The following is a 115,343-nucleotide window of genomic DNA, read 5'->3' as shown; positions in this document are numbered from 1 at the left end:
AAATTCGGGCCAGCCTGGACTTTGACTATGACGGCGTCAAAGTGCCTTTCAGCAAAAAAACGCCGGAAACCCCTTATGTGATGATCACCAAAAAAGACAAGGACAACATTTACTGGATCAAGCGAGACATTCAGGATGAGTATGACGCTTACCAGGAGCTGTTGGACGGCGGCTTGCAACCTTTGCAAACCAACCACTTCTTTGCCGAAGGTGATGAGGCCATTGATTTTTACAACATCACCCTCAAAAACCGCATGGAGCAGGAAAGTAACCCATGGAAGGCCAAGTATGAGAATGACATGAAGTCCCTAAAGGCTTCTGATCATCCGCTCAAATTGCGAGGGCGTATTGAGTTTGCCCAAACCGTGGATTTGTTTGTCCTGAAAATTGATTGCACCATTGGCGAAAAGGCCATGACTCTGGATGAGGTGCAACGCCACCTGATGCAGGGCAAAAAATACTTTTTTATGAAAGATGTGGGCTACATTGAAATTCCGCTGGCCGCCATTTTGCACATTACCAAAACCCTGCAGTTTTTTGACGCCGAAAACATCGATCAGGACACTTACCAAATCCAGACTTTTCGGGCGGGCCTGATTGCCGAATTGGTGGATCAGGGCATTGAACTGGACTTGAGCAAAAAATTCTCCAAATTCTGGAGCGTGATTTCTTCCCAAACTTCCATGGAAGAAATTGACATGCCCGCCCAAGTGCAAGCCGAGCTGCGCCCTTATCAGAAGGCCGGTTTTAACTGGCTTTGGTTCCTGTATTCTTACGGCCTGAACGGTATTTTGGCCGATGACATGGGCCTGGGCAAAACCCTGCAAACGCTGGTATTGCTGCAACACGCCAAAAATCAGGATGGCCCCATGCCATCGCTGATTATTTGCCCCACCTCGGTGGTGTACAACTGGGTGAATGAAATCGCCAAGTTCACCCCGGAACTGAGCGTGGTGAACTTAACCGGCAGCGATCGCCATATCCAGTACAAAAAAATTAAAGAAGCGGACGCCGTTATCACCAGCTACGCCCTGATGCGTCGGGACGTGCGGGCGCTGAAGGAATACCCGTTCCGCTATGTCATTCTGGATGAATCGCAAAATATTAAAAACTACGAATCGCAAACGGCCAACGCCAGCAAAGCGCTGCAAGCCTCGCACCGGCTGGCCCTATCCGGCACCCCGGTGGAAAACCGCCTGATGGAGCTGTGGTCTGTTTTTGACTTTTTAATGCCCAATTTTCTGTATGACAAGGATGATTTCAAGTACCGCTATGTATTCCCCATTGAGGAACGTGGCAACCGGGACGCGGAACGCCGCCTGAAAAAGCAGGTGTTTCCATTTATGCTACGCCGTCTAAAGCAGGATGTGGCCAAGGACTTGCCGCCTAAAATTGAAGCCGTGCAATACTGTGAGCTAACGGAAGCCCAGCGAGAGCTTTACCTGGAAGTGCTGGAAAAAACCAAGGAAGAAGTATTCGCCAACGTGGCCGACAAAGGCGTGGGCGGCTCCACCAATTCCATTTTTGCGGCCCTGTTGCGCTTAAGGCAAATTTGCTGTCACCCGCAACTGATGGGCGAAGAACTGTCTGGTGGGCTGAAGGATTCTGGCAAGTTTGACGCCCTGAAGGACATGATTGAGGAAGTGATTAGCGAAGGCCATCGCATTTTGCTGTTTAGCCAGTTTGTGGAAATGCTTAAAATTGTTCGCACCTGGCTGGATAAAAAAGGCATTAAATACGAGTATTTAACCGGCGAAAGCCGAGATCGCCATGTGATGGTAGATCGCTTTAACAACGATGATTCCATTCCCATTTTTCTAATGAGCCTGAAGGCGGGCGGCACCGGCTTAAACCTGACCGGGGCCGATTATGTCATTCACTACGATCCGTGGTGGAATCCCTCGGCGGAAGATCAGGCCAGCGACCGGGCCCACCGAATCGGGCAGACCAAAACCGTTTTTGTGTACCGACTGATTACCAAAGGCACCGTGGAAGAGAAAATTCTGAAGCTTCAGGATCGCAAGCGAGATTTGGTCGATTCCATTATTGCCGCCGATCGCTCCGTGGGCAAAATGCTCTCTTTCGAAGATCTCAAAGAAATTCTATCCCCCGATTTTTAAGTCAATTGCGGGGTGAATGACTGAAAAATAGGGGCTGACCCTGCGCCACCCGATAACTGGCTTGCGTTAGGAGAGCCCGTAAAAGAAGATCGCAGCGGCGCACTGGCACTCTGCTGACTGGCAGCAGCCACGGTGCTATCGCCAGCAGCGGCAGCCACATCATCACCGCCGGAGCTGATCATGGACGTTGCTTTGCTAACACCCGCATCCAGCGCCAACCCGGCCCCCATTTCTTTAACGGTATCCAGCTTGGAACCGTCCTGATTGCCAGAAGACGATCCTGCTTTTTTATCGGGGTTGGTTTGAGCGGATTGTTCTGCTTTTTTAGAGGATTCCGTTTTGCTGGCCGAATTGGCCGCAGGCTGAGCATCCGGTTTTTGATCGGCCTTGTTGTCTTTTTTATTGCGGATGCGAGCCAGAATATCTTTAATTTTTTTACTGACCGTTTCCAGCATTTTTTTGAGTTTGTCCAAAATTTTGTTGACCACTTTCATCAAGGTTTTGGCCACTTTAGATAACGCTTTACCCACTTTCTCAAGGGCCTTGCCAACCACCTTCATGGCTTTACCGGAAACCTTCATAACCGTACCGGCCACTTTTAAGGCAATGCCTGCGGCCAGCAGAGCGGCACCCGCCGCAGCGGTAAACGGATTGCTCAGCATGGCCTGACCACTGGCCATCATGGCTTGACCCGCCGTGCTGAGGCCAGTGCCCACTTTTTCCAGCGTGGATCCAATTTTATCCAGCGCACCACCGGCCTTTTCCTGGGTCTGAGCCGTTTTGTCCACCGTTTTGGATTGCTTGTCGATCTTATCGGCCTGAGCCACTTGCTGGCCTTGCTGATCCAGAGACTGGGTGAGTTGTTGAAGCTGTCCAGCCTCAGGGCTACCCTTAGCCTCTTTACCAGCGCCTTCCAGTTCAGCCTTAACCCCTTGAATACCACCTTGGGCGGCCTTACCCGGTGACTCATCCGCACTGGCGTTCACGTTACCATTTTGCTGGGCGTTGGATTCTAACCCTTTGCCCCGGCCTTCTTCAGACTTGCCCTCGTTTTTAGAAGGGCCGCTTTCAAGGGCCAAAGGCGCTAAATGTTCCGCCCCCACAGGGCTGCTAAAGGAAGAAGAAGAAGGCTCCACAGCAGCGGCAGCAGCGGCCCCGGTTGTAGACGTTCCCTTCTCGGCAGAACCGGCCAAGCCTGCGCCAAGCTCCGAGTTTAAACTCAAACTGGAGACACTGGCAGAGGTTCTAGCCCCTTGATCCAGACGCTCCATCATATTGTCAGGGGTGACCGCCGATTTGGCATTCACGTGATAAGACCGTCCACTCAGGTCCACAGGCGCACTGAATGGCGTCGGCCCGCTGGGTTTAGCAAATCCCGGTCCGTCACTTCCAGAAGGTGCCAGTGGCCCTCCCAAATGATGCGGTTGCCCTACGTCGTAGCTCAAATCCCCATACCCCTATTATGCCCTATCCCACACAATGATCCGATAGACTATCTGACCATCTCACAATGGCATAAAAACAATTGATAGGATTTTGTTGCTAACACCCTACCTCCATTTTTAATGGTTAGGCTGCAAGCAACTCCCCCATGCTTGCGGCCGCTCCCAGTCCACTGGGTGCCAACCGTCTCTTGATAGCCCACAAAGCAAAAAAGCCCTTGGTTAAAACCAAAGGCTTTTTTAAAAAACTGGGGCGAAAGGATTCGAACCTCTGAATGCCTGGACCAAAACCAGGTGCCTTACCGCTTGGCGACGCCCCAATCCGTTAATGTGATTGAAAGTTCTAACATTCTATCCAGAGGATAAGCCGGGATCAAGTGTCTTTACGCAACTTTTCAAGAAAAGTTCCCAAATCTTTTCAGACATGCCACGATGCGAGTGGTGGCATCGGGGTGTCCCAAGCCAATTGCAGCCGATTTCATGGCAGCCAGCATCCCGGAATCTTGTATCAGTGGAGAAAGCGCCTGAACCAATCGAGCGCCATTACAATCGGCATCCTCCATCAAAATGGAGGCCTTGGATCGCACCGAAGCCTGAGCGTTCTTTCGTTGATGATCCGCGGCGGCATGCGGATAAGGCACCAAAAGGGTGGGCACCCCACATACATACATCTCCGACAGGCTGAGTGAACCGGCCCGACACAGGGCCACATCGGCAACGCCCAGCAAGGCGGCCATTTCACCGGAATAAGGGCGAATTTGATAGAAAGGATGGGTTTTTAAGGAGGCATCCACCGCATCCAGCGCAGCCTGAGTTTCATCGTACAGCTTTTTGCCGGTTAAATGCACCACCGCCAAGCCCAGCTCATTTAACAGGGTTGGCAATGCTTCTACCACAGCCTGATTAATACGTCTGGCCCCTTGAGAACCACCCGTCACCAGTAAAATGGGTTGAGTATCAGGCCAGTCCAGCCCTAGCAACTTCATGCCTTCCTGTCTGGACAGGGTGCCAATGCTGCCACGAATGGGGTTTCCGGTAACCAGCACCTCTTGGGTGGGCTTTCGCTTCAGCAACTCCGCCCCTTCCGAAAAACTGGTGGTAATCACCGCGGCGTTTCTGGACATTAACTGATTGACCAGTCCCGGCTTGGCGTCCGGCTCATGCACCACATACGGAATTTTAAGATCGTGGGCGGCCATTAAAACCGGGGCGCTCACATAGCCACCGGTTCCAAACACCACACTAGGGCGAATGTCAGAGAGATATGCCTTGGCCTTTCGCTTGGCCTGCTCCAGCTTGGCAAACCAGTTCAGCAATTGCACAGGCAACAACAGGCTTTTAACCCGTGGCATGCCATAGAACTCCAGCCCCAAAAAATCAATGCCGTGTTGCGGCACCAAATCGTTTTCCAGCCCGCCGGTTTTACCAATATAGGTAATGGATTCCACGGCAGGATCGCTTTGCAGGGCTTCCGCCACCGCCAACGCCGGGTAAATATGCCCACCCGTGCCCCCACCTGTTACCACCAGCCGCATAGGCGCTTAATACTCCTCGTGTTGCGGCAAGCGAGCGGGGCGGGCCTTGGACACGTTCAATAACATCCCGATCATGGACAAGGTCACAATCATGGAGGTTCCCCCATAGCTGATTAGCGGCAGGGTTACCCCGGTAACCGGCATCAGGCCAATGGTCACGCTAATATTAATCAGGGCCTGCAGCACAATGGCAAGGGTTAAGCCAAAGGCCAGCATCTTGCCAAACCGACTGGGACAGTGCCAGGCGATGGTAAAGCCCCGCCAGCCCAGCAGGGCAAACAAACCAATCACAATCACCGCCCCAATAAAGCCCCACTCTTCACAAATCACCGAAAAAATAAAATCGGTATGCTGAAAAGGCAGGTAATACAACTTTTGAATGGAGTTGCCCAGCCCCACCCCAACCAGCCCGCCCGATCCAATGGCGTAATAGGACTGAATCAGGTTATAGCCAGCATCCTGAGCGTCATTCCAGGGGTTCAGCCAGCCCACAATGCGTTTCCACTGATACTCAGTATGTCGAATTTTTTGATAAATGGCAAAGGCCAAAATGGGCAAAGAGCCCAACACAATAAAGCGGGGCAACCCGGCCACAAAGAGCATGGCAAAAGTCAGCATGCCCAAAATCATGGTCACACTCAGGTTGGGCTGTTGCAAAATCAACACCGTCATCACCCCAACCAGCATAACGTTCAACCAGGTTCCCATGCCCCATAAACTACGCTGGCTGGTGGCCTGAGCCATTAACACAATGGCCCCCACCTTGGCGAAATCGGAGGGCTGGAACTGGAAACCAAAGGGCAGCATAATCCAGCGTTCGCTTCCGTTGGCGGTGGTGCCCATAAACATGGTCATCATCAACAGCCCCACGCAAATTAGCGAAAAGGGAATGGCCCAACGATTCAAACGCTCAAAGGAAAAGCCCATAAAAAACAGCAAAGCCCCGCCGCCAATCCCCACGGAAATCAGCTGCTTGAACAGGGTGGTAACGCTATTGCCGGTTTCCAAATCCGCCTGGGCCGCACTGGCGGTAAACACGGACATTAAACCCACCATCACCAAAGCCATGGTGGTGTACATTAACGTATGATCAAACCGGGCCACGCCATCGGCCCGTGGGCCATCCCAGCCGCCAAACTCTTCCCGCCCGTCATAATAACTCAGCCGGGCGCTGGGGGGGCTTACATAACGAGCCGGGGCTCCATACACTCTGTCCATTAAGACCTCACCGTGCTTTCCGCATGAGCCTTCAAGGCTTGCACCCCTGATTTAAAGGCCTTGCCCCGCTCCTCAAAGTTTTTGAACTGATCAAAACTGGAGCAGGCCGGGGAAAACAACACCGGCTCACCTTCGCTCAACTGATAGGCTTGAGCGATGGCCGCATCCAAGTCATCGGCAAAGGAAACGGCATGATAGCCACTGGCCTCAAAGGCCTGCGCAAAACGGGCCTTGGCCGCTCCCAACAAAATAACCGATTGGGCGTTGGCCTGAACCGCGGTCACAAAGTCGTCCAAGGGGGTCATTTTATCGTAACCGCCCGCAATTAAAATCACTTTGCGGCTTTTGAAAGCTCGCAGGGCGGAAATGGCGGCATCGGTATTGGTGGCTTTGGAATCGTTGTAAAAAATGACTTGCCGAGGCCCCAGCACATCCACCTTTTCCAGTCGATGCTCCAGACCTTCAAACTGCTGGCAGGCCCGAGTAATCACCTCAGAATCAATGCCCAGCAAAAACGCAGTGGCGGCGCTGGCCAACACGTTTTCATAATTATGATCCCCAATTAATTGCAAGGTATCCACCGAAAACAAGGAAACCGGCGCTTGGTCTGCCAAATGAATCACCACATTTTGGCGCTCATCCAGATACGCCTTATTGGGGTACTGGGCCACCAAGTGTTGATCTCGGGAGAACCACAGTACCTGGCCCTCCGTGCGACTGGCCACGCTCTGGCTAATGGGGTCATCCGCCAGCACCACCGCCCATTCCGGGGATTGCTGTCCGGTAAACAGCTTTAGCTTGGCTTCCTGATACGCTTCCAGAGAGCCATGCCAATCCAGATGATCGGGCTTGAAGTTGGTAAAAATGGACACTTTAGACTTCAGCGTGGGCGAAAATTCCAGCTGAAACGAACTGAGTTCCGCCACCAGATAGTCGGGACTTGGCCCATTTAGAACCTCGGTATTGATCACATCCGTAATGGGAATGCCGATATTGCCGCAAGCCGGGGCGTTTTTTCCGGCCTGAGTCAGTATCCAGGACACCAGCGTGGTGGTGGTGGATTTTCCGTTGGTGCCGGTAATGCCCACCAAGGGGATTTGAGGCGCTTGGCGATAGGCGAATTCCACTTCAGAAATCACGTCCTTGCCGCTCATGCGCAGTTGCTCAATGGCCTCACTGCTGGGCGGAATGCCGGGGCTGACCACCACCTGATCGGCATGCATAAAGCATTGCTTGCTATGGCCGCCCATTTCCACGGTCACGCCCAACCCCGCCAGCGTGTTCCTCAGGGTTTCATTGTGCGGGGAAGCCGGAACGGTTTCGCTTAAAAAAACCTGCCCCCCCCGCTGGGCCACATAGCGGGCCACGGCAGCGCCACTGCGGGAAAGCCCCAGTACCGTGAGCGGTTTACCTTGCCAGTTGGGTGTCGCCATGGTTGTCCTTTACTTACATTGCAAAATTGTACAAAAAAACCGCCAGGGTGCAGCAAAAAAACTGAAAAGTCACAAAACTGTACACCACCCGGTTCTCGCTCCATCCGCCCAGTTCAAAATGGTGATGCAGGGGACTCATGCGAAAAATGCGCTTGCCCGTGGTTTTAAAAGCATACACTTGCAGAATCACCGACAGGGTTTCCACCACAAAAATAGCGCCCAGCAGTAACGCCCAGCATTCTAGCTTGCCTAAAATCACCAGCGCCCCAAAAGCGCCGCCCAAAGCCAAACTGCCGGTATCTCCCATAAAAATGCGGGCCGGGTTGCGGTTAAAGATTAAAAAGCCCAAAGCCGCCCCGGCCATGCACAACGACACCAAGCCCAGCGCAACCTGATGGGTGGCAAACAGCATGAGGGCCAACGTGATAAAGGTCATCAGGGCGGTGCCACTGGCCAGACCATCCAGCCCATCGGTTAAATTCACGGCGTTAGAAGCCCCGGTAATCACAAAAGCGGCAAACAGCGGATACAGATACCCCAAAGGCACGGTAAACAGACCAAACACACTGACATCCGCCCCATGCGGCAGGGACTGCACCACAGCCCAGCCCGCTGCCAACCCGGCAACCACCTGCACCGCGAGCTTGGTATATCCAGACACCCCTTTGTTTTTCTTTTTGGAAATTTTCAAGTAATCATCCACAAAACCCAGCAAACCAAAGGCCAGGGTAATGCCCAGCACCAAGCCCACCGCAGGCGTGAGCAGGGCAGCACCTTTCACCCCCAGCAGCCCGGCCATGCCCAGCATGAAAGCAAGCAGGATTAAAACGCCACCCGCCGTAGGTGTTCCCGCCTTGCTTTGATGACTCTGGGGGCCATCTTCCCGAATATACTGGCCCATGTACCGGGTTTTTAAAAACTGAATATAGGGCTTACCCAAAGCCACGCTGACCAAAAAGGGAATTAAGGCGGCTAAAACGGCATCCATGCGGGCCAAAATCATGAAGGAACCTCAAGGTTAAGCGCAACTCGCTCCAGCGCCGCCGGAATTTGATCCAACTGGTAAGCTCGGGAGCCTTTTAAGTACAAAACAGCATTTTCCAGAGTGAAAGACCCTTCGGTCAACTGCCGCACCAAATGCGGGATATCTTGAGCGTGGCGCACCGGGAAGGTAGCGCTGGAGGCCGCATCGGCCAGCCACTGGCCTTCTTCCCCCAAAGTAAACAGGCCATTGATATGGGGTTGAGCGGCCAGCCAAAAGCCCAGCTGCTGGTGGTATTGCTGGCTGAAGTCTCCCAGTTCTTTCATGCCGCCAATCACTAAAAAGTTCTGTTTGCCGGGTTTAACGGTGGACAGAAACGCTTTTAAGGAGGCTTTGGCGCTATCCGGGTTGGCGTTATAGGCATCGTCAATCACGCACACATCCCGGTAGCCCTGAAGCATGACCCGCTCCCCCCGGCCTTTTTCTGGCTTGAATTGAGACAGTCCACTGGCCAGCGCTGCGGCGGAAAACCCGAGCGCCTCGCCCACTTTAAGCACGCCCAAGGCATTGGACACCATATGTTCACCCGGCACGGGCAACGTAACCGTGACGCCCCCATAAGTGAACCGGCTGCCTTCCACACCCGCCTCCAAGGCAGGCTGTAAATTTTGCGCTTCGTTCAGGCTGTAGGAAACGGTTTTACCCGACCAAAGCGTCGGGGCCAAGCCAGACAAGTGCGGGGTATCCTGATTGATTACCAGTAAGCCCTGAGCCGGGTTCATGCCTTCCACCACTTCCAGCTTGGCTTGAGCAATGGCTTCTAAAGAACCCAGCAGGCCAATATGGGCGGGGCCAATGTTGTTAATAATGGCCACATCCGGGCGGGCCGCTTCCGAGAGCAGACAAATTTGCCGCAGGCCACGCATGCCCATTTCCACAATTAAAATTTCGGTGCCGGGGCGCAAGGCCAGCAAGGTTTGAGAAACACCCACTTCATTATTAAAATTCTTCTCGGTCTTCACCGTTTGTTTTAAAGGGGACAAGGCGGCGTACAACATCTCTTTGGTGGTGGTTTTGCCCGAACTGCCAGTGACTGCAATGACCACCGGGTTAATTTTCTCCCGGTGATACCTCGCCATGGCCAAATAGGCCAAAACCGGCGAATCCACCGCAATTAAATTCGGCAGCTTTTGCCATTGGGGGTTTTGGGCCGCTTGATGGCGTTCTACAAAAGCCCCCACTGCCCCGGCCTCAAAGGCTTGTTCCAGGTAGTGATGCCCGTCAAAACGCTCCCCGGAAAGGGGCAGAAAAAAATCACCGGGCTGGATGGAACGGGTGTCCGTCCATAGCCGGGCCTCGCCGAAAGCAACGGGCGGCGTGAAAGCATCGCCCTGAGAGGCGGTTAATAATTCTGGATAGCTAAAATGAGACACAGTAGGCCACTTTATTCATTACTCATCAAATACAATTCATTACAACTTGGTCCGCAAGCGGGTGCCAGAGGCCAGACTCAGCTGAATTTCCTGAGCGGACAACTCTCGGGGGAAAAGCACGCCACTCACTCGGGCCTCTTTCATGCTGGCCCCATCCAGCTTTGCCTCGCTCAGATCGACCGAGCGCAGGTCTGCCGAGCGGAGATAAGCCCCGGTCAAGTCGGCTTTTTGCAGCTTACACTTGCGCAAGTCGTATCCACGCAGGTGAGCCCCGGTCAAATCAACTTGTCCGCCCAAACTATCCACAAAATTATTGAATTCCAGGAACTTCTCCTCCTGGATCAGGTTCAGGGCATGGGGGTCTGCCATTCCAGTTACCTCTCTCTCGCCGCTTGGCGCTTGCTCTCCTGAGGGATATTATAGCCCGGAAGAGGGGTTTTGCGTGTGCCTCAATCAGGTTTACAATAGCAAACCCTAACCCAGTAAAGCTTGAGGCATTGCCCGGTAAATATTGTGTAAAAAAGCCAGCTACTACGCTTCGTAGTTTGGTACCGGGTCGAGTATGATCGATTCATCGAAGGGAACACATTGAGCAATCGCTTCAATGCCGTTCCCAATGCGTTTTTGCGTTATTTTACGCTGTAAACGTACGGGTATAGGCTTGTCTGCTTCAATTCAGTCGTATCAATAGACACAGCATCCGGTTGCTTTTACAAAGCACCCGGAGATAGAGAATTAGCGTTTATTTAAATATATTTTATCAGGTCAGTTTTGCTGATTTGATGTGGATTTGTGTTGTTATGAAATCAGAAAAAGGGGTGATGCGTACACAGGGAATCGCGTAACGCTTTTTAAAAAACCATCAGGCGAAACGCATCAGAAAAACCACGTTCAACACCGGTTTGAACCGACTCAATCTCTCGGATTCATTTGTGGAATAAACAGTTTTGGTTAGTACGTAAGTTAGTTAGTAGTAGCGTTGTAACATCCTCGTTAGACAAAGGATTTCCCTCATTATGCAGCAGTCCCTTTTTGGCAGTTTGGCCACACCGGCGGCTTCCTCGGAGGCTTCCACGCAAACAGCCCGCAAACCGCTGGATCGTATCCCTTTATCGGAAGCCGTGTTTGCGGTTCTGGATTTGGAAACCACCGGGTTGAACGCCAAAAGGAACGCCATTACCGAAGTCACCGCCATTAAGTTTAAAGATGGCGTGGAAATCGGTAAATACTCCACCCTGGTAAAGCCCACCGAACCCATTCCCGAAGAACTGGAATTGCTGACCGGCATTACCAATGAAATGGTGAGGCAGTCTCCGGCAGTGGTGATGGCCCTGAGCGAGTTATCCGGCTTTTTAGGAGAAGCCCCCCTGATTGTGGGACACAACGTGTCCTTTGACATGGGCTTTCTGAAAGAAAAAATCAGCCAGAGCGGGCTGGATGTTTTCGCCGAGCGCTACAACCTGAGCCGGGCTTTTTGCACCAAAGTACTGGCCCAAAAAGCCATGCCCAGCCTGCCCAGTTACGAAGGCATTGTGGTGGCTACCGCCGTGGGCTATCACAACCCCAACCCCCACCGGGCGGAATCGGATGTGCGCATGAGCGCGGCCATTTTGTTTGCGCTGATTAAAAAGCTGCAAGCAGAAAACAGCTCGCTGCAAACCGTTCAGGATTTGCTGAACTATCAGGGCGTGTTGTCGGAGCGCTAAAAATAAAATCGTTCATTTCATTCAAAAAAGCCCCCATCGAATGTCATCGCTGGGGGCTTTTGATTTTATCTTAATAAGAGAACCCGCAAAGCTTATGGTTGCCTCGGTTGGGCTTATCCTAAGATATTCCGTCGGGGGCATTCAACGTTAAACGGGGTCTAAAGGAGGAGGGCCTTGAGGGGGAGGGGGAGGCCCTTGAGGAGGGCGACCTTGATGAGGGGGAGGACTTTGAGGGGGGCGACCTTGAGCAAGCCGTTGAAACTCACTCCATAGCCAACCCATCAAATGCTCTCTCGCTTGAGGGCCTCCCGCCCTGAGTAAAACCGTATCATGTACCCGAGGAAGCATCCAGTGCACCACATCTGCGCGACCGTTATTAAAGGCATTGTCCAAGGCGCTGACACCTTCAGGATTGATGGCGTTGATGTTGAAACCCGGACGCGCTAACAATGTCTGCAACATGCGTAAGCGACCCGCCCCGGCCGCGGCAAAAATAGTCGTGTCAGACTGTGGGGCACCAGCGGGTTGATCCAGCCGAAGACGATTCTCTGCTAAAAGCACCCTGACCACTTCTTCCGAATTTCTGACCGCGGCCCCACCTAAAGGCGTTAAACAGGTTCCGGGACTCAGTGGGGCATTAATATCAAATTTAGGATGCTTTGCCAGTAACTTGGCAAGCTGAAAATTGCCCTGACCCATGGCAGAAACCCATCCAGAGGAACCATGGTGCGCCCTAAACCCCTCACCCAGAGGGCTATTAACGATTGAAGGCGTTATCGCCGGATGATCCAGCATGTATTCAATTAAATCCGTTAAATTATTGACGACGGCCTTGTCCCAGGCAAATTTCCGACTATTCAGGTTCAATTCAGGCTTGTTTAAAAGCCCTACCAATAAACGAGCATTTTTATTGTTATACGCGGCCAGAACCACCTCAGGTTGATTATTCCTGCCTGTTAGATTCACATCCATTTCAGAATGATTCAGCAACTGTTCCACCACTGTATTCATTTGCGGATCCGTACCCCTGCCAGCTTGTGAAATGGCCAACAAGGCAGCTTCCTCAACCTGCGCTTTAGACAAGTTATAGCGCTGTAACAAATAAGAAATCGCTTGAAAATCTTTATGTTCAATCGCATCGATCAAGGCGTTATTCACCCGCCTAGGGGTCACAGGCTGCTGCCGGGCCGGGCTATTTGCTTCAGCGGGATTGGCCTCCTCAGGATGAGAGGCCCGAGTGAAACGGTCTGGAGCAACCGCCCTTTCATCCGCCTCACCCAACTGCTCCGCCACGGCGGAAAGCAACTCTAGCGGGTTATTGGACGCCGTAGCGGAGGGCGGACGCAATTGACCATCTCGGTTCGATGGATTGACGCCAAAAAGAACGGTCATTTATTAAACTCCAATGTCTAAATTTCTATTTCAAAAAGGCAAAACGCAAAACATGAAGCGCTTTTAAAAACGCTAAAGCGCTCAAAACTAGAGGAGGCTTAAAAATTAAACCCAACCCCTCTCAAAATTGCCTGTCCACGCTGGCGTTTTAGAAGCCCTTAAAACTTAAGGGTGAGCGTAACCGGGCAATGATCCGAGCCAGGAACGGCCATTTCAATGCCTGCGTCCACCAGGTTTTCTTTCAAATCCGGGCTGGTAAAAAAGTAATCAATCCGCCAGCCTACATTCCGATCTCTGGCAAAAGTTCGCATATTCCACCAGGAATACATGTCCTTTTTCTCGGGATAAAAATAGCGGAAGGTATCCACATAGCCATGCGCCACAAATTTATCCACCCAGGCCCGTTCAATGGGCATAAAGCCCGAAATTTTTTCGTTTTCCTTGGGTCTGGCCAAATCAATGGGATGATGAGCGGTATTAAAATCGCCACAGGCAATGACTTTTTTACCCTGCTTGCGTAAATTTTCAATGTGTTCCAAAAACACATCGTAAAACCCCAGCTTGTACTGCAAGCGGTCATCGCCACGCCCACCGTTGGGGTAATAAATGTTGTACAACACAAAATTGGGATACTCCGCAATTAAAGTGCGGCCTTCGGTATCCCACTCCGGAACGCCCAGCCCTTCGGTGACTGAAATGGGTTTTTCCTTGGTGAAAATGGCCACCCCACTGTAGCCCTTTTTGTTGGCATGGCTCCAAAAGGTGTGGTAACCCTGCGGCGCTACCATATCCAAAGTCAGTTGCTCGGCGCTGATTTTGGTTTCCTGTAAGCCCAGAATATCGGGCTGATCCTGAGCCAGCCACTCAAAAAAACCTTTTTTAATGGCCGCCCGGATACCGTTCACGTTCCAGGACACCAGTCGAATGGGAGACATAAAAATGCCTTTCTTTCATACATAAGGGGAGTGCAGCCTATTTTGCCATAAGCCAAGCTGAGTAAGCAAAATAGAGAACACTAGGCAGAGCAAACCAGACAGAGCTTCCACCTGCCTAGGTCAGGCGCAAGTAAGCCATCAAGACATCAGCGGCCAGCCACAAACCGAAAAACAGGGCCAGTATCCAGTAAAACTCTCGCTGCGCTTTAGGGCGTGGCGTTAACCAGCGCGCCAGCACCAGAAAGCCCAGCAAAAAACTCAAAGTGCCATCACTCACAATGCGAACTGTGCTGGAATCCAGAAAGGTCGCCAAAATCAGGGCTGCGCCACTCAACCAAAACAACAACAGCTCTTCATCGGGCCGCTGCAACAACCGATACACAAACCGGCCGGGAACCTGATACCCCATCCCCAAAATGCCCAACACCGGCAATACCCCAATGCCCAATAAACGCAGCCCGGTTAAAATCTGCACGGCAAACCCCAGCCAATGGGGAATCCGGTTTGAAAAAGTCAAAGGCTGAAAGGCCGCTTCAAACTCCCGGTGAAACGAGGAAAAATAACCCGGAATGGGGGCTTTTCCCTTAAAAAAAGCCGACAGCCAACTGCCTGAATCAGTGAGAAACTGAGGCCATAGGTTTAAAGCGGTCAACAGCCCCCCTTCCACCAAATGGCACAGCACAAAAGGCAGTAGCCAGTAAACGCCCCACGCCGGAAACCAGCGGTTTAAAACCGCCTGACTGGAGATCTTGTTATCCCGAAGGTCTTTCTCTTCCCGCTCGTGCAAGAAGCAATGAATCCAGGAAAAAAACAAAATGGCCAAGGCCAGCAGCAAGCCCGTTTCAACCGAAAGCCAGCCGGTTAGAGCGGTAAACAGCGCACTGGTGCTTAACAGGCTGGGACGAATTTCTCCGGCATACACCTGCCGCAAATGCAGCCACACGCAATAAACGGCCAACAAGGCACTAAGCCCTACCCAGTTTACCTGGGAAGCGGTGAAGTAAGAGGTTCCAATCAGCCACAGAAAAACCAGCAGAAGCCCAAGCCAGATCCGGGGCAGGTGATTTTGCCCCATGCGATAGACAACGGCCATCAGGCACCCTTGAAAAACAAACCATTGCAACAAAATGCCCTGATAGGAGGCTGCATTAACCTGCATCAGGTTGAAGGCAGCCTGAGAGAATAGCAAAATTCCCGCCAGTAGCACCATCAGCCATTGTCCAACAGAATTTTTCAGGACATTCACATTTGTTTTCCCTTCAAAATTCATTTTACCAGCTTCCAGCCCGGAACTGTAAAACGCCTGCGCCTTGTTAAACACCATTAAAAAAGCTCCGGGCAGATTAACACTGCCCGGAGCTTGGTTGTGTTAGTGAGGAAATAGAGAGGTTACAGGCCCATTTGCTGAAGCAATTGCATCAACATCTGCATCAGGCTCATCAGGAACTGGGGATCCAGTCCACCAAAGCTCATAGACTGACTGCTCGCAGGAGCAGGAGCCGCAGAGCCAGTGGCGGCGGACTGATTGACCTGAGCACCCATATTCAGGGATTGAGTCGCTTGAGGCTTGCCGCTACCCGTAGAAGCAGACTGGTTCACCTGAGCGCCGCCCATATTCAGGGATTGAGTCGCTTGAGGCTTGCCACTACCTGTGGAGGCAGACTGGTTCAACTGAGCGCTGCCTGCATTAACAGACTGGGTAGCCTTGGGCTTGCCACTACCCGTAGAGGCGTACTGAGTGATGTTAGGCAAGCTGTAGCTGGTGGGTGGGCAGTGGTAGGATGGCTCATCGTAGGATTTACCGTAATCCACATCAACGCCGTAGTCCATTCCGTAAACCGGCTCGCAAACTTCCTTGTAAACAGGGCGCTCGCCGTAGGTAGGACGCTCACTATATACAGGGGTTGGCTTGTAAACTGGCCGTTCGGCGTATTTAGGACGCTCACTGAATACAGGCTTATTGGTGTAAACAGGCTCTTGCTTGTAAACCGGCTTGTCGGTGTAAACCGGCTCTTGCTTGTAAACGGGACGCTCAGCGTATTTGGGACGCTCGCTGTAAACCGGCTTGTCGGTGTAAACCGGCTCTTGCTTGTAAACGGGACGCTCAGCGTACTTGGGACGCTCACCGTAGGTAGGGCGATTTTCGTAAACCGGCTCTTCACCGTACACGGGACGCTCACCGTAGGTGGGGCGCTCGCCGTAGGTAGGGCGATTTTCGTAAACTGGCTTTTCACCGTAGGTAGGACGTTCGCCGTAGGTAGGGCGATGTTCGTAAACCGGCTCTTCACCGTACACGGGACGCTCGCCGTAGGTAGGACGATCTTCGTAAATCGGCTCTTCACCGTACACAGGACGCTCGCCGTAGGTAGGGCGCTCGCTATATACAGGTCTTTCACTGTAAACAGGGCCGTAAATGGGTTCTTTATGATGTTTGGTGGTTTCCAGACTTGTGGAACCTGGCTCATAGAAGTGGGCGTCGTAGTAGGTTTTGACCCCATTGGTGGTGGTAGACAAGCCACCCGCAACCCCGGCGGAAGAGCGGAAGCTGTTTTTGCCATCGGGAATACGGAATCCAAAGGTCGCTTGCGTTTTAGAGCGCATCGCGTCTACTTCGGCAGGACTGGCACCCGCATCAATTAAGGTTTGACGGGTTCCAGGCGTTACTTTTTCATAAGATTCAAAAACCAGGCGTTGTTCTTTGGCGCCATTTTCTCCACCAGGCATCATTGCATAGTAGAACTTGGCAGTCGGGTCAGCGGGATCCCCAATGACTTTTTCCTGACCTGGCAGCAACACTTGCCCGCCGATTTTGAACTGGCCGCCCGACAGAGTGGCGCTGGTTTTCTGGCCACTGTCATCCTGAATGACGAAACCATATTCGGTAAATGCGGTGTTGCCTTGCTTGTTGATTTTATCGACATGAGCGTTGATAGTAACCTTGCGGCCAGCGGCAGTACCATCCTCATACATGGTGAGGTAACCAGTGCCGGGGGTAATGGTCTTGGGATCGTAATCATTGCCTTTACCGCCAACAATCGGATCGCCTGCCACATACATATCATCCGCATCGGTTTTGGAAAGGATACTGACATGTTCGGCCTGAGCCTTGTTGTCTTCGGCAGTCAGACCACTTACTTTATACTGAGTTGCCTGAGGGCTGTTGAAATAGCTGGCTGCTTTCTTGCCATCTATTAATTGAGCGGTGCCACCGTCAATAATGTCACCCACCGCACCGGTGTTGGCTTTGCCGTCCAGCTCGCGGTTTACGTCAATGCGGCCTTTTTCTACAGTGGTGTTATACCCTGTAATTTCCGTGCCAGATTGATACCGCTCGGTACCCGACTGATACTTCTCGGTGCCGGTCTGGTATTTCTCGGTGCCAATTTGTACGGGCTTGGTACCGGTTTGCACCCGCTCGGTGCCGGTCTGGTATTTTTCGGTGCCAATTTGTACAGGCTTGGTGCCAGTTTGAACTTTTTCGGTGCCGGTTTGATACCGCTCGGTCCCGGTCTGGTATTTCTCGGTGCCAGTTTGAACCCGCTCGGTGCCGGTTTGGTATTTCTCGGTGCCAATTTGTACGTGCTTGGTACCGGTTTGTACTTTTTCCGTGCCGGTTTGATACCGCTCGGTTCCAGTCTGATATTTCTCGGTGCCGGTTTGCACTTTTTCGGTACCAGTTTGGTATTTCTCGGTGCCAATTTGTACAGGCTTGGTGCCGGTTTGTACTTTTTCCGTGCCGGTTTGATACCGCTCGGTCCCAGTCTGGTATTTCTCGGTGCCGGTTTGCACTTTTTCGGTGCCGGTTTGGTACCGCTCGGTGCCGGTTTGATATTTCTCGGTGCCAGTTTGCACATTTTTATAACCACTCAGGACGCTTTCCGTTCCCGACTGAAACTTCTCAGTACCGGTTTGGTATTTCTCGGTGCCGGTTTGTACTTGCTTGTTACCGGTTTGAACTTTTTCCGTTCCGGTTTGCACTTGCTTGGTGCCGGTTTGAACTTTTTCTGTTCCAGACTGATATTTTTCAGTGCCGGTTTGATACTTTTCCGTACCAGCCTGCTCGTTTTTATAGCCAGATACATACTTTTCGGTACCGACCTGATAACGCTCGGTACCCACTTGCTGACGACTGTACTTGTGATCCACCACGGTATCATTAGGCTTATTTTCACCGGTGTAAGACAGGGTCAGGGCTTTTTTGGCGTTATTCACGCCTTTATACTTCAGCTCTTTGCCACTGGTTTTGTCATACTCGTACACAGTACCTTTTGAGGAAATATACTGAGGCTGACTGCCCAACCCGAAGGAAACATCTTTGGCATCGGCAGGCAGGGTAAATGGATTTGCAGCACTGGAACCCACCGAACCGGTAGTGGTTAAAGGCAAACTAATCGCTGGTTCTACAGCAGCGGTGGAAGTGGCAGTCGTTCTCAGTGGATTTGCGATAGCGGTATTTAAATTCAATAAACTCATATCATCAACCCTTTCTAATGTTTAGCCTTTGCGAAGTCTTTAGCCTGACCTGATATCTAGTGGCGGTCATTGAGCCTCTTGTGTATATAAAAACAATAGAAAGGTGATAATTGATCGATGTATTCAAGATGTAATCAAACGTTACTTACCCTCAAAAAAGCGCATCACAAAACCATCAGTCGCTCTAACCGACAGGCTTTATCCGCAAGCGACATGCACCCTGAAAACAGGCTATGAGGTATGGGCTTTAAGCGGTGGGAATTTTCCCGGCGCCAAACTGCGCCATTACCCAGTGTTTGGCCTGCTCAGCGTCGTTCACCTCTCCCAACTGCTGCGCTTCTTGCAGGGCACCCAGCATTTTTTTTAAATGCGGCCCCGGCCCCACCGAAAGCAGGTCCATTAAATCTTTGCCGTTCAGCAGGCGAGGCAGGTTTAAAACCGGCTCTTCCCGCTCATAATTGGCCATTAGCCACAAATGGGCCTGATGCGCCGTGTCAAATGCTTCCTGGCTCAGCCAGTCTCCGCAAGCACTGTGCCGATCGGCCAAGGCCAGTAAAGTCACATCTAAGGTATCCTCTCCCATGCGCCGGTAATATTTCAATACCGATTTGCGAGGCGATTCCGGCCCAAACTGGCAGGGGTACAAGTGCCAGCGAATCAGCTTTTTCAGGTAAGTGCGCACTTCATTGCTCACTTTCCACTGCTTCAGCAAGGGTTCCGCCATTTCCTCACCCACTTCTTCATGGCCATAAAAGGTGAGCCGCTGACCGTGAACCGAGTCTTCCCGAGTGCCCATGGTGGCCGGTTTACCAATATCGTGCAGCAAACAGGCCAGTTTAATCAGTCCAAACCGGGTGACCGCCGGGGTAAAAGCCTGCCGTACCCAAGCCTGAGTATGCTCAGGACATTCGGCAATCAGGCGCTCCGCTTGCTTGACCAGTTCCAAGGTGTGATCAAACAGCCCCAAATGGTGAAACCCACTGGAACCAATGGCCTTCATGGGGGTTAAATCGGGAATCAGCACTTCCAGAAGGCCGCAATCCGCCATGGCCTTGACTTGGGCAAAGCAGTTTTCCACGCTCAGTAGCCGGAAAAACTCGTACTGCACCCGCTCGGCGGCGGACTCCCACACCTTGGCCCCATGTTCTGCGACCACCGCCAAGGTGGCCTCATCAATGCATTCCGCCTGGACGGTAGCCGCAATGCGAAACACTCTCAGCATCCGCAACGGGTCATCCAGCAAGTTCAAGGCACTCACCATTTTGACGGTTCTGGCCGCCAAATCGGCCTGTCCGTTAAAAGGATCAACCAGCGCCCCGGTGGCCAAATCCATTGCCATGGCGTTAATGGTCAAATCCCGGCGGGCCAAATCAGTATCCAGATTGTTTTGCAGGGCATCGGCCAAATCCACGTTCAGCCCGGCTAGTTCACCCTCGGTAAACACCACCCGATGTATGCCAAACTCCCAATCCAGCGGCACCAGATGACCCGCTTGGGAATCGGCCAGGGCCTTGGCCAGGGGGGCCGCCGAGCAGTTCAGCAGCGTAAAATCCAAATCCAGCGGCAACTCGCCAGTGAGTAATAAATCTCGCACCGCGCCCCCCACCAGATACGCTTGCCCCCCCTGCTGTTTTGCCAGCGAAACAACCGCTTGAATGATGGGATGCGCTAGTTTTGACGGAAAAGAAAGTGAGGTGTTCATGATGATGTCAGCCTATTTTTAATGGATTGCTACCCATTCGGCACGGGCCACTTATTTAGGCGCTAACAGAACCGAACCCCGGAAAAAACCAGTAGGGCATCATGACGGAAGCTGGCTTCGCTGTCAACTAGGAGGGAGCCCACTCGTACACCACAGCCGCCATGGCCGCCAGGGCCGCCGTTTCACTTCGCATAATGCGCTGGCCCAAACTGGCAAAGGTAAACCCCGATTGCTCAAAGCACTTTAATTCCAGATCCGTCCAGCCGCCCTCTGGCCCAATGGCAAACAACAGGGAGCGATCCGGTTGATGCTGACTGAGAACGGTTTTTAGCGTATCCCGCTGCGCGCCCCGTTCGGCCAGCAAAATGCGGTGGGTTTGTTGCAAGGCGGCATTGGCACATAAGGCCTTCACCGACACCGGGGCCAAAACCGGGGGCACAAACAACCCTTCCGATTGTTCCGCCGCCGAGCGAATCACGGCCTCCCAGCGTTCCAGCTTTTTGGAAATATCCTTTTCACCCAGCTTAATCACCGTGCGTTCCGAAGCAATGGGCTGGATGGCTTCCACCCCCAGCTCCGTGGCCTTTTGAATCAACCAGTCCCAGCGTTGCTCCTTAATCAAGGCCACCGCCAAGGTGACTGAAGGCAAGCAATTCAGAGTTTGCTCCAGCGCCGATTGGACTACCACCTGCACTGAGCGTCTTTCTACGGCCATCAGCGTGGCCAAATAGGCGCACCGGCTGGCCCCATCAACCAGCACTACTGATTCTCCGGCCTTAGCCCGCATTACCGTGCGTAAATGATGCGCCACCACATCATCCTCAACCGTCATTTCAGCGGGAAAAGAGGTCAAAGGCCCTGAGAGCGTAATAAAAAAACGCTTGAGATGAAAAGTTTCCATGAGATTGAAACACAACTCCTATATACGCTTATTTTCTCAGAAAACCACCTCATTGTTTATAACCGGTTTTACAACCGTGCTATCACTGCCCATTTTTAATCAAATCTCCCTGTCACCTGTCATTCTTCAACAAAACCCTGTCACTCCAGCACAAAGCCCCTTTCCTCCACGCCTCCCTGTCATTCCCGCGCAGGCGGGAATCCACTGAGTGGATCGCACTTAATACCAGTACCAAGGCTTCTCCCGCCCAAGGCAGCGTGGATTCCCGCCTGCGCGAGAATGACAGGGGGGGCTGTAGGGTATGTAGGGAAGCGTTACGGAGGACTGATACACCATACACTTCGAAAATGAGGACAGTTTAAGGCCGGGTTGTTTAGGACTTATACACACCTGAAATGGCGAACCAGTCGCCTTGTTGGCGGCGTTGAATATCGCTAAACCCGGCTTCCTGCATGGCGGCTTCCACTTTGCCCACCGAGGTTTCAATAAGGCCGCTGGCGTAAAACAGGGCGCCGGGGGAAAGGCGGGCCAGCATATCCGGGAACAGCTCCAGAATCACCGGGGCAATAATATTGGCCAGCAGAATGTCGTAGGGGGTATGGCACAACTCGCCCAAAGGGGTATCTGTAAACTCACAGGCCGATTCCACCTGATTTTGCAGGGCGTTTTTAATGGCGGTTTGAACGGCCAAAGCGTCATTATCCAGCCCTTTTACCTCTTTACAGCCCCGCTTGGCGGCATAAATGCCCAAAATACCGGAACCCGTCCCTACATCCAGCAAATTTTTCTGGGACAAATCGGTGCCATCCGCCAATTCTTGCAGCAGTTTCAGCATCAGTTGGGTGGTTTCGTGGGTGCCGGTGCCAAAGGCGCATTCGGGGTCCAGTACAATGACCACTTCATCGGCGGATTGGGGGGTATATTCTTCCCAGGTGGGGCAAATGGTCAGTTTTTCAGTGATATGGGTGGGTTTCCAGTGCTGTTTCCAGCTTTCGGCCCAGTCCTTTTCCTCAATCCATTTTGTGCCTACAATGTCGCACACCTTCATCAGCTTGGGATTTTGCACCATCAACACCTTCACCAAATCCTCGCCAAGCGGATTGCGGGTTAATATGCTCATGTAGCTCAAATCCGAAGGCCGGGTTTCATCGTCGGTGCGCTCGTTGTTGTAGGTTTCGCACACGCTTTCCACCCCTTCAATGGTCCACAGCAATTCTTCCAGATAACTGGCCAGCACCGGCGGGCATTGAATACGCACTTCCAGTACGGCGTTGGTAAGGGGGGCTTGCGTGGTGGGGTCCATAGCGGGCAAAGGCTCCTGTGGGTGGGTTTTAGGGCGGGGGCATTTATGTTAGAGTACCCCCACTAGATTAACCGAAGGCTGACCTGGATCACAAGGCTTTCCACACCCCGCCCCGTGCCTTGGGCGCTTGGAAAGCACAGCTTCCGCCTAGCGCTCCGGTAATCCCCCGCCTGTTTTTCAAGTTTTAAATTCATATCATTGTCATCAAGAGGAACATCACCCATGCCCCAACCCGCAGCGAATCTTGGCAAACTGCCCCCTTATCTGTTCGCCGAAATTGACCGTAAAATTGCTGAAGCCAAATCCCGTGGCGTCGATATCATCAGCCTAGGCGTAGGCGACCCCGATTTGCCCACCCCCGCCCCCATTGTGGAGGCCATGCAAAAAGCGGTGGCCGATCCGGCCAACCACAACTACCCACCTTATCACGGCACCGAAGAGTTCCGCACCGCCGCCACCAACTGGATGAAAACCCGCTTTGGGGTGAGCGTGGACCCGGCCACCGAAGCCCTCTCCCTGATTGGCTCCAAAGAAGGCTTGGCCCACCTGATTTTGGCCTATGTCAATCCCGGCGATGTGGTGCTTTGCCCTTCTCCCGGCTACCCGGTATACAACAACTATACCCTACTGTGCCACGGCGAACCCTTTACGGTACCCCTGCTGGCCGAAAACAAGTTTCTGCCCGATTTGAGCAAAATTCCGGTGGACATGGCCAAGCGGGCCAAGTTGTTCTTCCTGAACTACCCCAACAACCCGCTGGGCGCCATTATTGATGAGCCCAAAATCAAGGAAATCGTGGATTTCTGCAAACAGCACGACATTTTACTGTGCCACGACAACGCCTACAGCGAAATGACCTTTGACGGCTATAAAGCCCCCAGCTTCCTCTCGGTACCGGGTGCCAAAGAGGTGTGCATCGAAATGTTCTCCCTCAGCAAAATGTACAACATGACCGGCTGGCGGGTGGGCTTTGCGGTAGGCAACCCGGATGCCATTAAAGCGCTGGGCACCGTTAAAAACAACACCGATAGCGGCGTGTTCAAGGCCGTCCAGCATGCCTCCGCAGTTGGTTTGAATCAGTCGGAAGCGTTGACCAAGGATTTGAATGCCATCTACGCCCGCCGTCGGGATATTTTTGTGGAAGGCCTCAACAAGCTGGGCTGGAACGTGGCCCGCAATGAAGCCACCTTCTACCTGTGGTTGCCAGTTCCCACCGGCATGAAGAGCGTGGAATTCGTCAGCCTGCTGCTGGAAAAATGCGGCGTGGTGGTGCCTCCCGGCACTGGCTACGGGGCAGAAGGCGAGGGTTACTTCCGGGTCGCCCTGACCGTGCCGGATGAGCGCTTGAAAGAAGTGCTGGCCCGCATGGAAAAAGAAGGCGTCACCTTCGCTCAGTTGGCCAAGCAAAGCGCTTCGGTTTAATTGAATGCCGCTGATGCAGCAACGGGTTAGCTTTATCACCCTGGGGGTTTCCAATCTGGCTCAGTCCCGCTCGTTTTACGAGCAGGGGCTGGGCTGGAAGCCCTCCAAACGAGGCAGCTCAGCAGGGGTGGTATTTTTTCAGATGAATGGCGGAGTGGTATTGGCCCTGTTTCCGCAGGAAGAACTAGCCCAAGACGCCGGATTGCCCAACGATGGCGCTGGCTTTAGAGGGTTTGCGCTGGCCTACAATGTGCATCAGCGACATGAAGTGGCCCAAGTGCTTGAGCTGGCCAAGCAAGCGGGCGGAACCATCGTTAAACCCGCTCAGGATACCAGCTGGGGTGGGCATTCTGGATACTTTGCCGATCCCGATGGCATTTTGTGGGAAGTGGCCTGGAATCCTCACTTTGAATTAACCTTCGATGGGCAAATGAATTTGCCGGAATAGCCCCACAATCAAGCCAAACTCAAACCGGACGGCTTCAAATAATTGGCCTCGCCCCCACCCCACCAATCAGAGAGCGCAAACAGGGTGCTAAAAAATAGTATGATGAAACAATGATGTTTTGGACTGATTTTGCCATGCTGAAAACCGCCGTTGCCGTAACCAGCGGAAAAACCGTCGCCAACCTGACAGCTTTCCTTAAAATGGGCTCAGGCACCAGCCTGCCCGGAAAAGTGGCCCGCAAACTGGACCCCCAGTTGCTGCGAAATCTGGGAAAACAAATCAAACATGACGTGATCGCCGTGACCGGCACCAATGGCAAAACCACCACCTGCGGGCTGCTGGCCCAATTCATTCGGGAAGACAATCACCGGGTGGTGCACAACCAGCTGGGGGCCAACATGGTACCCGGCATTACGGCGGCTTTAATCAAGCAAAGCTCCATTACCGGACAGCTAAAGGCCGATTACGCCGTGCTGGAAGTGGATGAAGCCTCTATGAAGGGCCTAACCGCTGAAATTGGGGTACAACGGGTGGTGGTCAGTAACCTGTTTCGGGATCAACTGGATCGTTACGGAGAGTTGGACACCACCGCCAAACTGATCCTGAGCGGTATTCAGCAAACCGATATCGCCCAAGGCAAGGGGCGCTTGATTTTAAACGGCGATGACCCGCTGGTAACTACATTAGGTCAGCACCCAGCGTTTCAAGATCGCCTGCTTTACTTTGGGGTGGAAACCGTGATTTACCAACATGGCGCGCCTGCCAGCGGGCCGGTGCCTTTCACCCGAGAAGTGACCCAATGCCCTTCCTGTCAGGGGCCGTTGCATTATGAAACCCTGATTTTCGGCCACCTGGGGCATTACCGTTGTCAGCAATGTACGTTCGAGCGCCCCCCCTTAACCGTAGCCGCCCAAACCGTTGTGGTTAAACCAGAATCCAGTGAAATTCAACTACGCTATGGCCATCAGGTTGTTTCCGTTGTTTTGGGCTTGCCCGGTTTGTTTAATGTGTATAACCTGCTGGCGGCGGCGGCGGCGGCCTATGATCTGGGCTTGCCGGTGAGTGTGATTACCGAGGGCCTTAAAAACTACCAAAGTGTTTTTGGCAGGGCCGAAAAGCGGGTTTTACAAGGCAAAAACACCCTGATTATGCTGATTAAAAACCCGGTAGGGGCCTCCGAAGTATTAAAACTGGTGGGCGGGGACCCCAAAGGCCGCTTACTGCTGGCCCTGAATGATAATTACGCCGATGGGCGGGATGTTTCCTGGATATGGGACGCCCAGTTTGAGGCCATTCCTGCGCACAAAAAAGTAGTGGTCAGTGGCGTTCGGGCCGATGATATGGCGGTTCGGCTAAAATACGCCGGATTGCCAGCGGCCAACATCCAGGTGGAACCTGATCTTAAAACGGCACTGGATCAAGCCTTGGCCCAAACCCAGCCGGATGAAACCCTGTATGTGCTGCCCACCTATACGGCCCTGCTTTACCTTAAACAGATGCTAGGCTAGGTTTTTCTGGCGCGCTGGCGCCCGTGTGCAGCACTTTCTCGGCAATTTTAGATTCTTTGGCCTTGCCCTTTTCTTGCAGGGCGTTTTTTAGCACAGCGCTTTCCTGCCAAAGTTCATAAGGCTTTAAAATACACTTGCGCTTGGCGTTGCCCCGTTTCATGGCGTCTTTATTCAACCGAATGTCAGAATGACGCGCTAAACTGGCGTCAATATCCGGGCGACTGTAATCCAGCTCCTGTCGACCAATTTGCTTGCTATACACCGTTTCCATCAAGTCTTTGTAATCAATGTCAAATTTCAGCGGGGGGCCTTTGGCGTCTTTGGGTACATAGTTGAGTTCTTTACCCACAATATGAACAATTATTTTTTGAAACAGGCCCGCAGGCATCAATGGCAAGCCATACAGCTTGGCCATGCCCGCAATCAGCCATTTGGCAGGGCTATCCATGGGGCTATCCCCGTGCATCTCTTCCCGCAATTCCTCGGCTTCACCGCATAACAGCTGAATATTATCGCCCCACAGCCTGTAGCCCGGATCTTTCCGGGTCATCAAAGCGCATTTCATGCCCACCAGAGCCAACAAATCCAGCGCCCGATCAGGCTCCCCCGCCTTTGTATCCGGGCTAACCCAACCCTGATTCACCATTTTTCTGAAGCGATCATAGGCCCAAGGGTGTTTCGCTTCGGCGGTCTTTTTGATTTCTGCTTTAATGGCTTGCCGGGCCTTTTCAAACGCCTCACCACTGGTCAGCTCAGAAACGCCGCCCTCCTCCGTAATTGGTTTCCCATCCGCAGGAGCCTGCGGCAACATGGCAGACCATTTTTTAACCTGCTGCTTTGTAATCAAGCCACTGTACAAAGCCTTCAGGGTGTACATTTCAAAAAACATGTCCGAAGATTCTTCCACCAGCCCCAGTTTTTCGGCCTCATAAAACCGCTTTAAGTCCTCACCCGTCACGTTATTCCATAAATGGTTAATCTGGTTTTGGGCTCGATTAAAGGTCAGTTTTTCGTTGTAGTTAACAAAGAAATCCTCGGCAATGGTGTATTGATACTTGGCCATTGCCCCCTTCAAAGCGTCCTGAACCCCGGTTTTGTTTAAATCCTCCCGAGTCTGATGCAGTCGTTGGCTAGCTTCTCCAAAGGCGGCAATGCCTTCCAGCTTTGCCTTTCGGGTTTTACCAAAGCGCACCGCGGCAGGGGCCAGTGGTAAACGTGGATTCAACGGGCGGGTTTGAGACGGGGGGGAGATGGGGAACATGAGGCAAGGTTCCTATCTGCAATTTAAATTTTAAATACTGCTTTCATAAAACCAGTGAAGGGAATTGATTGCCAATGCACGGTCAAGCCACTGCACCAGACGGGGGATATTTAGCTCTCATAATGTCAAAAAAACAAGTTGGCATGCAAATCCCTCTATAATAAATGTTACGGATGGACGGCAGGAAAAAGGCAGAAAAAAGGTTCTTTTTGATATGAGCGAGGCTCAACCCCCGGTATCAAGAATAAAAATGGATACGCGGCAAAACAATGCCACGTCTCATGAAGAAGTGCTTATACTTTGGAAAAATTATAAAAAAAACACCAACAATGCTCAGCTTCGGGAACAACTTATTTTAAAGTACCTGCACCTGGTTCGCTATGTGGTAAGCCGCATGCCCATTACGCTACCCATCAGCATTGCCCCCGAAGACCTGATTAGCTATGGCACTTTGGGCTTAATGGAAGCCGTTGAGCGCTTTGATCCTGAACGGGGACTCAAATTTGAAACCTACGCAGTTACCCGCATCCGGGGGTCTATTATTGACCAGTTACGCTTTCAGGACTGGATACCCCGTGGGGTGCGCCGCCGCAGCAAAGAGCTTTCTTTAACCATGCAAAAAATGGAAGAAGAGCTGGGGCGAGCCCCCAATGACGAAGAACTGGCCGAACGGCTGGGGATTTCCCGCCAAAAACTACAGGTCATGTTGTCTGAATCTCAAAACCTGATGCTGTCTTTGGATGATACCTACGGCAATGATTCCTCGGGCAGCAATATGACCTTGCTGGATATGGTGGAAGACCGCAACAGCCCCGATCCGCAAGGCGAGTTTGAAGCCGGAGAATTGAGAAAACGGCTGGCCGGAGCCATTGCCTCTCTGCCGGAACGGGAAAAACTGTTAATTGCTTTGTATTACCACGAGAACATGACCTTACGGGAAATTGGCGAAATCATTTGCGTTTCCGAATCCCGAGCCTGTCAACTTCACGCTCAGGCTATTTTGCGGTTGCGAAGCCGTTTAAGCTTATAAAGCGCCAGCCCCATGCTGTGTTGCTGGTCAGTGGCCCACCCGTCAATCAACAAAGACGTTTTAAGTAGCGAAGGCATGTTGCACTCATGAAAACCAGCGACTTGAAACTTGGATACCTGTTGGTCACCAGCCCCGTTCCCAATGTATTTATTGGCGGGCTCATGGTAACGGATAGCAGGGGGTTACCGGTCGAATTTCGCTATACCGAGCCGATTCAGCCCACCAAAATCCAGCAGGTTTTATACGGGCAGGTGCTCAGCGCTTATATCAAGCGGGAAGTGATTCTGGAAACACTGCTCAAGAATCTGGAATCCAAATTCAAGTGCCTGTTGGTGGAAGATGAGCATTTGATGGATTACGCGGCCAAAGGTTACCCCATTGTCCGCATTTCCAGCACCAAATCCTCCCCCATTGGCCCGGTCGGTCAAACCCAGGAAATCGCCCCCGGAGAAGTGCTGGTGCAGATCACCGCGGAAAGCAGTCCGGTGCGGGTCAATGTCAACAAGCCCCAAAAAAGCGAAGGCGGCCCTACCGAGGCCAGCGATCCGCTAAGCCTACTGCTGGAAGCGGGAGAGGGCATGGATATTACGGAACCACTGAGACGGGTGCAAAAGGCGCTGGAGATTATATGTCAGGAAGCGGGAATTTCGGCGGGGATAGCCCCAGCCAGCAACCCGGCTACTCGCTAGGCGGAAAAATTCAGGCCGAAATCAGCAGCGCCCTGAGGCTGTTGTTTAAAAGCGTGGGGCAGCAAGCGGTGGATATCTCCATTACCCCACCCCTAACCCTGTATGTTACCCAAATGACCTGTGAAAACTACTCAGTGGGACTGGAACAGCCGCCCATCCAGATTAGTGAAGACCCCATTCAGGCCCTGAGCCAGCCCGCCCAAAGCGTCAACTTTTTACCACTGATTGAAAACGTTTCGCTGGCTGCCGATGCCCCGTGTCACATCCAGCCCGTGTTGTGTCTGGAATCGGCCATTGAACCCACCGATGCGGTGATCACGGGCATTGCCTTTGAAAACGTGCGCTTTACCAGCAGTCATCAGGCTACGTTAGAGCCCATGACCACCGAGATTTGGCATAAAGACGTGGACGGCTTTACCCGCCCAGCGGTTCGCCCCCTGAATGTGGGAAAATTTAAGGCCAACAGCCAATCAATGAGCGATCAAGCGCCTCAGGCGAAAGTTCGGGAACATCCCCGTTTGTTTTGTTTGCCCATTCGTAAAATGCCCATTCCGCCCCATCGGTTCAGTCAGGCGGTGCGAGATATCTTTCGGGCCGCGCTGGCCGAAAAAGCAGATACCAAAGCCAGCAACGTACAATTAAAAGTGGTATTTGAGCGCATGAACGTGGCTTTCTACACCAGTATTCAACAGGATGAACAAGGCCATTTACTGTGCGTTCCCAAAAATGAACTGATTGGCAAAAACGCCCAGAGCAAAACCGGTCAAGCCCTTCTGGATCGACTGGATCAAAACACTGAAAACGCTTATTTGGTGGTCGGCTTTCGGCTGGATAACAAGCAGGACATTCGGGCCATGGTGCCGGTGAATCAATGCCTCTGAGCACAACCCACACCCGGTTCCTGGCCCATCAGAGACGAGCCTCCCATGCCTGATATCAACAGTCTGATTTTAGACAGCATTTTTGACACCCTGCCTTCCGGGATGATTTTTTGGGAGGTGGAGGGCAGCGTTTTGCGGGTGAATCAAAAAGCCAAGGAAATTTTAGGGCTGAACCCGCAATTCCAGACCGCCAGCCTGAATCAGGAACTACCCTTTTATCTCTCGCCTTTGGTAGCTTTGTTAAAACAGGCCGAGCAGGATGTTCAGCGAGCCGAGCTGAGCCTGTCCTTGCCCATCCGGGAGGAAGATTCCGTCATCGGCTTTAGCATCAAGTTGCTGAATACGGCCGATGAAAAAACGCTGAAAGTGTTTACCTTCACCGATATTACCCAGCTTCAGAAAGATCAGCTGGCCATGGAAAAAATCAAGGATGAGCTGAACCAGTCTAAAAAACTGGCCTCCATTGGCACCATGATTGCCGGAGTGGCCCATGAAATGAACAATCCCCTCACCGGTATTTCCATGAGCACCTCCCTGCTAAAAATGAATCTGGAGCGCCTCAAGGGAATACCCGCCGTTGCTGAAATCCCCAAATTAAGCGAGAGTATTGAAAAGGGCTTGCAGGAAATCCAGAAAATTGCGCGGGCCAGTGAAAAAGCGGCGGTACTGGTTAACGATTTACTGGCCTACTCCAAACCCAGCCAGCTGGTGCTGGTAGCGTTGCCCCTGCAGGACGTGGTGAGCGATATTATCAGCGCCCTGAAATGCCACCCGCACTTTTCCCAGTTCAGCATTGAGATTGAGGGAAAAACCAACCGAACCGTCCTGTGCGACCGAATCAAACTGGAGCAGGTTTTTTACAATCTGGTTAAAAACGCTTGCGATGCCACCCAAGGCCAGGGGCAGGTGACCATTGGCTTTAGCGAGGCCAACAACCTGACCGTAACCACCCATGTGAAAGACAACGGGCCGGGTATTGATAAAACCCTGATGAGCCGTATTTTTGACCCATTTTTTACCACCAAGGGACACAGTGGGGTGGGATTAGGACTAAGCATCTGTTACCGAACCCTGGAGCAGCACGGCGGCTTACTCTCCGTGGATAGCGTAAAAGGAGAAGGCACAGAATTTAAAATGACACTTCCGCTATACTTAGAAGAAGAGAGTGCCAAGAGGTTACCCCCCCAGTGAGTATTCCCATCCAGTTTTCCACACCCAACCAAGCTGACCTAGCCAGCGATGCATCCAACCCGAAGCGCCAACATTACCGGGTGCTGATTGTGGATGATGACGATGTCATTCGGGAAGGTCTGGTGGGGTATCTGGAAAATTACCACGAGGCCGCTTACGATTTAACCGTGGAAGCCAGCCCCTCGCCTCAGGACGCCCGCCAGAAACTGGCCGAGTCCCGCTTTGATCTGGTCATTACGGACATTAATATGCCCGGAGAAGACGGATTTTCCCTGATTCAGTTTATAAAACAGCATTACCCCGATACCCGCACCGCCATGATTACCGCCTATAAAGTGGAAGATTATGTTCGCAATGCCAAAAAAACCGGGGTTTTCAACATTATCGCCAAAACAGCGCCCTTTAATTTTGAAGAGCTGTCATCGGTGGTTACCAACTTGCTGGAACCCGCTTCCGCGTTTGGCATTGAAACTTATATGGACCCGCAATGTAAATTGTCGCAAGTGATTATTAAAAACAGCGAAGACATTATGGTGGCCTTTAACGCTTTGCAAACCTTTTTGGGCGGCACCAGCATCGCCAACCCCAACGACTTGTTAACCGCTGTGATTGAGGCCATTACCAACGCCGTCTACCATGTGGCCAAGCTTCCCAATGGCGCCCTGAAGTACGAAAAGGGCCAACCCATTGATCAGCTGGAAGAGAGCGAGTACGTTTACATTTATTACGGACAGGACCTGGAGCGCATTGGCATTGCCATTGTGGATCAGGGGGGCCGAATTACGGCGGACGAGATTTTATACTGGCTGGATCGCAATATCAGCGGTACCGGACTGATGGACACCCACGGCAGAGGCGTTTACCTGATTCACCGACTGGTCGATCGGGTGCTGATTAATATTGCCCCCGGCCAGCGCACCGAAATTATTATTCTGGATTACCTCAACCACTTATACAGCGCCAATAAACCCATTTACATCAATCAGCTTTAAGTTGCAGCCATTGGCCAGTTCATCCGTTTGAGGCGCCCAGCCCAAACGGATTTAAACTTTACATTTCTACAAGGTTAGCGGTTATTTTAGCACCGCTTATAATTTAGCGGCTTTTATCCCCATTACAATGAAACACCCCATTGGACGCGCCCTCCTGCTTCCCTCATAAGCGCCCCCCATTTCATTTTTAATAGGTATTGAAGGAGAAAGTTTCATGCCCACCGTCACAAACAACCCGACCCAGCCCCCTTCTAGTAGTAGAAGTACGCCAGCAACGCAGAATAACGCAATTGGCAATTCCGTAGCGGACATAACGGCAAAATTAAAACAGGAAATCGACACCCTGACGATTCAAAGCAAAGGTACCCCACCCCAAAGAACACCCAGTGAAGAAGCTAGCTATAACAAGATTTTGCAAGTTGTCGCCAAAAAAATTCTGAATACAACAGGAGCTGATGTTCTACCGGACGTAAACAAAATATATGCCGATGAATATGGAAATACCCATACACCGCCCCTACCTATTACAACAGGAGCCAAACAAGAAGCATTTCTGGAGAGCGCAGCACGCAATATTTATCAACAGAAGATTCAACCTGCTATTAATAGAGAGAAAAAGGAAAAAGAAGCACAAAAACTAAAAGCAGAACAAGAGTTTAATGCCAGCTACCCCGGCAGAATCTACAACTGGTTCAAAAGTCTATATACACCATCCGCAACGCCCACCAGCAATTCACCGGGTTCACCAACGGCTAGCCCGGTTGGAGAAAGTACCAATGCTTCTCAACCAACCACAACGGCAGCAACCAGCACGGGAGGAGGTGGAACAGCGCAAAATGGTTCAACAACACCAGCCAATTCAACAGATGCCTCCGGGGCAGCAACCAGCACGGGAACGGCTGGGACAGTGCCAAATGGTTCAACAACATCAGCCAATTCAACAGATGCCTCCGGGGCAGCAACCAGCACGGGAGGGGTTGAACAAGCAGAAGAGGCTGCTCCCGTAACTAGTGCCGATCAAGCCGCCAAAAAGGATGAAACCACCAAGCCAGAGAACGAAAAAAAGGAAGAAAAAGGCGGCGGTTTCTTGAAAGGCTATGTGGGCACCAAGCTTAGTATTGGAGCCGCTTTACTGGCCGGTGGTATCGCCCTAAAAATGACCTTGATTGCCCTGATTCCCGGCTTGATTATGGCAGGCGCCGGAGCGGCCATTATGGCATGGGGCGCCGCTAACTACTTGTTTGGCGACAAGGACGACAAAAAACAAGAGAAAAAAGAATAAGCAAAAACCTCTGCCCTCCCTCCCTGGACGACAAGAAATGTTCTCCAAACAGCCCTTTAAAACGCCTCCTCCGTATTCGCAGGAGGCGTTTTAATTTCATGGATAGTGTTGTGGGAGAGGGGTATCCGGGCGGGGGCTTCTGATCGAACTTGATTAACTTTTGTAATCAATTCACCCCTAACAGGCAATTATCCATCGCCGTGCCAGTTAATTGGGGAGCGCAATGTCTTGAAAAAATGGGCGGGTAAGCCAAAGGCCATGGCCACTCGCTGCTAGTTATAGGTTTGCCTTTTTTTAAACACACAGGAGATTTTTGAATGCCCGTCACCATCAGTGCCACAGCCTCTCAGCGTCCGCTCTTTTCAGGAGCCACGTCAACTACCCCCGCCAGCCAAGCGTACCCCCTCCGCTTTGGGGCAGATAATAACAATGCCACACGATTGGCTGAAAGCAGCCGATTACACCGGTCCCGGCAGGAAGCCCTGGACATCTTTGAACAAACCCAAGGGCAAATGGAGGCAGGCGTCCTTCCCCCAGCTTCCATAGAAATGACCGATTACCGCACGAATCGCAGCATCCAACAACCACATACCGCCGTGCCAACCCCCCAAACTCACACCGGTGAAACGCCAGAAGATGGCTGTGGCCCGAAGATTAGCACGGCAATTTACGCAGGGTCAACCGTGGCTTTTACCACCTTAGGAACTGCCTTGCTTTATAACGCCAGCCAACTTTTTAAAGCCTATCATAATACGTCTACTCAAAAGGACTTACTGTTAAGTGTGATGTCCTTAGTTGGCGGCTTGGCTACATTGAGCGGCGGAGTCTCCACCGGCCTGGGGTTATTTGAGACACTCCGAGGACAAAGACAACCACAGGAGCAGTAACCCCCTTTTTCAATCATCACCAGCGAACCTTACCGGAAACTATTGATTCAACCCCATTAACGGCTCGCTATCCTCCATTAAAAAAGCCACTCTTTGGTTAGAGTGGCTTTTTTTGAGTCAGAGCGTTTTTTGAGAACTCAGAGAGATTTATTTTTAAATATTAAATCCTACTGTCCCACTTTTTGCAGTAGAACCGATACGTTGGCAATGCCATTATCGGCGGTAATGGTGTCTTCGGCCCGCTCCCGGTAACGAATAACCGGCTGCTTGCTGATGGCGGCCACGGTGGCCGGAATAGGCCGCTGATTGGCCAACGTGACCAAAAAGCCTTTCACCGTGTTGGCAGGCACCGCAAACCCGATGCCAATGTTGGAGCGGTTGCCATCCGGGTTAAAAATAGACTGGTTGATGCCAATGATAAAACCCTGGGTATCCAGCAGCGGGCCACCGGAATTGCCGGGGTTAATGGCGGCATCGGTCTGAATGCGGTTTCTTTCGGTATCAATGCGGCTGATAATGCCGGTGGTTAAGGTCCTTTCAAAGCCGTAGGGGTTTCCAATGGCCAGCACTTTCTGCCCCACTTTAATCTGAGCGGAATCTCCCAGTTTCAAAAATGGCAAGCTGCCACCCATGTTCACTCGCAACAATGCCAAATCCGACTTTTCACCGGCCCGCCCAATGACACTGGCGGCCGTTCTGCGACCATCGGACAGAGACACCTGCACTTTGGTGGCGTTGCCAATCACATGGCTGGAGGTCAGGATAATGCCGGACTCATCAATTAAAACGCCCGCACCGCTGGAAGGATGACCATCTACCAGAGCGTTAATAGTGACGACCGCTTGGGCAGCCCGCTCGTAAACCCCAATGTTATCCTGCTCCTCAACATCAAACTGAGGGGCGTAAGCCAATGCCTGAGCAGGAACGGCAACACTCAAAACAACAGTCAAAAAGCACGTGAAAGCCAGAATGGATCGGTGGACAGTAATCATCCCTATAAAACTCCTGATGTTGGCAGTTCAGACCTTGAACGGGAAACAAACTTTAATGACAGAGAGGGGGAAATGAGGGGGGGAAACCAGAATGAACCCGTCTGAACGCTTGCCTGCGTTAATTGTGATTACATAAATACCGAAGGACCCTAAAAGTTGCTAAAAATTTTTTAAATTGGGATTTGCATGCGCAAACGGCTGTGATACGTTTGGGAATGAGCGAGGGTTTGCTTATAATGAATGGGGTAACACCTAAAAGCCTGTTTCCCCAACCATTGCCTTTTAGGGGCAGAACTGAACGATTTTACAAGGATCTTTCGCATTGAGCGTAAAACCGACCATCCGTAAGCCAGATTGGTTAAAAATTCGCCCCCCGGTAGGAGAGCGCTATTTTGAGCTGAAAGGGATTTCTAAATCTCTGGGGCTGGCCACGGTTTGCGAAGAAGCCAAATGCCCCAACATTGGCGAATGCTGGGCAGGAGGCACCGCCACCTTTATGGTCATGGGCGAAGTTTGCACCCGAGGCTGCCGTTTTTGCGCCGTCAAAACCGGAAATCCCAATGGCTGGCTGGATCATGAAGAGCCAGACAAACTGGCCGGGGTGATTGGCAAGGCCAGTTGGGATTATGTGGTGTTAACCTCGGTGGATCGCGATGATTTGCCCGATGGCGGAGCGGCCCACTTTGCCCGCTGCGTAACCGAGATTAAAAAAGCCAGCCCCGAAATTCTGGTGGAAGTCTTAATTCCCGATTTTCAGGGAGAGGAAGCGCCTTTAAAGGCCCTGCTGAACAGTCAGCCGGATGTGATTGCCCAAAACATAGAAACCGTGGAGCGACTGACCCACCCGGTTCGGGATCGGCGGGCCGGGTATCAGCAAACGCTCACCTTGCTGCAACGCATCAAAACCTGGCAACCCGATCGATTCACCAAGTCTTCCCTCATGCTGGGGCTGGGAGAAGCCCACCAGGAAATTCGCCAGTGCATGGCCGATCTTCGGGCGCATGGAGTGGATATTTTAACACTGGGCCAGTATTTACAGCCTACCGTCAAGCATTTGCCGGTAGAACGATTTGTAACCCCGGAAGAATTCAAGGAATGGCAAAAGGTCGCCGAAGAAGAGTTTGGCTTCCTGTACTGCGCCTCCGGGCCACTGGTTCGCAGTTCCTACCGGGCCGGAGAATTTTTTCTGAAGGGCGTGATTGAAGCCCGAAAACAAACGCCATTATAAGTTCGCAAAGGAGACAGCCAATGAGCAGCAAATCCGCCAACGCGTCAAACACCGATCCCCTGCTCAGGGCGGCAGTCAGCAACCAAAAAACCGGCCAGTTACCGGAAGGCTTGAGCGCCGACGACTTAAAACGCATGTATGAAGGCATGATTTTAATTCGGGCCTACGATGAGCGCCAGAAAAAACTGCAACGCAGCGGGCGCATTGGCTTTTGTGTCACTTCTACCGGTGAAGAAGCGGCCCAGGTTGGCATTGGTCAAGCCCTGAGCGATAAAGACTGGATTTTTGGCTACTATCGCCAATACGGGTTAATGATTTACAAGGGTGTTCCCATTACCGAGCTGGCTGATCACCTGTTTGGCAACGTGGGCGATTTTGCCAAAGGCCGCCAAATGCCCGCCCACTACACCAACCGCAAGGTCAACTTCGTCAGTTCCTCCAGCGTGATTGGCACCCACCTGATTCATGCTGCCGGGGCCGCCATGGCCGCCAAGTACAAAAAAGATGACGTGGTCATCACCACCTACATTGGGGATGGTGGCACTTCCGCCAACGATTTCCACTCCTGCATGACTTTTGCCGGAGTTTACAAGCCGCCGCTGGTTGTATTTATTGTCAATAACCAGTATGCCATCTCCCAGCCTGTTTCCAAGCAATGTGGGGCGGAAACGCTGCACTCCAAAGGGGTGGGCTACGGCGTTCCTGCCATTCGGGTAGATGGCAACGATGTGATTGCGGTCTACAATGCCTCTCGTGAAGCGTTTGCCCGAGCCAGAGCCGGAGAAGGCCCTACCCTGATTGAGCTGTTCACCTACCGGGTTGGCCCGCACTCCTCCTCGGATGACCCCACCCGCTACCGGGGCAACGAAAGTGATGAATGGCTGAGCGATGAACGGGATCCCATTGCCCGTACCCGTCAGTATCTAAAATCGTTAGAACTTTGGGATGAGGCTTACGAGGCCCGCATTTGGGAAGAGGCTCAAACCAAGGTGAACGAGGGAACCACGGAGTCGGCTAAAAAGCCGGAGCCGGACTGGAACTCTCTGTTTGAAGATGTATATGCCGAATTGCCGCCCGCCTTGGCTCGCCAACGGGACGAACTGCTGGAAAAGGAAAGCGAATTTCCCCGTCAGCAGGAAGGCGAATTTCCGTTATAGGCTTGAGAGGCTCAGGAGAATTAACTATGGCTCAAATGACACTATTACAGGCAATCAACGATGCCCTCAAGACCGAAATGCGCCGGGATGACCGGGTGGTGGTTTTCGGCGAGGATGTGGGCGTAAACGAAGGCGTTTTTCGGGCCACAGAAGGCTTGAACAAGGAATTTGGCGAAGAACGGGCCTTTAGCACCCCCTTAACCGAAACCGGCATTGTGGGGGCGGCCATTGGCATGGCGTTGTACGGCCTGAAGCCAGTGCCCGAAATCCAGTTTGCCGATTACATTTACCCGGCCTTCGATCAGGTGGTGTCCGAACTGGCCAAGTTCCGCTATCGCTCCGGCGGGGAATACACTTGCCCGGTGGTGATTCGCACCCCTTACGGGGGCGGTATTCGAGGCGGGTTGTACCACTCTCAAAGCCCGGAGGCTTACTTTACCCACACACCGGGCTTAAAAGTGGTCATTCCCTCCACCCCCGAAGATGCCAAGGGGCTGCTGGCCTCTGCCATTCGTGGGGAAGACCCGGTTATTTTTCTGGAGCCCAAAAAGATTTACCGCTCCGTCAAAGGGGAAGTGCCCACCGGCGACTTTACGGTACCCATCGGCCCCGCCCGATTGGTTCAGGAAGGCAGCGATCTCTCTATTTTTTGCTACGGGGCCATGGTGGAGCCTTGCAGGCTGGCTGCTGAAAAGGCGCTGGAAAAAGAGGGCGTGAAATGCGAAATCATTGACCTGCGCACCCTGTACCCGGTGGACGAGGAAGCCATTTTGAATTCGGTTAAAAAGACCGGGCGGGCCATGATTGTGTATGAAGCCCCCAAAACCAGCGGCTACGGGGCAGAAGTGGCGGCCATTATCGCCGAGAACGCCGTGGAGTATCTGGAAGCGCCCATTAAGCGCATTGGCGGCTTTGATACCCCCTTTCCCTACACCCTGGAAAAAATTTATGTGCCCGATGCCATCCGTATTTTTCTGGGCATCAAGGAAGTAATGGAATACCACTAGAACACCCGCTGGAAGCATCCGGCCTTTTTGGTTCAAACGGTTTTTTTGAGGAGATTTTTCAATTATGGCTTACGAATTCAAGCTGCCCGATATCGGAGAAGGCGTGCATGAGGGCGAAATCGTTCAATGGTTGGTTAAACAGGGCGATTTTGTCAAAGAAGATCAGGCCATTGTGGAAGTGATGACCGATAAGGTCACCGCTGAAATTCCGGCCCCCATGAGCGGCGTGCTAACCGAATTACGGGGCAAACCCGGCGAAGTGATTACCGTGGGCAGCGTCATCGCCGTTTTTGATGAGAACGCCAAAGAGGCCTCAGCCAGCGAAGAAGCATCCTCTGAGGACGACGAGCCAGCCCCGGCGGCCAAAGAGCAACCAGCCGGGCCCAAAAAGAATGAGCAGTCTCCAGAAAAAGAGCAAACCGTTGAGGAAGAAGAGTCGGCCACAGCGGCCAACGGCACCGGCAAAAGCACCGCCACGGCCACTCAGGAACGGCCTTTGGCTGGCAAAGCCATTGCCGCCCCCGCCACCCGCAAGCTGGCCCGAGAGTTGGGCGTAGCACTCAGCGAAGTTGCAGGCAGCGGACCTCGGGGACGCGTAACCCCGGATGATGTTAAGACCTTCCAGGGGGCGGGCTCGGTCGTGGCCAAAACCGCCGTTTCCGCTGTCAGCGCCAGCCCGGAAGGGTTTCGTTCCATGGGAGAACACCGGGCGCCGTTTGGCGGGCTGCGTCGCAAAATTGCGGAGCATCTGGTTAAATCCAAGCAAACTGCCCCCCACTTTGCCTACGTGGAAGAAGTGGATATGAGCAAGCTGGTGGCCATGCGGGCCGATTTATTGCCGGTGGCCGAAGCGGAAGGCGTAAAACTGAGCTACCTACCCTTTGTGATCAAGGCGGTGATTGCCGGATTGCGGAAGTATCCGGTGCTGAACTCCCAACTGGATGAGCAGGCCAAGGAAGTGGTTTACAAAAACGATTTCCACATGGGCGTAGCCGTGGCCACCGATCAGGGCCTCATTGTGCCGGTGGTGAAATACGCCGATCAGAAAAATTCATTCACACTGGCCGCCGAAATTAAAACCCTGGCCGAAAAAGCACGGGCAGGCAAACTAACCCTGGAAGAGTTAAAAGGCGGCACCTTTACCCTCACCAGCATCGGCTCCATTGGCGGCCTGTTTGGAATCCCGATTATTAATTACCCGGAAGTGGCCATTATGGGCATTAACAAAATTGAGCGTCGCCCAGTGGTGCGCACCATTGAAGGGGTAGAGCAAATCGTGATTCGGGAAATGATGCACTTGTCCATTTCCTGCGATCACCGGGTGGTGGATGGAGCAGAAGCCGCCCTATTTGTAAAAGAAGTGATTCAATATCTGGAAAATCCGGCCCGCCTGATGACTGCGTTTTAAGCGGAAACAGACCCGCCTGACTTTTTTGAACCCGTATTTGAGCCGACATAAGGAACGCGAACCATGGCAGAGCATAAACCCGATGTCATTGTGATAGGGGCTGGGCCCGGCGGATATGTGGCGGCCATTCGGCTGGCACAGCTGGGCAAAAAAGTGACCGTGGTAGAAAAAGAAGTGCTGGGCGGGGTTTGCCTGAATTGGGGCTGCATCCCCTCCAAAGCGCTTATTTATGCGGGCACCTTGTACGAGCGCATTCAGCATGCCGGAGAAATGGGCATTTATGTCGACGGGCTGCGCATTGAAATGCCCAAGCTTCAAAGCTGGAAAGACAGCGTGGTGAAAAAGCTGACTGGCGGCATTGGGCAATTGTTCAAAGCGCATGGCATTCAAAGCGTGTTTGGAACTGCCACCTTTACCGGCCCCAACATTTTGGAAGTCAAAGACAGTGAAGGAAAAGTGCAAACGCTGGAAGCGGAAAACTTCCTGATTGCCACCGGCTCATCGCCCATTGAAGTGCCGGGGTTTGAATTTAATGGCGAGAACATCATTGAATCTCGGGAAGGCTTGTCCTGGCAGGAAGTGCCAGAAACCATGGCCGTGATTGGCGGTGGGGTCATTGGGCTGGAAATGGGAACCTTGTACGCCAAGCTAGGCAGCAAGGTTACTATTATTGAGCTGGCCGCCGATATTTTACCCGGTGTGGACAAAGAAATTGTGCAGATGCTGAAACGTGCCCTCAAAAAGCGGGGGGTGGCCGTTCATCTGGAAAGCAAAGCCCAACAGGCCGATGTTCAGAATGGCAAAGTGGTGGTTACCTTTAACACCCCCAAAGGCTCCCTGACGGAAACCGTGGACAAGTTGCTGGTGTGCGTGGGTCGCAAGCCCAACACCCAAAACATTGGGCTGGACAAAGCCGGTGTTCAACTCAACGACAAGGGCTTTGTGATTGTGGACAACCAGTTGCGCTCTTCGGTGCCGCATATTTTCGCCATTGGGGATGTGACCAATCCCCCCCTGCTGGCCCATAAGGCCTCTAAAGAAGGGCTGGTGGCAGCCGCCGTGATTGCGGGCAGCAAAGAGGTGCTGGATTACCGGGCCATGCCCGCCGCCATCTTCTGCGACCCGGAAATTGCCACGGTGGGCTTGAGCGAAGAGCAGGCCAGAGCGGAAGGCTACGAGGTAAAAGTGGGCAAGTTCCCCTTTGCGGCCTCTGGCAGGGCCTTGAGCATGAATGAGCCAGAGGGCATGGTTAAAATGATTACCGATGCCAAAACGGATTTACTGCTGGGTGTGCATATGATTGGCCCGGAAGTCTCTGAGCTGATTGCGGAAGCCACTTTGGGCATTGAAATGGGCGCCACGGCGGAAGATATTTCTCTCACCGTACACACCCACCCCACCTTGCCGGAAACCATGATGGAAGCCGCTGAGGCGGTACACGGTATGGCCATTCATATTTTCCAAAAGGAAAAGCCGGTGGCCGGGGTTAAATAGCTTGCCGCTTGCCATTCAGGACTTTGCACTGAGCGATTACCCAACGGTTTGGACCTTGCAAAAGCGTTTGGTGCAGCAGCGCTTGAACGAAGAAATTCCAGACACCTTGCTGATTGGGGAACACCCGCCGGTGATTACGCTGGGGCGGGGTTCGCATGCGGAAAACTTGCTGAATCCCAGCGTTCCGGTGCATGCGGTGGAACGGGGCGGGGATGTCACTTATCACGGGCCGGGGCAACTGATTGCCTACCCCATTTTCCATTTGCCCGTAGGCCAGCGGGATTTGCACCAATATTTGCGAAATTTGGAAACCCTCATTATTTTAACCCTGCAGGACTTTGGCATTACCGGCCAGCGCAATCCGGGCTGGACCGGGGTGTGGGTGGAAGCGCCTGAAGGTGGGCAGTGCTTAAAGCTGGCCTCCATTGGGGTTTCCGTCAAAAAATGGGTTACTTATCATGGCTTGGCCCTCAATGTCTGCACCGATTTGGCCGCCTTTTCCCAAATGAACCCTTGTGGCTTACAAAGCCAAGTAATGACATCCATGCAAGCAGTGCTGAAGCGGCCCATTTCGGTAGAAGCCGTTAAAGAGCGGATGGTGGCGCATTTTCAAGCCCATTCGTTGGTATCCATGTAACAGGGCGGGCACGAGCGCCTTCGCTCAAAGCTCGGCAATTTTTAGTATGAGCGGTTTTTATATCCACAACGTCACCCGTTCAATGGGGATGCCTGATGGGCTTCCTTATTATTTTTGGAAGTGCTAAAAATTTTAAACCAGTTTTGGAAAAATTTCCTGTTCCCGCTAGAATAGAGAACAATCGTCTGCTTTCGGCGACGCATGAATCTTCCCCGCCAGCACAAAGGATTTGTTCACCATGACCATCACTCAGGAAACCGTCAAGCATGTGGCCAAATTGGCCCGTCTGGAATTAACGCCCGAAGAAACCGAGCGCTACACCCAGGATTTGAGCAAAATATTGAGCCTGGTGGAACAGCTGAACGAGGTGGATTTATCTCAAATTGAATTGAACATGGACGCTTCCACCCAGACCGTTTTCCGGGAAGACAAGTCCGCACGGGAATTCAGCCGGGAAGAACTGCTGGCCAACGCTCCTCACGAGGAAGACGGCTTTTTCCGGGTGCCTAAAATTCTGGGCGACAGCTAACTGCGCTTAAGCGCTCTGCCGCTTTTATTGACAGTTTTCACCCTTCTTTTTTCATTTACGCTCATCAGCCAAAACAAGTTAAACGAGGTTCTCGTCACATGGGTTCTACCAAGTACATTTTCGTCACCGGTGGTGTGGTCAGCTCTTTGGGCAAAGGCATTGTAGCCGCCTCTTTAGGCCGTTTGCTGCGTGCCAGAGGCTATAAGATATCCATTCAAAAATTTGACCCCTATATCAACGTGGATCCCGGCACCATGAGCCCCTTTCAACACGGCGAGGTGTTTGTCACCGATGACGGGGCGGAAACCGATCTGGATTTAGGTCACTACGAGCGCTTTATCGACACCAACCTCACCCGGTTGAACAACGTTACCGCCGGACGCATCTATCAGGATGTGATCGCCAAGGAGCGCCGGGGCGACTATTTGGGCGCCACCGTGCAAACCATTCCGCATATTACCGATGAAATTAAAAACCGCATTATGGAAGCCACCCACCAGCTTTCCCCGGATTTCCTGATTATTGAAGTGGGCGGCACGGTGGGCGATATTGAGGGCCTTCCCTTTTTAGAAGCCATTCGCCAGTTTCGTTATGATGTGGGCTTTAAAAACACCTGCTTCATTCACGTTACACTGATCCCTTACCTGAAAGCCTCCGGGGAAGTTAAAACCAAGCCTTCCCAGCACAGTGTAAATACCCTGCGTAGCATTGGCATCCAGCCAGATATTCTGGTGTGCCGTACCGAGCGCCCCTTGGGGCGTGGCGAGCGCCTAAAGCTGGCCCAGTTCACCAATGTGGCGCCTGAGGCGGTGATTGAATCCATTGATATGGCCGTGTTGTACGAAGTACCGCTGGCACTGGAAAAAGAAGGTTTGGCCCATCAGGTGCTGGAGCGCTTGAACACGGAGCAATCCGAACCCAATTTAGCCTCCTGGGAAGCCATGGTTCAAAAAGTAAAACAACCCACCATGAACCTGAAAATCGCGCTGGCCGGAAAATACACGGGCCTCAGCGATGCCTACCTTTCCGTGATTGAAGCCCTCAAGCATGCGGGCTACAGCGAAAGCGCCTCCGTGGACATTCGCTGGATTAACACCGAGGATTGCGTTGATGATGAAACCTGTGAAGCCCTGCTATCCGGGGTAGATGCCATTGTGGTGCCGGGTGGCTTTGGCAACCGGGGCATTGAAGGCAAAATTAACGTGGTTAAATACGCCCGAACCCATAACATCCCCTTTTTGGGCTTGTGTTTGGGCATGCAGGTTTCGGTTATTGAATACGCCCGCAACGTGGCCCAACTCACCCGAGCCGATAGCATCGAGTTTGAACCCAAAGCCGATCAGCCAGTGGTGGCCCTGATGGAAGACCAGAAAAATCTGGCGGACAAGGGCGGCACCATGCGATTGGGCCAATACCCCTGCCATTTGATGAAAAATTCCAAAGCCGCCGAAGCCTATGAAACGGAAGTGGTCATGGAGCGTCACCGGCACCGCTACGAAATCAACAACGAGTACATTGATATCCTGACCAAGGCCGGATTGATCTTCTCAGGCACCTCACCGGATCGCACCCTGATGGAAATTATTGAGCTGCCCAACCACCCCTGGTTTGTGGCCTGCCAGTTCCACCCGGAGTTCAAATCCCGCCCGGACAAGCCGCACCCCTTATTCAAAGGGCTGGTTAAGGCCACCGTGGCTTTGGTACAAAAAGCGGAACGGGAAGCGACCGTCCCCAACTAGAAAGCAAACCCCTATAAGTGCCTGTGGTTTGCCTGCGATGAAGCACGCCTGTTTCTACAAATATTTCTGTAAATAATTGATAAAAGAACGCCCGGTTGCCCTTGGGAAAACCTCGGGGTGTCCGATACCCATGACAGTTCTTGTCAATCGTCAAATTTTGCAAGGACTTCCACGCAACGGCATGGAAGTCCCTTCAAGAGGGTTTTGCATGCGTTCTCGTTTCAAACGTCACGTTCAAGCGTTACTTACCTCCGCCGGGTTTGTGGGCATGGCGCTGGTACTCACTTTTTTCTTTTATGATGGCCCCCTGCATCCTCCCGAGGTAATTTCCAGTGCGCTGGCCACCGACAACACCCCCAGGATGATCAAAGCAAATCCACTGGCCATTATTTTTGCCCCCGCAAAGCCCCCCGTTTTGTTAAGTGGGGGTGAACCGTTACTCTGGCGTCAACGATTGCTGGATAACGCCTCTATTCATCTGGAAACGCTGGATAAACCCTTAACCCTCCAGCAAACCACGCTGGCCTCTGGAGCGGAAGCCTTTGATTACGCCGCTTACCTGTACGGTCAACTGGCCGATGAAGTTAAAAGCAGTGAATTAACCGCCCAGTTCAAAACCCTGAAAGACAAAACCCAGGCCTTGGGCAACACCATTCGGCAAGCCAGCGCGTTGCGGTTTGATGGTGCCCCCACCGAAGATATGGCCCACCTGCGAGTGCGGGCCACCCTGATGTCGTATTTGCAAAACCTGAACAATGGCGCTTTTATTACCGCCCGCTACAACCAGCAAGGCGGCCTGCTGGAAGAGAACCGTACCCCGGCGTCATCCGGTCAAGCGTTAACCAGCTATTTAAGCAGTGTGCAACAGTTGCTCAACCATCCCGCCGCCAGCCAATACCCGGATACCATGAGGCTGGTGCGGGCAGAAACCGCCTTGCTGTCTCAGCTCAGCCAGAATATGACCCTGCACTGGGAAAGCACGCTTTACTGTCCCAACCGTTGTGAGGATGTGGCCACCTCCACCCGCATTTACGCACAACAGGCCTTGCCAGCCGATACGCTGGTTTCGGCCCGTCTTTAAAAATTCAAGTTGACCCTGAAAACGCCGATACCCTGACCACAGGCCCATGTTACAGTGGACTGCACGGTGCCCCCACCCATTTAACCCTAAATAGGCCACCCCCATTTTGAAATGCGTTTGCCCCAGCCTTCAACCCCCTTGGCGCTTAATGAGCGTGGGCGTTTTGGTGGGCCTAATGGCCTTATTATCGCTAATGCCAACGGCAGCGGCCTATGACCTGAAGGACAACGCCATTGCCCACGCCCGGAATGGCCAATTGCTGATGGAACGAGGCCAGTACGAAGAGGCCATTGAGGAACTGAAGGCCGCCATTCGGCTGAATCCCTTTGCCAGTATGGCTGCTCCTATTTATAACAATTTGGGGCTGGCTTATCGGCTCACCCACCATTACCCGCTGGCTTACGCCTCGTTTCAACGAGCCTGTCGCATGCAGCCGCCTTTTTCGTTGTATTACCGAAATCTGATCAATACCTACGATCAGGAAGGCCGACTGGCGGAAGTGCAAACCCAGTTTAAGGCGCTAACCGCAGACAACCCGGATAATGCCGAAGCCTGGTTTATGCTGGGCCTGACTTACCAAAAAACGGGGGATATGACCCAGGCTCGGCCTTGCTTTGAGCGCTTTTTGCAACTGCAACCAGAAGCGGAACTGGCACAAGCGGCGCAAGCGGCTTTAAAACAGCGGTGATTTTCGGGTAGAATACATCATGAGAGTCCACGAACCGTAAAGTGACCGCACCCCTGATGAATCCAATTGCTTTATTTGAATCTTCCCTGGCTATCCTGCTGGAACTCCTGGTTGTCTTTTTGCTGATTCGGCAATTGCTGGTGGTGCTGGCCGCCGAGCAGGGTCGCAAGTACGATTTGGTTAAAAAATTGTATAAACCGGGACAGGAATTTCAGTTATCCATTCTGGTCCCTTTTCTGGATCCCAACGATCACCCGGCGTTGCTGCAACTGCTCCACGCCATTCATCAGCAGGACTACCCGGCCAGCAAGGTCACCGTTCATTTGGTGACCGCTGAAGATACCGCCCACGAATTGATCCCTCAGTCTTTACGGCCCAACGTCAAAGTGTGGCGTCACCCAGAGGCGGCCCCCCGCTTTGAACAAGCGCTGGGCTGGATTATTGAGCGTTGTTTGGCGGCGGGCGGAAACGGCATGTTCGTTTTTCTTAAGCCCACCGATATCGTTAAAAGTGACTTCTTCCAGAACATCGCCGCCAAAGGCATCGACAGCTTTGCCATTCAAGGGTATGTGGCGCTTAAAAACCCGCCCGATAGTTTGCTGGCCCAAGTCATGGCTTTGTCCAACCGGGTGTTTAACCGCATTGGCAACGCCGGTCATTATCATTTGGGCATGAGCTGCCGGTTACTGGACAGCGGGTGGGCCATCAAGCAGGAAGTGCTGGAAATGATTCCCTACCATCGGGGAACGGATTTTGACAACCTGGAATACACCATTCGCCTGAACCTACAAAATTTTAGGGTTAACTGGGCGCCCAGCGTTGTGGTTTACGCCGATTCCAGAGTAAACGCGCTGGATTATTTTACCCGCTGCATTGGCACACTGTTCAACCGGCTTTCCATTTTGGCCCGATACGGCCCCGCCCTGCTTACCCGGCTGGTGCTGCGCTTTGATTTTAACCACGTGGAGCATTTGATCGCCACCGTAAACCCGCCCTATTTAATGGCCTTTATGCTGGTTATTGTGCTGGGCCTGCTGGATAAAAGGACCCAAATCCCCATTCCGGGCGAACCCCTGTTTTGGGGCGTGGTTGCCGCCCTCACACTGGTGCTGAACGCCATGGCCCTGGTGGTGGCTCGCTGCAAACCCAACGATTATGCCACCATGCTGATATTCACCCCCCTTTCTTATGTGCTGGGCGTGGCGCTTTCCCCGCTTTCCATCTACAACTTTGTCAGGCAAAAACTGGCTGAGCAGCCTTTAAAAGGCAGCAGCTACCGCCGGGCGGACAGAACCCGCTTCAACGAATCGCTGGACAGTCCCCCCGACCTGTTTGACGAGACTTCCAGCCGCTCGGTCATCCATAACATCCTGAAGAAAAACGCCCCCCGTGAGGATATGAAATACAACACGGTGGACTTGCCCCTCAGCCCAAAAGCAAAAAGAGACGATTGGCCCGACGCCCTCCAAAGCAAGGCAAGCAAACAGGTCGCTCATGTAGAACCTGAGCCGAAACCGTACACCCACCAGCAAGCCCGAGAAACGGTGCAATCGGTGCCGCTATCCAACGGGGTGAATCAGGTGCAATGCCGTTTAAAAACCCTAACCACCTATAACCCGGCGGGTCAGGAAAGCTATTGCCTGACTCTGGAATACAAGTCCGTTTCCTTTTCCACCGAATCCTATCGCATTCTGGATCAGGCCTTTTACGAGCTACACGCCAAACTGGTGAACCGGGGACTGACCATGGTGACCTGCGGCAGTTGCGGCAATTTTTTCAACCCCACCGCCGATGTACCGGGGGCCTTAAAAAACGCCGGGGTGTGCCTGTTTGATAAAGTGGGCAAAGAAGTGAACTTGAATACAGATGCGGTGACCGTGGTGAGCCAGGCCTGTGATTACCACTGCCCGCTGGATCAACGGGAAAGCATCGTGCGCCAATGGAAAGAGAGCCTGAGCTTTACCCGGTCCCACTAAAGCCCTCTCTTATAGCAGCCGCTTAAAACCACCCCGTGGAACGTCCCAACGGGTTCAATCGTGTTGGGTGACCCTGATGAGCAGAGGTTCATTTTTTTCAACTTCTTCCGACTCTCAACAATTACAATTTATATACAATTTATAAAATAAACCCTCAACTTTTCTGCCCATTGGCCGAAGGTATTAAAACTCCCTTAAAAACAGTTTGAACTGTAAAACGATCGTACCGGCGCTTTTCAATCAGAAGCCGGACAGAGGACCCATTGCTTGTTTGTAAAAGTTCCTTTCACCGAACTATCGGGTTTGCAAAGTCTGGAATACAGCCTGTACGCCATTTCAGGTGAATTGCGCTACCGGGCGGGGCAAACCGTGAACGCCGATTTACTGGCCAACCTGCAAGTACAAAGCCTCTACCGAGACACCGGCGATATTCCAAAAACGGATTTCATCAATCATGAAGGGTTTGTCTTTCGCTTTCAGGCCGGACTTTCGGAACAAGAACAGCAAAATTTAGCGGATGAGAATGCCAGTGAGCTTTTGTTGAGTGGTGCGTTAACCCAGGCATTTCTGGGATCGATTGGATACTTTTGGCAAAAACTGCAAAAAGGGGCTTCCCCAGATATTGCACTGTGTGAAGTGGCCCGAGACAAACTGATTGCGGAAGTTACCTCCCAGGTGGAGCAAATCCAGTTTCTGAGCCAGGTGCGGGTCCGAGACTCGTTTACCTACTCTCATATTCTGGATGTGACCGCCTTGAGCATTGCGCTGGCCATCAAGGCGGGCTTCAGCAAGCAAGAGGTAAAGGACATTGCCTTGGCCGCCATTCTGCACGACTTGGGCAAACTCATGATTCCCCGCAACATTATGTTCAAACCCGGTCGCCTGAGCGAAAAGGAATTTGAAGTGATGCAGCTGCATCCGGGGATAGGCTATAAAATGATTACCGAAGTGCTGCGCCTGCCCGATCACATTGCCCGCCCCGCACTGGAACATCAGGAAATGTATAACGGCGGCGGCTATCCACAGGATTTAAGGGGCGATCAGATCCACCCCTATTCCCATTTGGTTAAAATTGCCGATGTTTACGATGCCCTGACCTCCAAACGCCCCTATAAAGAGTCTATCCCCAGCGCCAAGGCCATTAAAATCATGTTATCCGAAGGGGATAAAAGCTTCCATCCCGAGCTGTTGGCCCAGTTTGTCAAACTCAGCAACTACCACGATTTCAGCCAGGAAGAACGGCCTCGGATTCAGGAACTGGCTTCTTAAGCGCCACGTCCTGCCGTTGGGGGACGCCTTGGCGGGTAGAACGGGTTTATAATCAGGCTGGGCCATTGCCCGCTGAAAGCTCTTCCCAACAAAATGCCCCATCCGTTTTTACAGGCAAAAAATGATGACTCAACCAAGCTGGGAAACCATATTGGGCGTACCCAAACCCACCGGCTGCAACTTGCAGGCGGCCTGTTGCTCGGTGGCAGTGCCCAGTGTTCCGCTGGATCAACTGTTTGCCCAAGCCGCGCAAGGCGATGAAACCTGCCGGGACTTCCTGAGCGTATTTATTCCCCATCCCTCCCATCAGGCGGCCAAGGCGTTTTATAGCCAAGCGCCCCAGCATATCGACCGGGTGCTGGCCATGGTTCGCAGTCAAAAAACCAAGGCCCAGCTCCAGGAAAGCGATGTGGTGTTTTACCATTGCCGAAATCTGGGGGAGAACCGCCTTTGCCAGATTTACGAGGATCGCCCCGCCTTTTGCCGGAATTATCCAGCCAGCCCCATGGCCATTTTGGTAAAGGGCTGCGGCTATGAACCCTGGGTAGATGCCTGCAAACAAAAGCTGGCCACGCTGGGCTACGAAATTGTACCGGAAGGCGAACCCTGAACCTTACGCTGCTGCTATTAACACGCCTTCTGAATCAGCAGCCGCTGCAGGCCATCTTCGGCGGTTTCCACCTGCAGCACCTCATGGCCTTCTTGGCGGATGCTGCTGGGAATATTCAACGACGACTGGCTATCGGATAGAATCCAGACTTCCAACACATCGCCCAAGGCCAGCTTTTCCAGCGCCAGCCGGGTTTTTACAAAATTCAGGGGGCATTTGGTGGTTCTTAAATCAAGGGTTTGCACCGGGGTGGGTAATGTCATTGCTCTTTCTCTCTGCATTAACCGGCTTTTACCCGGAGTTCACGCATCCGTTTAAACAAATCGTGAATAATCCAGCGGTGCGGGGATCGTTGACCATCTTCCGGGTGAACCAGATCCGGGGTCACCAGATTGCCCTTCAGGCGGGCATATTCTCCAATATGCAAATGATCATGCCCTTTAAACACCCGCACGTTACGCACCGTAGACATGCCAATCAGGCCCCACAAATCATCATCGTAAGGGTCCGGGCTGGGTTTGAGAAACAGCATGCTACTGACCGGAATGGCCCCGTCGTTATAGCGATAAAGCTGGGTATTTTTGCCCTGTGGGTCATCCGGGGTATAGGTGGGCAAATTGGCCAGTTGCAGGCCCATATAACTTAATACAGCATGCACCGTAAACCCGTAAAAAGGTACCACCGACTCCACCGCACGGCGAGGCAGGCTAATGGACTTGGCGATGGTGCTTTTCTTTTTTTGAGACTCGGGGTGCGTTACAGCGTTTTCCAGATAGTTGGCATATACAATGGTTTTTTGACGAATCAAATCCGCGTTGGGATATTCCTGATAGGGCTGCACGGTGGAACAAGCCTGATCGCCCGCCAAACTGGGTTGATTGGGATGGTTATTCCCACTTTGAAACTGGGGCTTGGAGCTGTCAAAATTATCCCAGTTCAAACCACGGGTGAGGTTACTTTTACTGAACATATAACCCCGGTACAAACTGCGATCCCAAAACCGGCGCAAGGGCGATCGGGTAGGCGGGTTCAAATACTCGCTAAACCACTCAGGATCAAACATGGGAGAGCCATGAAAAGGCACCGCAATGGCAATCATGGTATCGACCTTGTTCAGCAGGCTGGTATCCTTTGCCATTTCACGCACAATCACCCCACCCAGGCTGTAAGTTACCATCATCAAGGGCTGAGAGGCAGGCAAGGTACCAAAACGACCCTTCAGCTCCTTGACCAAACCTTCGGCCTGCACATCCAACTCTTCTTTAGAGTTATATAAGAAGACATAGAGCTTGAAATAGCGATTAAAGGCCAAATCCTGATTGGCCACATGCCAGATTTCTTTCCACCAGGCGTTGTGCTGGAACTCTTCCGCCCGACCCGGCACCAGCAAAACCGGAATTCGTTTGCCCAAGGGCGAATGATCGAACTGATAGATTTGGTTCAGGCTTTTAAACGAACGTTGCCGAGGCAACAAAAATCCGGTGGAATAATCATTGCGATGCGGGCTTTGATGATGCCCCACAGCTGCGCGGTGGGGGCCGTGATCATGAATGCCACCGGCGTAACTGGGCGCAAAGCCTAATGCAACTTGCGTGCACAAAGCCAAAAGAACCAAGCACGCTTTGAGGGGTCGATTTTTCACAAAAACAGGCCGCTTTTGAGGTAGGAAGTCTGGAGGTCAATCCTGATAGGACAAACTCACTTTAGCCTTAATAGTAGCAGGAAATTTAAGCCCAACCCAAAAGCTTTATAACATTTTGAACCAGCGCTGGAACCACCGCCGCATCACCCCCTCCGGAATTAATCAAAAAAACCATAGGTGCTATAAATGGCCCCAAAATCGTTGAAGGGTAAAAAGTTGGTATAGGTCATGGTAATGGAAATTTCCACCCCCACCACATGATGCCAGTAACCCACCGGCAAAAACAGGATTTCACCGGGGGCCAGCATCACATCCATGGTGCGAACCCCCGCAAACTGGGGAAAGCGTTCGTAGTCCGGGTTGCTCAAATCCACCTGAGAGTAACAGTGGAGGTGATTGTACACCTCCGGCAACCGGCTGGGCGGAATCATACGCACCATTTTATGGCCTTGCACCTGGGCCATAAAGTTATTGGTCAAGTCGTGATGCAAGGGAGTCACCGTGCCTTGGGGGCCGTACCAAAAGAAGCCCTGATTGGCCTCATCGGCCTTCAGGTATTCACTCAACAGGGGGACATCCTGCCAAAGCCCCTTTAACACCGAGGCGTTATGCCCGGAGTTGTTGGCGGTCATATAAAAATTATTGGTTTCCAGCCCGCTATTCACCCAATCGATATATTCGCTAAAGGGCATGCGCTTTTTATACTGGTCGCTATTAATCTCATACTCTGGATCTTGAGAGCGTCCACACTGAACTTCCACTTCTAAATGGCCATAACTGGCTTTTAAGTAATCTGGCGTCCAGCGGGTTAGGGCGGGCCAGTCGTTCAGCATACCTGTAATCACCACCGGGCGATTGCGGTAGTAGTACGATTCGTAGAATTCGTCTCGTGACAGGCGTTCTCGGCGCTCTACCTCGCCAAAAGAGGGGGACTGCTCTTGTAAAACAGTTTGACACTGAAGCACCCAGTCCCGCTTCTTCAACTTCAAGGCCAGAGACTGTCCCCCAGCCACATAGGGGTGATTCTGGGCCATTTTCACTTCCTGAGCGGCCAAATCCAGAGCATGCCCTTTATCCACCAGAATGCGAATCAAATCCTGGCTGGCGCTTCCCAGCATCAGGTTTTTGGCGATCCACTGCCGCCAATCATCCGACAGCGTCAGGAGCTGCGGGTTAGAATCCATGGACTGAAATTGGGAATCGCTCATAACATGCCTTTCAAAAATTGTCAGAATACCTGAGCCAAGGGAGGATACAGGGGCATGGCACCCAGACTAACAGCAAGAAACCGCCTACTTTTCATTCAAGCAGATCAACTCTTTTTGCACAATCGTCAACAATGTCTAAAAACCGCCCATTTCAGCTTGCTTATCTTGACTTATTCCTAAATTAGACTTATTCTAAATTAGGAATAAGTCTTAAATAGAGTTTATTATTAGTTAAGACTCACTATAATTAATAGCGAGATTGATCCTGATGACCCCCGCCGAAATTCGTCAGCTGCTGACCCGAAAGCATTTAAAAGTAACCCCTCAGCGGGCCGTGATAATGGATTTTCTGTTGCACACAGACTCTCACCCCACAGCCGATGAGGTTTTTGAAGCCGTAAAAGACGGTCTGCAAGGGCTTTCACGAGGAACGCTCTACAATGTGCTGTCCGCGCTGGTGGATGCCAATATTATCAATGCCATTGCCGTAGAACCGGGCGTGGTGCGCTATGACGCCAATGTAAGCTCGCATCACCACTTTATTGATGTGGCCACCGGGGATGTTTATGACATTCCTTGGGAGAAAGTGCAGTCCCTGTTTGGTGTTTTGGGCGATGAGTACAACGTGGCCGACTATCAGGTGAACTTTTACGGCGTTAAGCCCCGAAAAATGCCGACAAACGCTACTTAGCCCTGAACAAAACCGCTTTCCCCAACAGAAACGATGAAAACCCAAAAAGTGAAAACCAGAAGAAAAGAGGACCCCATGCAATCCAACTCTGAAACCAGCCTCACTGCCAAAAACATTGAAAGCGCCTTTGCCGGGGAATCCATGGCCAACCGCAAGTACCTGTATTTCGCCAAAATCGCCAAAGAACTGGGCAATACCGAAGTGGCCCAACTGTTTGAGGACGTCGCCAATCAGGAAACCGGCCACGCCTTTGCCCATTTACAGCTTTTATACCCCAAAGCGGACATGACCGTGGAAAAACTGCTGGAACTGGCCCGAGATGGTGAACTGTACGAAACCAACCACATGTACCCCGACTTTGAGCGGGTGGCTATTGAAGAAGGCGAAGCCGCCGCAGTCGCGGAGTTCCAGGAACAGGCCGCCGAATCCAAAGTGCATGCCAACCTTTTCCAGAAAGCGGCCCAGCGTTTTAAGGCTCTGGGCAAAGTGGAAGCCCTGCATGCCGCTGAATACGACGAGGCCCTGCAAAAAGTACGCAGTGCGTCCTAAACTTTTAATTGATTGCTCCTTAACCTACCTAAACCAAAGCAAAAGCCCCGTCTCATTGCCAGACGGGGCTTTTAATCTGTAATAAGCGTCTTGGCTTGCGTCAGCAGTCTTGCGCTTAACGGCTTTGAGGCTGAGGCAAGCGGGGCTTGGCCCGATCGTATTGATTGGGCCACTGTGGGGTCACGCCCAAGGCATGGGCCGCATGTAGAGGCCAGTAGGGATTTCTCAATGATTCTCGGCCCAAAAGCACCATATCGGCCTGACCTTGACGAATAATTTCATCCGCTTGCGCCGCATCCGTAATAAAGCCCACCGCAGCCGTGGGGATATCGGCCTGGTGCCTGATTTGCTCAGCAAAAGGAACCTGATAGCCGGGGCCTACCTTAATTTTGGCATCGGCAACCGCCCCGCCGGAGGAAACATCCACCAAGTCCACGCCCCGCTTTTTCAGCTCAGCGCAAAGCCGAACAGATTGCGGCACATCCCAGCCACCTTCCACCCAGTCGGTGGCGGAAATCCGCACAAACAAAGGCAAGGTGTCGGGCCAAATTTGGCGGGCTTGCTCTGTAATTTCCAGCAGCAGCCGAATTCGATTGTCAAAACTGCCACCATACGCATCGGTGCGCTGATTGGAAAGCGGCGATAAAAAAGAATGCAACAAATAACCGTGGGCCGCATGCAGCTCCAGCACCTGAAAGCCCGCCTTCAGCGCCCGATGGGCGGCACCCGCAAAGGCCTGCTTCAACGCTTCAATATCAGCATCCGTCATGGCCTGAGGTACCGGAGAGTTCTCATCAAAGGCAATGGCGCTGGGGCCTAAAAGCGGCGACCATCCCCCTTGCTCGGTGGTTAAAGCGCCATCTCCCAGCCAAGGGGCGGCGTTGCTGGCTTTACGCCCAGCATGTGCAATTTGAATGCCCGGAACAGCACCATGAGACAAGATAAAACGGGTAATGCGAGCCAAAGGCTCAATGTGCGCATCCTGCCAAATGCCCATATCGTGGGGGCTAATGCGCCCTTCCGGGGTAACAGCGGTGGCCTCCATGATCACCAAGGCGGCTCCGCCCACAGCCCGACTGCCCAGATGCACCAAGTGCCAATCATCGGCAAAGCCATCGGTAGAGGAGTATTGGCACATGGGAGAAACTCCAATGCGGTTTTTAAACTGGATGTCCCGAATTTGAAACGGTTGAAACAAAGACATAGTTAGAGCTTACCCCAGGTTAACAAGGCATAAAACAGAAATATGAGGTAGAAGATACCACTGCCAAACAGAATTTGAGGCAAGAATTTCGGGTTTTTCCAGGCGCACAGGTAAATAATGAACGATGAGGCCAGACAAAGCAGCACACTGAGAATGCCTTGAGCATTCAGCACCCAGGGGGTAAAGGCCAGCCCGATGGCGGTAGGAATACAACTTTGAAACACCATGGCCCCGGTAATGTTTCCCAAGGCCAAATTGTCTTTTTTGCCCCGAATCCACACCACGCTGTTGAATTTCTCGGGCAGCTCGGTGGCAATGGGGGTCACAATCATACTAAGCACCAGCGCAGGAATGCCCAGACTCATGGCCACATCGTTGATTTCGCCCACAAAAAAGTGAACCAGTACCAGCAGCATCACCAAACTGGCCGCAACCTGGGCCAAAATCAGCAGCGTTTTGGGCTCCTTGGTTCGGGGGGCAAAGGTTAAAACGGGCAATTCAAACTCTTCATCGGGAATATGCTCCCGCTGCAAGGTACGGTAAACATAAAAACCGTAAAAGGCCAACAAGCCAACCGCCAAAACCTGCTTTACCAGTAAGGATGGAATAAAAGCGGCCCCAAACACCGTGAGATAAGCCGGGAAAAAATAATGGTAATCCCGCCGAAACAGGTGCATATCAATCTTCAGTTTGGCGTCCCGCTTTTTCATCGCCGCAAAGTAAAACAAGGCGGTGGCAGTGACCCACATAGCCAAGGTTCCCAGCAGGAAGGGCGCCCCCAAAATGGCCCCCACCCCAATATCGTGCCCGGTTTCCAGGTTCATGGTGGATAAACCAAAATAACCCGACGCAATGGCGATAATGGGCACGAGCGTTTCCGGCAAAGCGGTGCCTACCGCCGCCAATACACTGCCAACCGCGCCTTCCGATAGCTTGAAACGGTGGCCTGTCCACTCAATCGCGTTGGTAAACAAGGCGCAAGTCGAAACAATCAGAACCAGTAAAACAACAATCTCGATAGCCGAGAGTAAAACATCAAAACTCATACTCCTGATTATATCCAAAACTGGTATTTTTGAGGCGAAAAGGTGATTTCAGGATTTCTGTAACGGAAAACTTTATAAATCAGGGGTTCATTCCCCCATTGAACGCTATATAATAAAGTGAGCGTAAGGGATTCTCAAAATCGTGCAAGAACTACAATCCGGCATCCTCAAGGAAGATGAGCTGTTTCAGCAGTTGCTGGATATTTTGCGCAGTCAGGAACGCCCTGAAAACGATTTGATTCGGGTGCGTGAGGCCTTTGAATACGCCCGTCGGATGCACGAGGGCCAGTATCGAAAAAATCAGGAAAACTACATTGTCCATCCGGTGAACGTGGCCATTATTCTGGCGGGCATTCCGGTGGATACCGCCACCATTATGGCCGCCCTGCTGCATGATGTGGTGGAAGACACCACCGCCAAGCCCGAAGACCTTGAGCGACAGTTTGGAGAAGAAGTACTGAAGCTGGTGGTGGGCGTGACCAAGCTGGGCAAGTTTGAGTTCGCTTCTAAAGAAGACGCCCACGCCGAGAATTTTAGAAAAATGTTTTTGGCAATGGCCGATGACGTGCGGGTGATCATGCTGAAGCTGGCGGATCGGTTGCACAACATGCAAACCCTGGAGCATATGAAGCCGGAAAAGCAGGTAAAAACCGCCACCGAAACCATTGAAATTTTTGGCCCACTGGCCAACCGCATGGGCATGGGAAAAATCCGGGCCGAACTGGAAGATCTATCGCTAAAATATCTGGATCCTGAGCGCTATGTGGAAATTGAAAGCGAAATTGCCCACACCACTGATGAGCGGGCCAACACCATTTTAATGGTGATTGAAAAGATCAAGGATCAGCTGTCGGCCATGAATATTGACGCCAAAATTTATGGCCGGGTTAAAAATTATTACAGCATTTATAAAAAAATGCGCACTCAGGAAAAGAAAGTTCAGGAAATATACGACATTAGCGCGGTGCGGGTTATTGTGAGCTGCGAACGGGAATGCTATGAGGTGTTGGGGGTTATTCACCACGCCTTTACCCCCATTCCGGGCCGGTTTAAAGATTACATTGCCATGCCCAAAAGCAACCTGTATCAATCGTTGCACACCACCGTCATTGGGCCTTATGGCCGCCCGCTGGAAGTACAAATTCGCACCCTGGATATGCACCGCATTGCTGAATACGGGATTGCTGCCCACTGGAAGTACAAGGAAACCGGCGTTTCTGAGGTCAATCAGGCGGGCGAAGAGCAGAAGATGTCGTGGTTACGGCAAATGGTGGAACTGAAAGACGATGTGGGTAACGCCAAAGAGTACGTCGATTCGGTGAAGCTGGACCTGTTTCGGGATGAAGTGTTTGTATTCACCCCCAAAGGCCGGGTGGTGGTGCTTCCCCGAGGGGCCACTCCGGTGGATTTCGCTTACCGCATTCATACCGAGGTGGGCAATACCTGCACAGGCGCCAAGGTCAACGGACGCATTGTGCCATTGAACTACGCCCTGAAAAATGGCGACATTGTTGACATTATTACCAGCAAAAAAAGCACGCCCCGGCTGGACTGGATTAACTTTGTACAGACCCAAACCGCCAAATCCCGCATTCGACAATGGTACAAAAAACACTACCGGGAAGAGCATGTGGAGCAAGGTCGCAAGCTGCTGGAAGCCGAGCTAACCCGTGCCGGGGTAGAAGAGGCCATTCGCAGCGGGAAGTTGGGCAAAGCGGCCGAAGAGCTGAATTACACCAACGTGGAAGACATGCTGGCCGCACTGGGCTACGGGGAAACCAATGTTGGCCGTATTACCGGTCGCTTGAAAAAAGAGCCGGAGCAGACGTTTGATCCAATGCTGCACAACTTTGCTTCCCGCAAAGAGCGGCCCATGATAAAGGGCAACGGCAAGGACATTCAGGGCCTGGAAGGCATGATGTACCAGAACGCCAAGTGCTGCAACCCGCTACCGGGCGAAGGCATTATCGGGGTAGTTACCCGCTCTCGGGGGGTCATGATTCACCGGGATGATTGCATTAACCTGGATCACGCCAACCCCAACCGGCGCATGTATGTAAGCTGGGAAGGCGAAAGCCAGACCAAGCACTCGGTGAAGCTGGATATTCATGTCATTGATCGGGTGGGCGTACTGAAGGATATTTTGACCAAAATTGCCGACTACAACGCCAACCTGTCCAACACCAAGGTAAAAATCCTGCCGGATCATACCGCCACCATTGAGCTAACGCTGGAAGTGGAAAACCTCAAGCATCTGGATCGGGTCCGGGATGCCATTTGCCAGATTAACGACGTGATTGGGGTTCGTCGTCAGCGGGGCAGAGGTCCTTGCAACCTGCCCAAAAAATCGCTTTCCGATCAGGATGAGCATGCCGAGGAAAGTCTGGACACCGAAAACTAGCCATACCTGAGGGGTATCGCCAGTTTTAGGGGTGCCACTTAAACGGCGTGTTAGGCCAGTGGTTAATGGCGGAATTCGCGAATGCCGGTGGTAATCATGGTCATGTTGAACTGGTTGGCCAGCTTGATCACATCCGGGTCTTTCACGCTGCCACCGGGCTGAATAATGGCGCCCACTCTGGCTTGCGCCGCAGCGTAAATATTATCTTCATGAGGCAGGAAGCCATCGGAGGCCAACACGGCATCCTTGGCCTGATCGCAGGCCAGTTTCAAGGCGCTTTCCAAGGCCCCAATGCGAGAAGTTTGCCCGCCGCCAATGCCAACGGTTTTACCGCCCTTGGCCAGTACAATGGCGTTGGATTTAACGTGCTTTACAATCTTCCAGGCAAACACCATATCTTCCAACTGGGCATCAGTAGGCTTCTTTTTAGTGGCGATTTTGAATACAGAGTCGGCCTGATTGGCCTTTTTCTCATCCACCGATTGCAGCAAAAACAAATCGTTGGAAACCTGCTTGTAATCTATCTGACCCGGTTTCAATCCGGGCAATTCCCGCTTCACCAAACGCAGGTTTTTCTTAGCCGACAACACATCAAAGGCGGCGGGCTCAAAATCCGGGGCGATAATCACTTCCAGAAAAATATCCTTCATGTGCTTGGCCGCATCTTCGGTTACTGGCTGGTTAAAGGCCACCACACCCCCAAAGGCGCTTAGCGGGTCGGTATCCAGCGCCCGACTAAAGGCATCCTGAACCGATCGGGTGGAAGTGGCCACACCGCAGGGGTTGTTATGTTTCACAATCACGCAGGCCGCGTTTTCGGTAAACTCGGTGGCGATATTCCAGGCCGCCTGCATATCCAGAATGTTGTTAAACGACAATTCCTTGCCGTGCAGATACTCAAAATCAACCGCTCGCTTGGCAAGCCCGTACAAGGCCGCTTGTTGGTGCGGGTTTTCCCCGTAGCGCAAATCTGTAATCTTGGAAAGCGGCAAAGTCACCATATCTGGCATGGCGGACAGCTCACCCTGTTTTTTGAGCTGCCCCATCAGGTAGCGATTAATCAGGCCGTCGTAATAGGCGGATTGGGCAAAGGCTTCTACCGCCAGCTTTTTGCGGAAGTTCAGCGAGGTGGCCCCGTTGCCTTTTTCCATTTGTTGCAAAAAGGCCTCATATTGCGACGCATTGCCCAGAATATTCACCAGCGGATAATTTTTAGCCGCCGCCCGAATCAGGGAAGAGCCGCCAATATCAATAAAGTGCAGCATGTGCAACGGATCGGGAGTGTCCTCTTCCTTGGCCAAGCGATCCCGCTCCGCCTCGAAGGGATAGAGGTTGACCACTACCACATCCACAGAAAAAGGCACGGTATCCTTGTCTTCCCGATCCTTGGCCTCGGCCAGAATGCCCGCGAAAATTTCGGGGTGCAAACTTTTTACCCGGCCCCCCAGCAATTCGCCAAACCCGGTGATTTCAGAGCTTTCAATGGCCGCAATCTTGCGGTCATCTAAAAACTTTTTAGTGCCGCCGGTGGATAAAATCACGTAGCCATACTGCTCGCTCAGCGCCCGGGCCAACGGCTCCAGCCCTTGCTTATCAAACACGCTGATAAAGGCCACTTTTTTTCCGGCAAATACGGCTTGCAACTCAGGCTTCATGGGGTCGGCACTCCTTTGGGGAATCGAGAAAGGGTAATGGAAAATATAGAATCTGAAGTCAATCAGACCACTGTATTCTATGCCGAAAGCATGGTGCTTTCCAGCGTACGAGCGTTTTTGTTGAACCGCTCAGGTGAGCGTTCACCCAAAAAAAGCTTAAAACCGGGAAGCTATAAATTTGAGTTTGGCGGGGATTTGATATGATAAAGCGCATGTCCCTGCCAGATATCTCTTTTTTTGATTACCACTGCGATCGCTGCGACGCTTCCGTTTGCGAGCGGGTTCAGCTGATGAATTTGGCCCTGAGCTACGAAGAAGAGCTGTTTTGCCTTGATTGCCTGGCGGCTGAGCAGGAATCCACCCCGGCGGATTTGGCCGAATTCGCCAAATCGTATGTTTACAGCCGAGACTGTTTTAAAAACCCGTGGGCCAAATTTCAGGCCACATCCTGCCCCAAAATCGCCCAAAATCAATGTTTTTGCCAAGATGCATAAGCGTTTTACAATCCCCAGCCGTTGAATTACGGGGCAACCCGGAACCAACCTTTGTTTTTGGTAAAATAGTTCAACCCGCAATCAATCAATTTTCCCTCCTCAATTTTTCCGGTTCACCTTTTTTGAGTCCCATTTAGTCCCAAGCACGAAATAAAGGTTTTTTATGTCCACGCCCACCAGCACTGAGCAACACAAACACGTTCCTACCCACTACCAAGGCATTTGCGACTCCATTACCGATGCCATTGGCCATACCCCCATGGTGCGGCTGAACCGGGTGTTTAGTGAGTTCCCGGAAACCACGGTGCTGGCCAAAGTAGAATTTGTAAACCCCAACGGCTCCATGAAAGACCGCATTGCCCTGCGCATGATTGAACGCGCCGAGCAGGAAGGGCGTATTAAACCTGGCGATACCCTGGTAGAACCCACCAGCGGCAACACCGGCCTAGGGCTGGCCATGGTTTGCGCCGCCAAAGGCTACAAGCTGGTGATTACCATGCCCCTTAAAATGAGTGAAGAGAAGCGCCGCCTGATTCGGGCCTTTGGCGCAGAGTTGATTTTGGCCCCCACCGAGCTGGCCCACGATCACCCAGATAACTACATTGAAATTGCCAAGCGCATTGCCCGTGAGCGCCCCAATACCCACATGCTGAACCAGTATGAAAACCCCGGCAACCCCGAAGCGCATTACCTGACCACCGGCCCGGAAATTTGGGAGCAAACCGGCGGAAAGTTTGATTACTTTGTGTGCGGCATGGGAACCGGCGGCACCATTACCGGCACTTCCCGCTATTTAAAAGAGCAAAACCCCAATCTGAAGATTGTGGGCGCCGATCCGGTGGGTTCTATCTTCTCCGGTGGCCAGCCCGGACAGTATTTAGTGGAAGGCATTGGCTATGATTTTTGGCCACAAGTATTTGACGTGAAACTGGTGGATCAAATGTTTGCCATCAACGATCGGGATTCCTTTGCCGAAGCCCGCCGCATTACCCGTGAAGAGGGGATGTTGGTAGGCGGATCGTGTGGAACCGTTTTGGCCGCCACTCGCAAATTACTACAAAGTGGCGATTTTAAAGGCAAAACCATTGTGTTAATGTTGCACGACAATGGCCGTAACTACATTTCCAAACTTTATAATGATGAATGGATGCAGGAACAAGGACTGATTGACCCGGCCTAGTGGCAATTGTCGCCGCTTTACACACCTAAATACGGCGTTTGGTTTTTATATCAGCCTATACACCCGTTGATGACTTTAAATTTTTAACACCTTTTTTGGAGTTCCCATTCCATGCTGCCAGTACTGAGACATTTTTTACCCAAGCCGACTCGCCTTGCTCATTCCATGATCAAACCAGGAGCGTTCAGGGTGAATGCACCCATGGCCAGCCATACGCCCAATGGATCGCCATTGTTCTCAACGGCTCCCTACGCACCTCACCAGCGGTTTCAGTCGTTCCAAAGGCATAATACCCCTCCAGCTATGGCGCTCAGGCAACCCATCCAACCCGATACCTTTAGCCAAAGACTACCCCAACCCTTGCAACCCTTCGGCTTTGATCCGTACCTGGCGGAAGGTATTCGGCGCTCCAAACTATCCTTCGCTGAGGAAGTGCGCTTTAACGCCGATACCGCTGAGGCCATCCGGCGTTCTAAGCTAGACCCGGATCTGACGGAAGCCATTCGGCGCTCCAAAATCACCTACAAAGAAGAAGCTCGCTTTAACGCGGATACCGCTGAGGCCATCCGGCGCTCTAAACTTGACCCGGATCTGGCGGAAGCCATTCGGCGCTCCAAAGTCACTTATAAAGAAGAAGTCCGTTTTCACGCAGACCTCGCGGAAGCCAAGAGACGCTCTATACGGTCTTACGCTGAAGAAATTAGCAAAAAGTCCCTGTTCAAAAAAACCCCTTGGACCCATAAGCCCTTTCAACGCTCAAAACCAGAAACGCTTTCTGGTGGCGTAAATCAAGCTGCGGTTGCTGGCGTTTTAAAAACCAGCCAGATGTTTGGCACTGATTTAAAATCCATTCAATTTCAGCAGGGAAATGCCAACACCTGTTACCTGCTTTCCGCGCTGGACAATATTTTTCATCACCCACAAGGTGAAAAAATACTGGATTTAATTAAAATCAAACAAAGCCCAACGGGTTATAGCGTTAAATTCCCCAGCCAACCGCACGAAATTAAGGTGCGGAACCATGAATTGGGGAAATACACCCAATCCAGCACACCGGGTGTGGCTTTACTGGAGCAAGCTTACTTGAAACTGCCAGGGGCCAAAACCCCGCTGGAATATGACAACACCCACGATGCGCTGGCTCGAATCTTTGGCTCCGAGCGCTTAAGAGAGTCCAATGTTGCAGCAACAACCTTGAAAGACTCGCTGCAACAGCAACACGCCGCTGGCGATTTTGCGGATATCTGGACCACCACCCGTCGGGTAAAAAATCGTGCCGGGCAGCCTGTTAAAACGGGCTCACACTATTTCTCCGTACGCCGGAACCCGGATGACGCCTCTAAAATTTCATTGGTAAACCCTTACCGCACCCAAACCGTAGAGCAAACCTTAACCCATTCTGAATTTGGCGATGCCTTCTGGCCGGAACTCAACCGAATTCGGATCCGCTAAATCGTGGCCTTTAAGGGCTTTTAAAGGGCATAAAATTCATTTTGTTTTGGCGTGTTTCGAGTATGGTATTGCTAATCGTATTTGCCACTACCTGATGAAAGGAAGCCTTTGCCATGCAATTCAAAACCATTGCCATTCACAGCCATCAACACCCCGATCCGGTGACCGGGGCGGTGATTAACCCCATTTATCAAACCTCCACCTTTGCCCAGGAAGATGCCGGTGTGCATAAGGGCTGGGATTATTCCCGCTGCGGCAACCCCACCGTGGATACACTGGCCGGTGTGCTGGCGGATTTAGAAGGCGGTAAGCATGGCTATTGCTTTTCCAGCGGCGTGGGCGCACTGGTTACCATGTGCAACGCCCTGTTTGTACCCGGCGATCATTTATTAATTGGCGATGACGTTTATGGCGGGACCTTCCGCTACACCACCAAGGTGCTGGCCAAATACGGCGTTGAAATCGAATTTATTGACATGACCGATCCCCAAAATGTGGAAAAGGCCATCAAGCCCAACACCAAAATGGTGTACATGGAATCGCCCACCAACCCTCTGCTGAAGCTGGTGGACATTGCCGCCATTAACCACATTGCCAAAAAGCGCAATATTTTAACCTGCGTGGATAACACCTTTGCCAGCCCCTACCTGCAACGCCCCATTGAAATGGGTGTGGATATCGTGTTGCACAGCACCACCAAGTACATTGGCGGACACAGCGATGTGATTGGCGGCGCGCTGGTGCTAAAAGACGACAGCCTGAATGACGCCATTCGTTTCCACCGCAATACCATTGGGGCCAACCCCGATCCCTTCAACTCATGGCTCACCTTGCGGGGACTGAAAACTCTGGGCCTGCGCATGGATGCCCATTGCGCCAGCGCTTTGGAGCTGGCTCAGTATCTGGAAAATCATGAAGCCATTGAAACCGTTTTTTACCCCGGCTTGCCCTCTCACCCCCAGCATGAACTGGCCAAAAAGCAGATGAAAGCGGGTGGCGGCATGATTTCCGTACGGGTTAAAGGCGGCGAAAAAGAAGCCCGCCAACTGCTGAAAAGCGTTAAGGTATTTACGCTGGCTGAAAGTTTGGGCGGTGTGGAATCGCTGATTGAGCATCCTGCGTTGATGACCCACTTATCGGTTGATCCCAAGGTGCGGCAGGAAATTGGCATTACCGATAACCTGATTCGCCTGTCTGTGGGCATTGAGGACGTGGCCGATTTAAAAGCCGATTTGGCCCAGGCCCTGCAGGTTATTTCCGGCAAAGCCCCCGCCACCGTTTAAGTTAAGCGCTGTTTATGGATTTTTTAAAGCTGGGCATTATTGGCCATCCGCTCACCCATAGCCTGTCTCCGCTGCTGCATGCCAACCTGTTGCAATTGCTAGGGTTGGCCGGTGAATATCGCAAGTACGACTGCCCCCCCGCCGATTTGGACGCATTGCTGCCCACACTCGCCCACCAGCAAGTGCGGGGGCTGAACGTGACCATTCCGCACAAAGTGGCGGTGATGAAAGCCATGGACTGGCTCAGCCCAGAAGCGGCACTGGCCGGGGCGGTAAATACCATCGTGTTCAGTCGCTCGGAAAAAAATCCTGATGCAAAAAATCCCGATCTCTACACCCTGAAGAGCTACAACACCGATATTACCGGCTTTATGCGAAGCCTGCCCGCAGGCGTGCTGCACGACTTGCCTCAAAGCGATTTGCTGGTGCTGGGGGCGGGCGGATCGGCCCGAGCGGTGATGACCGGGCTGATTCAGGCCAAAACCGCATCCATTACTTTTGCGGTGCGCGACCCATTAAAAGCCATTTCCATTACCAGTGATGGTGAAATGGTGAAGCAAACCTACCAAAGCCCCACCCAACTTAATTTAGTATCGCTGGACACTTTACCCTGCCTGTCCGCTTTTCAGGGGCTAATCAACACCACCCCGGTGGGCATGTATCCACAAGAGGCCCAAAGCCCTATCCCCGCTCATCAGCTGGAAGCCCTGCCCCTTCAAGCCTGGGTGTATGATCTCATCTATCGCCCCATAGAAACCCGCTTGCTGAGTCTGGCCAAAGCTCAAGGGCTAATCACGGCCAATGGTTTGGATATGCTGATTTATCAGGGAATTTGCGCCTTTGAGCTGTGGAGCGAAATGAATGTGCCCGCCCACTTCACCCCCGCCTTGCGGCAAACGCTGGAAAACGCCCTTCAGCTCCCCTCGGCCCCATAGAGCAAAAAGAAGTCCGTGCGCCCAAGTGGGCTTAAATCCGGTACAATGAGGGAGGAGAGGTAGGGTTTACTTCCAATACCGGCACCTGTTTTGGCCTTTGTTTTAGTTCTGGAGAAGCGCCAAAAGCCTACCCCAAGCCCAGCATTTACAGTTTAGTCAATCATATTCATCAACACAGAGAAGAGTTAGGAGAGTTTTTCATGGGGTCAGCGAAAACCCGCTTTGTTTTTTCCACCGAAAAAGCCACCGCCATCAAGGCCGATGGGGTGATTATTCCCGTTTTTAAAAAGCCCGCACCCAAAACCGACAGCAAGGCCAAAGACAAAAAAGACGTGGATCCGACCACCACCATTATTTGGCCCATCACGCTGGATAAAGCCTTAAAAGATGAAATTGAGGCCATTGCCGTTGAAGAAAAATTTGATGGCAGCAAAGGTAAAACGCTGACCATTCGCCAATCATCCGCCAACAAACTGGGTGCCCGCCGCTTGGTTATCTTAGGGCTGGGCGAAGCGGACCAGCTGCAGGCTCGTCACTGGGAAACCAACGCCCTGAAAGCCCTCTCAGGCCTACTGGGATTGAAGGATTTTAAATCCGCGGCCATTTTATTGCCCCAAACCACCGAAAACCTGAGCGCTGAAGCGGCCGTATCGCTGGCGGTGGACGCTGTTTTTCAGGCCACTTACAAATCCATGGAATCCAAAGAACCCAACCCCGGCTTGCAGCAAGTGACCCTGTTGAGCGAACAAAAACTGGAAAACACACTCAAACAGGCTCAGGCATTGGCGCATGCCCGCAGTTTGGTGAAGGATTTGGTCAATCATCCTTCCAACCTGAAAAATACCGACACTTTGGTGAATCACGCCAAAACCATTGGCAAAAGCAGCGCCATTAAAGTAAACGTGCAAAGCAACAGCGCCTGGATTGAAAAAAACATGCCCTGCTTCTTCACAGTGGCAAAAGGCTCTTTGGCCAGCGATCCTCCCAAGTTCATTACCTTGCACTACGCCCCAAAATCCGGCAAGGCCAAAAAGAAAATTGCCATTGTGGGCAAAAGCGTTATTTTTGACACCGGCGGTTATCAGGTAAAACCCGGCGATTACATGGTGACCATGAAGGGCGATATGACCGGCGGGGCGGTTGCTTTGGCCACCATGCAGGCCATTGCCGAATTACAGCCCCAGCATTTGGAAATTACCGCCTACCTGGCGGCCACCCCCAACAAAATTGATAGCGACGCCATGATCCCGGATTCCATTGTGGATACCACCTGCGGCAAAAAAGTGGAAATTCGCCACACCGATGCCGAAGGACGGTTAACCCTGATTGACGCCGTGGCCAAAGCGGCGGAAACCAAGCCCGCCGAAATCATCACCATTGCCACCCTCACCGGGGCGGCTTCAGTGGCCGTGGGCTCTTACATTGCCTTAATGGGCAGCAATGAAGCCTTGCGGGATCGCATCGCCACTGCGGGGCGCTCTCAGGGGGAACAACTGCAAACCCTGGATGTGACCGAAGATGATTACGACAATATTAAAAGCAAGCTGGACGGAGCCGATATTATCAACACCTCTCAGCGCAAAAACCGGGGCGCCCAAAGCGCTGCCGCCTTTGTCATGAGTGGCGCACCCGATGACATTCCAATGGCGCATCTGGATATCGCCGGGGCCGATATGACCCCGGATGAAAAAGCCACGGGGGTTTCGGTGAAAACCATTATTCAGTATTTGCTGAATGAAGAGGCCAGCTTGGGCGGCGGCGGTAAAACCGGCAGTTCCAAATCCGCTAGCACCAGCCCAGCCGTGGACACCAAGCCAGTGGCGAAAGTGGCCACAACCAAAGTAACAACCAAGCCAGTAGCAAAAGCGGCCACAACCAAAGTAGCAACTAAGCCAGTAGCAAAAGCGGCCACAACCAAAGCAGCGACCAAGCCAGTGGCAAAAGCGGCGGCAAAACCTGCGACCAAAAAAGCGGCCCCTTCGGCGAAAGTGGCCAAAGCCCCTGCCACAGTACCGTTGAAAAGTCCCGCCAAAAAAGGCGCTGGCAGCCCCGCCAAAGGATCGCCTAAAAAACCCAGCGACCGGCAGCCCCCCAAGACCAAGCCTGCCCCTAAAAAGAAAAAATAATCTGCCCCTGATTTAAAACCATCCAAAAGCCTCGATGCCATCGGGGCTTTTTGGCGTGATTGCGCTTTGCTGTTTTTAAAAAAAAGCAGCGCTGCTCGACTGAAGAGGGTTTGTGCGCCAAGGGGCAGTCCTCACCCGGCATGATCGCAATCCCTGCCAAGTCATACACCCAACCGATGCGCTAAGCCCGCAAGGTTGGCTATGCTGAAGGCAAAGCCCCCCAAAAAAGCATTCAACAGGAGCCGTGGAGACATGCCCAACAGGAACCATAAAATAGCCCACGCATGGCAGACGCTTTGCATATTAGCCTTGCTGGCCATATTGCCCACCCCCTGCTGGGCCGACCTGATGCACTTTGAAAACGGAAAAGTAGTGCGGGGCAAACTGGATAGACTCACCGGGGATATTATTGAATTTAAGGAAGCCGGACTGTTTGGCAGCAAACTGCACATTGCCCGCATTCAACTGAGCAACCGGCACGACGTGGTGGAAACACTGGGAAATAAACGCTATTTCGGTGAAATCGTGTATCTGGATCGCTTTAAGCTGGAGCTGAAAACCACCACCGGCATGGTGAACCTGAACCGATTAAAACTGACCAACATTGTCATGGGCGCCCCTGCCGAACAACCCGTTTCCGGCAGCGATATGATGCGGTTGGCGCCTCAATTTAGCACTAGTCAATCAGCCGCACAGCCCATGGTTCAATTTCCGGCAGGCGCAGAACCTTTACCTGGAACAGAGGGCAGCGTTCGACCCTCCGGCTGGGATGATCAGGATGCCATTCCCGCTGTGAATCATTATTAAATTAATCAAGATTAATGAATCACGGCTTGGCATTGATTATGGTTAAGGCGGGTTACCGCTTGGCCACCTGCGCCACCGGTTGGGCGGGATATAGCTCAATCCAGGCTTTAATGGACCGTTGTGGGTTTTCGGGGTCGGGATACAGCATCAAGCTGTTCAGTTGACCGGGCCGTAAGTAGGCATTTACCTCAATGCCAGAGCGAAAGCCACTGGGGTTGAGTTTCAAAGGTTTACCGTTCAGCTCAATGGCAATGTTCGCCTGATTGAGCGGTAACTGGGCAGCGGCGGACTCGCCTTGTTGAATCCACAGCATGCCTTTGGGGTGATGCACATCAAAGCGGGTCAGCACCGGCTTTTCAGCCCGGCCCGGCCCCACGGCGATGGGAATGGAACCCAGACTGACCCCCCGGTAATAATGCTGCACAATTTGAGGAAACTGGTAGCCGTGCTTGTGCATCCAACTGGCCCCCAGTTGGCTAAGCCCCACGCCATGGCCAAAGCCGCCCCCGTTGGCAATCAAGCCAATGGTAGCCCCTTTGGGGTCTTTTTGCGGGGTGAAAACCACATTGCCGCTAGGCAGCATTTTACCGCCCTTGCTGAATACTTTTCGCAGCAGAAATTCTTTTTTCACCGTCCAGCTGCCTCGACTGCCCTGAATGGCCACGGTCATGGCCTTGCCAGAGACGCCCCGTTCCAGTACGGTAATGCCCTTAAAAACGCCAATGCTGTCACCGGGCCTAAAAGCTGGGCTGATAAACGCCTTGGTGGAATTGTCCTTGGAAACGGCCAGCAGGCCCTGATTGAGGGTGGCTTCCAGCTCAGACCGGGTCCAGCGTTTTTCCCAGCGGTAGTAGGGAGATTCCACATCAAAACTGCGAAAATCGGGGCTGGTCCAAAATTTGCGAGCGCCCGTTTCCGTTCTCAAATCCAGACCGGCGGGCAAAGGGACATCGGGGCCGCCTTGCAAATAGGCAATGGCCGGGGCCGGGTACTGTTTGGTTAAGGGATCGGAAAAGGCGTAGGAATAATTTTCGGCATAGCCCCCATGCGAGGAGCTGAACAGGGCCAGAATGGGATCGCCATTATACAGGCCCACCAGCCCTTCGGTATCGGCAATGGCGTTGTTACTGCCGGGGGTTTCCGTTTGAGAGCCCAGATACACCTGGCACAACTGGGAATCGCAAATATCAAAAGTTTTCCAAGGTTTTTCCCGAGGGCGAATGGCGTAATTGCGAGCGGCGACCGCTTGCGCTTTGACCGCCTCCAGCCCGTAGCGCATGGGCAGCTCATTCGGCACCACCGCTTTTAAATAATCTTCCAGAGAAACCACATCTACCACCGTTAACTTGGCTGGTGAGGAAGCGGCACGCACAATTTCAAACACCCCCCGGTACTCCGGGATTTCCTTGCGGCGGGTAATGTTGGTAATTTTAAGCCGGTGATTTTCATTCAGCGGAGCGGCCACCAGCGGACCGGGAACCGGCATGACCGCACCGGCTGGCCCTTGGGCCGGAACCGTTTGAATGTTTAAATTGGGCAGCGGAGAAGGCGGGGCCGTTGCGAAGACCAAGCCGGTCTTTTTAAGATAAAAGCCGTTCCCATCCACGGTAACGGTCACAATATCGCCTGCGTTTCCACTGAGAACGGGCAATCCGGTGTTTTTATCCCGAATCACAAAGGGGCCAGTGGCGGAAATTTGAGTGCGGGGGTATTCCAGAGTGGTCATGCTGTCATCGCTAATGCCCACCCGAATCAGGTCGGCATCGATGTAGGCGGTTTTGGGGGTCCAGTCGGCTTGCGATTGACTGTGCATCCACCCGGCAGTTCCCGCTAGAATGCCTACCAGTCCTAAGGACACACTCAGACCAACCCGCAGGCCGGGCAAGCGGAGCCGCCGCATGGCAATCCGGTTTTTCACAGGCAACAACATCTCCACACCCATCATCACGCTCTCTTTCTGCTGAATTGAAACTCTCCTTGTCATTATACCGTTTCCCACACCGGCATTTTAAACAGAAGCGTTTGGAACGCCCTCCCCGAACCCAGGGGCTTTATGATAGCTTTTAAAGTATTGACGCCCAACCCTTAACCCAGGTTCCAGAACCCATGAAACTGATTGCCAACCTCAGCGACATTGATCGAAAAACCACGCTCCAAACCGGTATTTCCGCGGAAGCCCTGATGGAAAACGCAGGCACGCAGGTTGCTTTGGCCGTTCAGACGCTTGCCCAAACGCATCAAAGGGGGGTATTGGTTTGCGGACCCGGCAACAATGGCGGCGATGGCTTTGTATGCGCCCGCAAACTGTATGAATCGGGCTATGCTTCTCTCAGCGTGATTTATACCGGCACCGGGTACCGGGGAGAATCGCTCAAAAATCTGGAAAAAGTGTTGGTGGGCGTGCCGGTGGAGATTGTATCGGCCACGGAAAAGCCGGAGCAGGCCATCATGCGTATTCAGCAAGCCGATTTTATAGTGGATGCCCTGTTTGGCAGTGGGTTAAGCCGCAATATCACAGGCATTGAGGCCCGGTTGATTGACGCCATCAACCAGCGCCACCAATCCACCCATTGTCCAGTCATGGCCATTGATCTGCCTTCTGGAATCAACAGCGAGCAGGGCCAGACCATGGGGGTGGCGATACAGGCCACCCATACCGTTACCTTTGCCACCGGCAAGCCGGGGCTGTATTTGTATCCGGGTAAAGCCTGCGCCGGAAGCGTTTCGGTGGTGGATATCGGCATTCCAGCCCAACTAATTGAAGCGGATGAAAGTCCGCTATCTCTCATCAGCCATGCCGCAGCCCGCTCATGGCTGCCCCCCCGAGCGCCAGATAGCCATAAGTATCACCACGGGCATGTGCTGGTGATTGCGGGCAGTCAGGCCATGCCGGGAGCGGCCATTTTATGTGCGGAAGCCGCCATGCGCTGCGGGGCCGGACTGGTAACGCTGGCCGCCCCGGCCACGGTGTTTAACCAATTGCCCCTTCTGCCGGAAATCATGCGCTTGCCCCTGAGCGATGAGCATCAGTTAGGCCCCAACACGCTTGGTGCTTTACAAAATGATTTTTCAGTCAAAAAATATAAAGCAGTGGTCATCGGCCCCGGTTTAGGGCGAACCCCGGAAACCATTCAGGTCATCCAAAGCCTGTTGGGGTGGTTGAAATCCCTGAATGTGCCGGTGGTGGTGGATGCGGATGGCTTGTTCGCACTAGGCCAATCGCCCATGGCCTTGTCGGCCCAATTTATAGTAACGCCCCATGCCGGGGAATGTGCTCGTTTGCTGGGTATGGATGGCGCCGGCGCCATAATGGCCAATCTACCGCAGGCGGCACATGCCACCCGAGAACGGTACGGGGCCAACGTGGTACTAAAGGCGGCCAGTACAGTGATAACCACACTGGGATCACCAAGCGATGGCCCCACCTGCTGGATTTCGCCCACCGGCAATGCGGGCATGGCCACCGCTGGCAGTGGGGATGTGTTAGCAGGTATTATTGGCGCCTTTGCGGCCCAAATGCAAGCCCAGCAAAAGCCGGTGTGGCAAGCGGGGCCACTGGGGGTTTACATCCATGGTTTGGCAGGGGATGCCGCCGCCGACACTCAAACTCAATATGCCATGCTGGCATCCCACATTAGCCAGCACCTGCCCCATGCCTTTCGCTCAGTATTGGCCCTGTAAAGCATTCAGCTGTATCGCAGTAAGAAGAAAAAAGGCTGCCGGGTTCATGCGTCTGTGGGCATGCTTAAACCATTCCTGCCAAAAGCTGGCATAATAGCAGTATGAGCAGCTTTATTCCCATTAAAAAAATTAAAAAACGCACGACCGAAGGGCAGGTACAAGTTTGGTTCGCCGTGCCTTCTATGGCCATTGCCACCCCTCAGGGCCGGGTACTGATTCCCAACCCGTCCGGGGCGGAAGCCGCCCTGTTCCCTTCCGTGGAAGAGGCGGAAGAGGCCATTCGCCGAGCCGGATTTGATTATGAGTTTGAGGGGAAGCAGGTTTTCGCTTTCAACCAACCCGCAGGCGGCCTCAAACCCACCGCCCTGCAAGCAGGGGCCTCTCCTCTTGAGCAGGCCGTACCACTGCTGATTCAACAGTTAAAAGACCGGGAAAGCAGTGTGGTGGCCAATGCCGCCTACGCCTTGGGCTCGGTCCGGGCCTATGCCGCTTTGGATGCTTTAAGCGCCATTTTGGGACACGATGATCCGGGGGTTCGCAAGCAGGTGGCCGAAGCCATGGCCCGACTGGGGGCCGCCGCATTGCCCAAACTAACGGCAGCGTATGAGCAAGCCCGCACCAATACCGGCAAACAGGCCCCTTACATTCGGCTTACCATTTTAAGCGCCTTTTTGGAAATGGTGGAGCATGGCAACGGCCCCACCTTTAGCAACCAGTTCTTACCGTTAGCGGTAACCGCCTTGGGAGACGACAGCTGGCTGGTGAAAGCCCAGGCGGCCTTGCTGATTGGGCGTACCGCTCAGTCATTGGAAGAAGAACGCCGCCGGGCCGAGCAAAAGCGCCCTTAAAGCCTGCTTATTATGGACAGTCCAAATTAATGGGGCTGCCTTAGCGCTTCCTCAAAGGCCGCCGCATCTTCCACATCGGCTTCTGCCGGTTGGTTCAGCAAGCCCATGCGGTGCTTCATGTTTTGCACTTTCAAAAAAGTAACCAGTGAATCAATCTCATCATCGGTTAAAGGACCGCCCTGTTTTTGAGAGAAAGGCGGCATTTGCGGAGAGTTGGGAGAACCTTCGGCAATGATTTTTCGGGTCCGTTGCACGGTGGCCTCATCGTCATAGTTACGGCCCAGCAAGGAAGGCCCGGCGCTGAGGTGTCCCTGCCCATTGATGCCGTGGCACATGGCGCAATCTGCCACAAACAAGGCCTGCCCCGTTTTGCCTTTGCCTGCCTGCACATGGCAAGTGGCGCAATCTCCCTTGAACAAAACCAGCTTATCCTTTGGGGTCAGTGTCATTTGAGCGTGACCCACCATTTTTTTAGGCAACACTTCGCCCACCAAAAACAGGGGCAGTTCCGGGCGTTTGGGATCGTTGCTTTTAATGGTAATTTGCTTACGAACCTTGCCCAGCTTAATGCTGGTATCCAGTTCCACATCAATACGGGCAAAATCACCGGGAACCAGAACGGTTTTAGACAGTCTGGCCACCGTACAGCCGCAAGAAGTCTGTACATCGGCAATGCGTAAAGGCTTGCCGCCCACGTTATAAATCAGGAAGTGCGCGGGTACTTTCTGGTCGGTTTCCGCCTTGCCGATATCCTGAATGCGTTTTTCAGCGGAAATAATGGGCGGCTCATAAACGGAAATAACAACCGGCTTACTGCCCGGCGTATTAAAAATGTACCAGAGGGACAGACCAGCCAGTGCCATCAGGATTACCATTACAAGCCTGCGGATTGAGAAGCGCATAGGGGAGCCACAAATCCTTTTTATTTTATTGTTGATTTTGATTGGTTATTGCTTTCACCACGCCTATGGGAGGAAGCGGGCGCATGATTTTGCAATTTGAACTATTGTAATGCAAATGTAAAGTGAATCGATGATTTTCATACCCCCAAGACAAAAACCCAGCCGCCCATTGAAAGCACCTCGCCCGCTAACAACTTTCAGGGTTCAGGGGCTTTAAAAATATAAAGCCCATACTAAGCGCATCATTCCGGTTCCTGTGATCAATACTAAGGAGAGCCTATGAATCCGCTCCCAGCTTACCCTGCTATGGCCTTAAAGCCGTACGCACCCACCATGCCATCGCCATGGCCAGCAGATCCGGCATCTTTGGTAGCCCAGTTGGGTATGACTACCCAGGTTGGGGTGGACGGTCTGACTCAATTTAACGAAGCTTTGGTCAACCGCATTGTGGCGCTGCGGGAGAATGCCCTGCCTTCTTTGCATTTGCTGCTTAAAAGCACCAATACCACCACCACCATTCTGGAGGCCTTGCATACCGCCAGCCGACTGGCCGAGCAAGGCGTTTCCGGGGTAGAGACACTTTATCCCGCCGCGGCGCATCTCAACAGTCATATCGATCCGGCAGTTCAGATGCAATTGGCCCGCTTTTACGGTAAAATCAACGAGCCAAAAGCAATTGGACCGATGTTGAATACGGTCATTCACTACGCCACCAACCAGTACCCCATGGGCTCTTATGCCGCTTACCGCTTTACGGAAGAAGCCGGAGAAGCCCTAATCAATCAGGTGGCCCGACGCACGGCACAGGAAACGCTTCGACAGTTACTGCCTTTCCTGCCTCCCGCCATCCACGACAATCCTGCACCCTTCAACCCTTCACGCACTTCGTTTCAACGAACTGTATAACCGTTATCCATCAACCAGAGAGCGCAGCGCCATGAAAGATACCGTTGTTTCCCAAGCCAATCCCCAGCCTTACCATCGCCCCTCACAGGTGGCCATCGGTCAAGCGCCTATCGGGATTGACATTGGCGGCACCAAAATCAACGCCGCTGTGGTTAAAACCAATCCGCAAACGGGAGAAGACGAGCTGTTGTCCATGATGAACAGCCCCACCCCCGAGGATTCTGAAACGTTTTTAAACACGCTGGTGGATATGATTCAACGGCTGCATGCCGAGCATCAGGTTTCTGGAGTGGGTATTTCCACCGCCGGGGTGGTGGATTCCATTCATGGCCGTATTTTAGGCTCCACCGGCAACATGCCTGCCCTGAAAAATTTATGCAATTTAAAAGAACTACTGGAAGCCAAAATCGGCTTGCCCGTGCATATGGAAAATGACGCCAACGCCGCCGCTTATGGCGAATGGCGCACCGGGGCCGCTAAAGGCGCCCAAAACATGTTTGCCATTACCTTGGGAACCGGGGTGGGCATGGGCATTGTGTTTAACGGGCAAATGTATCGGGGTTCCCACTTTTACGCCGGAGAAGGCGGACACATTGCCATTGGGCATAAACGGGAACGCAAATGTACCTGTGGGCGCTGGGACTGCTGGGAAGCCTACGCTTCTGGCACCGGCCTGCAAACCACCGCCGAACTGATTGTGGAAGCCGCCCCGGAAACCGCTCAGCAGGAATTCAAATCCAAATACTGTGAAAACGGCGTGGTAACCACTTACGCCGTCATTGCCGCCTGGAAAAACGACAACCACATTGGCGTTCAAATTATGGATGAATGGCACAACCATATTGCGGTGGGCCTGAGCAGCCTCATTAACGTCATGGACCCCGATATGATTGTGGTGGGCGGCGGCTTGGCCCAATTTGTGGATTTCAACCTGTTACTGGAGCGTACCCGTGAGCGCTCCATGAGTCACGCATTCAAACTGGTTCCCGCAGCGCTTGGCAATCATGCTGGCATTGTAGGAGCCGCTTACCTGGCCATCGAGTCCCAACCTGAGCCCCTGACCTAAATGCCTTCATACCCCAAACAACCCCGCCCTACCAATAACCCCTTGCTGGAACAAGCCCGCCATTTGCGGCTGAAAAAACGTTTCAGCCAGCACTTCCTGATTCGGGAAAAAGTGCTGGACGATATTTGCGGATTAATGGATCTGCAACCCGAGGATACCCTGATTGAAATTGGCCCCGGCGGCGGTTTTTTAACCGAAAAACTGCTGGCCACCGGCTGCCAGCTAACCGCCGTGGAACTGGATCGGCGTATGTGCTGGCATCTGGAGGGGCGCTTTAAGCCAGAAACTTTCCCCAACCTGAATCTGGTGGAACAGGATATTTTGCGCTTTGATTTTGAAACGGTGGCCGCCCCCAAATTTAAAATTGTGGGCAATTTACCCTATCAAATCACCTCTAAAATCATGTTTTTACTGGCCGGGGAACTGTATGAGGCGGAACACCCCTTAAGGCAGCGCATCAGCCAATTAACCGTTATGGTGCAAAAAGAAGTGGCCGAGCGCATTTGCGCCTCACCCGGACAACGGGCGTTTAACCCGCTTTCTATCGCCTTGCAGTATTGGTTTGAACCCCGTTTTGACTTTGTAGTGCCCGCCACGGATTTTTATCCGCCCCCCAAGGTGGAATCGGCGGTATTAACACTAGTACCCCGCAAAGAACCCCTGGTGAAAGTTCACGATTTGAAGCTGTTTTCCAAACTGATTAAAGCGGCGTTTTCCGCCAAACGGAAAACCATTCGCAACGCCTTGCTAAGTAGTTCCTTTGCAAGCGGCGCTGTTATCGATAAAATCTTCTCGGAGACAGGCGTTCACTCTGGCCTCAGAGCTGAAGCCATCTCTATTGTGACTTTTGGAGAGTTAACCAATGCTTTCGGTTCAAACGCCCGCCAAGATTAACTTGTTCCTGAATATTCGTCCCCGGCTTTCTGATGGTTACCACGAGCTTTGCTCCGTCATGCAGGCCATTCGCCTGTGGGATCGGCTGGATGTAAGCCCCTTGCCCCAAGAAGGCAAACAGCGCACCATTCAGCTCACCTGCAACATTCCCGAGCTGGAATACCGGGCCAAGGACAATTTAATTGTAAAAGCCTACCGATTGTTTTGGGATGAAACCCAATTGCCGCCGCTGGGCTTAAAAGTGCATCTGCAAAAAGAAATCCCCATGCAGGCGGGATTAGGCGGGGGTAGCTCGGATGCCGCCGCCATGCTGGTGATTTTAAACCATTTGGCCCATGCCCATTTAAGCGAGGAACAACTGCGGGCCATGGCCGCCAAACTAGGCTCAGACATTCCCTTTTTCATCAGCGGCGGGCTAGCCCTGGTGAGCGGGAAAGGAGAGGTGGTGGACCCCTTGCCTCCCAACCTGGTGGAAGAAATGCCGCTGGTGGTGATTAAGCCCAGGAATTTAAACATCAATACCGGCATGGCCTATCACCGCTTTGCCTCCGGCGCCCGCTACGAAACCCGATCGCCAGAGCATATTTTGATGGCCTTAAAAGAAGTTCGGCAAAAGCGCCGCTTGCGAGATGAAGTGGATTTGGAATCGTACCTGTTAAACGATTTTGAAAAAGTGCTGTTCCCCGAATATCCGCTGCTTGGCCAAATGGCTCGCAAGATGAAAGAAGCGGGCATTCGCCGTCCGCTGTTAACCGGCAGCGGTTCCGCCATGATTGGCTTTACAGAAGGGGGACACACCCTTCGTAAAGCGATTAACGAAGCATTCCCGGCATCCAGCTTTGAGGTGTTCTGGACGCACACTTACCGGGGCGGGGCCATGCAAACCAATCAAACGCATCATGCCCCGGAATTGGCACAAGCCGCCCTTTAAAGCGGTTTTCCAGCGTGTGTTCCCGATTATGAAATCAGCAGTGTAGGCAATTTTCGGCATCACTTTGTTTTTTTTAATATAGACCTTTTTTGTGCGTTTGCCGAAAAACCGCACGTCTGAAAAAACATTCCCCTAAAAACCATCACCCTTGTTTGGAGGCTTTACAATGCCTAAATTAGAACAGCGCACCCTGCAAAGAGATTTGAGTCAGGCCGAGAGCGCTTTGAGCGACATTGCCATTCAACAAGGCAAGGAAAGTCCGCAATACCGCTTAGCCCTGAGACATTTTGGCCGTATATGGTCGCTTTTAAAGCTAACGCGAACCCAGGACGAGTTTTTCGCGGAAATCACCTCGCCATCCTCTTAAAAAATTAAAAAAGCGCTATTGGATTGAAACTCAGGTCAAAAAACTGCCTGGTTCAATGTGGAGAGAAAGCCAAGCCGCTATGGGCTTGCTCATAAATTTGCCGCTGATGTAACGTGGTTTCTTTTAATAAGGCCCTAAAGTCCGCATCGGGATGATGATAGGGCTTAATGCGGTAATTAAAATCCTCGAACAGCAAGGCATGCTCGTTTACCGGATGCACCCATCCCCCGTTCAGCCGCTCAATATAGGTACTCAGCTTGGCCTCTCGCTTAAAGCGGGGGTTAATGGCCAAATTCAGGTGTACCAGATTAACCGTGTTCAAGCGGCCCTTGGGGCCTTGGCACTCAATGCCCAAATGCCCCACCGCACCGGGAAACTTGAGCAAGGACGGGTCGTTGCGAAACAACCGCATCTGATAATCGGGGTATAGATACCCATCATCAATCCAGCGTAAGGGTTCCGGTTCCACCTGACACAGGTGCAACCGGGGAATTTTGTAGTGCGTATAATGCCGCTGGCGCATCAGCCCCCCTATCATTTTTTCAAAGCGGGGCTCAGGAAACTCGTCATCATCCAGTCTCAAAATCCAATCCCCATGACAACGGGCCACCAGCGCTTCCAAACCGGCGTTGCAGGTCAACGCGTCACTGGGAATTACAAACAACTCATCCGCCAAGCCCTGACAGGCTTCCAGCGTATTATCGGTGGTTTTGCTATCCACCCCCACCACAATTTCATCAGAAAAACGGCGGATGTACTGCAGCAAAGGCCGAATACGTTCGGCGGAATTCATGGTCATAATGCAGGTAGAAAGACGGGGGGGACGTCCTCCGTCTTGTGATGCTAAAGATGTCAACCGAGGGGCTACCCACAAGGCTTCGTACCAGCATCCCAGCCGATGCGCGAAACGCCGGGCTTGTTGTCGCCGGTTATCCCGACCCAAAACCTTGTAATACTGGGAATCACGCTGGATATTAAAATCAGAGACTTGCATAAGGGACCTTATAAGAGAGCCGACGTGAATCCTGAAAAATCAACTACAATAAAGGAAGAGTGACGGATTCATTATCGGCCAGTTAAATACGGATATCAGCAGCGTCCCGGCTCGGCACAAATCCCTTTCTGATTCAATTCAAAGTGGTAAGGGAAATGGCCGGTTTAACCCCGACTGATTCCAAGAATGGGAGTGGCCTTGTGGGCGCTGACCAAACTATACCATTTTACAGAATTTACCAAAAACTGTCCCAGAGATGGACAAAAACCATGGCCCAGCTGTCCCCACTGGCCCTGGATACCATTACCACCCGCTTCCTGATTTTATTCCTGTTTTTGCTGGCCATTCCGCTGTGTACGCTCATTGCGTTCACCGCCTCAGTGCTGGCCACCCATCTGGGCGAGGCCTCCCATCAGCAACTCCAGTTAAGCCAAAACCTGTTTGAAGGCGCCTTGGCAGAACGGAAAGACACCCTTGAGCTGTTAACCCGGCCCATTCGGGAATCGGCAGACCAAGGCTGTCCAGAAACCCAGCATTTAATATGTTTGAAAGCGTCTCAACTTTTCAAAGACACGCACCCAGACGCAAAAGCTACCTACGGCCAGAGGCTGGGTAATCAAAGTTTTTTAGCCCCGATCAATCACCAGTTGTACCTGATGCAAAAAAAAGAAGCGACAGGCACAAATAAAGGCGGGGAAAGCATTTACGGGCTTCCGCTGGATGCTGGTTTTCTCAACCGGATTTATCAAAACCAAAGCGGCCTGCAAACCGTCATGTGGATTCTGGAAGAGGATAACTCGGGGCAAAAAGGGCCTGCCTTAAGCCTGCTGGCCCAAAATCATGCCGGAAAAAACCTGGAAGACGCCACCGCGCTACTGGCCCTGCTGGCAACCCTACCTCCCGAGCAACATCCTGACTTTACCGCCAAACCGGGTTCAGAGAGCTATCAAATCAGCCAACAGCCTTTATATTCCCTTGATCATCATCCTATTGCCAGAGTGGTGCATATTTTACCCTTAAAGCCCTCAGGAATGTTTCTTGATAATTATTACATTGGCGTTTACTTAATTGCGATGGCCAGCCTTATTTTTTCCGTGTTACTGGCCATGATAGCGGCACGAACCATTACCCAGCCACTTTTAAAATTAATTACTCAAGTAAACACCCTGAGCCGGGAAAACGTGATGAAAGAGGGCGATCAGGTACTGATTTCCGGGGTGCAGGAAATCCGGCAACTGGCCAAAGCCTTTAATCGCATGATTGTGCGGTTGCGACAAGAACATAAACTGAAAGACGAGTTTGTGGCCACCCTGACCCACGATTTAAAGGTACCTTTACTAGCAGAAAAGCAAACCTTGGCCTACTTTATAGCGGAAGCCTACGGCACCCTGAATACTGAACAAAAAGAGGTGCTGGGCATTCTGAAATCCTCCAACGGCTCTTGCCTGTCTCTGGTCAATGGCCTGCTGGAAGTGTATCGCTATGAGGCCGGAGATGTGGCCCTGCTGTTTGAGCCTGTGGATCTGGTGCGGCTGATGGCGGACACCGTGGCTGAATTGCGCTCTCTGGCTCAGGAAAAATCAATTCAGCTGGAATTAAAACAGGAAACCGAGCAAGCGGAAACCCCGCCGGTTTATGCCGATAGCCTGGAAATAAAGCGGATTTTACATAATTTAATTAGCAACGCTATCATCAATACCCCCATTCACGGTAAGATAGTATGCAAAATTATAGACAAGGTACATTATGGGAGTGACACCGTTTATAAAGTAAGCGCGTTTCAGCATACCACCCTTAAACACCCTGTTAAATTAAAAAATCGTCTGCTCGTCGTTATTCAGGATTCAGGAATTGGCTTCTCTATCAATGATTTACCCCATTTGTTTCAACAATTTGCGGCCAGCAAAGGCCGAAACCCAATGAGTATTGGACTGGGTTTATTTAACTGTTTTCAGGTGCTCTGCGCCCACCATAACCCCTTATGGGTAGAAAGCACCGAGGGGGAAGGCGCTGCCGTTAGTTTCACGCTATCCACCCAGCAACCTCAGGGTCAGGACAGGAGGGTTGCTGGTGACAAACGCCAACGCTCCTAAAATCAGGGTGCTACTGGTCGATGACTCCCGCTTGACCCGTATTAGCGTGAAAACTACCTTAAAAGTGGTTCAACTTGAAATTGAATTGGTGGGGGAGGCCGAAGACGGCACCCAAGCCATCGAAATGGCCAGCGCCTTGAGGCCGCATGTGATTTTAATGGATATTGGCATGCCCATTATGGATGGAGTTCGAGCCACCCAGGCCATTAAAACCAAGCACCCGGAAATCAAGGTGGTCATGCTGACCTCTCATGAAGAGGAAGCTGATGTGCTGGACGCCTTTAGCTCCGGGGCAAACTCTTACTGCCTGAAAGAAACCCCGCCGGAAATGCTGGTGCATGTCATCAAATCCACGGCCATGGGGGCCTGCTGGATTGATCCCAAAATTGTCCGCATTGTCATGAGCCAATTACAGCCCGCCGAGCGAAATCCTTATTACAACCCGCTTTTTAAAAATTCTGGCGTTTGCCTGCTTACAGAGCGGGAAGTGGACGTGCTAAAGCTGGTAACCCAGGGCCTGAATAACGCTGAAATTTCAGAGCGGCTGTACATTACTATGAATACAGTGAAAACGCACCTGAAAAACATTTTTCAAAAACTGGAAGTGGAAGACAGAACCGCCGCCGCCCTAAAAGCGCTCAAAGAACGAATTATTTAACCTGTTTGGGATTCGTTGCCACTCGCCGTCAAATCTTGTATTACAATAGGGCCATTGCGTCCTGTCTAACGGCAAAAGGATTTTCTAATGGCTGAAGATACTCACAAATCCATTTTTCATTATGAAATTGATCCCCTGATCAAACCGGGTGCCAACCTGTCTGTATGGGTTTGGCTGGTTCTGCTGGGCCTTCCGGCCCTGTTGCTGACGCTTATTTTCGCCAAAACCGAAGATCGTCATGCCATTCCCGCCAAACCGCCAGCGGCTTTCAGCGCAGCGCCTTTAGCCCCAGCGGCAAGCCATAACCACCCCTAGGTTTTTCAAGGTTTCAAACCCAACCCGTTTCAACCCAAAAAGGAGCTGCTAAACAGCTCCTTTTTGAATAGCCAGAGGGCAATTAAATGGCCGGGGCCAGCATCCCTTCGGCGATAAAGTGATTCAGCTGGCGGGACACTTCCGCTGGGTCCATGTGCTTACGGGCCACGCCAGTTTCAATAGCGGCCTTGGCCACAGCGGCGGCCACGGCAGGCGGAATTCGAAAATCCAGCGCACCGGGAATAATGGTGCCAGCGGCCAGTTGTTCCTCGCTAATCATCTCCGCAATGGCAAAGGCGGCGGCAATTTTCATATCATCGTTAATCTCTCTGGCCCGCACATCCAGCGCCCCCCTAAAAATACCGGGGAAGGCCAGCGAGTTATTCACCTGATTGGGGAAATCACTGCGTCCGGTGGCCATTACCTTGGCCCCCGCGGCATAGGCCTCATCCGGCATAATTTCCGGCACCGGGTTGGCCAGCGCGAAAATAATGGGGTTGGGGTTCATGGTGCGCACCATATCCTGACTCAGGGTGCCCGGCACAGACAGTCCCAGGAACATATCCGCCCCCTTCAGCACTTCATGCAGCAGGCCACGCTCATCGGCCAGATTGGTAATTTCGGCAATGTCCCGTTTGAACTGGTTCATGCCTTTTTCCCGGCCCTTAAAAATCACGCCGGTGGTGTCGCAAATAATAATATCCTTGGCTCCGGCTTTCAGCAGCAGTTTGGAAACGCTCAAGGCCGCAGCGCCAGCGCCGTTCACCACAATTCGCAAATCCGACATCTGTTTATCGGCAATTTTAACGGCGTTTAGCAGGGCGGCCAAAACCACCACGGCGGTGCCATGCTGATCATCGTGGAAGACCGGAATATCCAGCTCCTCGGTCAGCCGCTTTTCTACCTCAAAGCAGCGAGGGGCGGCAATATCTTCCAAATTCACCCCGCCAAACACGGGCGCGATTTTTTTGACGGTTTCCACAATTTCATCCACGCTTTGGGTGCGCAAGCAAATGGGGAAAGCCTCTACACCGCCAAAAGTTTTAAACAACACGGCCTTGCCTTCCATAACCGGCAGGCCCGCGCCGGGGCCAATGTTGCCCAGACCCAGCACCGCGCTGCCATCGGTTACAATGGCCACCAGATTGTTCTTCAAGGTCATCTCATAAGCCATATCCGGGTTGTCCCGAATCACTTCACAAGGGCGAGAGGCTTCTGGCTGGGTGTAAATGCTATTGTAGATGAAGTTATCCCGAATGGGAACGTAGGAAACCGTTTCAATCACCCCATGGTAACGCTTATGGTTGATGAGCGAGATTTCATCGTTGGTTTTACCCACCAGATCTTCAGGATTAATGTCTTCTACCCAGGCATTGGAACCCTCATAAACAAAGTTCATCACCTTTTCTTCAATGCTTTGGGGCGATACCTGAACCTGGGCCACACCGGTTTCAATGGCCGCCTCAGCCACCGCGCGGGCAATTTTGGCAGCCACCCGATAATCCAGCGGCTCGGGCAGAATAATGGTTTGGTTCAGCTCTTCCTCGGTAACCAAATCCGCCATGGCATGAGCCGCAGCGCACAGCATGGGATGGTTAATATCGGTGGCCCGCACATCCAGCGCCCCCCGGAATACGCCGGGGAATACCAGAGACGAGTTAAACTGGTTGGGCGCGTTGCTCAAGCTGGTGGCCACCACTTTGGCACCGGCGTCCTTGGCCGCCTGATAGGAAATTTCTGGCTCCGGCAAGGCCAAGGCAAAAATAATGGGATCTTTGGCCATGGTGCCGATCATTTCCGGGGTTAGCACCCCGGCGCTGGAAAAGCCGATGAACACATCCGCGCCCCGCACCATGAACGGTAAATCGCCTTTTTTGTCTTCCCGGTTGGTAAGGCGGGCCACTTCCGATTTAATGTAGTTCAAGCCCTCGGTGCGCCGGTAGTAGATGGCCCCATGGCGGTCCAGTACCTTGACATCACCCACCCCCACCTGCTTTAGCATTTTGGCGGTGGCAATGCCAGCGGCCCCGGCCCCGTTAATCACCACCGAAATGGCTTGCAGTTTTTTATCCACAATTTTAAGGGCGTTCAACAAGGCCGCCAATACGCCGGTGGCCGAAGCATGCTGATCGGTGTGCAAAATAGGCAGGGATACCGCCCGTTTCAAGCGCTCGGCAATGGCAAAGCAACGGGGAGAGGAAATATCTTCCAGGTGAAAGCCCCCAAAGGTGGGCGACAAATAGCGGACGATTTCCACAAACTGATCCACATCCTGAGTATCAATGGCGATGGGAATCCCATCGATACCGGCAAAGTTTTTATGGAAAACGCTTTTGGCCTCCAACATGGGCAAAGCCGCATAGGGGCCAACGTTCCCCAGCCCGTAAACACTAGAGCCATCGGTAATAATGGCCACCGTGTTGCCCCGCATGGTGTAATCGAAAGAGGTGAGGTGGTTTTTCTCGATTTCAAGACAAGGCTTGGCCACCCCCGGCGTGTACACCCAACTGAGCGTAGCCGTATCTTTAATGGGCAATTTGGGGGCAATCCCAATCAGCCCTCGGTGCTTAATTCTTAATGAACATCCGTCAACTACGGTCATGCCACCACGCTCCTTCCCAAAAATGAATAGATAAGTTTACTCCACTTTACTGTGCTTTCGCCCCGGCTTCAACCAGCATCCGCATATTCAGGACAGTTTTGCCGCAATGAAATTTATGGTTTGATAAAGCCATTCAGGAAGCAAGCGAAAGGGAATTGACCATGAGCGCCACGCACAAAATCGCCGTTTTACCGGGTGACGGCATCGGCCCGGAGATTATAGAGCAAGCCATCAAGGTACTGAAGGCCTTTGAGCAAAAGTTCAACACCCGCTTTGAGCTGACTTACGCCCCCATGGGCGGTGCTGGCATCGATGCGGAAGGGGTTCCCCTGCCCGCCAGCACCCTAAAGCTGGCTCAGGAATCGGACGCCGTTTTAATGGGCTCGGTGGGCGATTTTAAATACGACAATCTGGATCCCAAAATCCGGCCAGAGCAAGGGTTGCTGCAAATTCGCAAGGCGCTGGGGCTGTACGCCAACTTGCGCCCGGTCAAAGGCTACAAGTGTCTGGAGCATGTTTCCACCCTAAAGGCCGAGGTAGTGAATGGTATTGATGTCATGGTCATTCGGGAACTGACCGGAGGCATCTACTTTGGGCAACCTCGGGCCCGTGAAGGCCAGGGGGCTGAAGAAAAAGCCTATGACACCCTGATTTACACCCAACCCGAAATTGAGCGCATTGCCCGCATTGGCTTTGAAATGGCCCTGAGCCGCCGCAAAAATCTGGTTTCGGTGGATAAGGCCAACGTGCTGGCCAGTTCTCAACTGTGGCGGGATGTGGTGAATACGGTGGCCAAAGACTATCCGGGCGTTGAGCTGTCTCACATGTATGTAGACAATGCCGCCATGCAACTGATTTTAAACCCCAAGCAGTTTGACGTGATTTTGACCGAGAACATGTTTGGCGATATTTTATCCGATGAGGCCAGCATGTTAACCGGATCGTTAGGCATGTTGCCCAGCGCCAGCCTGGGCCAAAAGAAGGCCAACGGTCAACGCAACGCCCTGTATGAGCCTTCTCACGGATCGGCTCCCCAGTTTGCCGGACAAAACAAGGTCAACCCTATCGCCACTATTCTTTCGCTGGCTATGATGCTGGAGTACAGCTTTGGCTACGCCCAAGAAGCCGCCCAGATTGATCAGGCCATTGAGCGGGTATTGGAAGCGGGTTATCGCACCTTCGACATTATGGGCCCCGGCGCCACCGAAGTAGGCACCGCCACACTGGGCGACAAAATCGCCGAAGCCCTGATTCAGCTACCCGCCCCGGTGGGCGTTTAACCTGCCCAACTGTTTGGAAGCCCTCTCTGTTTGCGGTATGGTGAGTCAACGTATTAATTAACGATTAAGGAGATCTCTCTATGGAACGTACTTTTATTGCCCTGAAACCCGATGCCGTGCAACGTGGCTTAATTGGCGAAATCATCACCCGTTTTGAGAAAAAAGGCTTCAAACTGGTGGGCCTGAAACTGCAACAAGTCACCCGTGCCATGGCCGAAGAGCACTATGGCGAGCATAAAGAGCGCCCCTTCTTCAAAGGCCTGGTAGACTTCATTACCTCCAGCCCCATTGTCGCCATGGCTTGGGAAGGCGATAACGTGGTTGAAACCGCCCGTAAAATGATGGGCGCCACCAACCCCAAGGATTCCGCTCCCGGCACCATCCGTGGCGATTTCTCCATTGATCTGGGCCGTAACATCATTCACGGTTCCGATAGCGTGGCCAGCGCCGAGCGAGAACTGAAAATCTTCTTCAGCAACGATGAACTGGTAAACAGCTGGAACCGTAGCACCGAAGGTTGGGTCTACGAAAACCCCAAAACCCCTGCCACTGTTTAATTAAGCTGCATCCAGTTTAATTCAGCGTTTTTTACGCCTAAAAAGCACTCATTCAAGCAATGGGTGCTTTTTTTATGCGTTCTTACGCCACAAAGGGGCTTACTGACCACCTGTTGCGAGGGCGATTACCCTTCAAACAGCTCTAAATAGCGCTGAGTGGCGGGCTGAACGGGATGATTCATAATGGCCCGAGGCGACCCTTGCTCCACCACTTGGCCGCCATCCACAAACACCAGCCGATCGGCCATGTGGGAAACAAAGCGCAGCTCATGGGTCACCATCACCAAGGTCATGCCTTGGGCGGCCACTTGCTCAATCACGGCAAGCACTTCCCGGCTCATGGGGGGGTCCAGGGCGCTGGTGGGTTCATCCAGCAATAAAATATCGGGCTGCATGGCCAAACTGCGGGCAATGGCCACCCGTTGCTTTTGCCCCCCGGAAAGTTGATCGGGGTACATGGCTGCTTTGGCGGAAATATCCACCTGCTTTAACAACTGGTAAGCCCGCTCCGCCGCCTGTTCCCGGCTCTCTTGCTTTACTTTAACCGGCCCCAGCATCACGTTTTCCAAAACCGTTAAATGGGGAAACAGGTTAAATTGCTGAAACACCATCCCAATACGGGAGCGAAAGCGGTTCCAGTTTAGTGCGGGGCTTTGAACATCCTCCCCGTTCACCACCAGCTTGCCGCTGCCAATGTGTTCCAGCCCGTTGATGCAGCGCAGCAAGGTGGTTTTTCCGCAGCCAGAAAAGCCCATTAAGGCCACTTTTTCGCCCTTTGGGATGATCAGGTTCACCCCGTTCAGCACGGTCAAATCACCGTAGGATTTACGAACATCTTCAAACTGAATCATGGGGTTGCCTTCACAGATAAAGCCATTACAAGCGGGTGGCATCAGTCTTGACCCGGCTCAGGGCGGTGCGAGCATCCGCCGCCTTGGGGTTCAGGCTCAGGGCTTTTTGATAATGCCTTTCCGCCAACAGTGAATCCCCAGACAACTCATAAGCCAGGCCCAGGTTATATTGAATATCGGCGGAAGCGGGATGCAATTGGGCAGCCTGCTTTAAATAAGGCAGCGCCTCTGCGGTCTGGCCCATCTCCTCGTAAAGGGTGCCTAGCATGTAGGCAATGTCCGGTTGTCGGGCAGCTTGTTGGTACAGTTGTTTCAGCACCGTAATCGCTTGCTCTCGCTGGCCACTCAAAACCAGAAGTTGGGCATAGCGCTGACCATACTGATCCGCCCCCTTTTTGAATGCCTTGCCGTAAGTCTCGCTGGCCGCTTTGGCCTGATTAAGCTTTAACTGGATTTCGGCCAACGCGGCGTACAAATCCGCATTGTCCGCATCAATGCCAATGGCCTGCTGAATGGGGCCCAATGCCTGTTTAAACTGCTGATTCTGGTATGCGTTCAGCGCCTGCGCCATCAGGCGGCTGACGGTTTGCGCTTCCGTTTCGGACTCTGCCTGAAATAGCGTATTGTAGCCCCCACTGCCGCTGGCAACCGAAAACTCGGGAATGGCCTGATTTTTAGGCCGCACCAAAATGGTATTGCCGTTCTGATCGGTGGTCATGGCCTGAATGGGGGCAGCCCCCCCTTGATAACGGGGAAGCGGGGTTAATACCTGATAAAACGGTTCTGGGGCCTCCTCCTCAGGCTCGGTGGGCAAAACCGGATACTGAACCGGCTCCGGCTGAGCCGCATTCAAGCGCTGAGCAGGGCGAGTGGCGGGGAGACTGGGCGATGCGGTTCGGTTTTCCACCACCAAGGGCATGCCCGAAGCATTGCGACGGCCTGCCACATCGGTAACCGAAGCTATGGTTGGCCCGCCGGTATTTTTTCCGCCAGCGGGTTGAGCCACACTATCGGCATCAGACACAGCCAGCATGGCTACCGGCTGCTCTGTTAGCTTGTGAAATAATGCCGAATCACTCTTTTTTTGAGCCGGTTTTGGTTCTTGAGCCTTTGCGTTGGCTGTAACCTGAGGCGCTTGGGGCAATGGTTTAAGAGAGAGTTTAAGTGTTGCCGCTGCCTGCTGCCGCACTGGGCCAGCGTGTGGCGTGTTTAAGTGAGCCACAGAATGTGCAACGGGTACCGGCAAGGCCTCAGCCCCGGTTATTTTCAACTTTTTTTGGCCCAAACCGGGACCCGACAGTACAATTTCCTGATACCCCTTTGATGAATCACTGGATGACTGGCTGTTTGAAGCCGGGTTGCGAAGCTTGGCCGCTTGAATGGCCCCGCCGCTCAAAAGATTGATTCCACCTTCCGGGGTGATTAACTGATCCGCCAAACGGGCGTTATAAAGCCGTAAAACAATATGGTCTGCGTCCAGTACCTGGGTTTGATACTGAAACGGTAAATCGGCCCTAAAGTGTAAGCCCTGCTCGTTGCTGGCGGAAGCCGGGCTGGCTTCTACGCTGGTGACCCCCGCAAACAAGGACGCCGCAAAAGCCGGGGGGAGAATCCATGAGGCACTGCCCAACAGCCCCAAAACGAGCAAAGCCATCAGGGCGGCCCCTTGGCCACACCCGCGTCTACTCCATTCCGGCTGAAAACCTTGCATCAGGTCCACACCCTTATGATTCATTACTTTCACTCACGACCGGCCATTTAAAAAGAAGCGATAGAAATCAAAAGCCGGATTTCACTTTCCCTAAGTCCTATTCTAGCATTTCGGGGCTATAGGCGCCCATAAGCCAATTGGTGGATCTCTGCCTTAATCCATGCCTTAACCCAGGCCTTCACCCCTTTCCTCACCTATCTCTTCTTAATTCAACCTTAACCTGTTTCTTAATTCAGTTTTAATCCATGTCTTTATCAAGTGGGTAGCGACTGAGGCAATTAAGCATCTCATCCCGTTTTTTGAATAGTCTATTGTGTTAGCACCTTTAGCAGGCTGATTTTCCATTCCTCACCTTCAACTTTTGAAATAACTGAATTTAATCACGCTATCAGCCAGTCAATCCAAAGGAACTGATTATGTCGCCACTGTCCAGTATTCATAATGCAACCGGTTCTGATTTTGAACGGCGCCGTCAACAAACCCAGTTAAAACGCAAAGAGACCTTCAATTTGTATCAACAGGCTCAGCAACTCAATTATGGCCAAACTTCCAACGATAACGACAAAGCACTGTTCACAACCGTGATTGAGAAGATTAAACGGGGCGTTTCACTGGCCACAACGCCTGAGGAGCTTGCCTTACACGATCTTGAACAAAGTTCCTCTGTGGGAGCAGGCTACCGTCGCACCCATTCTGCCCAGCTAATGAACAACGCAGACTTGGCAGGAGTCAAACTGAGGCGCTATAACAGCTTAAATAATTTATGGAATAATGCGGATGCCTATCTCAAAGAAGAAGCCAAAGACTTACATGATCAAGGACGGTCCCATTTCTCCAAATTACCCCAACCCATCCTGAACGCGTTATTGCAAAACGCGCTAAACCGTTATCACCTTCACAACGTAAAACCGCTACAGGATTTAGGGGCGCGGGCCGCCAAAGAAATTACGGCGGACGATTTACTGAAAATGGCTGCCCATCGGGGTGATTTGGAAATAATTCAACAATGCTTGAAAGCTGGCGCGGACATAAACCAGGAAGACAAAAAAGGATGGACCGCCGTAACCCTAGCCGCCAGAGCGGGTCAGCATGAGGCAGAAAGCCTGCTCAAAAAAATGGGAGCGCTGGACGATTGCTCCCAAATTATGGCGGAAGAGATTGCCCCCCAAATGGTTAGTACAAGCCCTGCCGAGCAAAGCAAGGGCCTTAAAAAGCTTTTAATGACTATACCGCTGGAAAAAAGACAACAGGCCCACGCACCCCACCATAAAGCCCTAAACCGTCAAGCCTGAATCGACCTAAAGCGCTTCAAAAAAGCCCGGTACCTGTTTGGCATCGGGCTTTTTAACTTTTTGGTTTTATTTTTACGAGCTTAAATTTCAACAAGCAAGGCTATTTAGCCAATTTTGCCGTAGGAGTGCAAGCCCAAGCCCATCAGGTTTACCCCAAAATAGGTAACCAGCATTAACAAAAAGCCGCTCACCGAAACCAGCGCCAAGGCCCGAGGGCTATGCTCTCCGTTAATTCGCATGTGCAAGTACACCCCGTAGCCCAGCAAGGTCACCAGGCTCATGGATTCCTTGGGGTCCCAGCTCCAGTAGTTGCCCCAGGCTTCATTGGCCCACATGCCACCCAAAATAATACCCAGCGTTAGCAAGGGAAAGCCAAAAGCCACGCAACGGTAAGTAATTTCATCGTACACGTTGGCCTTGTCCTGAATCAGGTCCATTTCTAAATTCATCGACTGATTTTCATCCAGATAAGCGTTCATGCCTGCCAAGGCCGGACTCAGCTGCCCGGCGTTGCCCGAAGATTTGGATGATTTGGGGGTAAAGAATGTATCTTTCACCAAAAAAACCAGCGAACTGAGAAAAGCCAGGGTAAACAGGGCGTAAGACAACAAAATAATCGGCACATGAATACTGCGCCAATAGCTTTGCAAGGCGGGTTGCAAGGGATGAATATCGGTGGGCAGGCTCAGGTTATACAACAGGGAGCCTATGAGCATGATGGCCACCGGCAAGCCCAGGGTACGCAACTTAAACCAGCGATCCAGCACCACAAAGGACAACTGCAAGCCAATGCAGACCGAAAGCAGCGATTCATACATATTGGACAACGCGAAATACTGGGCGTTTTGAGAGCGAACCACCATGGAACCCACCAAACACAGAACTGACAGAACCATGCTGCCCCAGCCCGCTTCCCGGAAGGCGGTTTTGGGTTTAATGGCATGCAGCAAGTAAAACACCAGTGCCACCGCCGTTAAGGTGAGGGCGGTATAGTACCAGTTTTGCTCCCAATCCTGATGAAAAACCATAATTGACGCCTCCACGTGCTAATTCAAGTGAGTACCGGCATTTTATCCACCGGCTTAACCGGGGCTGCGGTGACATTGCCATAACCAGCGTTGCGAAAATCCACCTGCAAGCGCTGTAACTCTTTCATAAAGCTTAACTTCGCTTTCTTGGTCTTGAAGGTCAAGGCCAAGCGGGCGGGTTGATTATCGGTAGCCGCCCGTACCGCCACCCAGACTTGCCGCTGGGTAAAAATGCACATAATGGTGCCACAAATAATAATAATGTAAGACAGGTACATCCACGGCACTTCCGGCCCTTTTTTAATTTGCAGCCCCGTGGCGATTTCAGGCCGAACATAGGTAAAGCGCATGCCAGCCAACGTGCCGGACTGCCCCTCCCGCAAGCGAATGTTGGGCGGCATTTTACCGGGTTGAGCGCCCACAAAACCTTTGGCATCCCGAAGGAAAACCACCACGTTGTTGCGGGTCACATCCGGGTCCTGTTGCACAAAAAATGGAAACACCAATAACACGCGCCCGTTGGGCAATTCCGTCATGCTCACCGGGCGGTTCATAAACTGGGTATTGGTATTCAGCGTCATGGCCCGGCCATCCACTTGCACAAACAACTTGCCGGTGGGGTTAAAACTGGCTTGATACAACACCGTATCATCCACCGCTAAGGGGTGGTTTACCGAAATCACTTCCCGTTTGGTTTCCTGGCCCTGCTTGTTAATAATGGACAAATCGGCAAAGTACTGTTTAACCACCGCCGTGTTATCCGGGGCCTCGCCTTCAGGATAGTATTCAATGCGAAAATCATTGACCCGAACCTTCCAGTCGGGAATTGATCCCAGCCACAAGGCGGGTTCAATGTTGGTTCTAAACATCTGGGAATCCGGCAAGGCGAAGGTTTCACCGGGCACCGCCAGCTTTTGGGCCTTAAACCCAAAGAAAACCCCATACACCGAGGAAACCAGCATCAACAGGATGCCCGTGTGAACAATCACGGCCCCAAACCGAAACAGGTTACCCTTGGTGGCATATAACAAACGGGTTTCAGCATTTTGGCCCTGATTTTTATCAGGCGCAGGGTGAACCGTATAGCGATTTTTCCGCAACCAGGCCGTCACCCGACCCGAAGTGGCCTCCATAGATTCTGGCGATTGCAGCACCAGCCGCTGGGGGCTGTTTTCAATGTAAGAAGCGCTAAAAAACGTGTTGCGAGTCGCCGCCAAAAAGGCGGGCTTTAACCACTGGAAGCTGCCAAACAGCAGGTTAAAGAAAAACAACACTTCCAGCGCCACAAACCAGTAAGACGAATACACGTTAAACAAGCCCATGGCCTTGAAAAGCCGGTAATTGGGTCCAAAATCCCGCTTGATTTGCAGGATGTCCACAATGCCTTCCTGCGGCAGGAGAACACCGGCCATGGTGGCCAGCGCCAATAAGGAGAGCAGCACAATGGCCAACTGCACCGAACGAAAGCAGGCCAGCATGTCCCATACTTTTTCAGGAAATGTTTTCTTTCGGGGCTGACGGGAGGTCACTTCCAGGGTGGAGGCATTGGATTGAGCGGCTTGGGTGAGACTCATGGACGATTCTCAAATTAGGGTGGGGCGGTGAAGGGTTTGGCAGTATTATCCATCAACCACGGCAAGGCTGACAATGAGGCTACAACTATAGTAATACGAGTGACGCCATTCGGACATGGGATTTCCCATAAAAGCCGGTCATCGGGTTCAACGGCTGAGCAACGCTTCCAGCGGACCAAAGCGGGCCTGATTCAGGACCCGACCCACCGGATTTTGGATTTCCCGAATTTACATTTCGCAAACTTTAGGAAATCCGAAACGATTAATTGTTTTTATTTAAACATAGCAACTGGCACTGCCGGTTGAACGGCTGGTCATCGAAATAGGGTGTACAGGGTGTATGTGTGTGTGGAGTGTAAACGTGGTTCAGGTTTTTCAAACCGAATGTTCAGACGGGTGGGTCGTCACCCGGTTGGGTGTGGCCACTGGGTTTCAAAACCGTCTGGAGCGGTTCATCGGCATTGATTAAAGCAGTTCGGCTTAATCAGGCATTACAGTGAACCATCACACGAACAGAACATTTTGCATTGAGGGGCAGGCGGCATTGTTGGCCCAAAGCCCTGATGAGCGACTTAACAACGGCTGGCGGACATTGATTTTAAACCAGTATGAACCGGCAGGTGTAACGGTATGCGTTGACCTGACCCCGGACAACGGCTATCAACTCATTCTTTTTATGAATGATGAAACGCTTTCTTTCTCTCTCTCTTCTTCTCTCTCTTCTATAGGCACCTTTGCGGGTGCCTTTCTTTTTGGCCTGCAGCGTAAAGCCAGCGGTTACCGTTTCACGTAAAGGCCACCTGCCACCGGATGAAAATGGCTCAGCGCTTTTTCCGCCTGATGCAAAGCCGTGCGTAATTGAGTGTTTTCCGCCACCAGCTTTCGCACCTGCTCCGCCATTCGCCGATTATCCTGATAGTGTTGACCATTTTGAAGGCGTAAATCCTGAAGCTCATTCTGGAGTGGATTATCCAGCATGTAGGCCAGCACATGATCGGCCACCAGTTTGGCCAAATCTTCCCAATGGGCTTGCTCGGCTGAATCTGAAAGGCTGAGGCCCGCCTGAAGCGGTCCCTGATGTTGGCGATAGGCTTGCAAACCTTCATCAAAGCTCAGAGGCAGGTTTTGTTCCAATGCTTTTAAATCTTCAGAAAACGGAAAGCTTTGAGCGGCCTCACTGGCATTCAAATTTTCAGCCTGAGACGGATTTTCAGGGGCTTCAAGGGCCTCAGCATTGTCAAGCGGCTGATTAAGCCAGCTTTCGTATGAATATTGCATTGGAACCTCTCCCTGCCGATTGCCCCATTATATGAATTTTAGGATCGGCGGGCAAAGCGGGCGGATCAAGTTGACACAAAGTGTTACACGAGCATTGCCGCTACAATGCCACCGATACCGTGGCCCAATAGCGCTGAAGTTGCTGATAAGCGCCAACCAGCGCCTTCATTTTTTCCTCGCTGCCGCTGGGCAAATCGGGATGGTGTCGCAAGGTCATCTGCCGGAATTGCTTTTTAACCTGCTCAGGCGAAGCCCCAACCGGCATTTCCAGGGTTTGATACGCCTGTTCCACGAGAGTACCGGGCTTGGACGCATGTGGTTTTCCGGCCTGCTTTTGCCGGGATTGCTTGACGCCAGGGGCCTCATCGCCCATCATGTCGCACCAGTCATCAAAGGTGAAGCCCCGCTCGGCCTCAGCCGTGTAGTTGGCGTTGTAAATTTTATCGTAATTTTTTTTATAGGTTTCCACATCTTGCCGAAATTTGGAAAACCAGGCCAGCCGCTCTTCATGAGTGGCTTGTATAAAAGCGTCAATTTTCTTGAAAGAATCCAGCGTAAAGTAATGCCGCCAGTTCACATCCCGGCCCGTTAAATCAAGCTCATAGTCCCGCAGGTTTTCCAGCAAGGTTTTATCCGATGCGGGTATTTTGGCCCGAAAATACTCAAACACCCGCAACTTGTACTGCTCCCGCTTTTCAGCGCTTTCTACCCGGTTGCTCATCTTTTCCCGGCGGTAATCGTCAATTTCCCGAAAAAGTTGCCGTTGCAACGAGGCGCTTAGCTTTTGTAGCAACCGATCGTGCGCCAACCCGGCGGCATCCAGCCAATCGATGGATTTAAAAAATTCCAGCAGTTTTTTATGCCTGAAATCGCTATTGCCCGTTTGCAAATAGGATTCCAGCTGCCGCTTGGTGTCGGTGGACAGGTAAGCGAAAACGGGCAGGGGGTATTCATTAAAAAAAGCAGGTCGGGTCATCATGACAGAATACCATCCCCGCCCAATATCCCCCAAGCACAGGTTGGCACCTTAGCAACGCCTGATTACAATGGAGAGAAACAACCCGAGCGCCCTTCATGTTTTTAAAACCACCTTTAAAACCGCCTTATTTTCAAATGGCCCTCAGTGTTTTTTTAGTAGGGCTGAGCCTGCCCGCTTTTGGCATGGACACCTCCCTGATTAAGATTTCCCCGCCGGTCAAGCGCTCTGAGCCGGATCCCCGGTTCATCAACTACGCCCTGGCCCCCGGTACCGCCTTCCATGTACTCATTCAAACCCCCATCAGCACCGAGGTTAGCCAGGCCGAGGATCCGGTGGAAGCCATTGCCACTCAAAAACTTTACCTGTATGAAGAGCTGATTATTCCTAAAAACACAAGATTTATGGGCAAAATCATTCGACTGGAAGCCCCATTTGAAGGCAAAGACGCCGTACTGTCGGTGATTTTCAATGAAATCATTCTGGAAAACGGGGAAAAATTACCCATTGTGGCCCATGTCAGAACGGATCGTGCCGATCATACCTGGGGTGGGCAACTCACCCAAGGCACCAAAGCCATGCTTTCAACGCAGCGGGTAACCGGCATCGGCGAGTACAACAAAGTGGTTTATGGCGGCCCCAGAGCCATGGGCAAGCACATTACCATCCCGCCCGGAGAACACTGGACCATTATTCTGGATCAGCCCTTAAATATTCTAAAGCCGAGAGAAGAGCGATTTTAAAACCCGACTCAAACGTCAAAAAGCTATGGCAACAAGAGGCGACCTTAGCAAACCGCCTCAGACTCATTGTTGTAGATATCAATGGTCTTGTTCAGGTTGGTCAGGTTCACCAGATTATTCACATAATTTTGCAGACCAAAGGCGCCAAAGCTACCGCCTGCTTCATCACAAGCCCGTTTGCAAAATAAAATGACACCCAGCCCGGAGCTATCCATAAAATTGACTTTGCTGAGATTTAACAATATATTTTTTTGCCCTTGGGACACAAACCCGGCCACCGAAGACTTAATGGCTTCGCAGTTACGAAAATCGACGTTCTGGGTTTCAATGTCCACAATGGTTTTGCCGCCACTGTCACGGCTATTGATTTTGGTTTCTGAACTCATTGGCCACTCCCTTAAAATACCCGAACCATTGCATTGTATTATCCCATTTTTTTGCACAAGAGCATACAAAGCCATGCAAATGAAAACCCAGAATCCTCCAGATGTAGTAGATATTTCCATGCCCCTCGGTTACACTGAAGGCAAAGTATTGGAGGAATCCTCGCACCATGGCACTTTCGGGTACACTTTCAGGCGCTACCATCCGAGAAAAATTTATTCGCTTTTTCGCCGAAAAGCATGCACACAAGCATCAACCCAGCGCCAGCCTGGTGCCTTCCAACCCCACGGTGTTGCTAACCCCGGCGGGCATGTTGCCTTTTGTTCCCATTTTTTTAGGCATTGAACCACCCCCCAATCCGCCCCGAGTGGTGAGCGTGCAAAAATGCGCCCGAGTCAGCGGCAAGGCCTCCGATTTGGAATTTGTAGGCCGTACCCCTCGCCACCATACGTTTTTTGAAATGCTGGGCAACTTCAGCTTTGGAGACTATTTTAAACAGGAGGCCATTGCCTGCGCCTGGGCTTTTATTACCGAAGAACTAGCCCTACCCAAAGAAAAGCTGTGGATTACGGTTTTCCAGAACGACGATGAAGCCCGCCAACTTTGGCATGAAATCGCGGGCATTCCGCTCAACCAGATTATTGGCAGGGGCGAAAAGGATAATTTCTGGGGGCCTCCGGGTCCCACCGGGCCTTGTGGGCCTTGCTCCGAAATATTTTATGATCGAGGCGGGTTACCCGCTGGCTCGCCCGAGCAAAACGCCGACCTGCTGGATGAAGACCGCTTTGTGGAAATCTGGAATCTGGTGTTTATGGAACTGTTTCAGGATGAGGCAGGCAAAAGAACACCCCTGGAGCATAAAAACGTAGATACCGGCATGGGCCTGGAGCGCATTGCCATGGTCATTCAGGGCAAAGACAACACCTTTGAAACGGACTTGTTATTCCCACTGGTGGATCAGGTTTCCAGACTGTGCAAGATTCCTTATAAGCAGAATGAGCAAAGCGATGTGGCCATGAAAATTGTGGCCGATCACATCCGGTGCATCAGCTTTGCGGTGGCCGATGGCATTACCCCCAGCAACGAAGGCCGGGGCTACATTATTAGAATGCTGTTGCGTCGGGCGGTTCGATACGGCAAAAAATATCTAGGCATTCAGGATGCTTTTTTGTATCAACTGGTGGCCACGGTTCGCAACCATTATCAAACCCCTTACACAGAAGTAAAAACCCGTTACGACCACATTGTGGAAACCATCAAACTGGAAGAAAAGCGCTTTCTGGAAACCCTGGAGCGTGGCTCCAAAATTCTGGAAGAAACACTGGAGCGCCTGAAAGCAGAAGGCCAAAAGGTGGTTCCGGGCGAAGAGGTCTTTAAACTGTACGATACCTTCGGTTTTCCGCTGGAATTAACCCATGATATCGCTCAGGAAGAAGGGTTTAGTCTGGATCAGGATGGTTTTGAATCCGCCTTGAAGGCCCAGCGGGATAAGGCCCGTTCGGCTCGGGGCAAGGGAGACGCCATTGTTAAGGATCAGCTGTATAGTGAGTTGCTAAGTCGCATTGGTGGCACCCAATTTACCGGCTACGACACCCTCAGCGCAGAGGCCACGGTGAAGGCGCTGATTATTAATGGGCAGGAAGTTCAGGAAGTGAGCGGCACCAATCAGCCGTTTGAAGCCATTCTGGACGCCACCCCGTTTTATGCCGAATCCGGCGGGCAAGTGGGCGATCGTGGCTCATTCTCCAGCGATGATGGCTATCAAGGGCTGACCGTGGTGGTAAATGACGTGATTAAGGTGGGCAACTTGTTCGTTCACAAGTGCCTTTACGATCAAGGGAATGGGCTCAAAGTAGGCAGCACCATTGTGGCGCATGTCGATCCGGTGGCTCGTCAGCAGGCCGCCATTCATCACACCGCCACACACTTGCTGCAAGGCGCTTTAAGAACCGTATTGGGCGATTCGGTCACTCAGGCAGGCTCCAGTGTGTCCCCCGAAGGCGCCCGGTTCGACTTTACCTTTAACCGAAGCTTGCAGCAGGAAGAGATTTCTCGCATTGAATTCCTGATGAACAAATGGATTCAGGAAAACGTATCTCGCCAGATTGAGTTGTTGCCCATTGATGAAGCCCGCTTGTCCGGCGCTATTTTAATGGCCGGTGAAAAATATGGCGATGAAGTGCGTGTGGTTTCTTACGGAGAAGCCAGCAAAGAGCTTTGCGGCGGCACCCACGTTCATCAGCTGGGGGAAATCGCCCTGGTTAAAATTGTTTCAGAAGGCGCCATTGCCTCCGGTATCCGGCGGATTGAGCTGGTGGCGGGCGAAAAAGCCTATAAACAGTTCAAACAAATGGAATCTGAAATGCGGGATATGGCCGAGCTTTTAAAAACACCGGTTAAGGAAGTGCCCGGCAAAGTGCAAAAACTGGTGGATGAGCTGAAAGCCCGAGAAAAACGGATTCGCCAACTGGAAGATAAAGCCGCCTTGCAGGAAATTAAAACCCTGCAAGCGCAAATCAACCCGGAAAATCCGGTGTTGGTTCACCTTTTAAAAGGCTATGATATGGACGGCCTGAAGCTGATTGCCGAAAAACTGGCCAAGGCTCTGGGTCCTCATATTGTTTTGCTGGCTGGCGATGGGGAGCAAAAAGCGTCTTTTGTGGCCAGTGTATCGGATGCGTACGTGAAGCAGGGCGTTAAAGCCGGAGAGCTGGTGAAACAGGCCGCCCAGGTTTGCGGCGGCGGCGGCGGTGGCAAGCCAAACTTTGCGCAGGCAGGCGGAAAAGACGCTGCTAATATTCAGCAGGCGGTAACCACCATTCAGCTGCATTTAGAGCAATTGACACTTCAACATCCATCATTGAGTGTAGAAACCCGCTAAACTGCTGGCCATCATTCAAATAAAACCAAATAGTTGAACAATTTCTGGATAAAGATTATGCAAAGAATCCTTGGCTTGGCATCCCTGCTTTTTATAATGAATGCAACTGTAAGCGTCTTTCCAGGGCCGGAATTAAGATCTTATGAAGACATCTACTGTAACGTTGGCAACTGATAATGGAGGTGCTAGGATGCTTATCTCTCGAAGGTTGCTTTTGCGTTTGGTGGGTAAAAGAACTTTCATTCAATTAGGTAGGTATAAGGTAAGTCAAATTGTTATTGAACCAAATAGGAGTTGAGTTAGATATGACTTCAAGAAGAGTGACACCCTTGCTGCTAGCAGCAAGCATCTTCCTGACAGGTGCTACCGGTGCCTTCATTGGTTCGACAACGTCCGCCCATGCTATTACCAGCGTGGACGAGCTGACCGACGTAAACCAAAACCACTGGGCTTATGAAGCCTTGCAGGATTTGGTTGAAAAGTACGACGTTATCGAAGGATACCCGGATCACACCTTCCGTGGCGAGCGTAACGCCACACGTTGGGAATTGGCCGCAGCGCTGAACGCGTTGATTAAATCCGTTGGCCGCGACCTGGCTCGCTTAGGCGCTGAGAAAGCCGACAAGTCTGATCTGGAAACATTGGCTCGTCTGCAAGATGAGTTCAAAAACGAATTGGCTGCATTGCAAGCCCGTACCGAAGCTCTGGAATCTCGCGCAAGCGCCATTGAAGCTAAAAACGCCGAGCAAGATCAGCGTTTGAGCTTGCTGGAAAGAACCCAATTGCATGGGGACGCCAGCATTGGTGTTTTGGCTGACATGAATCGCGCCGGTACCCGTGACGCTTTGAGCGGCAACGACAGTGGCCGTGACGGCATCCGTGACGCTATCAGCGCCATCGGCCGTTTGCGTTTGACCATGGATATCCCGGTTAAAGAAGACAAAGAAGATTCCAAAATCGGCGCCGGTGAAGTTCACACCCGCTTAATCGCCGCTTTCGGTCGTCTATCTCCTAACGCGGCTCAGCAAAACAACGCTGGCCCTATCGGTTCCTACAACAGCTTGTCCCGTATCGCTAGCGATGCCGCACTGGCCAACGAAGGATTCGGTAACAGAGGATTGGGCAGCGGCGCCGTTGGCACCAACGTTCGTTCTTACCTGTACCTGGAAGATCTGCACTACCACCAACACTTCAAGGCTGGCATTCCTGTCTTGAGTGACTGGATGTTAGGCGCTGGCGGCGATGACAACAACTGGGCCACCACTGGTGACCTGTATGTTGGTTCCATGCCTTGGCGCTACCTGTACGACAAAAGCCCATACCGTGGTAACGAAAACACCCAGTTCCAGAACAGTGCTTTCGTAAACACCCCCGGTATTGCCATCAACCAAAGCAACCCCATGATTGCCTACCAGTGGCACCAAAAATTGGGCTCAGACAACCTGAGTGCTGATTTAACTGCTGGCGCCGGTACCTTCAACGTGGGCGATGCAATGGACGGCTTGACCGCTACCTATGAAGGTCGTTTGAACTACCGTTTATTCGACGCTCCTGGTAACGTGTACGCTGGTGGTTACAACGTGTTCTCCAGCGGCAACACCAACAACGCCAACAACTATCTGACCGGTGGCAACGCCAACTTTCTGGATGCTGATGGTGATCCAATCGTTCCTACCAACCGTTCTGGCGGCCCAACCGGCTTCCGTTCCGGCGTAGGCACCTACAGCACCAACGCTGTATACGCAGGCTGGAACCAGGAATGGTTCAGAGGCATCGGCACCACGATGAACTACCTGTACAGCAGCGCTGGCCAAAACAACTACTTCCTGAACAGCAACAACCAGTTGTTGGGTAACTTTGGCGGCACCGTTCGCGGTGGCAACGCTACTGCTAGCCCCTTCACCCTGGCTGTTCGTCAGTCTGTCTCCGGTGTGTTGAACATTCCTATGAAGGTGTTCGGCGTACGCGAGAACGACGTGTTCGGTATCGGTTACGCGGCTGTTGATATTGCGACCAACAACCTGGGTATCGCTAACTTCAACCGCACCCGCTACAGCCAAAACTGGGAGCAAACCGCTGAAGCTTACTACAAGTGGGCTGTCAACGATGCGATCTCTATCATTCCTAGTGTACAGTTCATCAACGGTGGCATGGGTATCAGCCAAAACGGCAATACCTGGGTTGTCGGTATGAGAACCAGCTACACATTCTAGGCTTGTTCTTCGGAACATAAATCAAACACCCTGGGTTACGGCCCAGGGTGTTTTTTCAAGTCATTATGACAGGTTAGCCGTGTCTCAAGAGCGGCTCCGAAAACCACCCGACTTTGAAACGCCAGTTAAAAAGCCCTACCCGGTAAGAGTAGAGCTTTTGGCTATATAGACAGATCTAAAAGCGTTTAAGAGGCTTGAGAGACTACCGGGTTGCGACTGGTAAAGGCATACAACTGGGCGGGGCGATGGTAGCCTTCCATCTTGGTTTCTCCAGTGTCCTTCAGAATATCAGAGGCCAGAATTTTCTTGCGGAAGTTACGCTTATCAAGCGATTTGCCCAAAATCAGTTCATAAACCCGCTGGAGTTCAGTCAAGGTAAATTTCTCGGGCAAAAGCTGAAAGGCAACGGAAGAGCTTTCCAAATGGCGTTTCAGCTTAGCCAGCGCCATCTGAACAATCTCATAGTGATCGAAGGCCAGTTCAGGCAGTTCGTTCACACTAAACCATTTCACGTCTTCGGCGTTGGCATGCGCTTCTAAGTGCAGTTTTTCGGCACTCACCAAGGCGTAATAAGCCACGGTAATCACTCGGGCTCGGGGATCCCGATCCGGCTTGCCAAAGGAACCCAATTGCTCCAGATAAATCTGATTGACGTTGGTTTCCTCAAACAAACGACGGCTGGCCGCTTGCTCCAGCGTTTCTCCCACATGGATAAACCCGCCGGGAATGGCCCACATATGATCAAACGGGGGTTGTTTCCGTTGAATCAAGAGCACTTTCAACTGGTTTTGAATGACCGTACACAACATAATGTCCACCGTCACCAGTGGGGTTTCGTAGCAAGATAAGACCGTACTGTTGTTGACGGCTGCGCCAGAAGTCGTGCTACTCTTACTTTTCTGAATGGTTTCGATAAAACTGTCAGTCATTGGGATGATTCCATTTCATTACAGCCATTAAACGGCTATCGGTCGGTTGATGTTGTGGCCAAAATAGCAGGTGAACTGAGTGACCACGACCCCTAAAAGCAATCATTGCAGCGAAAAATACCCTATCTATTGTTCCGCTACAAGTATCATACTGCAAATTTCAGTATTTTCAATCCTTTCCAGCATAAGTCAAGCCTTCCTGAACACTCAATAGGGCAGTCCCCTGAAATCAAGGGCGCTTTTGAGCCAGAATCAGGCCGCTAGGGGTTTCCAGATCACTCACTTCCCAGTGGGCCGACTGATGAATACGCTCGATAAAATCCAGCATGCTGTGCCGATGAGAGCGGGTATTGTCAGCCAGCAAAATGCCACCCGAAGGCAGCAGTTTTTCGGCCCACTCCAGATATTCCACATACTGGGACTTGCGGGCGTCAATAAACATCAGGTCAAACGTTTGCCCATCCACAAACAAAGCCGATAGTGCCTTTAAGGCATCTCCGTGAATGAACGTGACTCTGCCATCAAGTTGAGCGGATTTGAGATTGGTGAGGGCTTCGGCCTGCCGGTCGGCAGAGGCATCAATGGTGGTGACATGCCCATTGGTGCGAGAGGCCGCCTGAGCCAGATGCAAGGTAGAATAGCCAATGGAAGTGCCCACCTCCAGAATGCGGCGGCAGGAGCCAATGCAGGCCAACAAATAGAGAAAGCGGGCCTCCTCTTGAGGCAGGCACCAGTGGGATTGCAGGCGTTCCGGGGCTTGCTCCATTTGCGCGATGATGGGGTGAATGGTCATTGGGGTTCCTTCTGGTTTTGAAAAAACTGTTGAATCGCTTCACTCAAGGCTTCTAGCGTGTATGGCATGGCCTGAATGGCCACCGGTCCAAAACACTTCAGGGCGCTTTTTGTGGTTCGAGGCCCCAAACAGGCCATAGGGGGCAGTTTAAAGCCTAAATCCGACTGAAGGCGAAGTTGATGCAGGGCCTCTACGGCGGAAGAACTGGTGAACACCATTAAATCCCAGGGTTGCAGCAGCAATTCCCGCTCCAAGGGGGTTAGTTTCGTTTTTAAAACCGTTTGATACACAGTGACAGCAGTGACCTGAGCACCCATAGCGGTCAAGGCCGCTTTGAGCCGGGGGCTGGCCAGATTACCGCACGGCCAAAAAATCCGCAGCCCTGCCACAGGATAGACTTCCCCAAAAAGCTGGGCGGCGCTTTCAGCCTCATGAACCGGGGACACAAAATCGGCCTGAAGTCCCAATGGGATCAAAGCTTGTGCGGTGGCCGGTCCCACGCAGGCAATTTTTACACCAGTTCTTACACTGGTTTTTAAATCAGGGCCATCCGGCTGAAGCGCCTCACAGTATGGCGCAAGGGCGCTGACCGCATTCTTGCTGGTCAAAAAAAGCCAGTCGAACGCCTGAAAATCAGGGGCGGAAAAATCTACGGTAGCCACTTCAATTAACGGCAAATGAAACACTTGCCCACCGGCCTGCTGAAGCGCCCGCAGGAACGCCGCATTGTTGGCGTCGTCTGGTCGGGTCACCAAAATTCGCTGGCCTGCTAGCGGCCCCCCAAACGGTGATTCTGATGAATGGCTCAAGAAAATCTCCTCCGGGCAGCGGTACTGCAAAATGAAATGACCTACCTATAATAAAAATAGGGAAGCCCTGTGGCAAGGAGACAGCCAGCCATGAACCAGACATTTCATACGCCGCCCATTATGCAATATGTTCCCGATACCGGGAGACTGTCCCGCAGGCAACGGGCGGCCCAGTTGCTAGAGGCGGTTATAGAAGAGCAGGTGGAGCCTCGTATTGCCATCAACCGTTGGCCAGAGCCGATAACTGAACCCGATCCATCGGTGGATTGCGCTTACCAGGCCCTATGGCACTTTGAAGCGGACGAAAACCAGCAGAAAACCGAGCTTTTTTATATGGATGCCCAATTGGAACTGTTGCGCCAAATGAGCCGTTGCCTTCAACAGGGCGAAGCCCTACCCCCTTATATTTTGGCGCTGTACCCACCCAAAAGCCGGGTGCGTTTCTTTCAATCCCAATCGGCTTGGGCCGATGGCCACAGCACCTTACGGCGTTGGTGGCGAGAAACGCGCGCCATTTGGCAGCAAGCCCTTCAAGTTTGTTTTAGGGGGTAGGGCTTTAAGTTTTAGATTTTAAACTTGAAAAACCCTGAAACCCTTAAAAACAGCCATTAAAAAGCCCCTGAAAAAATTCAGGGGCTTTTCAAGACTTGCAAGCTGAGCGTATCGTTCAGCTTACCAAGATTTAGTGGTGCTCAGCGTCGTTGTGAGCAGCGCCTTCAGCGTGATCAGCAGGAGCTGGTGTGGCTTCCATGCTGGAAGTGGTGCTGGTGGTGGTGGTGGTTTCACCAGGAGCAGCAGTGGTTTCCATGGTTTCAGTGGTGGTAGCGGTGGTTTCCTGGGTACCAGCCTCTGGAGTGGTCATGGTGGTTTCGGTGGTGGTTTCGGTGCTGGTGCCAGCGGTCTCTTCGGACTTGCAACCGGTCAGGGTCAAAGTGGTAGCGGCAGCCAAGCTCAACAAAGCAATGGTTAACAATTTGGAATTCATTCTGATTCTCTCCTTAACAATTTTTAAAACAGATTTATTTGAAACAGAGTATTTGAAAACAGGAATCATAGAAATTTACCAACTAAAAAAGCCACTGCTGAAAGTCGTACAATCTTTTGGGATAACACGACATCGTTCTTACTGTCCGCCAAACAATTTCTGGTTTTTGTAAGGAACGCTTACCTTTCAAAATGGCTCTCGTAGTGATTTTCTGTTCTCTTCTCTCGGCGACTTGATAGTTGGTGGGTATCAAGCTTTTAATTAGCGTAATTAAACCGTATGGAAAGAAAAGGGTCAAGAACAAGCCCCGATATTTAAAGCCCCTTTCACAATCTTTATATCTTGTTAATCAGAATCCCGTTCAAACTTGAAGGACAGCCGTGATATGACACTGACTGAAAACCCGGACGCCTGTATTGTATTGGTAACTTGTGGTCATCTTGCGGAGGCCGAAATGATCGCCCGCAGCATTGTTACGGAAAAACTGGCCGCTTGCGTCAATTTGATCGGCGAGGACTCGCCCATTCGATCGTTTTACCAATGGAACGGAAAACTGGAAGAGTCTCTGGAAATTTTGCTATTGATCAAAACGCGCCTGCCGCTGCTGGAAGCCCTGCAAAACAGAATTCGGGAGCTGCATGCCTATGAAGTGTTTGAGTTCATGGTGCTGGGCATTCAGGCGGGCTCTCCAGACTATTTGGCGTGGCTCACAGAGGGAACAATGAAGGCGTAGACCACAAGGGGGAAATTTACGCCATTGCCTACAAAAGCCCTTGTCCCTATGGGCATCATGAGGAATAATAAAAACATTGAGGACATTTCCAGGGGCGACCGTCCAAGATGAACACTTGTTATTTTTGCTGAGGTACGGACTGTGGGAATTTTTGATTTTTTTCGCAAAAACACCAACGATATGGGCATTGATCTGGGTACGGTAAACACCCTGGTCTGCACCACAACCAAGGGCGTCGTCCTCAGAGAGCCTTCCGTGGTGGCGATTGACTACAGTAAAAATCCACCGGAAGTGATTGAAGTTGGACTTGCCGCTCGTGAAATGATTGGCCGCACCCCCGGCAACATTCGGGCCACACGCCCTTTGCGTGATGGCGTTATTGCCGAATTTGAATGGGCCGAAAAAATGTTAAAACGGTTCATTGAAAAAGTGAACGGCGGCCCCGGGGCTTTTGGCATGCGTCCGGGCCGGGTGGTCATTGGTATTCCCAGTGGCGTAACCGAAGTAGAACGCCGAGCGGTTGCGGATGCCGCGCTGCAAACCGGCGCAAGCATTGTTAATTTGGTGGATGAACCGATGGCGGCGGCCATTGGCGCAGGCATGCCCGTGGATAAACCCACCGGCTCCATGATTATCGACATTGGCGGTGGCACCACCGAAATTGCGGTCGTCAGCCTGAAAGGCTGCGTGGTTTCCAAAAGCTTACGTACTGCCGGTGATGAACTGAATGAAAATATTCAGGACCACCTGAAAAAAGTGCATAACCTCTCTATTGGGGAGCGCACCGCTGAGGAAATCAAAATCCGCATGGGGTCTGCCTACCGCAATCAGGAAGAAGAAGAAATGGAAGTGCGTGGCTTGAACCTGCTGAACGGTTTGCCGCATACTATTACCATCAACAGCACCGAAGTGCGGGAATGCCTGTTCCCGACCTTAATGGAAATCGTGGCTGGCGTTAAAAGCACGCTGGAAATGACCCCACCGGAACTGGCCGCAGATATCGTGGATCGGGGCATTGTTCTGGCTGGTGGCGGCGCTTTGCTGGCCGGTATGGATGAACTGATTGCCAAAGAAGTGGATGTGCCGGTTCATATTGCCAACGATCCTTTGTCTTGTGTGGTGCTGGGTACGGAAAAAATGCTGAATGACCCAACCTATCTTTCCATCCTCGACGCCACTGAGTTTCGAGGCTGATCCTAAAATTACCATTGTTCTGGTAGAGCCGCGCATTCCTCAAAACACGGGAAACATTGCGCGGCTTTGCGCTTGCACCGGGGCCGATCTGTATCTGGTGGGCAGCCTGGGCTTCAGACTGAATGATAAATATCTGGAGCGGGCCGGGATGGATTATCTGGACGATATTCCCATTCAGCATGTGCCGGAGTTTAAAGACGTACAGGCCGCCAAACCGGGATGGACGCCCTATTTTGTCAGCACCAAGGCCAAGCAGAACTACACTGATGTTCAATACCCCACCAACAGCCTACTGGTGTTTGGCAGTGAAAGCCACGGCCTGCCAGCCTGGTTAATTGAAGAGCAACCGGAAAACAGCATTCGCATTCCCATGCGCCCGGATAGCCGCAGCTTGAACCTCTCCAATTCGGTTGCCATTGTGCTTTATGAGGCCATTCGGCAACGCTTGAACGCAGCGCTCATTCAGTAACTCCATTTTTTCTATGGAAGAAACAGTAGTCAAACGCCGTTTCATCCAGTAGATTAGAAATGGAGCGCTGAAGCCCTTGGCATTCAAGAAAGCAAAGGGCCAGCCGAAGATAGAGGGATAGAGAATAAGAGGATTGATGGCCATGCGAGCATTCAGCTTTGCCTGGAAACTGACCAGCCTGTTAACACTGTGCGTAATTGGCGCGTATGCGCAGGCGGGCCGAGTGATTGACGACAGCATGGTAACCCGTCCTTTTCGCCATCATGTGTGGCAAGCCGTATTGACCGACTTTGTGAACTGCAAGGCCGAAGTCGATTTTGCCAAACTGCGAGCCCATCCCAAACGGCTGAACGATTATCTGGGGCAACTGGCGGCCTGCTCTCCAGAGAATGATCCCACCGCCTTTCCCAAAGCCAGCGACAAAACCGCCTACTGGATTAACGCTCACAATGCGCTTGCCCTGCGCATTATTCTGGATCACTACCCCATTGCCACCACCACCCACATTACGGATTTGGAAACCAATATTCATTACCAGCTGGGCGGCAAGGCTTACTCCTTAAAAAAAATCCGGCAAAAACTGGGCCTGTACGCCAAACAGGACCCTCAACTGCTGTTTACCCTCACCGATTACACAGTGGGTTCACCCCGCATTCAGCGAGAAGCCTTTGAGGGCAGTAGCCTGACACGCTTGGAAAAGCAGGCGGTGAGCGAAGGCATTTCCAACCCCGAAGTGATTCGCATTGAAAAGGCAGGCGCTTGTACCGGGCTTCAACTCAGTCCTTTTTTTAAAGGCTATGAGCGTGGCCTTTTTTCCCGCCCGGTGGCCAGCGTGGAAGATCGGGATCATATACCTGAGGCTGGTTTCGTTCCGGTGGCTTTAACCAGTGAGGGCTGGGTGGATCATTTGCGTCCATTTTTGCCCCCTGCGGCTTACGCACGACTGGGAAACGGTTGCCATAATGCGGTTGTTTTCATGGTTCGAGACAAAAACCTGCGTCAGGTGCGCTTTTAAACAGGTGGCGCTTGCCGGGACACTTTGTTACTCCTATAATAAGTCCGTGACAAAGATGCCATTATTTCCCATAAGCATTGAGGCACCGTTCCCGTGGCCCTCTCCCTTGAAAATAAAAGCGATCTCATTCCCCGCTTCCGTAAGATTCCATTGTTTGAAAGTCTGAGCGATCAAGCACTTCAGGAAATCGCAGGCTATTTTTACGAGGCCAACTACGATAAAGAAACGGTTATTTTCTACGAGCGGGATTTGCCGGGTGATACCGGGTCTAAAATTTATTTTGTCCTCAAAGGATGCGTGAAGCTGGTGAAGTACTCCTCGGATGGAGAAAGCACCATTGTTCGCCTGTCATCGGTGGGTGAATTTTTTGGGGTAACCGGCGCGTTAACCGATAAACCCATGCCCTATTCGGCAGAAGCCCTGACCGACTCTACGGTGATTTATCTGGAAAAAAGCAACTTTGTGAGACTGGTGGAACGCTTTCCGCAAATCGCCATTGGCATGATTACCGCCCTGGGTCAGGTGTTGTGGTTCAACTACGAAACGCACAACCAGGTGGTTAAAAAAACCGATGCCCGGGTTTCCAAAATTTTGCTCTATCACTTTAAACGAGATGGCTTTACCGAAACCCCGGATGGCAAGCTGTTAAACATTCAACTCCCCCACGACTATATTGCCAGCATGACCGGCATTGCCTATGAAGAGTCTGTTCGCATTATTAGCCGCTTGAAAAAAATGTATGGCTGCATCAATTACCTGCGGGGCGGCAAAATTGTGATTACCAATCTCGAGCAGCTCTCTGAAATCGCCCAAACCGAAGACGCCTTCTTTTATTAATTTTTTTATTCAACAAGTCTGGGGTTGGGCTTGAATGGGTTGGCTTTCAATAAAGCAGCAAAAAGCCAAGCGTTTTGGGCTTGGCTTTTAAGGTGCTATTTAATTGTTGGCCAACGTGGTTTCAAAATCAGCCAGGGCTAGCGGCGGAATGCTGACCACTTTCAGATTTTGCTCAACGTGCAGGGGTTGCTTATGACCAACCAACGGCGCCAATACACCGGGATTGGAGCGCACAAATTGCAAGCATTGCTGAGAGGGAGCATCCAGCCCTTCAAACTGAGGCAAACGACTTTCTTTCAGCAATTGTCCCTGTAACAGGGGAACACTGGTGAACACCCCTATTTCCAACGCCATGGCCGCTTCCAGCAGAGAGAAAAACTCATCGGCCACCGGCTGGCTGGGCAGGGTCAGCGCTTCGGTAAACGCCAGATTAAAGGGCAGTTGAATAAAGCGGAACCCATGATCGGGGCCCCCCACCGCTTCCGCCAAGTGAACCACGGCTTCCAAACTCAGGTACTCGTCAGATTCTTCGGCATTCACCCGGAAACAGTTCCAGGTGGCCAGCCCGTAGTAACGAATACGGCCATCCGCGCGAGCCGATTCATAAAACTCAAAGGCCAGCTTGAGGCGGCGCATAAATTCCACCCGGCCCACTTCCGGCAACTGGGATTCAGCGGCGTTGTGCAGGTACATCAAATCCAGGGTTTGAATGCCCAGGTTGGCCAGGCTAAGGTTCAGCTGATCGTTGAGGTAGCCGGGGGCCATGCAATGCATGCCGCCCGCAATGTCTTGAGGCTGAACCACCCCGGAGGCCATATAACGCTGCTGAAACCAGGTTTTAAAATCTTGACCTTGTGCCTGCATGGCCGCATCGGGGGCAATAAACCCGTTCTTGGAGCTGATAAAAATCTCATCTCGCTGGATGCCTTGCTGTTGCAATTGCTTTAAGGCGGCCCCAATGGCACGTTCTGACAGTTGATAGCGATAGTTAATGGCCGCATCCAGCACGTTAATGGCCCCGGAGGCCACTGAGCGAACAGCGGCATCGCGCATCATCTGGCTGGCTTCCTCATCCACCGCCCCCAAATAAGTACCCATTCCCAAACTGGTTAACCGCAAGTGATCGGCGGTGGTTCTAAAATGGCCATCGGCAACGGGCAAGCCCGCGATATTTTTTCCCTCAAAGCGTTGCTGATAACGCTGGGTGCCCTCCGGGGTCGCAAAACCAGATATGCTCATCTTAAAACTCCTTTTATGGCCCATAACTGGCTACAGTTTACCGCGACTGACCCTCTCAGGATAGCCAGACGAAAAGACGCCCGTCGAGTGGCTTCTGGCCAACCTAACCGCTTAGACCGTATTGAATCGCAGCGGTTTAAGCCACGGGGGCGGTGGTGTGGGCCACTAATTCCTGATATTCATAAAACTGCTGATACAGACCCGGCTGGCTTAATAGCGCCTGATGAGAGCCTTGTTGCACAATCTGCCCTTGCTCCATCACCAAAATGCGATCCACTTGCTTGATGGTGGAAAGCCGGTGGGCCACAATCAACACGGTGCGATCCGCCATGAGTTTGTCCATGGCCTCCTGCACTAGATTTTCGGTAACCGGATCAATGGCCGAGGTGGCTTCATCCAGCACTAAAATAGCCGGATCGTGATAAACCGCCCGAGCGAACAACAGCAATTGCTTTTCTCCAGCCGATAAGTTTTTGCCCCGCTCTTCCAGCGTTTCTTCAAAAGCTTTGGGCAAGCGTTCTATCACTTTTAAGGCGTTGCTTTGCTCAGCCGCCTTACGCAAAGCGGGGGCCAGATCCGGTGTATAGGCGGCCAAGGCAATGTTTTCACTCACGCTGCGAGAAAACAAAAAGTCATCTTGCTGGATAGAAACCACGTTACGGCGCAAAGCATGAAGATCCCAGTCTCGCAGATCTTTGCCATCCAGCCTGAGCGAACCCTGATTGACATCGTAAAAGCGCAACAGCAATTTAATGAGGGTGGTTTTGCCCGCCCCCGAAGGCCCTACAATGGCAATTTTTTCGCCGGGACGAATGTGCAGGTTCAGGTTTTTTAAAATGGGATGATCTGGCTGATACCCAAAGCTGACGTTCTCAAAAACAATGTCGCCGCTGGCTTTGGGCAAAGTTGTAACCACAGACGCATCGGCCAGTTGCTGGCGCTGAATGTCGGGTTGTTCCTGAAACAGGGCCATCACCTTATCGATAGAGGCCAACCCCGATTGCAGAATGCTGTACTTTTCGCTGACATCTTCCACTGGCTCAAACATTTTGCGCACAAACAGGAAAAAGCCCACCAAGGCCCCAATGGTTAAGGTGCCACTGTTTACCTGCAAGCCACCCAGCCATAAAATCAAAACCAGCGTAATCAGGGTCATAAATTCCACCACGGCGTTAAAGGCAGTGGAGTAAAAAATGGAATCCAGACCACTTTGCAGGTTACTGCGGTTCAAGGTTTCAAAGTGCTGATAATTTTTTTGCTCTCGCCGGTAAAGCTGCACCAGCTCCATGCCCGCAAAGTTTTCTTGCAAAAAGGCGTTAATGCGGGCCGCTTTTACCCGAATGTCATCGTACGCGTTTCTGGCCCGGCTGCGAAAAAATTCCATCATAAAAATCAGCACGGTCAGGGTCACTACCGTCACCAGCGCCAATTGCCAATCCATAATAAACATGCCCGCCATGGCCCCCAAAATCATGGCCAAATCCGCCAAAATGGCCAAACCACCGGAAGAGAGCATTTCGCTTAAATTCTCGATATCGGCAGTCAGCCGGGTGACCAGCTTGCCCAAGGGGTGCTTTTGATAAAAGCGAGGAGAGAGGGTTTGATAATGCCGATACAAATCGGTTCGCAAATCCCGAATAATACGCTGGCCGGTATTTTGAGATTCCGCCATTTGCACATAGCGCACCCGGTAATTGATGAACAACAACCCCAGAAAGCCCCCGGCATAGCCAAACAGCAAGGGCAAATTTCCCGAACGGATTGGCCCGTCAATGGCAAAGCGAATCAAGAAAGTTTGCCCCATTTCCGCCAGTGAAATCAGGGGGAGCAACAGCAAGGAAATGAGCAGGGATTTTTTGTACAACCGCATATAGGGCCATAATTTGCCCAACAGCATAATATCTTTCAACCCGGATTCCCGACGCTCTGAAGCTTTAACCGGAACAGCCAACACATCCATACTCATGCTTGAGCCTCCGTGGCGCTTTCAACCAGTTCCGCCAAATCCTCGTCATCCCCAACCAAGGGGGTATTCAGGTTTGTTTCGGGGGCAGGCTCCAGCCCCCAATCGCCCAGGGAAGAACGAAGTTCCTGAAGCCGGTGCAAATTCTGGTACAAGGGCTGGGTGTTGAGCAGCTCCATATGGGTACCCACGGCCACCACACGACCTTCATCCATCAACACAATACGATCGCACAGGCTGACCAGTGAAAACCGATGGGTGGCAATGAGGGTGGTTTTATCGGAGAACACTTTTCTGGCTCGCAGGGCGGAAAGAATGTTGCGCTCCGTTTCGGCATCCACGTTGGAGAACGGATCATCCAGCACCAGAATTTTAGCGTCCATTAAAATAGCACGGGCCAAGGCCACCCGCTGGCGCTGACCGCCTGATAACATCAACCCCCGTTCACCCACCAGGGTTTGATACTGGCGAGGGAGTCCCTGAATATCCAGATGCACACTGGCCGTTTCTGCAGCCGCCACAATACTGGGCAAGTCTGCGTTTTCCATTAAGCCTTCACCCTCACCGTTTTCCAACGCTTCGGGCCTGCCAAAGGCGATATTTTGGCTAACAGTGGTAGAAAACAAAAAACTGGCCTGCGGCATAAACACAATGTGAGTTCGCAGTTGTTCCAGACTGAGGGTGGTAATGTCCTGACCATCCAGAAAGACATGGTTTTGAGGCACGCTCAGCACCCGAGGTAACAGGCGCAGCAAGGTGGATTTTCCGCTACCCACAGAGCCCACCAAGGCAATGGTTTCCCCCGGCTTTATTTTTAAATTAATGTTTTGCAGGGCCAACTTCGGGGGCTTTACCGAAGCGGGGACATCATCTGCCAATGAGGGCTTGGCATACGGGTTTTCATATACAAAGTCGAGGTTGCGAATTTCAAGTTCCCCCCGGATAGAATCGGTAGCGCCAGAGTCGGAAGGCTGTTGCGACACGTTGGATTGAGCGCTAAAAAGCTCATCCAGCCGTTGCAAGGCGGCTGTGCCTTGCTGAAAGATGGAAATGGTCCAGCCCATGGCCATGGTGGGCCAGGCCAAATGCTCCAGGTACATGGTAAAGGCCACAAAGCCGCCCCAGTCCAGTTGCTTTTCAATCACTTGCCAACCGCCCACCAGCAGAACCAAAAAGGCGCTAAAGCCACTGAGGCCCGCCAACAGCATAAACAGTAAAATTCGCTCATGAATTAAGCGGGTATAGGCCCCAAAGTAAGTATCACAGACCGTTTCAAACCGCTTGTTTTCCTGAGCCTCACGCACATAGGACTGAATAACCATCATGCCGTTCAAGTTTTCCTGAGCCACGGTACTGATATCGCCCAGTACATTTTGCACATCGTAGTAGCCCTGGCGAACTTTTTTACTGATTTTGCCCATAAAGACGATAACCACCGGGTACAGCAGAAAAGTCACCACCGCCAGCTTCCAGTTCAGGATGAGCATCATGGGAATGGTGAGAACATAGGCCAACAGGGTGTTTACACCCAGCATAATACCGCCGCCGGTTAAGTATTTGGTAGCGTCCACATCGTTGGTCATGCGAGACATTAACTCACCGGGCGGATGGGCGGAAAAAAAGCTGGTGGGCATTTTTAGCAGATGCCCGTACAACCGGTTGCGTAAATCAAATTCAATACGCCGACCGGCCCCTAAGAGGTAATGTCGAGAGGCCACCCGGCAAATCAGCACCAACACTGCCAGTCCGGCAATCACCCACAGGTGGGTATAAAAGCCCTGCCACAAGGCTTGGGGGGCAATAACGGCGTTAGCGGCGGCAGGTTGATAAATGTTCTGGATGGTTTCTACCGCGCCTTTGATTTGCAAGGGAATGGCGATACCTAACAAATTGGTGAAGACCAACGCCAAAACGCCCAGCCCCACTTGCATTTTGTAGCGCAGGAAAATATCGCGATATTTGTGTAGAAGGCCAAACAGGGCCAGTGGCGGGGGCTTGATCATGGATTCTTACATTAGCTCAAACGTGAGGAAGCAATATAGGTATTGTAAGGCGGGTCAAGGCTTGCCGTCCAGCACCAGGCATATACTTGCCTCAGGGCCGCCCAAGCAAAATGATTTGACATGCCTGCCGGTTTGATTCATAACTATGTTTGTAATTGAAAACAGACCTCATGGGCGGTTGGCGCAGTTGGTAGCGCATCACATTGACATTGTGGAGGTCGCTGGTTCGAGTCCAGTACCGCCCACCATTCTTTCATCTCGATACCTCTGGCAATAATCGAGAAGGGCAGACGGTAATCGTAGCGCAGCTCTCCGGCTTCTACGGTACAGTTCGAGAGTACAAAATTGAGGATTCGACGCTTTTCAAGGTCTGATTCCTTCAAATACAGTTCGTGGGCGTTTTTTGCCAGTTCGAGAAGCCTGATCCCATTCTCTACGTAGTCCAGCTTTCCTTTTTGATGCTGTCTTAGCGACTCCTCTATTTGTTTCAACTCTTGTTTGTATTGCTCATGCTTACGTTGCCAAAGGTCGTCTGAGATTTTGCCGTCCAGTTTGTTGACAGGCGCCCGAAATTTAGAGCCAGTTGAAACTAGAGATTTTCCCGTATTACCATGTCGTCAAGGAGAATCTCGAAATGAAAGCCAGTCGATTTACAGAGGAACAAATTGTCCGAGCCTTAAGAGAAGTGGAAACTG

The 115,343-nt window shown here is 52.1% G+C and carries 99 protein-coding genes, 2 tRNA genes and 1 pseudogene (1 of these 102 running past the window's edge); 60 read left to right on the top strand and 42 right to left on the bottom strand.

Annotated elements, in window-relative coordinates; genetic code table 11:
• Positions 1–2,120, top strand: partial view of a DEAD/DEAH box helicase gene (locus tag ACEW81_RS09110; RefSeq protein ID WP_373532670.1) — the 3' portion only. 1,078 nt of this gene lie to the left of the window's left edge; the window shows 2,120 of its 3,198 coding nt (coding positions 1,079–3,198); its start codon lies beyond the left edge, outside the window; its stop codon occupies positions 2,118–2,120.
• Here the strand turns inward: ACEW81_RS09110 and ACEW81_RS09105 are convergent.
• The 8 genes from ACEW81_RS09105 to ACEW81_RS09070 all read right to left on the bottom strand — a co-directional run bounded on the left by ACEW81_RS09105 (position 2,117) and on the right by ACEW81_RS09070 (position 10,532).
• The gene (locus tag ACEW81_RS09105) at positions 2,117–3,565 is read right to left on the bottom strand and encodes a hypothetical protein (RefSeq protein WP_373532669.1); all 1,449 of its coding nucleotides are present in this window, start codon (positions 3,563–3,565) and stop codon (positions 2,117–2,119) included. The genes ACEW81_RS09110 and ACEW81_RS09105 overlap by 4 nt on opposite strands.
• Positions 3,566–3,810: 245 nt before the next feature.
• Positions 3,811–3,882, bottom strand: a tRNA-Gln gene (locus ACEW81_RS09100).
• A 75-nt stretch (positions 3,883–3,957) separates the two neighbouring features.
• The gene (murG, locus tag ACEW81_RS09095; RefSeq protein WP_373532668.1) at positions 3,958–5,097 is read right to left on the bottom strand and encodes an undecaprenyldiphospho-muramoylpentapeptide beta-N-acetylglucosaminyltransferase; all 1,140 of its coding nucleotides are present in this window, start codon (positions 5,095–5,097) and stop codon (positions 3,958–3,960) included.
• A 6-nt stretch (positions 5,098–5,103) separates the two neighbouring features.
• A complete protein-coding gene (locus tag ACEW81_RS09090; protein WP_373532667.1) occupies positions 5,104–6,315 on the bottom strand; it encodes an FtsW/RodA/SpoVE family cell cycle protein in 1,212 nt (403 codons plus the stop codon).
• On the bottom strand, positions 6,315–7,748 hold the full coding sequence (murD, locus tag ACEW81_RS09085) for a UDP-N-acetylmuramoyl-L-alanine--D-glutamate ligase (protein ID WP_373532666.1): 1,434 nt from the start codon (positions 7,746–7,748) through the stop codon (positions 6,315–6,317). The genes ACEW81_RS09090 and murD overlap by 1 nt, the downstream gene beginning before the upstream one ends.
• Before the next feature lie 13 nt (positions 7,749–7,761).
• Entirely contained in the window at positions 7,762–8,751 is a 990-nt protein-coding gene (gene mraY, locus ACEW81_RS09080; protein ID WP_373532665.1) for a phospho-N-acetylmuramoyl-pentapeptide-transferase, read from the bottom strand.
• A complete protein-coding gene (locus ACEW81_RS09075) occupies positions 8,748–10,163 on the bottom strand; it encodes a UDP-N-acetylmuramoyl-tripeptide--D-alanyl-D-alanine ligase (RefSeq protein ID WP_373532664.1) in 1,416 nt (471 codons plus the stop codon). The genes mraY and ACEW81_RS09075 overlap by 4 nt, the downstream gene beginning before the upstream one ends.
• A gap of 39 nt (positions 10,164–10,202) precedes the next feature.
• Positions 10,203–10,532 (bottom strand): pentapeptide repeat-containing protein, encoded by a 330-nt coding sequence (locus ACEW81_RS09070; RefSeq protein ID WP_373532663.1) that lies wholly within the window; start codon positions 10,530–10,532, stop codon positions 10,203–10,205.
• Positions 10,533–11,179: 647 nt separating this feature from the next.
• On the opposite strand from ACEW81_RS09070, the gene ACEW81_RS09065 reads away from it, so the two are divergent.
• On the top strand, positions 11,180–11,869 hold the full coding sequence (locus ACEW81_RS09065; RefSeq protein WP_373532662.1) for a 3'-5' exonuclease: 690 nt from the start codon (positions 11,180–11,182) through the stop codon (positions 11,867–11,869).
• A 147-nt stretch (positions 11,870–12,016) separates the two neighbouring features.
• Here ACEW81_RS09065 and ACEW81_RS09060 read toward each other — a convergent pair whose 3' ends face one another.
• The 7 genes from ACEW81_RS09060 to prmA form a co-directional block, all read right to left on the bottom strand.
• Positions 12,017–13,261 (bottom strand): ankyrin repeat domain-containing protein, encoded by a 1,245-nt coding sequence (locus ACEW81_RS09060; protein WP_373532661.1) that lies wholly within the window; start codon positions 13,259–13,261, stop codon positions 12,017–12,019.
• 158 nt (positions 13,262–13,419) lie between these two features.
• Complete coding sequence (locus tag ACEW81_RS09055; RefSeq protein ID WP_373532660.1) at positions 13,420–14,196, bottom strand: exodeoxyribonuclease III; 777 nt, start codon at positions 14,194–14,196, stop codon at positions 13,420–13,422.
• Positions 14,197–14,311: 115 nt separating this feature from the next.
• Positions 14,312–15,520, bottom strand: a complete 1,209-nt coding sequence (locus tag ACEW81_RS09050) for a hypothetical protein (RefSeq protein WP_373532659.1) — start codon at positions 15,518–15,520, stop codon at positions 14,312–14,314.
• Between the two features lie 65 nt (positions 15,521–15,585).
• Positions 15,586–18,669, bottom strand: coding sequence for a hypothetical protein (locus ACEW81_RS09045; RefSeq protein ID WP_373532658.1), 3,084 nt, complete (start codon positions 18,667–18,669; stop codon positions 15,586–15,588).
• A 247-nt stretch (positions 18,670–18,916) separates the two neighbouring features.
• On the bottom strand, positions 18,917–20,371 hold the full coding sequence (locus ACEW81_RS09040) for a CCA tRNA nucleotidyltransferase (protein WP_373532657.1): 1,455 nt from the start codon (positions 20,369–20,371) through the stop codon (positions 18,917–18,919).
• 127 nt (positions 20,372–20,498) lie between these two features.
• Positions 20,499–21,272, bottom strand: a complete 774-nt coding sequence (locus tag ACEW81_RS09035) for a 16S rRNA (uracil(1498)-N(3))-methyltransferase (protein ID WP_373532656.1) — start codon at positions 21,270–21,272, stop codon at positions 20,499–20,501.
• A 373-nt stretch (positions 21,273–21,645) separates the two neighbouring features.
• Entirely contained in the window at positions 21,646–22,575 is a 930-nt protein-coding gene (gene prmA / locus ACEW81_RS09030) for a 50S ribosomal protein L11 methyltransferase (protein WP_373532655.1), read from the bottom strand.
• Between the two features lie 222 nt (positions 22,576–22,797).
• On the opposite strand from prmA, the gene ACEW81_RS09025 reads away from it, so the two are divergent.
• From ACEW81_RS09025 to ACEW81_RS09015, 3 genes are all read left to right on the top strand, one after another.
• The gene (locus tag ACEW81_RS09025; RefSeq protein WP_373532654.1) at positions 22,798–23,997 is read left to right on the top strand and encodes an LL-diaminopimelate aminotransferase; all 1,200 of its coding nucleotides are present in this window, start codon (positions 22,798–22,800) and stop codon (positions 23,995–23,997) included.
• A gap of 13 nt (positions 23,998–24,010) precedes the next feature.
• A complete protein-coding gene (locus tag ACEW81_RS09020; protein WP_373532653.1) occupies positions 24,011–24,445 on the top strand; it encodes a VOC family protein in 435 nt (144 codons plus the stop codon).
• A 110-nt stretch (positions 24,446–24,555) separates the two neighbouring features.
• Positions 24,556–25,953 carry a MurT ligase domain-containing protein gene (locus ACEW81_RS09015; RefSeq protein WP_373532652.1) on the top strand — a complete coding sequence of 466 codons (1,398 nt, stop codon included), beginning with the start codon at positions 24,556–24,558 and terminating at the stop codon, positions 25,951–25,953.
• Here the strand turns inward: ACEW81_RS09015 and ACEW81_RS09010 are convergent.
• Positions 25,934–27,214 (bottom strand): hypothetical protein, encoded by a 1,281-nt coding sequence (locus ACEW81_RS09010; protein WP_373532651.1) that lies wholly within the window; start codon positions 27,212–27,214, stop codon positions 25,934–25,936. The two genes, ACEW81_RS09015 and ACEW81_RS09010, sit on opposite strands and share 20 nt — an antisense overlap.
• A 250-nt stretch (positions 27,215–27,464) precedes the next feature.
• Here ACEW81_RS09010 and ACEW81_RS09005 point away from each other — a divergent pair, with 250 nt between their 5' ends.
• From ACEW81_RS09005 to ACEW81_RS08975, 7 genes are all read left to right on the top strand, one after another.
• Complete coding sequence (locus tag ACEW81_RS09005; RefSeq protein ID WP_373532650.1) at positions 27,465–28,244, top strand: FliA/WhiG family RNA polymerase sigma factor; 780 nt, start codon at positions 27,465–27,467, stop codon at positions 28,242–28,244.
• Between the two features lie 86 nt (positions 28,245–28,330).
• Positions 28,331–28,933 carry a hypothetical protein gene (locus ACEW81_RS09000; protein ID WP_373532649.1) on the top strand — a complete coding sequence of 201 codons (603 nt, stop codon included), beginning with the start codon at positions 28,331–28,333 and terminating at the stop codon, positions 28,931–28,933.
• Positions 28,873–29,814, top strand: a complete 942-nt coding sequence (locus tag ACEW81_RS08995; RefSeq protein ID WP_373532648.1) for a hypothetical protein — start codon at positions 28,873–28,875, stop codon at positions 29,812–29,814. Before ACEW81_RS09000 ends, ACEW81_RS08995 begins: the two co-directional genes overlap by 61 nt.
• A 45-nt stretch (positions 29,815–29,859) precedes the next feature.
• The gene (locus tag ACEW81_RS08990) at positions 29,860–31,005 is read left to right on the top strand and encodes a two-component system sensor histidine kinase NtrB (protein WP_373532647.1); all 1,146 of its coding nucleotides are present in this window, start codon (positions 29,860–29,862) and stop codon (positions 31,003–31,005) included.
• On the top strand, positions 31,002–31,997 hold the full coding sequence (locus tag ACEW81_RS08985) for an ATP-binding response regulator (protein ID WP_373532646.1): 996 nt from the start codon (positions 31,002–31,004) through the stop codon (positions 31,995–31,997). Before ACEW81_RS08990 ends, ACEW81_RS08985 begins: the two co-directional genes overlap by 4 nt.
• A gap of 214 nt (positions 31,998–32,211) precedes the next feature.
• Positions 32,212–33,279 (top strand): hypothetical protein, encoded by a 1,068-nt coding sequence (locus ACEW81_RS08980; RefSeq protein ID WP_373532645.1) that lies wholly within the window; start codon positions 32,212–32,214, stop codon positions 33,277–33,279.
• 317 nt (positions 33,280–33,596) lie between these two features.
• Positions 33,597–34,166, top strand: coding sequence for a hypothetical protein (locus ACEW81_RS08975; protein ID WP_373532644.1), 570 nt, complete (start codon positions 33,597–33,599; stop codon positions 34,164–34,166).
• A gap of 167 nt (positions 34,167–34,333) precedes the next feature.
• Here the strand turns inward: ACEW81_RS08975 and ACEW81_RS08970 are convergent, their stop codons facing one another.
• Positions 34,334–35,158 carry a S1C family serine protease gene (locus tag ACEW81_RS08970; RefSeq protein ID WP_373532643.1) on the bottom strand — a complete coding sequence of 275 codons (825 nt, stop codon included), beginning with the start codon at positions 35,156–35,158 and terminating at the stop codon, positions 34,334–34,336.
• A gap of 322 nt (positions 35,159–35,480) precedes the next feature.
• On the opposite strand from ACEW81_RS08970, the gene lipA reads away from it, so the two are divergent.
• From lipA to ACEW81_RS08905, 13 genes are all read left to right on the top strand, one after another.
• Positions 35,481–36,386: a lipoyl synthase gene (gene lipA / locus ACEW81_RS08965; protein ID WP_373532642.1), complete on the top strand. Its 906-nt coding sequence runs from the start codon at positions 35,481–35,483 to the stop codon at positions 36,384–36,386.
• Positions 36,387–36,406: 20 nt separating this feature from the next.
• Complete coding sequence (locus tag ACEW81_RS08960; RefSeq protein ID WP_373532641.1) at positions 36,407–37,543, top strand: thiamine pyrophosphate-dependent dehydrogenase E1 component subunit alpha; 1,137 nt, start codon at positions 36,407–36,409, stop codon at positions 37,541–37,543.
• A 26-nt stretch (positions 37,544–37,569) separates the two neighbouring features.
• A complete protein-coding gene (locus tag ACEW81_RS08955) occupies positions 37,570–38,550 on the top strand; it encodes an alpha-ketoacid dehydrogenase subunit beta (RefSeq protein ID WP_373532640.1) in 981 nt (326 codons plus the stop codon).
• A gap of 64 nt (positions 38,551–38,614) precedes the next feature.
• Positions 38,615–39,958, top strand: coding sequence for a dihydrolipoamide acetyltransferase family protein (locus ACEW81_RS08950; RefSeq protein ID WP_373532639.1), 1,344 nt, complete (start codon positions 38,615–38,617; stop codon positions 39,956–39,958).
• A 63-nt stretch (positions 39,959–40,021) separates the two neighbouring features.
• Positions 40,022–41,452, top strand: a complete 1,431-nt coding sequence (gene lpdA / locus ACEW81_RS08945) for a dihydrolipoyl dehydrogenase (RefSeq protein ID WP_373532638.1) — start codon at positions 40,022–40,024, stop codon at positions 41,450–41,452.
• Position 41,453: 1 nt separating this feature from the next.
• Positions 41,454–42,089, top strand: coding sequence for a lipoyl(octanoyl) transferase LipB (lipB, locus tag ACEW81_RS08940; RefSeq protein WP_373532637.1), 636 nt, complete (start codon positions 41,454–41,456; stop codon positions 42,087–42,089).
• Between the two features lie 238 nt (positions 42,090–42,327).
• The gene (gene gatC, locus ACEW81_RS08935; RefSeq protein WP_373532636.1) at positions 42,328–42,618 is read left to right on the top strand and encodes an Asp-tRNA(Asn)/Glu-tRNA(Gln) amidotransferase subunit GatC; all 291 of its coding nucleotides are present in this window, start codon (positions 42,328–42,330) and stop codon (positions 42,616–42,618) included.
• A gap of 98 nt (positions 42,619–42,716) precedes the next feature.
• On the top strand, positions 42,717–44,357 hold the full coding sequence (locus tag ACEW81_RS08930; RefSeq protein ID WP_373532635.1) for a CTP synthase: 1,641 nt from the start codon (positions 42,717–42,719) through the stop codon (positions 44,355–44,357).
• 208 nt (positions 44,358–44,565) lie between these two features.
• On the top strand, positions 44,566–45,438 hold the full coding sequence (locus ACEW81_RS08925; protein WP_373532634.1) for a hypothetical protein: 873 nt from the start codon (positions 44,566–44,568) through the stop codon (positions 45,436–45,438).
• Between the two features lie 148 nt (positions 45,439–45,586).
• Positions 45,587–46,126 (top strand): tetratricopeptide repeat protein, encoded by a 540-nt coding sequence (locus ACEW81_RS08920; RefSeq protein WP_373532633.1) that lies wholly within the window; start codon positions 45,587–45,589, stop codon positions 46,124–46,126.
• 56 nt (positions 46,127–46,182) lie between these two features.
• Positions 46,183–48,102 (top strand): glycosyltransferase family 2 protein, encoded by a 1,920-nt coding sequence (locus ACEW81_RS08915; protein ID WP_373532632.1) that lies wholly within the window; start codon positions 46,183–46,185, stop codon positions 48,100–48,102.
• Between the two features lie 267 nt (positions 48,103–48,369).
• Positions 48,370–49,371, top strand: a complete 1,002-nt coding sequence (locus ACEW81_RS08910) for an HD-GYP domain-containing protein (protein WP_373532631.1) — start codon at positions 48,370–48,372, stop codon at positions 49,369–49,371.
• Positions 49,372–49,492: 121 nt separating this feature from the next.
• On the top strand, positions 49,493–49,981 hold the full coding sequence (locus ACEW81_RS08905) for a YkgJ family cysteine cluster protein (protein ID WP_373532630.1): 489 nt from the start codon (positions 49,493–49,495) through the stop codon (positions 49,979–49,981).
• 17 nt (positions 49,982–49,998) lie between these two features.
• Here the strand turns inward: ACEW81_RS08905 and ACEW81_RS08900 are convergent, their stop codons facing one another.
• The 3 genes from ACEW81_RS08900 to ACEW81_RS08890 all read right to left on the bottom strand — a co-directional run bounded on the left by ACEW81_RS08900 (position 49,999) and on the right by ACEW81_RS08890 (position 52,831).
• Positions 49,999–50,244, bottom strand: coding sequence for a sulfurtransferase TusA family protein (locus ACEW81_RS08900; protein WP_373532629.1), 246 nt, complete (start codon positions 50,242–50,244; stop codon positions 49,999–50,001).
• 17 nt (positions 50,245–50,261) lie between these two features.
• On the bottom strand, positions 50,262–51,587 hold the full coding sequence (locus tag ACEW81_RS08895; RefSeq protein ID WP_373532628.1) for an esterase/lipase family protein: 1,326 nt from the start codon (positions 51,585–51,587) through the stop codon (positions 50,262–50,264).
• A 194-nt stretch (positions 51,588–51,781) separates the two neighbouring features.
• Positions 51,782–52,831 (bottom strand): cupin-like domain-containing protein, encoded by a 1,050-nt coding sequence (locus ACEW81_RS08890; RefSeq protein WP_373532627.1) that lies wholly within the window; start codon positions 52,829–52,831, stop codon positions 51,782–51,784.
• Between the two features lie 268 nt (positions 52,832–53,099).
• Between ACEW81_RS08890 and ACEW81_RS08885 the strand changes: the two genes are divergently transcribed.
• Together ACEW81_RS08885 and ACEW81_RS08880 are read left to right on the top strand one after the other, a co-directional pair.
• The gene (locus ACEW81_RS08885; protein ID WP_373532626.1) at positions 53,100–53,522 is read left to right on the top strand and encodes a Fur family transcriptional regulator; all 423 of its coding nucleotides are present in this window, start codon (positions 53,100–53,102) and stop codon (positions 53,520–53,522) included.
• Between the two features lie 75 nt (positions 53,523–53,597).
• On the top strand, positions 53,598–54,071 hold the full coding sequence (locus tag ACEW81_RS08880) for a rubrerythrin family protein (RefSeq protein ID WP_373532625.1): 474 nt from the start codon (positions 53,598–53,600) through the stop codon (positions 54,069–54,071).
• 115 nt (positions 54,072–54,186) lie between these two features.
• Here ACEW81_RS08880 and ACEW81_RS08875 read toward each other — a convergent pair whose 3' ends face one another.
• Positions 54,187–55,275: an NADH:flavin oxidoreductase/NADH oxidase gene (locus ACEW81_RS08875; RefSeq protein WP_373532624.1), complete on the bottom strand. Its 1,089-nt coding sequence runs from the start codon at positions 55,273–55,275 to the stop codon at positions 54,187–54,189.
• Positions 55,276–55,277: 2 nt separating this feature from the next.
• Positions 55,278–56,321 (bottom strand): sodium:calcium antiporter, encoded by a 1,044-nt coding sequence (locus ACEW81_RS08870; protein ID WP_373532623.1) that lies wholly within the window; start codon positions 56,319–56,321, stop codon positions 55,278–55,280.
• Positions 56,322–56,463: 142 nt separating this feature from the next.
• Here ACEW81_RS08870 and ACEW81_RS08865 point away from each other — a divergent pair, with 142 nt between their 5' ends.
• Positions 56,464–58,722 (top strand): RelA/SpoT family protein, encoded by a 2,259-nt coding sequence (locus tag ACEW81_RS08865; RefSeq protein WP_373532622.1) that lies wholly within the window; start codon positions 56,464–56,466, stop codon positions 58,720–58,722.
• A 62-nt stretch (positions 58,723–58,784) separates the two neighbouring features.
• Here the strand turns inward: ACEW81_RS08865 and purH are convergent, their stop codons facing one another.
• Positions 58,785–60,377 (bottom strand): bifunctional phosphoribosylaminoimidazolecarboxamide formyltransferase/IMP cyclohydrolase, encoded by a 1,593-nt coding sequence (gene purH, locus ACEW81_RS08860; protein ID WP_373532621.1) that lies wholly within the window; start codon positions 60,375–60,377, stop codon positions 58,785–58,787.
• Between the two features lie 212 nt (positions 60,378–60,589).
• On the opposite strand from purH, the gene ACEW81_RS08855 reads away from it, so the two are divergent.
• From ACEW81_RS08855 to ACEW81_RS08825, 7 genes are all read left to right on the top strand, one after another.
• Positions 60,590–60,871: a hypothetical protein gene (locus ACEW81_RS08855; RefSeq protein ID WP_373532620.1), complete on the top strand. Its 282-nt coding sequence runs from the start codon at positions 60,590–60,592 to the stop codon at positions 60,869–60,871.
• A 163-nt stretch (positions 60,872–61,034) separates the two neighbouring features.
• Complete coding sequence (locus tag ACEW81_RS08850) at positions 61,035–62,051, top strand: PLP-dependent cysteine synthase family protein (protein WP_373532619.1); 1,017 nt, start codon at positions 61,035–61,037, stop codon at positions 62,049–62,051.
• 189 nt (positions 62,052–62,240) lie between these two features.
• Positions 62,241–63,503 (top strand): hypothetical protein, encoded by a 1,263-nt coding sequence (locus ACEW81_RS08845; RefSeq protein ID WP_373532618.1) that lies wholly within the window; start codon positions 62,241–62,243, stop codon positions 63,501–63,503.
• Between the two features lie 113 nt (positions 63,504–63,616).
• Positions 63,617–64,786 (top strand): cystathionine gamma-synthase, encoded by a 1,170-nt coding sequence (locus tag ACEW81_RS08840; protein ID WP_373532617.1) that lies wholly within the window; start codon positions 63,617–63,619, stop codon positions 64,784–64,786.
• Between the two features lie 14 nt (positions 64,787–64,800).
• Positions 64,801–65,721, top strand: a complete 921-nt coding sequence (locus tag ACEW81_RS08835; RefSeq protein WP_373532616.1) for a shikimate dehydrogenase family protein — start codon at positions 64,801–64,803, stop codon at positions 65,719–65,721.
• Between the two features lie 200 nt (positions 65,722–65,921).
• Positions 65,922–67,847 (top strand): leucyl aminopeptidase family protein, encoded by a 1,926-nt coding sequence (locus ACEW81_RS08830; RefSeq protein WP_373532615.1) that lies wholly within the window; start codon positions 65,922–65,924, stop codon positions 67,845–67,847.
• 252 nt (positions 67,848–68,099) lie between these two features.
• Entirely contained in the window at positions 68,100–68,654 is a 555-nt protein-coding gene (locus ACEW81_RS08825) for a hypothetical protein (RefSeq protein ID WP_373532614.1), read from the top strand.
• A 52-nt stretch (positions 68,655–68,706) separates the two neighbouring features.
• Here ACEW81_RS08825 and ACEW81_RS08820 read toward each other — a convergent pair whose 3' ends face one another.
• The gene (locus tag ACEW81_RS08820) at positions 68,707–70,599 is read right to left on the bottom strand and encodes a SpoIID/LytB domain-containing protein (RefSeq protein WP_373532613.1); all 1,893 of its coding nucleotides are present in this window, start codon (positions 70,597–70,599) and stop codon (positions 68,707–68,709) included.
• A gap of 161 nt (positions 70,600–70,760) precedes the next feature.
• On the opposite strand from ACEW81_RS08820, the gene ACEW81_RS08815 reads away from it, so the two are divergent.
• Positions 70,761–72,335 carry an NAD(P)H-hydrate dehydratase gene (locus ACEW81_RS08815; RefSeq protein WP_373532612.1) on the top strand — a complete coding sequence of 525 codons (1,575 nt, stop codon included), beginning with the start codon at positions 70,761–70,763 and terminating at the stop codon, positions 72,333–72,335.
• A gap of 101 nt (positions 72,336–72,436) precedes the next feature.
• Entirely contained in the window at positions 72,437–73,183 is a 747-nt protein-coding gene (locus ACEW81_RS08810; protein WP_373532611.1) for a HEAT repeat domain-containing protein, read from the top strand.
• Positions 73,184–73,209: 26 nt separating this feature from the next.
• On the opposite strand, the gene ACEW81_RS08805 is transcribed toward ACEW81_RS08810, so the two are convergent.
• A complete protein-coding gene (locus ACEW81_RS08805) occupies positions 73,210–74,046 on the bottom strand; it encodes a DUF1573 domain-containing protein (RefSeq protein ID WP_373532610.1) in 837 nt (278 codons plus the stop codon).
• A 318-nt stretch (positions 74,047–74,364) separates the two neighbouring features.
• Here ACEW81_RS08805 and ACEW81_RS08800 point away from each other — a divergent pair, with 318 nt between their 5' ends.
• The 5 genes from ACEW81_RS08800 (at position 74,365) to ACEW81_RS08780 (ending at position 78,249) form a co-directional block, all read left to right on the top strand.
• Positions 74,365–74,991 carry a hypothetical protein gene (locus tag ACEW81_RS08800; RefSeq protein ID WP_373532609.1) on the top strand — a complete coding sequence of 209 codons (627 nt, stop codon included), beginning with the start codon at positions 74,365–74,367 and terminating at the stop codon, positions 74,989–74,991.
• A 31-nt stretch (positions 74,992–75,022) separates the two neighbouring features.
• A complete protein-coding gene (locus ACEW81_RS08795) occupies positions 75,023–76,057 on the top strand; it encodes an ROK family protein (RefSeq protein WP_373532608.1) in 1,035 nt (344 codons plus the stop codon).
• Positions 76,058–76,951, top strand: a complete 894-nt coding sequence (rsmA, locus tag ACEW81_RS08790) for a 16S rRNA (adenine(1518)-N(6)/adenine(1519)-N(6))-dimethyltransferase RsmA (protein WP_373532607.1) — start codon at positions 76,058–76,060, stop codon at positions 76,949–76,951.
• The gene (gene ispE / locus ACEW81_RS08785) at positions 76,920–77,882 is read left to right on the top strand and encodes a 4-(cytidine 5'-diphospho)-2-C-methyl-D-erythritol kinase (protein ID WP_373532606.1); all 963 of its coding nucleotides are present in this window, start codon (positions 76,920–76,922) and stop codon (positions 77,880–77,882) included. Before rsmA ends, ispE begins: the two co-directional genes overlap by 32 nt.
• Positions 77,883–78,048: 166 nt before the next feature.
• A complete protein-coding gene (locus tag ACEW81_RS08780) occupies positions 78,049–78,249 on the top strand; it encodes a hypothetical protein (protein WP_373532605.1) in 201 nt (66 codons plus the stop codon).
• A 52-nt stretch (positions 78,250–78,301) separates the two neighbouring features.
• On the opposite strand, the gene ACEW81_RS08775 is transcribed toward ACEW81_RS08780, so the two are convergent.
• Positions 78,302–79,243: a glycosyltransferase gene (locus tag ACEW81_RS08775; RefSeq protein ID WP_373532604.1), complete on the bottom strand. Its 942-nt coding sequence runs from the start codon at positions 79,241–79,243 to the stop codon at positions 78,302–78,304.
• Positions 79,244–79,512: 269 nt separating this feature from the next.
• Here ACEW81_RS08775 and ACEW81_RS08770 point away from each other — a divergent pair, with 269 nt between their 5' ends.
• The 3 genes from ACEW81_RS08770 to ACEW81_RS08760 all read left to right on the top strand — a co-directional run bounded on the left by ACEW81_RS08770 (position 79,513) and on the right by ACEW81_RS08760 (position 82,309).
• Positions 79,513–81,336, top strand: a complete 1,824-nt coding sequence (locus ACEW81_RS08770) for a HAMP domain-containing sensor histidine kinase (RefSeq protein WP_373532603.1) — start codon at positions 79,513–79,515, stop codon at positions 81,334–81,336.
• Entirely contained in the window at positions 81,314–81,994 is a 681-nt protein-coding gene (locus ACEW81_RS08765) for a response regulator (protein WP_373532602.1), read from the top strand. Before ACEW81_RS08770 ends, ACEW81_RS08765 begins: the two co-directional genes overlap by 23 nt.
• Before the next feature lie 87 nt (positions 81,995–82,081).
• Positions 82,082–82,309, top strand: coding sequence for a hypothetical protein (locus ACEW81_RS08760; RefSeq protein ID WP_373532601.1), 228 nt, complete (start codon positions 82,082–82,084; stop codon positions 82,307–82,309).
• A gap of 82 nt (positions 82,310–82,391) precedes the next feature.
• Here the strand turns inward: ACEW81_RS08760 and ACEW81_RS08755 are convergent, their stop codons facing one another.
• On the bottom strand, positions 82,392–83,648 hold the full coding sequence (locus ACEW81_RS08755; RefSeq protein WP_373532857.1) for an NAD(P)-dependent malic enzyme: 1,257 nt from the start codon (positions 83,646–83,648) through the stop codon (positions 82,392–82,394).
• Positions 83,649–83,774: 126 nt separating this feature from the next.
• Positions 83,775–84,911 (bottom strand): annotated as a pseudogene (locus ACEW81_RS08750) (NAD(P)-dependent malic enzyme); the annotation flags it as partial.
• Between the two features lie 161 nt (positions 84,912–85,072).
• On the opposite strand from ACEW81_RS08750, the gene leuB reads away from it, so the two are divergent.
• Positions 85,073–86,191: a 3-isopropylmalate dehydrogenase gene (gene leuB, locus ACEW81_RS08745; RefSeq protein ID WP_373532600.1), complete on the top strand. Its 1,119-nt coding sequence runs from the start codon at positions 85,073–85,075 to the stop codon at positions 86,189–86,191.
• 80 nt (positions 86,192–86,271) lie between these two features.
• Positions 86,272–86,748: a nucleoside-diphosphate kinase gene (gene ndk, locus ACEW81_RS08740; protein WP_373532599.1), complete on the top strand. Its 477-nt coding sequence runs from the start codon at positions 86,272–86,274 to the stop codon at positions 86,746–86,748.
• Between the two features lie 125 nt (positions 86,749–86,873).
• Here the strand turns inward: ndk and ACEW81_RS08735 are convergent, their stop codons facing one another.
• The gene (locus tag ACEW81_RS08735) at positions 86,874–87,599 is read right to left on the bottom strand and encodes an amino acid ABC transporter ATP-binding protein (RefSeq protein ID WP_373532598.1); all 726 of its coding nucleotides are present in this window, start codon (positions 87,597–87,599) and stop codon (positions 86,874–86,876) included.
• Positions 87,600–87,624: 25 nt separating this feature from the next.
• On the bottom strand, positions 87,625–89,253 hold the full coding sequence (locus ACEW81_RS08730) for a tetratricopeptide repeat protein (RefSeq protein ID WP_373532597.1): 1,629 nt from the start codon (positions 89,251–89,253) through the stop codon (positions 87,625–87,627).
• Positions 89,254–89,726: 473 nt separating this feature from the next.
• Here ACEW81_RS08730 and ACEW81_RS08725 point away from each other — a divergent pair, with 473 nt between their 5' ends.
• Positions 89,727–90,602: an ankyrin repeat domain-containing protein gene (locus ACEW81_RS08725; RefSeq protein ID WP_373532596.1), complete on the top strand. Its 876-nt coding sequence runs from the start codon at positions 89,727–89,729 to the stop codon at positions 90,600–90,602.
• Positions 90,603–90,706: 104 nt separating this feature from the next.
• Here the strand turns inward: ACEW81_RS08725 and ccsB are convergent, their stop codons facing one another.
• The gene (ccsB, locus tag ACEW81_RS08720; protein WP_373532595.1) at positions 90,707–91,630 is read right to left on the bottom strand and encodes a c-type cytochrome biogenesis protein CcsB; all 924 of its coding nucleotides are present in this window, start codon (positions 91,628–91,630) and stop codon (positions 90,707–90,709) included.
• Between the two features lie 23 nt (positions 91,631–91,653).
• Positions 91,654–93,204, bottom strand: coding sequence for a cytochrome c biogenesis ResB family protein (locus tag ACEW81_RS08715; protein WP_373532594.1), 1,551 nt, complete (start codon positions 93,202–93,204; stop codon positions 91,654–91,656).
• 340 nt (positions 93,205–93,544) lie between these two features.
• Between ACEW81_RS08715 and ACEW81_RS08710 the strand changes: the two genes are divergently transcribed.
• A complete protein-coding gene (locus tag ACEW81_RS08710; RefSeq protein ID WP_373532593.1) occupies positions 93,545–93,673 on the top strand; it encodes a hypothetical protein in 129 nt (42 codons plus the stop codon).
• 78 nt (positions 93,674–93,751) lie between these two features.
• The gene (locus ACEW81_RS08705; RefSeq protein WP_373532592.1) at positions 93,752–93,997 is read left to right on the top strand and encodes a hypothetical protein; all 246 of its coding nucleotides are present in this window, start codon (positions 93,752–93,754) and stop codon (positions 93,995–93,997) included.
• On the opposite strand, the gene ACEW81_RS08700 is transcribed toward ACEW81_RS08705, so the two are convergent.
• Together ACEW81_RS08700 and ACEW81_RS08695 are read right to left on the bottom strand one after the other, a co-directional pair.
• Positions 93,982–94,482: a hypothetical protein gene (locus ACEW81_RS08700; RefSeq protein WP_373532591.1), complete on the bottom strand. Its 501-nt coding sequence runs from the start codon at positions 94,480–94,482 to the stop codon at positions 93,982–93,984. The genes ACEW81_RS08705 and ACEW81_RS08700 overlap by 16 nt on opposite strands.
• Positions 94,483–94,582: 100 nt before the next feature.
• A complete protein-coding gene (locus ACEW81_RS08695; protein WP_373532590.1) occupies positions 94,583–95,461 on the bottom strand; it encodes a J domain-containing protein in 879 nt (292 codons plus the stop codon).
• 95 nt (positions 95,462–95,556) lie between these two features.
• Here ACEW81_RS08695 and ACEW81_RS08690 point away from each other — a divergent pair, with 95 nt between their 5' ends.
• Positions 95,557–96,201 carry a hypothetical protein gene (locus tag ACEW81_RS08690; RefSeq protein WP_373532589.1) on the top strand — a complete coding sequence of 215 codons (645 nt, stop codon included), beginning with the start codon at positions 95,557–95,559 and terminating at the stop codon, positions 96,199–96,201.
• Between the two features lie 44 nt (positions 96,202–96,245).
• On the opposite strand, the gene ACEW81_RS08685 is transcribed toward ACEW81_RS08690, so the two are convergent.
• The gene (locus tag ACEW81_RS08685) at positions 96,246–96,587 is read right to left on the bottom strand and encodes an STAS domain-containing protein (protein WP_373532588.1); all 342 of its coding nucleotides are present in this window, start codon (positions 96,585–96,587) and stop codon (positions 96,246–96,248) included.
• 167 nt (positions 96,588–96,754) lie between these two features.
• On the opposite strand from ACEW81_RS08685, the gene alaS reads away from it, so the two are divergent.
• Positions 96,755–99,466 carry an alanine--tRNA ligase gene (alaS, locus tag ACEW81_RS08680; RefSeq protein ID WP_373532587.1) on the top strand — a complete coding sequence of 904 codons (2,712 nt, stop codon included), beginning with the start codon at positions 96,755–96,757 and terminating at the stop codon, positions 99,464–99,466.
• 413 nt (positions 99,467–99,879) lie between these two features.
• Positions 99,880–101,679, top strand: coding sequence for an iron uptake porin (locus ACEW81_RS08675; protein ID WP_373532586.1), 1,800 nt, complete (start codon positions 99,880–99,882; stop codon positions 101,677–101,679).
• 185 nt (positions 101,680–101,864) lie between these two features.
• On the opposite strand, the gene ACEW81_RS08670 is transcribed toward ACEW81_RS08675, so the two are convergent.
• From ACEW81_RS08670 to ACEW81_RS08660, 3 genes are all read right to left on the bottom strand, one after another.
• On the bottom strand, positions 101,865–102,608 hold the full coding sequence (locus ACEW81_RS08670) for an NUDIX hydrolase (RefSeq protein WP_373532585.1): 744 nt from the start codon (positions 102,606–102,608) through the stop codon (positions 101,865–101,867).
• A 229-nt stretch (positions 102,609–102,837) separates the two neighbouring features.
• Positions 102,838–103,401, bottom strand: coding sequence for an O-methyltransferase (locus tag ACEW81_RS08665; protein ID WP_373532584.1), 564 nt, complete (start codon positions 103,399–103,401; stop codon positions 102,838–102,840).
• Positions 103,398–104,210, bottom strand: a complete 813-nt coding sequence (locus ACEW81_RS08660; RefSeq protein ID WP_373532583.1) for a uroporphyrinogen-III synthase — start codon at positions 104,208–104,210, stop codon at positions 103,398–103,400. Before ACEW81_RS08660 ends, ACEW81_RS08665 begins: the two co-directional genes overlap by 4 nt.
• A 90-nt stretch (positions 104,211–104,300) precedes the next feature.
• On the opposite strand from ACEW81_RS08660, the gene ACEW81_RS08655 reads away from it, so the two are divergent.
• On the top strand, positions 104,301–104,762 hold the full coding sequence (locus tag ACEW81_RS08655; RefSeq protein WP_373532582.1) for a hypothetical protein: 462 nt from the start codon (positions 104,301–104,303) through the stop codon (positions 104,760–104,762).
• A gap of 130 nt (positions 104,763–104,892) precedes the next feature.
• Here ACEW81_RS08655 and ACEW81_RS08650 read toward each other — a convergent pair whose 3' ends face one another.
• Positions 104,893–105,195 (bottom strand): hypothetical protein, encoded by a 303-nt coding sequence (locus ACEW81_RS08650; protein ID WP_373532581.1) that lies wholly within the window; start codon positions 105,193–105,195, stop codon positions 104,893–104,895.
• Between the two features lie 385 nt (positions 105,196–105,580).
• Here ACEW81_RS08650 and cutA point away from each other — a divergent pair, with 385 nt between their 5' ends.
• The 5 genes from cutA (at position 105,581) to ACEW81_RS08625 (ending at position 109,443) form a co-directional block, all read left to right on the top strand.
• Entirely contained in the window at positions 105,581–105,928 is a 348-nt protein-coding gene (gene cutA, locus ACEW81_RS08645) for a divalent-cation tolerance protein CutA (protein ID WP_373532580.1), read from the top strand.
• Between the two features lie 180 nt (positions 105,929–106,108).
• A complete protein-coding gene (mreB, locus tag ACEW81_RS08640; RefSeq protein WP_373532856.1) occupies positions 106,109–107,122 on the top strand; it encodes a rod shape-determining protein in 1,014 nt (337 codons plus the stop codon).
• Entirely contained in the window at positions 107,073–107,591 is a 519-nt protein-coding gene (locus ACEW81_RS08635) for a tRNA (cytidine(34)-2'-O)-methyltransferase (RefSeq protein WP_373532579.1), read from the top strand. The genes mreB and ACEW81_RS08635 overlap by 50 nt, the downstream gene beginning before the upstream one ends.
• 142 nt (positions 107,592–107,733) lie before the next feature.
• Positions 107,734–108,606 (top strand): DUF547 domain-containing protein, encoded by an 873-nt coding sequence (locus ACEW81_RS08630; protein ID WP_373532578.1) that lies wholly within the window; start codon positions 107,734–107,736, stop codon positions 108,604–108,606.
• A 93-nt stretch (positions 108,607–108,699) separates the two neighbouring features.
• A complete protein-coding gene (locus ACEW81_RS08625) occupies positions 108,700–109,443 on the top strand; it encodes a Crp/Fnr family transcriptional regulator (protein ID WP_373532577.1) in 744 nt (247 codons plus the stop codon).
• A 99-nt stretch (positions 109,444–109,542) separates the two neighbouring features.
• Here the strand turns inward: ACEW81_RS08625 and ACEW81_RS08620 are convergent, their stop codons facing one another.
• The 3 genes from ACEW81_RS08620 to ACEW81_RS08610 all read right to left on the bottom strand — a co-directional run bounded on the left by ACEW81_RS08620 (position 109,543) and on the right by ACEW81_RS08610 (position 114,648).
• Positions 109,543–110,682, bottom strand: coding sequence for an aldo/keto reductase (locus tag ACEW81_RS08620; protein ID WP_373532576.1), 1,140 nt, complete (start codon positions 110,680–110,682; stop codon positions 109,543–109,545).
• Positions 110,683–110,818: 136 nt separating this feature from the next.
• Complete coding sequence (locus tag ACEW81_RS08615) at positions 110,819–112,648, bottom strand: ABC transporter ATP-binding protein (RefSeq protein ID WP_373532575.1); 1,830 nt, start codon at positions 112,646–112,648, stop codon at positions 110,819–110,821.
• The gene (locus ACEW81_RS08610; RefSeq protein ID WP_373532574.1) at positions 112,645–114,648 is read right to left on the bottom strand and encodes an ABC transporter ATP-binding protein; all 2,004 of its coding nucleotides are present in this window, start codon (positions 114,646–114,648) and stop codon (positions 112,645–112,647) included. The genes ACEW81_RS08615 and ACEW81_RS08610 overlap by 4 nt, the downstream gene beginning before the upstream one ends.
• 172 nt (positions 114,649–114,820) lie before the next feature.
• On the opposite strand from ACEW81_RS08610, the gene ACEW81_RS08605 reads away from it, so the two are divergent.
• Positions 114,821–114,896, top strand: a tRNA-Val gene (locus ACEW81_RS08605).
• Positions 114,897–115,343: the final 447 nt, after the last annotated feature.

Source organism: Vampirovibrio sp. (genome assembly GCF_041737375.1).
Taxonomy (GTDB): domain Bacteria; phylum Cyanobacteriota; class Vampirovibrionia; order Vampirovibrionales; family Vampirovibrionaceae; genus Vampirovibrio.
This window is presented reverse-complemented; position numbering and strand designations above follow the sequence as displayed.

What these genes read in the sequence shown, in the direction of transcription:
- murG (WP_373532668.1), bottom strand. Translation starts at nt 5,097, where the DNA reads ATGCGGCTGGTGGTAACAGGTGGGGGCACGGGTGGGCATATTTACCCG.
- ACEW81_RS09090 (WP_373532667.1), bottom strand. Translation starts at nt 6,315, where the DNA reads ATGGACAGAGTGTATGGAGCCCCGGCTCGTTATGTAAGCCCCCCCAGC.
- murD (WP_373532666.1), bottom strand. Translation starts at nt 7,748, where the DNA reads ATGGCGACACCCAACTGGCAAGGTAAACCGCTCACGGTACTGGGGCTT.
- mraY (WP_373532665.1), bottom strand. Translation starts at nt 8,751, where the DNA reads ATGATTTTGGCCCGCATGGATGCCGTTTTAGCCGCCTTAATTCCCTTT.
- ACEW81_RS09070 (WP_373532663.1), bottom strand. Translation starts at nt 10,532, where the DNA reads ATGGCAGACCCCCATGCCCTGAACCTGATCCAGGAGGAGAAGTTCCTG.
- ACEW81_RS09065 (WP_373532662.1), top strand. Translation starts at nt 11,180, where the DNA reads ATGCAGCAGTCCCTTTTTGGCAGTTTGGCCACACCGGCGGCTTCCTCG.
- ACEW81_RS09060 (WP_373532661.1), bottom strand. Translation starts at nt 13,261, where the DNA reads ATGACCGTTCTTTTTGGCGTCAATCCATCGAACCGAGATGGTCAATTG.
- ACEW81_RS09055 (WP_373532660.1), bottom strand. Translation starts at nt 14,196, where the DNA reads ATGTCTCCCATTCGACTGGTGTCCTGGAACGTGAACGGTATCCGGGCG.
- ACEW81_RS09050 (WP_373532659.1), bottom strand. Translation starts at nt 15,520, where the DNA reads ATGGTGTTTAACAAGGCGCAGGCGTTTTACAGTTCCGGGCTGGAAGCT.
- ACEW81_RS09045 (WP_373532658.1), bottom strand. Translation starts at nt 18,669, where the DNA reads ATGAGTTTATTGAATTTAAATACCGCTATCGCAAATCCACTGAGAACG.
- ACEW81_RS09040 (WP_373532657.1), bottom strand. Translation starts at nt 20,371, where the DNA reads ATGAACACCTCACTTTCTTTTCCGTCAAAACTAGCGCATCCCATCATT.
- ACEW81_RS09035 (WP_373532656.1), bottom strand. Translation starts at nt 21,272, where the DNA reads ATGGAAACTTTTCATCTCAAGCGTTTTTTTATTACGCTCTCAGGGCCT.
- prmA (WP_373532655.1), bottom strand. Translation starts at nt 22,575, where the DNA reads ATGGACCCCACCACGCAAGCCCCCCTTACCAACGCCGTACTGGAAGTG.
- ACEW81_RS09025 (WP_373532654.1), top strand. Translation starts at nt 22,798, where the DNA reads ATGCCCCAACCCGCAGCGAATCTTGGCAAACTGCCCCCTTATCTGTTC.
- ACEW81_RS09020 (WP_373532653.1), top strand. Translation starts at nt 24,011, where the DNA reads ATGCAGCAACGGGTTAGCTTTATCACCCTGGGGGTTTCCAATCTGGCT.
- ACEW81_RS09015 (WP_373532652.1), top strand. Translation starts at nt 24,556, where the DNA reads ATGATGTTTTGGACTGATTTTGCCATGCTGAAAACCGCCGTTGCCGTA.
- ACEW81_RS09010 (WP_373532651.1), bottom strand. Translation starts at nt 27,214, where the DNA reads ATGTTCCCCATCTCCCCCCCGTCTCAAACCCGCCCGTTGAATCCACGT.
- ACEW81_RS09005 (WP_373532650.1), top strand. Translation starts at nt 27,465, where the DNA reads ATGGATACGCGGCAAAACAATGCCACGTCTCATGAAGAAGTGCTTATA.
- ACEW81_RS09000 (WP_373532649.1), top strand. Translation starts at nt 28,331, where the DNA reads ATGAAAACCAGCGACTTGAAACTTGGATACCTGTTGGTCACCAGCCCC.
- ACEW81_RS08995 (WP_373532648.1), top strand. Translation starts at nt 28,873, where the DNA reads ATGTCAGGAAGCGGGAATTTCGGCGGGGATAGCCCCAGCCAGCAACCC.
- ACEW81_RS08990 (WP_373532647.1), top strand. Translation starts at nt 29,860, where the DNA reads ATGCCTGATATCAACAGTCTGATTTTAGACAGCATTTTTGACACCCTG.
- ACEW81_RS08980 (WP_373532645.1), top strand. Translation starts at nt 32,212, where the DNA reads ATGCCCACCGTCACAAACAACCCGACCCAGCCCCCTTCTAGTAGTAGA.
- ACEW81_RS08975 (WP_373532644.1), top strand. Translation starts at nt 33,597, where the DNA reads ATGCCCGTCACCATCAGTGCCACAGCCTCTCAGCGTCCGCTCTTTTCA.
- ACEW81_RS08970 (WP_373532643.1), bottom strand. Translation starts at nt 35,158, where the DNA reads ATGATTACTGTCCACCGATCCATTCTGGCTTTCACGTGCTTTTTGACT.
- ACEW81_RS08960 (WP_373532641.1), top strand. Translation starts at nt 36,407, where the DNA reads ATGAGCAGCAAATCCGCCAACGCGTCAAACACCGATCCCCTGCTCAGG.
- ACEW81_RS08955 (WP_373532640.1), top strand. Translation starts at nt 37,570, where the DNA reads ATGGCTCAAATGACACTATTACAGGCAATCAACGATGCCCTCAAGACC.
- ACEW81_RS08950 (WP_373532639.1), top strand. Translation starts at nt 38,615, where the DNA reads ATGGCTTACGAATTCAAGCTGCCCGATATCGGAGAAGGCGTGCATGAG.
- lpdA (WP_373532638.1), top strand. Translation starts at nt 40,022, where the DNA reads ATGGCAGAGCATAAACCCGATGTCATTGTGATAGGGGCTGGGCCCGGC.
- gatC (WP_373532636.1), top strand. Translation starts at nt 42,328, where the DNA reads ATGACCATCACTCAGGAAACCGTCAAGCATGTGGCCAAATTGGCCCGT.
- ACEW81_RS08930 (WP_373532635.1), top strand. Translation starts at nt 42,717, where the DNA reads ATGGGTTCTACCAAGTACATTTTCGTCACCGGTGGTGTGGTCAGCTCT.
- ACEW81_RS08925 (WP_373532634.1), top strand. Translation starts at nt 44,566, where the DNA reads ATGCGTTCTCGTTTCAAACGTCACGTTCAAGCGTTACTTACCTCCGCC.
- ACEW81_RS08920 (WP_373532633.1), top strand. Translation starts at nt 45,587, where the DNA reads ATGAGCGTGGGCGTTTTGGTGGGCCTAATGGCCTTATTATCGCTAATG.
- ACEW81_RS08915 (WP_373532632.1), top strand. Translation starts at nt 46,183, where the DNA reads ATGAATCCAATTGCTTTATTTGAATCTTCCCTGGCTATCCTGCTGGAA.
- ACEW81_RS08905 (WP_373532630.1), top strand. Translation starts at nt 49,493, where the DNA reads ATGATGACTCAACCAAGCTGGGAAACCATATTGGGCGTACCCAAACCC.
- ACEW81_RS08900 (WP_373532629.1), bottom strand. Translation starts at nt 50,244, where the DNA reads ATGACATTACCCACCCCGGTGCAAACCCTTGATTTAAGAACCACCAAA.
- ACEW81_RS08890 (WP_373532627.1), bottom strand. Translation starts at nt 52,831, where the DNA reads ATGAGCGATTCCCAATTTCAGTCCATGGATTCTAACCCGCAGCTCCTG.
- ACEW81_RS08885 (WP_373532626.1), top strand. Translation starts at nt 53,100, where the DNA reads ATGACCCCCGCCGAAATTCGTCAGCTGCTGACCCGAAAGCATTTAAAA.
- ACEW81_RS08880 (WP_373532625.1), top strand. Translation starts at nt 53,598, where the DNA reads ATGCAATCCAACTCTGAAACCAGCCTCACTGCCAAAAACATTGAAAGC.
- ACEW81_RS08875 (WP_373532624.1), bottom strand. Translation starts at nt 55,275, where the DNA reads ATGTCTTTGTTTCAACCGTTTCAAATTCGGGACATCCAGTTTAAAAAC.
- ACEW81_RS08870 (WP_373532623.1), bottom strand. Translation starts at nt 56,321, where the DNA reads ATGAGTTTTGATGTTTTACTCTCGGCTATCGAGATTGTTGTTTTACTG.
- purH (WP_373532621.1), bottom strand. Translation starts at nt 60,377, where the DNA reads ATGAAGCCTGAGTTGCAAGCCGTATTTGCCGGAAAAAAAGTGGCCTTT.
- ACEW81_RS08855 (WP_373532620.1), top strand. Translation starts at nt 60,590, where the DNA reads ATGTCCCTGCCAGATATCTCTTTTTTTGATTACCACTGCGATCGCTGC.
- ACEW81_RS08850 (WP_373532619.1), top strand. Translation starts at nt 61,035, where the DNA reads ATGTCCACGCCCACCAGCACTGAGCAACACAAACACGTTCCTACCCAC.
- ACEW81_RS08840 (WP_373532617.1), top strand. Translation starts at nt 63,617, where the DNA reads ATGCAATTCAAAACCATTGCCATTCACAGCCATCAACACCCCGATCCG.
- ACEW81_RS08835 (WP_373532616.1), top strand. Translation starts at nt 64,801, where the DNA reads ATGGATTTTTTAAAGCTGGGCATTATTGGCCATCCGCTCACCCATAGC.
- ACEW81_RS08830 (WP_373532615.1), top strand. Translation starts at nt 65,922, where the DNA reads ATGGGGTCAGCGAAAACCCGCTTTGTTTTTTCCACCGAAAAAGCCACC.
- ACEW81_RS08825 (WP_373532614.1), top strand. Translation starts at nt 68,100, where the DNA reads ATGCCCAACAGGAACCATAAAATAGCCCACGCATGGCAGACGCTTTGC.
- ACEW81_RS08820 (WP_373532613.1), bottom strand. Translation starts at nt 70,599, where the DNA reads ATGATGGGTGTGGAGATGTTGTTGCCTGTGAAAAACCGGATTGCCATG.
- ACEW81_RS08815 (WP_373532612.1), top strand. Translation starts at nt 70,761, where the DNA reads ATGAAACTGATTGCCAACCTCAGCGACATTGATCGAAAAACCACGCTC.
- ACEW81_RS08810 (WP_373532611.1), top strand. Translation starts at nt 72,437, where the DNA reads ATGAGCAGCTTTATTCCCATTAAAAAAATTAAAAAACGCACGACCGAA.
- ACEW81_RS08805 (WP_373532610.1), bottom strand. Translation starts at nt 74,046, where the DNA reads ATGGCACTGGCTGGTCTGTCCCTCTGGTACATTTTTAATACGCCGGGC.
- ACEW81_RS08800 (WP_373532609.1), top strand. Translation starts at nt 74,365, where the DNA reads ATGAATCCGCTCCCAGCTTACCCTGCTATGGCCTTAAAGCCGTACGCA.
- ACEW81_RS08795 (WP_373532608.1), top strand. Translation starts at nt 75,023, where the DNA reads ATGAAAGATACCGTTGTTTCCCAAGCCAATCCCCAGCCTTACCATCGC.
- rsmA (WP_373532607.1), top strand. Translation starts at nt 76,058, where the DNA reads ATGCCTTCATACCCCAAACAACCCCGCCCTACCAATAACCCCTTGCTG.
- ispE (WP_373532606.1), top strand. Translation starts at nt 76,920, where the DNA reads ATGCTTTCGGTTCAAACGCCCGCCAAGATTAACTTGTTCCTGAATATT.
- ACEW81_RS08780 (WP_373532605.1), top strand. Translation starts at nt 78,049, where the DNA reads ATGCCTAAATTAGAACAGCGCACCCTGCAAAGAGATTTGAGTCAGGCC.
- ACEW81_RS08775 (WP_373532604.1), bottom strand. Translation starts at nt 79,243, where the DNA reads ATGCAAGTCTCTGATTTTAATATCCAGCGTGATTCCCAGTATTACAAG.
- ACEW81_RS08770 (WP_373532603.1), top strand. Translation starts at nt 79,513, where the DNA reads ATGGCCCAGCTGTCCCCACTGGCCCTGGATACCATTACCACCCGCTTC.
- ACEW81_RS08760 (WP_373532601.1), top strand. Translation starts at nt 82,082, where the DNA reads ATGGCTGAAGATACTCACAAATCCATTTTTCATTATGAAATTGATCCC.
- leuB (WP_373532600.1), top strand. Translation starts at nt 85,073, where the DNA reads ATGAGCGCCACGCACAAAATCGCCGTTTTACCGGGTGACGGCATCGGC.
- ndk (WP_373532599.1), top strand. Translation starts at nt 86,272, where the DNA reads ATGGAACGTACTTTTATTGCCCTGAAACCCGATGCCGTGCAACGTGGC.
- ACEW81_RS08735 (WP_373532598.1), bottom strand. Translation starts at nt 87,599, where the DNA reads ATGATTCAGTTTGAAGATGTTCGTAAATCCTACGGTGATTTGACCGTG.
- ACEW81_RS08730 (WP_373532597.1), bottom strand. Translation starts at nt 89,253, where the DNA reads ATGGCTTTGCTCGTTTTGGGGCTGTTGGGCAGTGCCTCATGGATTCTC.
- ACEW81_RS08725 (WP_373532596.1), top strand. Translation starts at nt 89,727, where the DNA reads ATGTCGCCACTGTCCAGTATTCATAATGCAACCGGTTCTGATTTTGAA.
- ccsB (WP_373532595.1), bottom strand. Translation starts at nt 91,630, where the DNA reads ATGGTTTTTCATCAGGATTGGGAGCAAAACTGGTACTATACCGCCCTC.
- ACEW81_RS08715 (WP_373532594.1), bottom strand. Translation starts at nt 93,204, where the DNA reads ATGAGTCTCACCCAAGCCGCTCAATCCAATGCCTCCACCCTGGAAGTG.
- ACEW81_RS08710 (WP_373532593.1), top strand. Translation starts at nt 93,545, where the DNA reads ATGTGTGTGTGGAGTGTAAACGTGGTTCAGGTTTTTCAAACCGAATGT.
- ACEW81_RS08700 (WP_373532591.1), bottom strand. Translation starts at nt 94,482, where the DNA reads ATGCAATATTCATACGAAAGCTGGCTTAATCAGCCGCTTGACAATGCT.
- ACEW81_RS08695 (WP_373532590.1), bottom strand. Translation starts at nt 95,461, where the DNA reads ATGATGACCCGACCTGCTTTTTTTAATGAATACCCCCTGCCCGTTTTC.
- ACEW81_RS08690 (WP_373532589.1), top strand. Translation starts at nt 95,557, where the DNA reads ATGTTTTTAAAACCACCTTTAAAACCGCCTTATTTTCAAATGGCCCTC.
- ACEW81_RS08685 (WP_373532588.1), bottom strand. Translation starts at nt 96,587, where the DNA reads ATGAGTTCAGAAACCAAAATCAATAGCCGTGACAGTGGCGGCAAAACC.
- alaS (WP_373532587.1), top strand. Translation starts at nt 96,755, where the DNA reads ATGGCACTTTCGGGTACACTTTCAGGCGCTACCATCCGAGAAAAATTT.
- ACEW81_RS08670 (WP_373532585.1), bottom strand. Translation starts at nt 102,608, where the DNA reads ATGACTGACAGTTTTATCGAAACCATTCAGAAAAGTAAGAGTAGCACG.
- ACEW81_RS08665 (WP_373532584.1), bottom strand. Translation starts at nt 103,401, where the DNA reads ATGACCATTCACCCCATCATCGCGCAAATGGAGCAAGCCCCGGAACGC.
- ACEW81_RS08655 (WP_373532582.1), top strand. Translation starts at nt 104,301, where the DNA reads ATGAACCAGACATTTCATACGCCGCCCATTATGCAATATGTTCCCGAT.
- ACEW81_RS08650 (WP_373532581.1), bottom strand. Translation starts at nt 105,195, where the DNA reads ATGAATTCCAAATTGTTAACCATTGCTTTGTTGAGCTTGGCTGCCGCT.
- cutA (WP_373532580.1), top strand. Translation starts at nt 105,581, where the DNA reads ATGACACTGACTGAAAACCCGGACGCCTGTATTGTATTGGTAACTTGT.
- mreB (WP_373532856.1), top strand. Translation starts at nt 106,109, where the DNA reads ATGGGCATTGATCTGGGTACGGTAAACACCCTGGTCTGCACCACAACC.
- ACEW81_RS08635 (WP_373532579.1), top strand. Translation starts at nt 107,073, where the DNA reads ATGACCCAACCTATCTTTCCATCCTCGACGCCACTGAGTTTCGAGGCT.
- ACEW81_RS08630 (WP_373532578.1), top strand. Translation starts at nt 107,734, where the DNA reads ATGCGAGCATTCAGCTTTGCCTGGAAACTGACCAGCCTGTTAACACTG.
- ACEW81_RS08620 (WP_373532576.1), bottom strand. Translation starts at nt 110,682, where the DNA reads ATGAGCATATCTGGTTTTGCGACCCCGGAGGGCACCCAGCGTTATCAG.
- ACEW81_RS08615 (WP_373532575.1), bottom strand. Translation starts at nt 112,648, where the DNA reads ATGAGTATGGATGTGTTGGCTGTTCCGGTTAAAGCTTCAGAGCGTCGG.
- ACEW81_RS08610 (WP_373532574.1), bottom strand. Translation starts at nt 114,648, where the DNA reads ATGATCAAGCCCCCGCCACTGGCCCTGTTTGGCCTTCTACACAAATAT.